General features: G+C 39.4%; 111 protein-coding genes, 4 tRNA genes and 6 pseudogenes (1 of these 121 running past the window's edge). 50 read left to right on the top strand and 71 right to left on the bottom strand.

The features are described from left to right. The 4 genes from recC to degS form a co-directional block, all read left to right on the top strand. Window positions 1-1801, top strand: partial view of an exodeoxyribonuclease V subunit gamma gene (gene recC, locus KP712_RS06790; protein WP_215770751.1) — the 3' portion only. It extends 1571 nt beyond the left edge of the window; 1801 of the gene's 3372 nt are visible here — the last part of the coding sequence; its start codon lies off the left edge, out of view; its stop codon occupies window positions 1799-1801. 62 nt (window positions 1802-1863) lie between these two features. Continuing rightward, window positions 1864-2313, top strand: a complete 450-nt coding sequence (gene nrdR / locus KP712_RS06785; RefSeq protein WP_005627362.1) for a transcriptional regulator NrdR — start codon at window positions 1864-1866, stop codon at window positions 2311-2313. Window positions 2314-2315: 2 nt separating this feature from the next. Then, entirely contained in the window at window positions 2316-3434 is a 1119-nt protein-coding gene (gene ribD, locus KP712_RS06780) for a bifunctional diaminohydroxyphosphoribosylaminopyrimidine deaminase/5-amino-6-(5-phosphoribosylamino)uracil reductase RibD (protein WP_215770750.1), read from the top strand. Further along, on the top strand, window positions 3435-4457 hold the full coding sequence (gene degS / locus KP712_RS06775) for an outer membrane-stress sensor serine endopeptidase DegS (protein ID WP_065265561.1): 1023 nt from the start codon (window positions 3435-3437) through the stop codon (window positions 4455-4457). Between the two features lie 58 nt (window positions 4458-4515). On the opposite strand, the gene KP712_RS06770 is transcribed toward degS, so the two are convergent. Further along, complete coding sequence (locus tag KP712_RS06770) at window positions 4516-5766, bottom strand: O-antigen ligase (protein WP_215770749.1); 1251 nt, start codon at window positions 5764-5766, stop codon at window positions 4516-4518. 143 nt (window positions 5767-5909) lie between these two features. Between KP712_RS06770 and pepB the strand changes: the two genes are divergently transcribed. Further along, the gene (gene pepB / locus KP712_RS06765; protein ID WP_215770748.1) at window positions 5910-7214 is read left to right on the top strand and encodes an aminopeptidase PepB; all 1305 of its coding nucleotides are present in this window, start codon (window positions 5910-5912) and stop codon (window positions 7212-7214) included. 10 nt (window positions 7215-7224) lie between these two features. Further along, entirely contained in the window at window positions 7225-7647 is a 423-nt protein-coding gene (gene ndk, locus KP712_RS06760; RefSeq protein ID WP_140537335.1) for a nucleoside-diphosphate kinase, read from the top strand. Window positions 7648-7756: 109 nt separating this feature from the next. Here the strand turns inward: ndk and KP712_RS06755 are convergent, their stop codons facing one another. After that, the gene (locus KP712_RS06755; RefSeq protein WP_215770747.1) at window positions 7757-8161 is read right to left on the bottom strand and encodes a DoxX family protein; all 405 of its coding nucleotides are present in this window, start codon (window positions 8159-8161) and stop codon (window positions 7757-7759) included. A gap of 112 nt (window positions 8162-8273) precedes the next feature. Continuing rightward, window positions 8274-10007: a protein-disulfide reductase DsbD gene (locus KP712_RS06750; RefSeq protein WP_215770746.1), complete on the bottom strand. Its 1734-nt coding sequence runs from the start codon at window positions 10005-10007 to the stop codon at window positions 8274-8276. Window positions 10008-10200: 193 nt separating this feature from the next. Between KP712_RS06750 and arcA the strand changes: the two genes are divergently transcribed. Further along, window positions 10201-10911 (top strand): two-component system response regulator ArcA, encoded by a 711-nt coding sequence (arcA, locus tag KP712_RS06745; protein WP_048953492.1) that lies wholly within the window; start codon window positions 10201-10203, stop codon window positions 10909-10911. A 42-nt stretch (window positions 10912-10953) separates the two neighbouring features. On the opposite strand, the gene ruvX is transcribed toward arcA, so the two are convergent. The 4 genes from ruvX to fadR all read right to left on the bottom strand — a co-directional run bounded on the left by ruvX (window position 10954) and on the right by fadR (window position 13496). Then, on the bottom strand, window positions 10954-11376 hold the full coding sequence (gene ruvX / locus KP712_RS06740; protein ID WP_048953491.1) for a Holliday junction resolvase RuvX: 423 nt from the start codon (window positions 11374-11376) through the stop codon (window positions 10954-10956). Further along, window positions 11376-11936 carry a YqgE/AlgH family protein gene (locus KP712_RS06735; RefSeq protein ID WP_106013626.1) on the bottom strand — a complete coding sequence of 187 codons (561 nt, stop codon included), beginning with the start codon at window positions 11934-11936 and terminating at the stop codon, window positions 11376-11378. The genes ruvX and KP712_RS06735 overlap by 1 nt, the downstream gene beginning before the upstream one ends. Beyond that, window positions 11933-12670 (bottom strand): 16S rRNA (uracil(1498)-N(3))-methyltransferase, encoded by a 738-nt coding sequence (gene rsmE / locus KP712_RS06730; protein WP_215770745.1) that lies wholly within the window; start codon window positions 12668-12670, stop codon window positions 11933-11935. The genes KP712_RS06735 and rsmE overlap by 4 nt, the downstream gene beginning before the upstream one ends. A gap of 100 nt (window positions 12671-12770) precedes the next feature. Beyond that, window positions 12771-13496, bottom strand: a complete 726-nt coding sequence (fadR, locus tag KP712_RS06725; protein WP_140527439.1) for a fatty acid metabolism transcriptional regulator FadR — start codon at window positions 13494-13496, stop codon at window positions 12771-12773. 124 nt (window positions 13497-13620) lie between these two features. Here fadR and nhaB point away from each other — a divergent pair, with 124 nt between their 5' ends. The 14 genes from nhaB (at window position 13621) to yegQ (ending at window position 29277) form a co-directional block, all read left to right on the top strand. Further along, the gene (nhaB, locus tag KP712_RS06720) at window positions 13621-15165 is read left to right on the top strand and encodes a Na(+)/H(+) antiporter NhaB (RefSeq protein ID WP_140527440.1); all 1545 of its coding nucleotides are present in this window, start codon (window positions 13621-13623) and stop codon (window positions 15163-15165) included. Window positions 15166-15174: 9 nt separating this feature from the next. Beyond that, window positions 15175-15708, top strand: coding sequence for a disulfide bond formation protein DsbB (gene dsbB / locus KP712_RS06715; protein WP_140527441.1), 534 nt, complete (start codon window positions 15175-15177; stop codon window positions 15706-15708). Between the two features lie 148 nt (window positions 15709-15856). Continuing rightward, a complete protein-coding gene (purH, locus tag KP712_RS06710; RefSeq protein WP_252346420.1) occupies window positions 15857-17455 on the top strand; it encodes a bifunctional phosphoribosylaminoimidazolecarboxamide formyltransferase/IMP cyclohydrolase in 1599 nt (532 codons plus the stop codon). 156 nt (window positions 17456-17611) lie between these two features. Further along, on the top strand, window positions 17612-18901 hold the full coding sequence (gene purD, locus KP712_RS06705; protein ID WP_215770200.1) for a phosphoribosylamine--glycine ligase: 1290 nt from the start codon (window positions 17612-17614) through the stop codon (window positions 18899-18901). Window positions 18902-19016: 115 nt separating this feature from the next. Next, window positions 19017-20588, top strand: coding sequence for a phosphoethanolamine transferase (locus KP712_RS06700; protein ID WP_140527444.1), 1572 nt, complete (start codon window positions 19017-19019; stop codon window positions 20586-20588). Between the two features lie 125 nt (window positions 20589-20713). Next, entirely contained in the window at window positions 20714-21979 is a 1266-nt protein-coding gene (gene glyA / locus KP712_RS06695) for a serine hydroxymethyltransferase (RefSeq protein ID WP_215770201.1), read from the top strand. Continuing rightward, on the top strand, window positions 21976-22272 hold the full coding sequence (locus KP712_RS06690; RefSeq protein WP_215770202.1) for a DUF1294 domain-containing protein: 297 nt from the start codon (window positions 21976-21978) through the stop codon (window positions 22270-22272). Before glyA ends, KP712_RS06690 begins: the two co-directional genes overlap by 4 nt. Window positions 22273-22379: 107 nt before the next feature. Beyond that, window positions 22380-23000, top strand: a complete 621-nt coding sequence (coaE, locus tag KP712_RS06685; RefSeq protein ID WP_215770743.1) for a dephospho-CoA kinase — start codon at window positions 22380-22382, stop codon at window positions 22998-23000. After that, the gene (gene yacG / locus KP712_RS06680) at window positions 22993-23199 is read left to right on the top strand and encodes a DNA gyrase inhibitor YacG (RefSeq protein WP_005645697.1); all 207 of its coding nucleotides are present in this window, start codon (window positions 22993-22995) and stop codon (window positions 23197-23199) included. The genes coaE and yacG overlap by 8 nt, the downstream gene beginning before the upstream one ends. 116 nt (window positions 23200-23315) lie before the next feature. Beyond that, window positions 23316-24563, top strand: a complete 1248-nt coding sequence (gene rhlB / locus KP712_RS06675) for an ATP-dependent RNA helicase RhlB (RefSeq protein ID WP_215770742.1) — start codon at window positions 23316-23318, stop codon at window positions 24561-24563. A 42-nt stretch (window positions 24564-24605) separates the two neighbouring features. After that, the gene (gene galE, locus KP712_RS06670) at window positions 24606-25622 is read left to right on the top strand and encodes a UDP-glucose 4-epimerase GalE (protein WP_215770741.1); all 1017 of its coding nucleotides are present in this window, start codon (window positions 24606-24608) and stop codon (window positions 25620-25622) included. Between the two features lie 180 nt (window positions 25623-25802). After that, the gene (locus tag KP712_RS06665; protein ID WP_048953465.1) at window positions 25803-27041 is read left to right on the top strand and encodes an MFS transporter; all 1239 of its coding nucleotides are present in this window, start codon (window positions 25803-25805) and stop codon (window positions 27039-27041) included. Window positions 27042-27124: 83 nt separating this feature from the next. Next, window positions 27125-27769 (top strand): adenylate kinase, encoded by a 645-nt coding sequence (gene adk, locus KP712_RS06660; protein ID WP_048953463.1) that lies wholly within the window; start codon window positions 27125-27127, stop codon window positions 27767-27769. A gap of 128 nt (window positions 27770-27897) precedes the next feature. Further along, the gene (yegQ, locus tag KP712_RS06655) at window positions 27898-29277 is read left to right on the top strand and encodes a tRNA 5-hydroxyuridine modification protein YegQ (protein ID WP_048953461.1); all 1380 of its coding nucleotides are present in this window, start codon (window positions 27898-27900) and stop codon (window positions 29275-29277) included. 153 nt (window positions 29278-29430) lie between these two features. On the opposite strand, the gene KP712_RS06650 is transcribed toward yegQ, so the two are convergent. Beyond that, the gene (locus KP712_RS06650) at window positions 29431-30471 is read right to left on the bottom strand and encodes a glycosyltransferase family 9 protein (RefSeq protein WP_048953459.1); all 1041 of its coding nucleotides are present in this window, start codon (window positions 30469-30471) and stop codon (window positions 29431-29433) included. 77 nt (window positions 30472-30548) lie between these two features. Here KP712_RS06650 and KP712_RS06645 point away from each other — a divergent pair, with 77 nt between their 5' ends. After that, window positions 30549-31283, top strand: a complete 735-nt coding sequence (locus KP712_RS06645; RefSeq protein WP_048953458.1) for a 3-deoxy-D-manno-octulosonic acid kinase — start codon at window positions 30549-30551, stop codon at window positions 31281-31283. Window positions 31284-31293: 10 nt separating this feature from the next. Next, complete coding sequence (rdgB, locus tag KP712_RS06640; protein WP_048953456.1) at window positions 31294-31887, top strand: RdgB/HAM1 family non-canonical purine NTP pyrophosphatase; 594 nt, start codon at window positions 31294-31296, stop codon at window positions 31885-31887. A 66-nt stretch (window positions 31888-31953) separates the two neighbouring features. On the opposite strand, the gene argH is transcribed toward rdgB, so the two are convergent. From argH to KP712_RS06575, 13 genes are all read right to left on the bottom strand, one after another. Further along, on the bottom strand, window positions 31954-33327 hold the full coding sequence (gene argH / locus KP712_RS06635) for an argininosuccinate lyase (RefSeq protein WP_140450116.1): 1374 nt from the start codon (window positions 33325-33327) through the stop codon (window positions 31954-31956). A gap of 134 nt (window positions 33328-33461) precedes the next feature. Then, window positions 33462-34349 (bottom strand): UTP--glucose-1-phosphate uridylyltransferase GalU, encoded by an 888-nt coding sequence (gene galU, locus KP712_RS06630; protein WP_048953452.1) that lies wholly within the window; start codon window positions 34347-34349, stop codon window positions 33462-33464. Between the two features lie 23 nt (window positions 34350-34372). Next, window positions 34373-34564, bottom strand: coding sequence for a carbon storage regulator CsrA (csrA, locus tag KP712_RS06625; RefSeq protein ID WP_048953448.1), 192 nt, complete (start codon window positions 34562-34564; stop codon window positions 34373-34375). A 77-nt stretch (window positions 34565-34641) separates the two neighbouring features. Further along, window positions 34642-37266: an alanine--tRNA ligase gene (gene alaS / locus KP712_RS06620; RefSeq protein WP_048953446.1), complete on the bottom strand. Its 2625-nt coding sequence runs from the start codon at window positions 37264-37266 to the stop codon at window positions 34642-34644. Between the two features lie 187 nt (window positions 37267-37453). Further along, on the bottom strand, window positions 37454-37879 hold the full coding sequence (gene uspA, locus KP712_RS06615; RefSeq protein WP_005629483.1) for a universal stress protein UspA: 426 nt from the start codon (window positions 37877-37879) through the stop codon (window positions 37454-37456). A 99-nt stretch (window positions 37880-37978) separates the two neighbouring features. After that, window positions 37979-39274 (bottom strand): Xaa-Pro aminopeptidase, encoded by a 1296-nt coding sequence (gene pepP, locus KP712_RS06610; protein ID WP_048953444.1) that lies wholly within the window; start codon window positions 39272-39274, stop codon window positions 37979-37981. An 11-nt stretch (window positions 39275-39285) separates the two neighbouring features. Next, complete coding sequence (locus KP712_RS06605; protein ID WP_048953442.1) at window positions 39286-39834, bottom strand: YecA family protein; 549 nt, start codon at window positions 39832-39834, stop codon at window positions 39286-39288. A gap of 108 nt (window positions 39835-39942) precedes the next feature. Then, a complete protein-coding gene (groL, locus tag KP712_RS06600) occupies window positions 39943-41586 on the bottom strand; it encodes a chaperonin GroEL (RefSeq protein WP_005635749.1) in 1644 nt (547 codons plus the stop codon). Between the two features lie 19 nt (window positions 41587-41605). Then, window positions 41606-41896, bottom strand: coding sequence for a co-chaperone GroES (locus tag KP712_RS06595; protein WP_005629492.1), 291 nt, complete (start codon window positions 41894-41896; stop codon window positions 41606-41608). Between the two features lie 135 nt (window positions 41897-42031). Next, window positions 42032-43261 carry an MFS transporter gene (locus tag KP712_RS06590; protein WP_111407736.1) on the bottom strand — a complete coding sequence of 410 codons (1230 nt, stop codon included), beginning with the start codon at window positions 43259-43261 and terminating at the stop codon, window positions 42032-42034. Then, window positions 43218-44990, bottom strand: a complete 1773-nt coding sequence (locus KP712_RS06585) for an ABC transporter ATP-binding protein (protein WP_111407737.1) — start codon at window positions 44988-44990, stop codon at window positions 43218-43220. Before KP712_RS06585 ends, KP712_RS06590 begins: the two co-directional genes overlap by 44 nt. An 8-nt stretch (window positions 44991-44998) precedes the next feature. Further along, the gene (locus KP712_RS06580) at window positions 44999-46723 is read right to left on the bottom strand and encodes an ABC transporter ATP-binding protein (protein ID WP_111407738.1); all 1725 of its coding nucleotides are present in this window, start codon (window positions 46721-46723) and stop codon (window positions 44999-45001) included. Between the two features lie 3 nt (window positions 46724-46726). After that, window positions 46727-48790, bottom strand: coding sequence for a TonB-dependent receptor (locus KP712_RS06575; protein ID WP_215770740.1), 2064 nt, complete (start codon window positions 48788-48790; stop codon window positions 46727-46729). Window positions 48791-48960: 170 nt separating this feature from the next. On the opposite strand from KP712_RS06575, the gene KP712_RS06570 reads away from it, so the two are divergent. The 9 genes from KP712_RS06570 (at window position 48961) to rpoH (ending at window position 55524) form a co-directional block, all read left to right on the top strand. After that, complete coding sequence (locus tag KP712_RS06570) at window positions 48961-49539, top strand: TetR/AcrR family transcriptional regulator (protein ID WP_106013654.1); 579 nt, start codon at window positions 48961-48963, stop codon at window positions 49537-49539. A 140-nt stretch (window positions 49540-49679) separates the two neighbouring features. After that, window positions 49680-49982, top strand: a complete 303-nt coding sequence (gene ureA, locus KP712_RS06565; protein ID WP_005688619.1) for an urease subunit gamma — start codon at window positions 49680-49682, stop codon at window positions 49980-49982. 22 nt (window positions 49983-50004) lie between these two features. After that, complete coding sequence (gene ureB, locus KP712_RS06560; RefSeq protein WP_111407740.1) at window positions 50005-50310, top strand: urease subunit beta; 306 nt, start codon at window positions 50005-50007, stop codon at window positions 50308-50310. An 11-nt stretch (window positions 50311-50321) separates the two neighbouring features. Beyond that, the gene (gene ureC / locus KP712_RS06555) at window positions 50322-52040 is read left to right on the top strand and encodes an urease subunit alpha (RefSeq protein WP_111407741.1); all 1719 of its coding nucleotides are present in this window, start codon (window positions 50322-50324) and stop codon (window positions 52038-52040) included. A gap of 37 nt (window positions 52041-52077) precedes the next feature. After that, window positions 52078-52698 (top strand): glutathione S-transferase, encoded by a 621-nt coding sequence (locus tag KP712_RS06550; RefSeq protein ID WP_111407742.1) that lies wholly within the window; start codon window positions 52078-52080, stop codon window positions 52696-52698. 251 nt (window positions 52699-52949) lie between these two features. Next, window positions 52950-53507, top strand: coding sequence for an urease accessory protein UreE (gene ureE / locus KP712_RS06545; protein ID WP_111407743.1), 558 nt, complete (start codon window positions 52950-52952; stop codon window positions 53505-53507). Further along, window positions 53492-54199 carry an urease accessory protein UreF gene (locus KP712_RS06540; RefSeq protein ID WP_111407744.1) on the top strand — a complete coding sequence of 236 codons (708 nt, stop codon included), beginning with the start codon at window positions 53492-53494 and terminating at the stop codon, window positions 54197-54199. The genes ureE and KP712_RS06540 overlap by 16 nt, the downstream gene beginning before the upstream one ends. 30 nt (window positions 54200-54229) lie before the next feature. Continuing rightward, a complete protein-coding gene (locus KP712_RS06535; protein WP_111407745.1) occupies window positions 54230-54541 on the top strand; it encodes a DUF2322 family protein in 312 nt (103 codons plus the stop codon). A gap of 137 nt (window positions 54542-54678) precedes the next feature. Then, window positions 54679-55524: an RNA polymerase sigma factor RpoH gene (gene rpoH, locus KP712_RS06530; RefSeq protein WP_111407746.1), complete on the top strand. Its 846-nt coding sequence runs from the start codon at window positions 54679-54681 to the stop codon at window positions 55522-55524. A 39-nt stretch (window positions 55525-55563) separates the two neighbouring features. Here rpoH and dusC read toward each other — a convergent pair whose 3' ends face one another. From dusC to dauA, 5 genes are all read right to left on the bottom strand, one after another. Beyond that, a complete protein-coding gene (gene dusC, locus KP712_RS06525) occupies window positions 55564-56496 on the bottom strand; it encodes a tRNA dihydrouridine(16) synthase DusC (protein ID WP_111407747.1) in 933 nt (310 codons plus the stop codon). Continuing rightward, window positions 56496-57365, bottom strand: a complete 870-nt coding sequence (djlA, locus tag KP712_RS06520; RefSeq protein WP_111407748.1) for a co-chaperone DjlA — start codon at window positions 57363-57365, stop codon at window positions 56496-56498. Before djlA ends, dusC begins: the two co-directional genes overlap by 1 nt. A gap of 78 nt (window positions 57366-57443) precedes the next feature. Next, window positions 57444-58085, bottom strand: a complete 642-nt coding sequence (gene pyrE, locus KP712_RS06515) for an orotate phosphoribosyltransferase (protein WP_111407749.1) — start codon at window positions 58083-58085, stop codon at window positions 57444-57446. 23 nt (window positions 58086-58108) lie between these two features. Beyond that, on the bottom strand, window positions 58109-58825 hold the full coding sequence (gene rph, locus KP712_RS06510) for a ribonuclease PH (protein ID WP_111407750.1): 717 nt from the start codon (window positions 58823-58825) through the stop codon (window positions 58109-58111). A gap of 70 nt (window positions 58826-58895) precedes the next feature. After that, window positions 58896-60638, bottom strand: coding sequence for a C4-dicarboxylic acid transporter DauA (gene dauA, locus KP712_RS06505; protein WP_111407751.1), 1743 nt, complete (start codon window positions 60636-60638; stop codon window positions 58896-58898). A gap of 124 nt (window positions 60639-60762) precedes the next feature. Here dauA and KP712_RS06500 point away from each other — a divergent pair. Together KP712_RS06500 and KP712_RS06495 are read left to right on the top strand one after the other, a co-directional pair. Further along, window positions 60763-60852: transfer RNA gene (locus KP712_RS06500), tRNA-Ser, on the top strand. Window positions 60853-61029: 177 nt separating this feature from the next. Beyond that, window positions 61030-62253, top strand: a complete 1224-nt coding sequence (locus KP712_RS06495; RefSeq protein WP_215770739.1) for an MFS transporter — start codon at window positions 61030-61032, stop codon at window positions 62251-62253. A 43-nt stretch (window positions 62254-62296) separates the two neighbouring features. Here the strand turns inward: KP712_RS06495 and rfaC are convergent, their stop codons facing one another. The 5 genes from rfaC to KP712_RS06470 form a co-directional block, all read right to left on the bottom strand. Beyond that, a complete protein-coding gene (gene rfaC, locus KP712_RS06490) occupies window positions 62297-63253 on the bottom strand; it encodes a lipopolysaccharide heptosyltransferase RfaC (protein ID WP_111407767.1) in 957 nt (318 codons plus the stop codon). Then, the gene (locus KP712_RS06485; protein ID WP_049363980.1) at window positions 63250-64155 is read right to left on the bottom strand and encodes a DMT family transporter; all 906 of its coding nucleotides are present in this window, start codon (window positions 64153-64155) and stop codon (window positions 63250-63252) included. The genes rfaC and KP712_RS06485 overlap by 4 nt, the downstream gene beginning before the upstream one ends. Next, window positions 64152-65192, bottom strand: coding sequence for a lipopolysaccharide heptosyltransferase II (gene waaF, locus KP712_RS06480; protein WP_049363979.1), 1041 nt, complete (start codon window positions 65190-65192; stop codon window positions 64152-64154). Before waaF ends, KP712_RS06485 begins: the two co-directional genes overlap by 4 nt. An 85-nt stretch (window positions 65193-65277) precedes the next feature. Beyond that, on the bottom strand, window positions 65278-66204 hold the full coding sequence (gene rfaD, locus KP712_RS06475) for an ADP-glyceromanno-heptose 6-epimerase (RefSeq protein WP_005635765.1): 927 nt from the start codon (window positions 66202-66204) through the stop codon (window positions 65278-65280). Between the two features lie 52 nt (window positions 66205-66256). Next, window positions 66257-66760: a protein disulfide oxidoreductase gene (locus KP712_RS06470; protein ID WP_215770738.1), complete on the bottom strand. Its 504-nt coding sequence runs from the start codon at window positions 66758-66760 to the stop codon at window positions 66257-66259. A 109-nt stretch (window positions 66761-66869) separates the two neighbouring features. Here KP712_RS06470 and deoC point away from each other — a divergent pair, with 109 nt between their 5' ends. Then, a complete protein-coding gene (gene deoC, locus KP712_RS06465) occupies window positions 66870-67541 on the top strand; it encodes a deoxyribose-phosphate aldolase (protein WP_215770737.1) in 672 nt (223 codons plus the stop codon). Between the two features lie 33 nt (window positions 67542-67574). On the opposite strand, the gene KP712_RS06460 is transcribed toward deoC, so the two are convergent. The 3 genes from KP712_RS06460 to gpt form a co-directional block, all read right to left on the bottom strand. Continuing rightward, window positions 67575-69104: a YifB family Mg chelatase-like AAA ATPase gene (locus KP712_RS06460; protein ID WP_215770736.1), complete on the bottom strand. Its 1530-nt coding sequence runs from the start codon at window positions 69102-69104 to the stop codon at window positions 67575-67577. Window positions 69105-69219: 115 nt separating this feature from the next. Further along, window positions 69220-69837: a ribosome biogenesis GTP-binding protein YihA/YsxC gene (gene yihA, locus KP712_RS06455; RefSeq protein ID WP_215770735.1), complete on the bottom strand. Its 618-nt coding sequence runs from the start codon at window positions 69835-69837 to the stop codon at window positions 69220-69222. 140 nt (window positions 69838-69977) lie between these two features. Further along, the gene (gpt, locus tag KP712_RS06450; protein ID WP_048953410.1) at window positions 69978-70445 is read right to left on the bottom strand and encodes a xanthine phosphoribosyltransferase; all 468 of its coding nucleotides are present in this window, start codon (window positions 70443-70445) and stop codon (window positions 69978-69980) included. Between the two features lie 106 nt (window positions 70446-70551). On the opposite strand from gpt, the gene pepD reads away from it, so the two are divergent. Further along, a complete protein-coding gene (pepD, locus tag KP712_RS06445; protein ID WP_215770734.1) occupies window positions 70552-72009 on the top strand; it encodes a beta-Ala-His dipeptidase in 1458 nt (485 codons plus the stop codon). 132 nt (window positions 72010-72141) lie between these two features. On the opposite strand, the gene gnd is transcribed toward pepD, so the two are convergent. The 11 genes and pseudogenes from gnd to KP712_RS06395 form a co-directional block, all read right to left on the bottom strand. Beyond that, the gene (gnd, locus tag KP712_RS06440; protein ID WP_215770234.1) at window positions 72142-73596 is read right to left on the bottom strand and encodes a decarboxylating NADP(+)-dependent phosphogluconate dehydrogenase; all 1455 of its coding nucleotides are present in this window, start codon (window positions 73594-73596) and stop codon (window positions 72142-72144) included. Between the two features lie 241 nt (window positions 73597-73837). Next, on the bottom strand, window positions 73838-74458 hold the full coding sequence (locus tag KP712_RS06435) for a hypothetical protein (RefSeq protein ID WP_009499573.1): 621 nt from the start codon (window positions 74456-74458) through the stop codon (window positions 73838-73840). A 103-nt stretch (window positions 74459-74561) separates the two neighbouring features. Next, entirely contained in the window at window positions 74562-74981 is a 420-nt protein-coding gene (locus tag KP712_RS06430) for a hypothetical protein (RefSeq protein WP_215770733.1), read from the bottom strand. A 99-nt stretch (window positions 74982-75080) separates the two neighbouring features. Next, window positions 75081-75240 (bottom strand): annotated as a pseudogene (locus tag KP712_RS09125) (GNAT family N-acetyltransferase); the annotation flags it as partial. 16 nt (window positions 75241-75256) lie between these two features. Further along, window positions 75257-75589 carry a hypothetical protein gene (locus tag KP712_RS06425; RefSeq protein WP_009499570.1) on the bottom strand — a complete coding sequence of 111 codons (333 nt, stop codon included), beginning with the start codon at window positions 75587-75589 and terminating at the stop codon, window positions 75257-75259. A gap of 65 nt (window positions 75590-75654) precedes the next feature. Then, the gene (locus KP712_RS06420; protein WP_118782561.1) at window positions 75655-76047 is read right to left on the bottom strand and encodes a GNAT family N-acetyltransferase; all 393 of its coding nucleotides are present in this window, start codon (window positions 76045-76047) and stop codon (window positions 75655-75657) included. 33 nt (window positions 76048-76080) lie between these two features. Then, a complete protein-coding gene (pgl, locus tag KP712_RS06415) occupies window positions 76081-76779 on the bottom strand; it encodes a 6-phosphogluconolactonase (protein ID WP_215770732.1) in 699 nt (232 codons plus the stop codon). A gap of 82 nt (window positions 76780-76861) precedes the next feature. Further along, window positions 76862-78346 (bottom strand): glucose-6-phosphate dehydrogenase, encoded by a 1485-nt coding sequence (zwf, locus tag KP712_RS06410; RefSeq protein WP_215770731.1) that lies wholly within the window; start codon window positions 78344-78346, stop codon window positions 76862-76864. Window positions 78347-78419: 73 nt separating this feature from the next. Further along, on the bottom strand, window positions 78420-79229 hold the full coding sequence (gene cysQ, locus KP712_RS06405; protein ID WP_215770730.1) for a 3'(2'),5'-bisphosphate nucleotidase CysQ: 810 nt from the start codon (window positions 79227-79229) through the stop codon (window positions 78420-78422). 4 nt (window positions 79230-79233) lie between these two features. After that, a complete protein-coding gene (locus KP712_RS06400) occupies window positions 79234-79650 on the bottom strand; it encodes a hypothetical protein (protein WP_215770729.1) in 417 nt (138 codons plus the stop codon). 52 nt (window positions 79651-79702) lie between these two features. After that, window positions 79703-81691, bottom strand: a complete 1989-nt coding sequence (locus KP712_RS06395; RefSeq protein WP_215770728.1) for an OPT family oligopeptide transporter — start codon at window positions 81689-81691, stop codon at window positions 79703-79705. Between the two features lie 206 nt (window positions 81692-81897). Here KP712_RS06395 and hslR point away from each other — a divergent pair, with 206 nt between their 5' ends. Then, on the top strand, window positions 81898-82296 hold the full coding sequence (gene hslR / locus KP712_RS06390; RefSeq protein WP_048953393.1) for a ribosome-associated heat shock protein Hsp15: 399 nt from the start codon (window positions 81898-81900) through the stop codon (window positions 82294-82296). A gap of 55 nt (window positions 82297-82351) precedes the next feature. Here the strand turns inward: hslR and gyrB are convergent, their stop codons facing one another. Then, window positions 82352-84772, bottom strand: coding sequence for a DNA topoisomerase (ATP-hydrolyzing) subunit B (gene gyrB / locus KP712_RS06385; RefSeq protein WP_215770727.1), 2421 nt, complete (start codon window positions 84770-84772; stop codon window positions 82352-82354). A 125-nt stretch (window positions 84773-84897) separates the two neighbouring features. Next, complete coding sequence (locus tag KP712_RS06380) at window positions 84898-87210, bottom strand: Tex family protein (RefSeq protein ID WP_215770779.1); 2313 nt, start codon at window positions 87208-87210, stop codon at window positions 84898-84900. A 107-nt stretch (window positions 87211-87317) separates the two neighbouring features. On the opposite strand from KP712_RS06380, the gene greB reads away from it, so the two are divergent. Both greB and KP712_RS06370 read left to right on the top strand, forming a co-directional pair. Further along, window positions 87318-87794, top strand: coding sequence for a transcription elongation factor GreB (gene greB / locus KP712_RS06375; RefSeq protein WP_048953387.1), 477 nt, complete (start codon window positions 87318-87320; stop codon window positions 87792-87794). Between the two features lie 3 nt (window positions 87795-87797). Beyond that, window positions 87798-88487 carry an rRNA large subunit pseudouridine synthase E gene (locus KP712_RS06370; protein ID WP_215770726.1) on the top strand — a complete coding sequence of 230 codons (690 nt, stop codon included), beginning with the start codon at window positions 87798-87800 and terminating at the stop codon, window positions 88485-88487. Window positions 88488-88616: 129 nt separating this feature from the next. Here the strand turns inward: KP712_RS06370 and tuf are convergent, their stop codons facing one another. The 4 genes from tuf to rpsL form a co-directional block, all read right to left on the bottom strand. After that, on the bottom strand, window positions 88617-89801 hold the full coding sequence (tuf, locus tag KP712_RS06365; RefSeq protein WP_049365036.1) for an elongation factor Tu: 1185 nt from the start codon (window positions 89799-89801) through the stop codon (window positions 88617-88619). 65 nt (window positions 89802-89866) lie between these two features. Then, window positions 89867-91969: an elongation factor G gene (gene fusA / locus KP712_RS06360; protein ID WP_215770725.1), complete on the bottom strand. Its 2103-nt coding sequence runs from the start codon at window positions 91967-91969 to the stop codon at window positions 89867-89869. 83 nt (window positions 91970-92052) lie between these two features. Further along, a complete protein-coding gene (gene rpsG, locus KP712_RS06355; RefSeq protein ID WP_005626581.1) occupies window positions 92053-92523 on the bottom strand; it encodes a 30S ribosomal protein S7 in 471 nt (156 codons plus the stop codon). 157 nt (window positions 92524-92680) lie between these two features. Further along, a complete protein-coding gene (gene rpsL, locus KP712_RS06350) occupies window positions 92681-93055 on the bottom strand; it encodes a 30S ribosomal protein S12 (protein WP_005543325.1) in 375 nt (124 codons plus the stop codon). Between the two features lie 269 nt (window positions 93056-93324). Here rpsL and KP712_RS06345 point away from each other — a divergent pair, with 269 nt between their 5' ends. Beyond that, window positions 93325-94701 (top strand): chloride channel protein, encoded by a 1377-nt coding sequence (locus tag KP712_RS06345; RefSeq protein WP_215770724.1) that lies wholly within the window; start codon window positions 93325-93327, stop codon window positions 94699-94701. Between the two features lie 11 nt (window positions 94702-94712). Further along, window positions 94713-95702, top strand: a complete 990-nt coding sequence (gene dusA / locus KP712_RS06340) for a tRNA dihydrouridine(20/20a) synthase DusA (RefSeq protein ID WP_215770723.1) — start codon at window positions 94713-94715, stop codon at window positions 95700-95702. Window positions 95703-95750: 48 nt separating this feature from the next. Here the strand turns inward: dusA and KP712_RS06335 are convergent, their stop codons facing one another. Together KP712_RS06335 and trpS are read right to left on the bottom strand one after the other, a co-directional pair. Next, entirely contained in the window at window positions 95751-96041 is a 291-nt protein-coding gene (locus tag KP712_RS06335; RefSeq protein ID WP_215770722.1) for a YfcZ/YiiS family protein, read from the bottom strand. A 22-nt stretch (window positions 96042-96063) separates the two neighbouring features. Beyond that, the gene (gene trpS / locus KP712_RS06330; RefSeq protein WP_111696252.1) at window positions 96064-97068 is read right to left on the bottom strand and encodes a tryptophan--tRNA ligase; all 1005 of its coding nucleotides are present in this window, start codon (window positions 97066-97068) and stop codon (window positions 96064-96066) included. 128 nt (window positions 97069-97196) lie between these two features. Between trpS and hflD the strand changes: the two genes are divergently transcribed. The 5 genes from hflD (at window position 97197) to glmU (ending at window position 101924) form a co-directional block, all read left to right on the top strand. Then, window positions 97197-97814 (top strand): high frequency lysogenization protein HflD, encoded by a 618-nt coding sequence (hflD, locus tag KP712_RS06325; RefSeq protein WP_215770721.1) that lies wholly within the window; start codon window positions 97197-97199, stop codon window positions 97812-97814. Between the two features lie 22 nt (window positions 97815-97836). Continuing rightward, the gene (gene purB, locus KP712_RS06320) at window positions 97837-99207 is read left to right on the top strand and encodes an adenylosuccinate lyase (protein ID WP_215770720.1); all 1371 of its coding nucleotides are present in this window, start codon (window positions 97837-97839) and stop codon (window positions 99205-99207) included. Between the two features lie 271 nt (window positions 99208-99478). Continuing rightward, a complete protein-coding gene (gene rplJ, locus KP712_RS06315; protein WP_005626605.1) occupies window positions 99479-99970 on the top strand; it encodes a 50S ribosomal protein L10 in 492 nt (163 codons plus the stop codon). 54 nt (window positions 99971-100024) lie between these two features. Beyond that, window positions 100025-100396, top strand: coding sequence for a 50S ribosomal protein L7/L12 (gene rplL / locus KP712_RS06310; RefSeq protein WP_005626607.1), 372 nt, complete (start codon window positions 100025-100027; stop codon window positions 100394-100396). Window positions 100397-100553: 157 nt separating this feature from the next. Next, window positions 100554-101924: a bifunctional UDP-N-acetylglucosamine diphosphorylase/glucosamine-1-phosphate N-acetyltransferase GlmU gene (gene glmU, locus KP712_RS06305; RefSeq protein ID WP_215770719.1), complete on the top strand. Its 1371-nt coding sequence runs from the start codon at window positions 100554-100556 to the stop codon at window positions 101922-101924. A 41-nt stretch (window positions 101925-101965) separates the two neighbouring features. On the opposite strand, the gene KP712_RS06300 is transcribed toward glmU, so the two are convergent. From KP712_RS06300 to KP712_RS06270, 7 genes are all read right to left on the bottom strand, one after another. Further along, on the bottom strand, window positions 101966-102277 hold the full coding sequence (locus KP712_RS06300; protein WP_215770718.1) for a DUF5389 family protein: 312 nt from the start codon (window positions 102275-102277) through the stop codon (window positions 101966-101968). 97 nt (window positions 102278-102374) lie between these two features. Beyond that, window positions 102375-102451, bottom strand: a tRNA-Arg gene (locus tag KP712_RS06295). Window positions 102452-102507: 56 nt separating this feature from the next. Then, a tRNA-Arg gene (locus KP712_RS06290) sits at window positions 102508-102584 on the bottom strand. 20 nt (window positions 102585-102604) lie between these two features. Next, window positions 102605-102699: transfer RNA gene (locus KP712_RS06285), tRNA-Ser, on the bottom strand. Window positions 102700-102814: 115 nt separating this feature from the next. Then, a complete protein-coding gene (locus tag KP712_RS06280; protein WP_215770717.1) occupies window positions 102815-103759 on the bottom strand; it encodes an alpha/beta fold hydrolase in 945 nt (314 codons plus the stop codon). A 78-nt stretch (window positions 103760-103837) separates the two neighbouring features. Next, window positions 103838-104953 (bottom strand): aspartate-semialdehyde dehydrogenase, encoded by a 1116-nt coding sequence (gene asd / locus KP712_RS06275; RefSeq protein WP_215770716.1) that lies wholly within the window; start codon window positions 104951-104953, stop codon window positions 103838-103840. A gap of 165 nt (window positions 104954-105118) precedes the next feature. Further along, window positions 105119-105835, bottom strand: coding sequence for an MgtC/SapB family protein (locus KP712_RS06270; protein ID WP_215770715.1), 717 nt, complete (start codon window positions 105833-105835; stop codon window positions 105119-105121). A gap of 151 nt (window positions 105836-105986) precedes the next feature. Between KP712_RS06270 and rimO the strand changes: the two genes are divergently transcribed. Then, window positions 105987-107324, top strand: a complete 1338-nt coding sequence (gene rimO / locus KP712_RS06265; protein ID WP_114891390.1) for a 30S ribosomal protein S12 methylthiotransferase RimO — start codon at window positions 105987-105989, stop codon at window positions 107322-107324. A 116-nt stretch (window positions 107325-107440) separates the two neighbouring features. On the opposite strand, the gene KP712_RS06260 is transcribed toward rimO, so the two are convergent. Next, a complete protein-coding gene (locus tag KP712_RS06260) occupies window positions 107441-108304 on the bottom strand; it encodes an AraC family transcriptional regulator (RefSeq protein WP_215770714.1) in 864 nt (287 codons plus the stop codon). 130 nt (window positions 108305-108434) lie between these two features. Between KP712_RS06260 and KP712_RS06255 the strand changes: the two genes are divergently transcribed. Further along, the gene (locus KP712_RS06255) at window positions 108435-108653 is read left to right on the top strand and encodes a hypothetical protein (protein WP_046943022.1); all 219 of its coding nucleotides are present in this window, start codon (window positions 108435-108437) and stop codon (window positions 108651-108653) included. A 108-nt stretch (window positions 108654-108761) separates the two neighbouring features. Here the strand turns inward: KP712_RS06255 and KP712_RS06250 are convergent, their stop codons facing one another. From KP712_RS06250 to KP712_RS06225, 6 genes and pseudogenes are all read right to left on the bottom strand, one after another. Next, entirely contained in the window at window positions 108762-109376 is a 615-nt protein-coding gene (locus KP712_RS06250) for a CadD family cadmium resistance transporter (protein ID WP_003766668.1), read from the bottom strand. Between the two features lie 309 nt (window positions 109377-109685). Further along, window positions 109686-110378 (bottom strand): ATP-binding cassette domain-containing protein, encoded by a 693-nt coding sequence (locus tag KP712_RS06245; RefSeq protein ID WP_215770713.1) that lies wholly within the window; start codon window positions 110376-110378, stop codon window positions 109686-109688. Continuing rightward, a pseudogene (locus KP712_RS06240) lies at window positions 110378-110506 on the bottom strand (ABC transporter permease); the annotation flags it as partial. The gene KP712_RS06245 and the pseudogene KP712_RS06240, both read right to left, overlap by 1 nt. Before the next feature lie 304 nt (window positions 110507-110810). Next, complete coding sequence (locus tag KP712_RS09245) at window positions 110811-111005, bottom strand: helix-turn-helix domain-containing protein (protein ID WP_204371006.1); 195 nt, start codon at window positions 111003-111005, stop codon at window positions 110811-110813. Between the two features lie 100 nt (window positions 111006-111105). Further along, the gene (locus KP712_RS06230; RefSeq protein ID WP_252346419.1) at window positions 111106-111636 is read right to left on the bottom strand and encodes a DUF302 domain-containing protein; all 531 of its coding nucleotides are present in this window, start codon (window positions 111634-111636) and stop codon (window positions 111106-111108) included. A 125-nt stretch (window positions 111637-111761) separates the two neighbouring features. Next, window positions 111762-111947: pseudogene (locus KP712_RS06225) on the bottom strand (carboxymuconolactone decarboxylase family protein); the annotation flags it as partial. A 214-nt stretch (window positions 111948-112161) separates the two neighbouring features. On the opposite strand from KP712_RS06225, the gene KP712_RS06220 reads away from it, so the two are divergent. Then, window positions 112162-112419, top strand: a complete 258-nt coding sequence (locus KP712_RS06220) for a hypothetical protein (RefSeq protein WP_215770712.1) — start codon at window positions 112162-112164, stop codon at window positions 112417-112419. A gap of 54 nt (window positions 112420-112473) precedes the next feature. On the opposite strand, the gene KP712_RS06215 is transcribed toward KP712_RS06220, so the two are convergent. The 4 genes and pseudogenes from KP712_RS06215 to KP712_RS06205 form a co-directional block, all read right to left on the bottom strand. Further along, window positions 112474-112884: a hypothetical protein gene (locus KP712_RS06215; RefSeq protein ID WP_215770711.1), complete on the bottom strand. Its 411-nt coding sequence runs from the start codon at window positions 112882-112884 to the stop codon at window positions 112474-112476. 515 nt (window positions 112885-113399) lie between these two features. Then, entirely contained in the window at window positions 113400-114416 is a 1017-nt protein-coding gene (locus tag KP712_RS06210; protein ID WP_215770710.1) for a YeiH family protein, read from the bottom strand. Window positions 114417-114427: 11 nt separating this feature from the next. Next, a pseudogene (locus KP712_RS09240) lies at window positions 114428-114523 on the bottom strand (peptide ABC transporter ATP-binding protein); the annotation flags it as partial. A gap of 277 nt (window positions 114524-114800) precedes the next feature. After that, window positions 114801-115019: pseudogene (locus tag KP712_RS06205) on the bottom strand (IS3 family transposase); the annotation flags it as partial. Between the two features lie 109 nt (window positions 115020-115128). Between KP712_RS06205 and KP712_RS06200 the strand changes: the two are divergent. Then, a pseudogene (locus tag KP712_RS06200) lies at window positions 115129-115343 on the top strand (IS4 family transposase); the annotation flags it as partial.

Here is a 115343-nt window from a genome sequence, read left to right as displayed (position 1 = left end):
AGATGGTATCAATTTCAATTCTTGGCAGGCTGGATTAGAACGAATGATGTTAGGTTATGCGATGCGTGAAGAACACGGTATTTGGCAAGATAGCCTAGGGTTAAACAGCAGCTATGGCTTAAAGGGTGAACTTGCTGGAAATTTATCTCACTTTTTCACCGCACTTTCAGCGTTGCATGAAACGCTGCAACAAGCACATTCCATCGAAAAATGGCAAGAAATTTTAACCGCGCTTTTATCAGATTTCTTCGTGCAAAATGAAGACACAAGCGACACGATTTTCTATATTCAAGAGAAAATTAATGAATTAGCTGAGCATCTAAAAACGCTCCATTTTACTGAAGAATTGCAAGCAGACGTGATTGCCGATGTCATCACAATGAAATTGGAAGATGCGCCAAATAGCCTCAAATTCCTTGCAGGAAAAGTAAACTTCTGCACCTTATTACCAATGCGTTCAGTGCCATTCAAGGTAGTTTGTTTACTTGGAATGAATGATGCGGATTACCCTAGAACACAAACACCAAACAGTTTTGATTTAATGCAATATCACCATCAAAAAGGCGACCGTGTTCGCCGTGATGATGATCGCTATTTGTTCTTAGAAGCCTTATTGGCAGCACGTGATTATTGCTATATCAGCTATGTTGGCCGTTCCATTACAGATAATCAACCGAAAGAACCTTCTGTATTGGTAAGTCAACTCGTGGATTATATTAATCAAGGTCAAAGCGAAAATACCCTTACGGTGATTGAGCATCCGATGACAGCATTTAGCCCAGATAATTTCAAATATAACGAGAATTTCACCCGCTCTTTTGCGACAAAATGGTTGCCAATAGCGCAATTTAACGCGACATCTAGCAATTCAGAATTTGCCGTCACTATGACAAAAAACTCAGAAAAAATCGAAGAAATTGAACTGGAGCGTTTAGTCAGCTTTGTTGAAAACCCAGTGAAATTTTTCTTTGAAAAACAACTCGGTGTCTATTTCCGCGATGAAGATGATCGTATTGCCGACAGTGAAAACTTCACCTTAAGTGGATTAGATAATTACGCGCTCAATAATGACTTAATCTATCTTGATGAACAAAATTTTGCTGATTATTTTAGACAAGCAGAAGTTAAAGGCGTATTACCTCGAGCCGAATTTGGAAAAGTTTATGCTGAAAATATTCGAGACAATGTTCTTGAATTTAAAAAGAAAATAGCAGATCTTGGCGAAGCCAAACATGCTTCTATTGATTTCAATATTTCCGTAGATTGGCGAAATGAAAATCAAGAAATTCGTCTATTTGGTTATATGGAGCCTTTATTTGGCGATGATTCACAGGTAATTCAGTGGCATTTTGCGAAATACAAAGATCGCTATTGTATCCGTCCTTGGATTTATTATTTGATTCAATGTGTCACACAAGAAAATGCGATACCACCAAAATTAATTACGCAAGATCAAGTTATCGAATTATCGCCTATTGAGCGTGAAGCCGCTCTCGCTCAATTAAAAATTTACGTAAAAGATTATTTACAAAGCCAAATAGAAATTCAATTGGTGCCAACGATAAGAAATATTAATGATTTTATTGTGGACGATGAAAGTGCGGTAGATTTTGACAATATTTCTACAAAACTTCAGGAACTGGGCGAAGGCAGCTACGGTGCTCAAGCAGATCCATATTGGTCACGCATATTGGCGCAGATCTCAAGATTTGAACAAACTGAAAATATTGAAAAATTATTAAAACAAACAAAAGATTGGTTTGGCTTATTATTCGAACAAAAGAAGACAAGAAAGGCATAAAGCTAATCGTCAAAGAACCGATTTTTTGCTAAGATAACTGCCCTTTTTACGGAGAATTGTCTATGCGCTGTCCATTTTGTTTTACAGAAGAAACCAAGGTAATTGATAGCCGTTTGGTATCAGATGGCTATCAGGTTCGCCGCCGTCGTGAGTGCGGTCATTGCCATGAACGTTTTACTACCTTTGAAACAGCCGAATTAATCGTACCAAAAATTATTAAAACTGACGGCACTCGAGAGCCATTCAATGAAGATAAATTACGCAGTGGTATTCAGCACGCCTTAGAAAAACGCCCTGTAAGTGCGGATGATGTTGAACAAGCAATTAACCATATAATTTTTCAATTACGCGCGACGGGTGAACGTGAAGTACCAAGTAAACTGGTTGGAAAACTCGCAATGAATGAGTTAAAAAAACTCGATAAAGTGGCTTATATTCGTTTTGCATCGGTCTATTTGAGTTTCGATAACATTAATCAATTTACCAAAGAAATTGAGAGCTTAAAGGATTAACCATGATCGAATTTTCCGTACAAGATCGCAAATTTATGCAACGTGCCTTGGATTTAGCCGCCAAAGGTCAATATACCACCACACCGAATCCATCGGTGGGATGCGTATTGGTAAAAAATGGTGAAATTGTGGGGGAAGGCTTTCATTTTAAGGCTGGACAACCTCATGCTGAACGCGTTGCCTTAGCTCAAGCTGGCGAAAATGCCAAAGGGGCAACCGCTTACGTCACCTTAGAGCCCTGCTCTCATTATGGTCGCACCCCACCTTGTGTATTAGGATTAATCGAGGCTGGCGTAATAAAAGTCATTGCCGCGATGCAAGATCCGAATCCTCAAGTCGCAGGGAAAGGTTTGGAAATGTTGTCTGATGCCGGCATCGAAAGTGCGGTGAATTTATTAAACGATCAAGCGGAAAAAATAAATAAAGGCTTTTTAAAACGAATGCGTCAAGGTATGCCTTTTGTTCAACTCAAACTAGCGATGAGTTTAGATGGACGAACAGCAATGGCAAGTGGAGAAAGTAAATGGATTACGGGCCTTGATGCTCGTTCGGACGTTCAAAAAATGCGAGCAAAATCATCCGCACTTTTATCCACTTCTGCGACAGTCGTTGCAGATGATCCAAGCCTTAATGTACGCTGGGATGAATTCCCTGAAAATCTTAAAACAGAATATAAAAAAGAAGATCTTCGCCAGCCTTTGCGAGTCATTTTAGATTCACAACATCGCATTCAACCGACTCATAAACTTTTTTTAACTCATTCTCCCGTTTGGTTAGTTTCTAATGAACCGCGAGATTTAGCAGGCTTTCCTGATTTCTGCGAACAAATTATTCTTCCAAAAGAAAATTTACTAAAAGAATTAATGCAAGAACTGGGAAAACGCCAAATAAATACCCTTTGGGTAGAAGCTGGAGCAAATTTAGCGGGTAGTTTAATTAATGCGAAATTAGTAGATGAATTGATTATTTACGTTGCGCCAAAATTACTTGGCGACAATGCTCGAGGTCTATGCCAATTACCGAATTTAACTCAACTTGCCGATGCACCATTATGGCAACTCAATGAATTAGAACAAATCGGTGACGATATAAAATTAACTTACACACCGAAAGGAATCTAAATGCTTAAAAAACTTTTCCATTCCGCACTTTGGGGCTTGGCTGCTGCGGGCGTGATTTTGTTTGCGGTTCCAAGACTGAATAACAGCAATATCTTCACTTCAGACGATATTGTATCGTTCAAAAATGCGGTGCGTATTGCCTCTCCAGCAGTAGTGAATGTTTATAACCGCTCTTTTTCTTCCGCCAGCATTAATGATAATGATCAGCTACAAGTGAATAACTTAGGTTCTGGCGTGATTATGAGTAAAGATGGCTATATTCTGACGAATAAACACGTTATCCAAAATGCGGATCAAATTGTAGTTGCGTTGCAAAACGGAAATATTTTTGAGGCCAGTCTTGTTGGTTCAGATAATCTCACCGATCTCGCTGTTCTCAAAATTCGTGCAAATAATCTTTCAACCATTCCACAAAATTCAGCTCGTCAAGCTCACGTTGGTGATGTGGTATTAGCAATCGGTAATCCCTATAACTTAGGGCAAAGCGTGTCTCAAGGTATTATTAGCGCTGTGGGACGTAATGCCGTAGGTGATTCTGTTGGCAGACAAAACTTCATCCAAACCGATGCTTCAATTAACCGCGGTAACTCAGGTGGTGCATTAATTAATTCAGCAGGGGAATTGGTTGGAATCAGCACCCTTAGTATTGGGAAAACCGCTAATGAAATAGCAGAAGGACTAAATTTTGCCATTCCAATGGATATTGCAAATGATGTTTTACAGAAAATCATTCGAGATGGGCGTGTTATCCGAGGTTATTTTGGTGTGCAAAGCGACATCAGTTCAAGTAGTGAAGAAGGCATAGTCATCACTGGAGTAAGCCCGAATAGCCCAGCAGCAAAAGCAGGAATTCAATTAGGTGATGTCATTTTGAAATTAAATAATCAAGAAGGCATTTCAGCCCGAGAAATGATGCAAATTATCGCAAATACAAAACCTAATTCAAAAGTTCTCGTCACCATTCTACGATTAGGCAAAATCTTACAACTTCCTGTTGTCATTGAAGAATTTCCAGTAAATTAATAAAAAAGTAGCGTTCTTAATCATGGAACTGACTTTCTATTTTTAACTCTTTCTCTTTTTAATAGGAAGAAGAACGAGAAGATCTAATTAAACTATAAAAAATAATACAAACGAAGAAATAAAATAACGATCCCGAATTATGCGCAAGAAATGACTGGCTCATAAAATAGAATAAATGGGATAATAGATGCATAACACCTAAAATTGCGACACATTTTATTTCTAAATTTTGTTGTTGACAATTTTTCATAAAATAAATAAAAGGCACAAATAATATAACTATCAATCCTATAAAACCTAATAATCCTCGTTTAACCCAAGATTCTAAAAATTGATTATGCAAGCTATTAAACTGCAAGGTTGTTTTCGCCATACTACCTGATTCTATCTGTTTATTTCTGAATAGTTCGTAACCTCTGCTCCCATGACCAAAGATAGGCGATTCTTTAATGGCTACAAATGCATTCTCCCACATGTCAAATCTAGCCCCCAACGATGTACTTTTATCATTTTTTTCTAGATATAACTTAATATCAGACTCAGCCGCATAATAACGCTTCGTCATATTAAATTTAGGGTTCATTACAAGAAGAATAAAAGATCCACCCATAATAGCAAAAAAAGCTATTATCAGTTTCTTACTAAGAAATTGACGATATAGTAATAAAAGAATAATCAGTATAATTGGAAATCCTACCCAGCCACCACGCGCACCGGATAATGCGCTTGTACTCATCGCAAGAATAACTCCAGCCAATCCTATTAATACAGATTTATAATATTGTTTTATGAAAAAATGTATTGTGATCACTAAACTAAATGTCGCTAATGAAATAGCTATATCCCCAACCTGAATATGCATAATTTCAGGAAAAGGCTTATCATATCCCAAATAAAATTTCTGAAATAATGCCACGCACCCTGTTATAATTGCCCCTGTCGGAATAGCATACAAGATCGTATCAATCTTTAATGGGAAATGTCGAAATAAAGTGAATAAAGGAATGAATAATAAAACTCGACTTGGGTTGTCAATTTCTCTAAAACTATCCTGATTAATAAAAACAGAAAGTAAAAAACTAATAAAATAATATAATAAGGAAAAGATGAAAATTTTATCTATTTTAGATAATTCATCATGTATCTTTGATTTTATAAAATAAATAATAACATAAATAACACTAACAGCACCTAAAGTTATGGGAACATAGCTATATCCCTTCTTGAATATCAAAACCGTTGTAAAAAATAGCCCAACAAATACATTAATACAAAAAGTAATATATTTTTTATGAAAAAATGAAGTCATCGCAACGTCAACCTAATTACTAAGATGAGCTATTTTACCTGAATTTATTCATAAATACTCCCAAAATCAGACTATTACTTTATGAAATCAAGAATAAAACTGGTATAGTGTTCCCCCTCATTTTCTTTTATATGGAGGACAAAGTGGAAATTATACTTTCATACCAACAAGCTAATGCTGTTTGGGGGGAAAAAACAATTCTCAGTTTTAACGATAAACAAGCGACTATTCATTTACAAAACAATGAAAAAACAGACCGTACTTTAATACAACAGGCTGCACGTAAGTTACGTAACATAGGCATTCAAGAAGTTGAGCTTTTAGGTGATAATTGGGCATTAGAATCTTGCTGGGCATTTTACCAAGGCTTTTATACCGCAAAACAAGATTATTCAATTGAATTTCCTCATCTTGATGACGAACCACAAGATGAACTATTAGCACGTATTGAATGCAGTGATTTTGTACGTGAAATCATTAATGAACCAGCACAAAACTTAACGCCTGTAAAATTGGCCGAGCATGCAGCCGAATTTATCTTAAATCAATCAGATATTTATAATAAAAAAAGTGCGGTAAGTTTCCAGATCGTTTCAGGAGAAGAACTTGAACAACAAGGATATCATGGTATCTGGACGGTTGGTAAGGGGTCAGCAAATCCCCCAGCTATGTTACAACTTGATTTTAACCCAACAAATGATCCTAATGCGCCAATATTAGCCTGTTTAGTTGGGAAAGGGATTACTTTTGACAGTGGTGGTTACAGCCTAAAGCCAAGTGATGGAATGAGTACTATGCGTACCGACATGGGGGGAGCAGCATTATTAACTGGTGCTTTAGGATTAGCAATTACACGAGGGTTAAATCAACGTGTAAAACTTTACTTATGTTGTGCCGAAAACCTAGTGAGTAGTCATGCCTTTAAATTGGGAGATATTATCACTTATAGAAATGGCATTACCGCTGAAGTATTAAATACAGATGCTGAAGGCCGTCTTGTCCTAGCGGATGGGTTAATTGAAGCTGATAATCAGCACCCCAAATTTATTGTTGACTGTGCAACATTAACGGGAGCGGCAAAAGTTGCATTAGGTAATGATTATCATGCAGCACTTTCAATGGATGAGAGTTTAGTAGCAGCGCTATTCCAGTCTGCTCAAGATGAAAATGAACCCTTCTGGCGTTTACCGTTTGAAGATTTCCATCGTTTACAAATCAGCTCATCATTTGCAGACATTGCTAATATTGGTAGTGTCCCGGTTGGAGCAGGAGCAAGCACAGCAACAGCTTTTCTCTCTTATTTTATAAAAAATTATCAGAAGAACTGGTTACACATTGATTGTGCAGCAACTTATCGTAAATCAGGTAGCGATTTATGGGGTGTGGGTGCTACAGGTATTGGTATACAAACACTTGCAAATTTATTATTGTTAAAATCAGAAGAATAAGGATTTACTTATGACGGAAAGAACACTTTCTATTATTAAACCTGATGCAGTTAATCGCCATCTTATGGGTGCTATTTTGGCACGTTTCGAACAGGCTGGTTTTAAGATTATTGCCACAAAGATGATACATTTAACGCGTGAGCAAGCTGAAGGTTTCTATGCTGAACATCAAGGGAAAGTATTTTTTGAACCACTTATTAATTATATGATATCAGCACCAATTTTAGTTTCTGTATTAGAAAAAGAAAATGCAATTAAAGATTACCGCACTTTAATTGGCAATACGAATCCAGAAACAGCAGAAGAAGGTACAATTCGTAAAGAGTTTGCACTAAGTCAACGTGAAAATTCAGTTCACGGTTCTGATAGCATAGAAAGTGCTAAACGTGAAATAGCCTATTTCTTTGTTGATTCAGAAATCTATACCTACTGACATATTTATATTATTTCTAACAACAAAGCACCTAGATACATATCTAGGTGCTTTATTAAAAAAGCCCACTTTAGATGGGCGAAATAAGGATTAAAATTATGAAACTAAACTACTTTCTATAAAGTCTGCTATCTAATGATAAAGCGCCCGCACCAGAAAAAACAAAGTACAAAAATATAACAGAATAAAGTAATGCGAGCTCACCGCCATTTGCAATTGGGAATAATAAATTCCCTTTTCCAGCTACATGCATAAAGAAATACGCAAAAGCCATTTGACCAGATAAAATAAACGCAGCTGGGCGCGTAAATAATCCTAAAATTAATAAGATTGAGCCGACAATTTCAATCACGCCACCTACAATCATCATTGAGTCACCAACCGGGCCATTTCCACCCGTCATGGAAATTGGGAACTCCCAGAATTTTGCTGTGCCATGTAAGATAAACATGTAAGCAGCAGTAATGCGTAATAGCGCTAATACATGAGGGCGATATTTTTCAAGCTTATTCATTTGCTTTCCTTTTGTTTAAAGATGAATTAAAACATCGCCATATTAATCCTTTAACTGATGGCTAAACAATAATTAAAATTGAAAAATACTTTTTACTAAAAGTAAAAAATAACTAAAGTAGCTTTTCAATCCAATTAGAAAAAGAATCTGCATCCATAAAGCCCGTTACTCTACTTCCTTGAATCTCATTATTTTGCTTATCAAAAAATAAAATTGTGGGTAATCCCATCACATTAAAACGTTCCATTAATGCTTTATTTTCTGGGCTATTCTTTGTCATATTCACTTGTAACAACAAGATATTTTGAAATTGCTGTTGCACTTTTGGATCTGAAAAAGTCAGCTTTTCAAATTCTTTACAAGCCACACACCAATCCGCGTATAAATCCAACATCGCGATTGAATAGGGATTTTCCGCTAAAGTGCGGTCAAGTTCTTCAATATTTTTAATTTGCTTAAATTTAACCTGAGAAACAGGCTTATTTTCTACCGCACTTTGTGTTGTGTTCTGAGCTTGCCAAATCCAATTTTGCAGAGGCTGTACGGAAACCATAGCCAACGCAAAACTAATAATTTTAATGGCATAGCCAAAACCGCTCTTAGGCATCTGCAACGCAAACCAAATAAAGAATGCTGTCGCTAATCCAGCCCATAAGCGTGGCTCCCATACTTCAGGCAAAATACGAGAAAGCAAAAACACAGGTAATGCTAACATAACAAAGCCGAATGTTTGTTTCACTGTGTTCATCCACTCACCTGATTTTGGCAAAATTTTATTACCAAATAATGTGATTAACATTAGCGGCACGCCCATACCAAGAGCGAGCAAATAAAGGGTTGCCGCACCTGTGAATAAATCACCACTTTGCGCCACATAAAGTAAAGCACCTGAAAGCGGGGCTGAAGTACAAGGTGAAGCAACAAGGCCGGCTATCATCCCCATAGCGAAGGCGCCACCAAAAGCCCCTGACGTTTGTTTCTGACTCCATGTATTAAGTTTATTTTGTAAACTATTCGGCAATTGAAGGGTAAACACCCCAAACATAGAAAGGGCAAGAACAACAAATAAAATAGAAAGCCCTACCATGACATAAGGATGTTGTAAGGCAATTTGGAACGGTAAGCCAATTGCTGCAACAGCAAGACCTAATAAAGTATAAGTCAACGCCATCCCTTGTACATAAAGGAATGTTAAAATAAATGCTCGCGACATACTTCTTTGTTGTTGACCAATAACAATTGCTGAAAGTAAAGGCAACATAGGCAACACACAAGGCGTAAAAGCAAGCCCTACGCCTAATAAAAAGAATCCCCAAATTGCCCATTTACTATGAAATAAGCTATCAGCCAAACGATCTTGTTCTGATAAAAGCACTGGTTCTTCCGTATTATTTTCTATAGCTTTTGTATTAGAAATAACAAGATCACCAAGCCGTAAAACTTTACTTTCTGGTGGATAACAAAAACCTTCTGTACAACCTTGATAAGATATTTCCACTTTATCATCAGCATGGGAAAAATCACCGATAAAAGTGCCATCTATGGGTTGGGTAAAGACACTCACTTCACCAAAATAAGGATCCTGATGTCGTTCTGATTGTTGTAGAAAACGAGCTACCAACAATTTTGATTTATCAACAAATCTACCACTGATTTTATCTTGATAAAGATAATATCCTTTCACGATATCCCAATGAATCTGGAGTTGGGTTTTATCTGGAGATAATGTAGCAGAAAATGCAAATGCATCATCTACATTTAAAAATGATTGTTTTTTATCAAACAATCCTGCATTAGCTACAAATGTGGTAAAAATAAATATAAAAAAAAGGATAAATTTTTTCATAAAATAAACTAGAAAAGGAGAAAATTGCCTAAAATTTTAACATAAAGAAATTTGAAAGCATAAAACTATGATGTAGATCACAAAAACAAAACCTAATGAAAAAATCAGCGCATTTTTCTGTTGTTACAACAATGTTACATCGTTAGAATGATAACCACGATAGCATACGCCAAAATAAGTATAAGGATGGAAAATGGCTACCCCAAAAATTCTCATTGTTGAAGATGAAATCGTGACCCGTAATACGCTTAAAGGGATTTTTGAAGCTGAAGGGTATGATGTTCTTGAGGCTCAAGATGGCGCAGAAATGCATCATATTCTTGCACACTACACGATTAATCTTGTGGTAATGGATATTAACTTACCTGGAAAAAATGGTTTATTACTTGCCCGTGAATTGCGTGAAAATATTAATTTACCACTTATATTTTTAACGGGACGAGATAATGAAGTTGATAAAATTTTAGGATTAGAAATAGGTGCGGACGATTACTTAACCAAACCATTTAATCCCCGCGAACTTACTATTAGGGCTCGTAACTTACTACACCGTACTCTGCCTCACCAAGAAAAGGAAAATACATCGGGAAAAGAATTTTATCGCTTCAATGGTTGGGTATTAGATTTAAATAGCCATAATCTCATTACCCCAGAAAACCAAGAACTAAAATTGCCACGCAGTGAATTTCGCGCAATGCTTTATTTCTGTGAAAACCCAGGTAAGTTGCTAACTCGAGAAGAACTTCTGCGTAAAATGACAGGTAGAGCATTTAAACCACAAGATCGCACTGTAGATGTTACAATTCGCCGAATTCGGAAACATTTTGAGGAATATTCAAATACCGATGAAATCATCATGACAGTGCATGGAGAAGGATATCGATTTTGCGGTAATATAGAATAATGTCAAAGGCTATTATTCATTTCTTAAGATGAATGATAGCCTTTACCTAGCCGAATAACCCTCAAACCAACTTTCTAAAATCAAGCAAGCAGAAATACCATCGACCTTATCCTTTTTAAGCGATCTGAAACCACCACGTTCAAATATCTCACTACGCGCTTCCATTGTTGTAAGACGTTCATCTTGTAACTCAACAGTAATACCAAAACGCCCATGCAACCGGTTAGCAAATTTTTTCGCTCGTAGTGTTAAGTCTTGAATGGTACCATCCATATTAAGTGGCAAACCAACAACAAGTACATCAGGCTTCCATTCCTTTAGACAGTTTTCAATAGCGCTCCAATTAGGGATCCCATCCTGTGCTTTAAATGCTGGAAGTGCTTGAGCCGTTCCAGTTATACTTTGTCCAACCGCGCAACCAATACTTTTTGTACCAAAATCAAAGGCAAGTACAGTGATCCCCATTAACTATGCCCCACTTGAGCCATCACAAAATTATGAGGATGAATACCAAGAGATTGATTGGCCACGATATAGCGTTCTTCATAAGGTGTATCAAACAAAATTTGTTCACTAGCTGGTGCAACTAACCAGGCATTATCAATAATTTCTTTTTCTAACTGTCCTGCAGACCAACTTGCACATCCTAGCGCAACTAAATATTTTTCTGGAGCGAATGTAGACCCAAAGGTTTCTACAACATCAGCAGATGTCGTCATAGAAAGCGTATCAGTAACCTTGTAAGTATGTTGAAAATGATTAAGTGTATTTTTATGTAAAATAAAACCACGTTCTGAATGTATCGGACCGCCAGCAACGACCATTTCATTACCAAAAGCGCGGTCATTTTTCATCATAAAATTAAGCTTTAAATAAAGTTCTGCAATACTTAAATCCGTAGGCTGATTGATTACTAATCCCATAGAACCTTGTTCGTTATGTTCACACATAAACACCACAGTTCGATTAAAATAATCATCTAAATGAGGCATTGCGATGAGAAACTTCCCTTGCAGTTCCATCATTCTCCTAAATCTCCAAAATAAATTTGTAATGCACTGATCGCTGCTAGTGAAGCAGTCTCGGTACGTAATACACGCTTTCCTAATAAAATTTCAGTAAAACCTTTCTGTTGTGTTTGCACTATTTCTTGTTCTGATAACCCACCTTCTGAACCAATTAACAAACGTACCCCATCTTTTGGAATTATTGGTAACGTTTTTATACTATGTTGTGCTCTAGGGTGTAGATTTAATTTAATCGCCCCATCATCTTCTGCACACCAATCCTGTAATTTCATTAGAGGACGAATTTCTGGCACCACATTACGACCACATTGTTCACAAGCCGCAATGACAATTTTTTGCCACTGTTGAATTTTTTTATCCATCCGTTCGCCATCAAGCTTTACGCCACAGCGTTCTGACCATAATGGCGTAATCACATTCACCCCCAATTCTACCGATTTTTGAATAGTGAATTCCATCCGTTCACCTCGTGAAATCACTTGACCTAAATGGATTTTTAAATTGGATTCTTTATCAGAAAGTTCTCTCCCTAAGATATTAACTTTTACTGATTTCTTATTGGATTCTGTGATTATTGCTGGATAAATATGGTTTGAACCATCAAAAAGTTCAAGTTGCTCACCTTCTACCATTCTCAATACACGACCAACATGATTGGCAGCATCTTCAGAAAGTTGACATTGCGTTTGATATTCTAGTGATTCAGGGTGATAGATTCTAGGTATGCGCATAGTATTCTAAAATGTTAATAGGAGACGGGAATAATATCTTTCACATGAAAAATAAATAAATTTACACGTGGGCTATTTTAAGCCTCTCATTCCCTATAGATTAATCAGATAGATTTTGAGGTAACCGCTCTAAAATAGTATGCCAGTAAGTGATAGAGCGAACATTATGTTTACGAATACAATCTACCACAGCATCAGCGTTACCTATCTGACAAATTTGCTGCATTTCTAAGTAGAATTGTTTAGTAAGTTCTCTGTGCTTTTCCTCTTTAAAGAAGAGTAAACCAATTCGTTGATAAACGCCCTTTAAACTATTGAATACTAATCGATAAAAAGGCTTATTAGCTACCACAGTAAATTGACGAAACAAAGTATAGTCAAATTCCGTGTAATCTTGAGCAGTATTCTCCAATTGCTCTAGTGATGCAAAAAGTGCGGCAGATTGCTCTGGAGAATTTTTAACAGCCTCATAAATATAAAATTCAGACATTTTACTACGTAAAGATAGCATATTATCAATAATCATTGGTGCTGAACGCATATCCAAACTAATCAATGTCTCGATAATATTTGGTCCAGCCGTATCCCAAATATTATTTACTTTCGTCGGTTTACCATGCTGAATTGTTAACCAGCCATCTCTCGCCAAACGTTGTAACACTTCACGTAATGTTGTACGAGTTACCCCTATTTTATCAGCAAGATCTCGTTCTGAAGGCAAATTACTCCCTGCGGGAAAAATATCCTGCCAAATACTTTTTACAATATACTCTTCAGCCAAAGCCGCAGGACTTTGCGCTTTTAAAATGTCATTATCGTTTTGCATTACACTTAAAAATCAGATAAAAATAAAAAAAGATGCAATTTTATGAAAAAATAGCTAGTTTTTATTATCCTTTAAAGACGGATATATTACAATGTCCGCATGATAAAAAATAGTGGAGTCCCCTATGACAAATATTCAAGCTTTTATGAAAAACTTTCTTGGTTCAAGTCCGGATTGGTATAAACTTGCCATTGTTGCTTTTCTCATTATTAATCCGATTATTTTCTTTTTCATCAGCCCTTTTCTAGCAGGCTGGCTATTAGTCGCTGAATTTATTTTCACGTTAGGCATGGCATTGAAATGCTACCCCCTTCAACCCGGTGGTTTATTAGCTATTGAAGCTATTATTATAGGCATGACAAACGTAGAGCATGTAAAAGCTGAGATTATGTCTAATTTTGAAGTAATTTTACTATTAATGTTTATGGTTGCGGGTATTTTCTTTATGAAGCAATTACTGCTTTATGTATTTACTAAATTACTCGTTAAAATTCGCTCTAAAATTGCACTTTCTCTCGCATTTTGCTTTAGCGCAGCCTTTTTATCCGCTTTTCTTGACGCATTGACCGTGGTTGCGGTCATTATTAGTGTCGCAATGGGATTTTATGGGGTATACCATAAAGTCGCATCAGGAAATGGTTTAATGGATGCAGTGGATATTTCTGATGATGCTAAAATTGATGCAAAACATCATGAAACCTTAGAAAAATTTCGAGCATTCTTACGTAGTTTAATGATGCATGCTGGCGTCGGAACTGCACTTGGTGGCGTAATGACAATGGTGGGTGAACCACAAAACTTAATTATTGCAGAACAAGCCAAATGGAACTTTATCGAATTTTTCTTCCGCATGTCACCAGTTACTGTTCCAGTATTTATCTGTGGATTGCTCACTTGCTTCTTAGTCGAAAAATTCAAATTATTCGGTTATGGTGAAAAATTACCTGAAGATGTATGGAAAATCTTGTCAGATTTAGACCGCACTAATTCAGAAAAAATGTCTAAACAAGACAAAATCAAATTAGGTGTTCAAACGTTAATCGCGATTTGGTTAATTCTTGGATTGGCGTTCCATCTTGCGGCGGTAGGCTTAATTGGTTTAAGTATCATCATTTTTGCTACAACATTCACAGGTGTGACTGACGAACACACTATCGGTAAAGCATTCCAAGAGTCTTTGCCATTTACAGCCCTACTTGTTGTCTTCTTTTCTGTGGTTGCTGTAATTATTGATCAAAAACTATTCGCACCTATTATTCATTTTGTACTTGCTTCTGAAGAAAATACTCAGCTTGCTCTCTTCTATATCTTTAATGGATTGTTATCTTCTATCTCTGATAACGTATTTGTCGCAACGGTTTATATTAACGAAGCAAAATCTGCATTAGCGAATGGCGTAATTTTACCTCATCAATTTGAATTGCTTTCTGTGGCAATCAATACTGGAACAAACTTACCATCAGTCGCAACACCAAATGGACAAGCAGCATTCTTGTTCTTATTGACTTCATCCCTTGCCCCATTAATTCGTCTTTCTTACGGAAGAATGGTTTATATGGCTTTGCCTTATACTGTTGTTATGTCGCTTGTAGGTTTATTTGCTATCGAATTTATTTTACCTGCAACTACAGATTGGTTGGCAAGCTTAGGTTTAATTTTGCCGATTTAAGGAGACAAAATGCTCACATTATTAAAACAATTTTCTGAAAAACGTTCCGCATGGTTTTTGCTAGCTTTATCAAGTTTAGCCTTGGAATCTACCGCACTTTATTTCCAATATGGAATGGGGTTACAGCCTTGTGTGCTTTGCGTATATGAACGTTTAGCGATAATTGGATTATTTATTGCGGGCACTATTGGTCTTCTCGCACCCAAATCATTTATTGTGAGATTAATCGCCTTGATACTCGGATTATTTAGTAGTATTAAAGGCCTTTTGGTATCACTGCGCCATTTGGATCTACAAATGAATCCAGCCCCCTGGAAACAATGTGAGTTTATCCCTAACTTTCCAGAAACCTTACCATTTCATCAATGGTTTCCTGCTATTTTTAATCCTACTGGCTCTTGTAATGAAAGCCAATGGTCATTCTTAAATTTAACCATGGTTCAGTGGCTCGTATTTATTTTTGTTGTATACATTGCAATACTCACAATATTATTTATTTCTCAAATACAAAAAAGTCGTAAACAAAGACGGCTATTTAACTAAAAACAATGCCATTTGAAAAAATCAAATGGCATTTTTCTTTATTATATATTCTCATTTTATGATCAATAAAATCTTTCTATATTTACGCAAACGTTTGCTATATAATTCACTCCGCTTATTTTTAATCATTTAATGAAAGGAAAATGTGATGACAGATCGTCCAATTCGTCAGGCTTTACTGAGTGTTTCTGATAAAGCCGGTATCGTAGAATTTGCTCAAGGCCTAGTACAGCGTGGTATAAAACTACTTTCCACAGGCGGTACCGCAAAATTGTTGGAGCAGCATGGTTTGCCGGTGACTGAAGTGTCTGATTATACGGGATTCCCTGAAATGATGGACGGTCGCGTGAAAACCTTACATCCAAAAGTGCATGGTGGGATTCTTGGTCGTCGTGGTACAGATGATGCTATCATGCAGCAACATGGCATTGAAGGCATTGATATGGTGGTCGTGAATTTATATCCTTTTGCCGCAACCGTGGCTAAGTCAAATTGCACGTTAGAAGATGCCGTGGAAAATATTGATATCGGTGGTCCAACCATGGTGCGTTCTGCTGCGAAAAACCATAAAGATGTGGCGATTGTCGTGAAAAATCAGGATTTTGATGCCATTCTTGCCGAAATGGATCAACATCAAAACAGCTTAACTCTTGAAACCCGTTTTGATCTTGCCATCAAAGCATTTGAACACACTGCGCAATACGATTCCATGATCGCGAACTATTTCGGTCAGTTGGTGAAACCTTATCATGTTGCTGCTGAAGAAGATGCAGAGGCGAAGTGCGGTCAATTCCCGCGGACTTTAAATTTGAACTTCGTGCGTAAGCAAACCATGCGTTACGGCGAAAATGCCCATCAAAATGCGGCGTTTTATGTGGATCTCAATGTAAAAGAAGCGAGTGTGGCAACGGCAAACCAACTGCAAGGTAAGGCTTTGTCTTACAATAATATTGCCGATACCGACGCAGCCCTTGAATGTGTAAAAGAATTTGATGAACCTGCCTGTGTGATTGTTAAACACGCCAATCCATGCGGCGTGGCCTTAGGCAAAGATATTTTAGACGCCTACAATCGCGCCTATCAAACAGACCCAACCTCAGCCTTTGGCGGCATCATTGCTTTTAACCGTGAATTAGACGAAAAAACCGCAAATGAAATTGTAGAACGTCAATTTGTAGAAGTGATTATTGCACCGAAAGTGTCTGCAGAAGCCGTTGAAGTGGTGAAACGTAAGAAAAATGTCCGTTTGCTTGAATGTGGAGAATGGCAAGCACGTACCCAACGTTTAGATTTCAAACGTGTGAACGGTGGCTTGTTGGTGCAAGATGCGGATTTAGGCATGGTGGGCTTGGATAATTTAAAAGTGGTCAGCAAGCGTCAACCGACCGAACAAGAATTGAAAGATTTACTATTCTGCTGGAAAGTAGCGAAATTTGTGAAATCGAATGCCATTGTTTATGCCAAAGATAACCAAACCATCGGCATTGGCGCAGGCCAAATGAGTCGCGTGTATTCGGCTAAAATCGCCGGTATTAAAGCGCAAGATGAAGGCTTGGAAGTGGCCGGTTGTGTGATGGCATCTGATGCGTTCTTCCCATTCCGTGATGGCATTGATGCGGCGGCGAAAGTAGGCATTCAATGTGTGATTCATCCGGGTGGTTCAATGCGTGATCAAGAAGTGATTGATGCGGCAGATGAGCATAATATGGTGATGGTATTGACCGGAATGCGGCATTTTAGACATTAATTTATCTAACTATCCCCCTCTTTTGTAAAGAGGGGGATGGGGGGAGATTTAAACGATGCTAAATGTACTATGAGGTTGAAATAACTTCTGCCAAATCTCCCCTACCCCTCTTTGCTAAAGAGGGGATTAAATTCAAAAAGATACAAGGACTACAACATGAACATCCTCATCATCGGAAACGGCGGTCGTGAACATGCCCTCGCTTGGAAAGCGGCGCAATCGCCATTGGCAGATAAAATTTTCGTTGCACCGGGCAATGCAGGGACAGCGTTAGAACAAAAAGTCGAGAACGTGAATATCAGTGCAACGGATATTCCTGCATTGGTTAAATTTGCCCAAGATAACCACATTAGTTTAACGATTGTAGGGCCAGAAGCACCACTCGTGATTGGGGTGGTGGATGCGTTCCGTGCAGTAGGTTTAAACATTTTCGGACCAACGCAAGCAGCGGCGCAATTGGAAGGTTCCAAAGCCTTTACTAAAGATTTCTTAGCGCGTCATAAAATCCCAACCGCAGAATATCAAAACTTCACCGAAGTTGAACTGGCATTGGCTTACTTGCGTGAAAAAGGTGCCCCCATTGTCGTTAAAGCGGATGGCTTGGCGGCAGGCAAAGGCGTGATTGTGGCGATGACCTTGCAAGAAGCCGAAGACGCAGTGCGTGATATGCTTTCCGGCAATGCCTTTGGTGAAGCCGGCAGTCGGGTGGTCATTGAAGAATTTTTAGATGGCGAAGAAGCGAGTTTTATCGTCATGGTGGATGGCAAAAATGTTGAGCCTATGGCGACCAGCCAAGACCACAAACGTGTGGGTGAAAAAGACACTGGCTTGAATACCGGCGGCATGGGGGCCTATTCCCCTGCGCCTGTGGTGACACCTGAAATTCATGAGCGCGTGATGCGTGAAGTGATCTATCCAACGGTCAACGGCATGGCGGCAGAAGGCAATGTTTACACCGGTTTCTTGTATGCCGGTTTGATGATCATGCCGAATGGTCAGCCGAAAGTAATCGAATTTAACTGCCGTTTCGGTGATCCAGAAACTCAACCGATTATGTTGCGTTTGGAATCGGATTTGGTGGAACTTTGTCTTAAAGCCTGTGATGGCAAATTAGACGAAGTGAAATCCCAATGGAACCCGAAGGCTTCTTTAGGTATCGTCTTAGCAGCAGAAGGTTATCCGGGAGATTATCGCAAAGGCGATGAAATCAGCGGTTTGCCTCAAAGTGCGGTCGAAAATGAGAAAGTTTTCTTGGCCGGCGTAGAGGCTAAAGCGGGCAAGTTAGTCACCAACGGTGGCCGTGTGCTTTGTGTGACCGCATTAGGTGAAAGCGTATTTGAGGCACAACAGAAAGCCTTAAAATTGGCTGAGCAGATTCAATGGACAGGATGTTTTTATCGTCGAGACATTGGTTACAGAGCTGTGGAACGAGAACACGCAAAATAGTTAGAAAATTTGCTAGGTCTAATAGAGAAATAATATTATATAGAAATTGTAATTTATCTATTTTTTGTAATACACTGTAACAGTTTTCTTATCACTTTACGGAACCATATCATTCATGCGACAATTTTTTATCACATTATTATATTCTTCAATTCTACTTTCCTTAGAAATAATTTATCGCAAATTATTTAATATACCTAGCATAGAAAAATATATTGAAAGCTATATTTTCAATTATTTATTTGTCACCTTGTTTCTTTACTCAAAATATAAATTTACAAAGATACTAATTAGTACTTTATTTGCAATAAGCATTTTATTTAACAATGTACATTATGCCCTGTACCAGTCTTGGATCGGACCTGTTAGTTACTTGCTTGCATTTAAAGAAATCAATGAAGTAACAAATGCAGGTATAACAATGGTAGATAAATTTATTTTTCCATTTTTATTTGGGGTATTTGAAATTTTATTTTTTCTAAGCTTAAGTTTTATAAAGAGAAAAGAATATAAATTCTCTTGGTTATTTGACTTTATTTTTTACATTGCAATGATATATGTTTTTGTTCGAGCATACACAACAAAATCTCACGAACGTTTCATTTCGCCTAATACAACCTATTCAAGACTAAAGTCTAATTATTTTTCTTTTGGATATTTTGTAGGAAGATTATTACCATATGAGATACTCTCATTGTCAGACACCGCTATTTACTTGAAAAGTAAACCTGAAAAGACGAATAAACCTAAAATTAAGAACATTATTTTAATAATGGGAGAAAGTGCATCAGCAAGCCATTTTAGTGTATTTGGATATGATAGAAACACCTCTCCATTTCTAAATTTGTTAAAAAATGAAAAAGGAGCAATTGTTGGAAAAACTTATTCAGGAGGTTTATTTACAGCAATATCCTTACCAATGTTTTTTAATTCTATTCCTTATCCAAATGGAATGCAGCAAATAGCTAAAGGTGATACAAATTTATTTAATTTAGCAAAAGATCAGGGATTCCAAACATTTTTTTACTCAGCTCAAGCTAGGGACGACATGCATATGATCAATTTTTTAGGTGGTGCCTGGATTGATGATGTTCGTTTTCCAGATAATGAAGGCTATTCTTTAAGAGATTCAATGCCTGATAATAAATTACTTCCTGCTTTTAAAAATATTAATTTAGATAATGGTTATCATTTTATTGTTTTACATCATAGAGGAAGCCACATTCCCTATGGGGCATTATTAGATAATAAAGAAAAAGTGTTTGGAAAAAATAACGCAACAGATAATTATGATAATACTATTCTAAATACTGATAACTTTATCTCAGAGGTTTACCATTATTTATCTAGTAAATCTTCTAAAGATTGGATCATTGCTTATACATCTGATCATGGTCAATATGTAAAAGGTGATACTTATAAACAAGGTACATTTGATGAAGATAATTATATTGTTCCATTAGTTCTATATAGCCCAAATGAAGAAATACAAAAAACGGTGTTAGATAGCTTCTCATCATGTAAAGTTTCATTTCATAATCAGTTATCTAGTCTTCTTATTAATATAATGGGATATAACTATCCAATTGGTACTTGTGATAAAGGAGTAGTTAATGGAAATATTCTTACCGGTGATGCAGGATACCTGAAAATAGAATCTAATGGTAAACAAGAATATATCCATTAAATTATGACTTTCCATGATGAATTAATTTCATTTAAGTGATGAAAATTTAGGAATGAAATTTTAATTAAGTTTTTATCCATAAACAGTTAAACTATCTGTCATAAATTACATAACAGGAGAACACAATGTTTACAAGAAATATGACTATCGCTGATTACGATCCGGTTTTATGGCAAGCCATTCAAGATGAGAATCGTCGTCAAGAAGAACATATTGAATTAATCGCTTCTGAAAACTATGCCAGCCCGCGCGTAATGCAAGCTCAAGGTTCACAATTCACTAATAAATACGCTGAAGGCTATCCAGGTAAACGTTATTACGGTGGTTGTGAGTATGCAGACATTGTGGAACAGCTAGCAATTGACCGTGCGAAAGAATTATTTGGTGCAGATTACGTGAATGTTCAACCGCACTCTGGCTCACAAGCAAACGCAGCTGTGTATGGTGCATTGATTAATGCGGGCGATACTATTTTAGGTATGGATTTGGCTCACGGTGGGCACTTAACTCACGGTGCAAAAGTCAGTTTCTCTGGCAAGATTTATAACTCTGTGCTTTATGGAATCACTGCGGATGGCTTAATTGATTATGAAGATGTTCGTCAAAAAGCATTAGAATGTAAGCCAAAACTTATCGTTGCGGGTTTCTCGGCTTATTCACAAGTTGTGGATTGGGCGAAAATGCGTGAAATCGCAGATGAAGTTGGTGCGTATTTATTTGTGGATATGGCGCATGTAGCGGGATTAATTGCAGCGGGTTTATATCCAAATCCATTGCCTCATGCACATGTTGTGACAACAACAACCCATAAGACATTGGGCGGTCCTCGTGGTGGTTTAATCCTTTCTTCTTGCGGTGATGAAGAAATTTACAAAAAATTACAATCATCCGTATTCCCTGCAAACCAAGGCGGTCCATTAGTTCATATTATTGCGGCAAAAGCAGTTTGCTTTAAAGAAGCATTAGAGCCTCAATATAAAGAATACCAAGCAAATGTGTTGAGAAATGCAAAAGCAATGGTTGAAGTATTTAAACAACGTGGTTATGACGTTGTGTCAAATGGTACTGAAAACCACTTGTTCTTAGTAAGTTTCATCAAACAAGGATTAACTGGTAAAGCAGCTGATGCAGCATTAGGTAAAGCAAATATTACAGTGAATAAAAATGCTGTACCAAACGATCCGCAAAAACCATTTGTTACTTCAGGTATTCGTGTAGGTACACCATCTGTGACTCGCCGTGGTTTCAATGAAAATGATGTGCGTGAATTAGCTGGCTGGATGTGTGATGTTTTAGATGCTTTAGGCAAAGAAAATGAAGAACAAGTGATTGCTGAAACTAAAGAAAAAGTATTAGCAATTTGTAAACGTCTTCCAGTTTATCCGAAATGATTTATTTTCTTTCGTTGATTATATGGTTAGCGGCGATCAATATCGCCGCTTATTTTTTTATGTGGAGAGATAAAATTCGGGCAGTGCGTAACGAGTGGAGAATTCCTGAAAAAACATTTTTTCTTCTAAGTCTTTTAGGTGGTTTTATGGGAATTCATTTAGCCATGAACCATTTTCGTCATAAAACGCTGCATTTTAGTTTTAAATTTATTGTTGTCATTAGCGCATTTCTTTGGGTTGTCGTTTTTCCATGGTTATATTTTTCTTTTATTTTTCAATATATAAAAGCATGATAATGTAGATAAATTAATTTGTTATGGTTCACTAACTATTGGCTTGGAGAACTGATTTTTACTAACGTTATTTTGTATAATATTGGAAATTTTTTATGGGAAATCATATGAGTTATATTGTTGGCTTAACTGGTGGCATTGGTAGTGGTAAAACAACGATTGCTAATTTATTTGCTGATCTTGGCGTACCTCTAGTGGATGCAGATGTGGTTGCTAGAGAAGTCGTCGAGAAAGATTCCCCTTTATTATCTAAAATTGTTGAACATTTTGGTGCTCAAATTTTAACGGAACAAGGTGAACTTAATCGTGCGGCCTTACGAGAGCGAGTGTTTAGTCATGATGAAGATAAATTGTGGTTAAATAATCTTTTACATCCCGCTATTCGTGAACGCATAAAACAACAATTAGCAGAACAAACTGCGCCTTACATATTATTTGTCGTCCCTTTATTAATAGAAAATAAATTGACCGCACTTTGTGATCGTATTTTGGTAGTAGATGTGAGTCCACAAACTCAACTTGCTCGTTCATCGCAACGAGATAACAATAATTTTGAACAAATTCAACGAATTATGAATTCTCAAGTTTCTCAACAAGAGCGTTTAAAATGGGCGGATGATGTGATTAATAATGATGCTGAACTGGCCCAAAACTTACCGCACTTACAGCAAAAGGTGCTAGAATTGCACCAGTTTTATTTACAACAAGCGGAACATAAAAATGTCTGACGAAATTATTGAAGTACCTTGTCCAATTTGCCAAAAATCTGTGCCTTGGACAAATGAAAGTACTTTTCGACCTTTTTGTAGCAAACGTTGCCAGTTAATCGATCTTGGCGAATGGGCGGCTGAAGAAAAAGCGATTCCAAGTGATACTGCAGATTTTGCAATGGATCCAAATGTGAGTGACGAATGGAGCATTAAATAGAGATTAACCGATAGGAAACCCTATCGGTTAATTTTTATAAGTACGGTCCTTTTTTGAGGATTTTCCCTAAGCATGCTATGCTAAACGTAATTTTATTATTCTAAAATGTGATTTTTATGCAACAAGATTATTTAAGCCAACAGCGATTCTCCGATCTTCCTCTACATCCAATTGTACGAGATGCTTTGGCAAAAAAAGGCTTTGATTTTTGTACCCCAATTCAGGCTTTATCCTTGCCTATCAGTTTAAATGGACGAGATGTTGCAGGACAAGCTCAAACTGGTACAGGCAAGACAATGGCTTTTTTAACGTCTACTTTTCACCATCTTTTAACTCACCAAGATTCTAATCTTGAATATCGTCACCCAAGAGCTTTGATTTTAGCACCTACACGAGAATTAGCGGTGCAGATTAGTAATGACGCAGAATTTCTTGCAAAAGCTAGTGGATTAAAGACCGCACTTGCCTATGGTGGCGATGGTTATGATAAACAACTACAAGCGATTGAGCGTGGCGTCGATATTTTGATTGGTACGACTGGGCGAGTCATTGATTATGTAAAACAAGGCGTAATTAGTTTAGATGAAATTCAAGTTGTCGTGCTAGATGAAGCGGATCGAATGTTCGATCTTGGGTTTATCCGTGATATTCGTTATTTATTACGTAAATGCCCCGCTCCGCAATCTCGTTTAACGATGTTATTTTCAGCGACACTTTCTTATAAAGTGCGTGAATTAGCATTTGAAGATATGAATGACCCTGAATATATTGAAATTGAACCGGAACAAAAAACAGGGCACCGAATCAAAGAAGAACTTTTTTATCCATCTAATCAGGATAAAATGGCACTTCTCTTAACCTTAATGGAAGATGAGTGGCCTGAGCGTTGTATTGTGTTTGCGAATACTAAACATCGTTGTGAAGAAATTTGGGGTTATTTGGCGGCTGATGGGCATCGTGTCGGCTTACTGACTGGCGATGTAGCACAGAAAAAACGTTTATCGTTATTAAAACAATTTACTGATGGTGATTTGGATATTTTAGTGGCAACAGATGTGGCTGCTCGTGGCTTGCATATTTCTGATGTGACGCATGTTTTCAATTATGATTTACCTGATGATAGAGAAGATTACGTTCACCGAATTGGTCGTACTGGACGAGCTGGGGAAAGTGGCGTTTCGATTAGTTTTGCTTGCGAAGAATATGCGATGAATTTACCCGCAATTGAAGAATATATAGGCCATTCTATCCCAGTGAGCCAATATGAAACAGAAGCCTTACTTGAACTGCCGAAACCATATCGGTTAAAACGTGCAGTACCATCGCAAGGGCATACAAGACATCGTTCTTATCACACAAAATAGTGATATAATTTTTTAATCTCAATAATTAATAAGGAAATCATTATGGCCATTTTAGTGACAGGTGGCGCCGGTTATATCGGTTCTCACACAGTTGTAGAATTATTAAATGCTGGCAAAGAGGTGGTGGTATTAGATAATCTTTGCAATTCATCGCCAAAATCCCTTGAGCGTGTAAAACAAATTACAGGCAAAGAAGCAAAGTTTTATGAAGGTGATATTTTAGATCGTGCTTTGTTACAAAAAATCTTTGCAGAAAATGAGATTAGCTCTGTTATTCACTTTGCAGGGTTAAAAGCCGTAGGGGAAAGTGTTCAAAAGCCGACAGAATATTACATGAACAATGTAGCTGGCACCCTTGTATTAATTCAAGAAATGAAAAAAGCGGGTGTTTGGAACTTTGTGTTTAGCTCATCTGCAACGGTTTATGGTGATCCAAAAATTATTCCAATTACAGAAGATTGTGAAGTCGGCGGTACAACCAATCCTTATGGTACATCTAAATATATGGTTGAGCAGATTTTACGTGATACAGCAAAAGCGGAACCAAGATTTAGCATGACCATCTTGCGTTATTTTAATCCAGTTGGGGCGCATGAAAGTGGCTTTATTGGTGAAGATCCAAATGGCATTCCAAATAATTTGTTGCCTTATATCAGCCAAGTTGCCATCGGTAAATTAGCTCAACTTTCTGTATTTGGTAGTGATTACGACACCCATGATGGAACAGGCGTGCGTGATTATATTCATGTAGTGGATTTAGCCGTGGGGCATTTAAAAGCGCTTCAACGTCATGAAAATGATGCTGGTTTACATATTTATAACCTTGGTACAGGCCATGGTTATTCCGTATTAGATATGGTAAAAGCCTTTGAAAAAGCCAACGACATTACAATTGCATATAAACTTGTAGAACGCCGCCCGGGTGATATTGCGACATGCTATTCTGATCCTAGTTTAGCTGCAAAAGAACTTGGTTGGGTGGCAGAACGTGGTCTTGAAAAAATGATGCAAGATACGTGGAACTGGCAGAAAAATAATCCAAAAGGGTATCGAGATTAATATTCTCTAATATTTGTTTTTCTTTTTTAGGAAGAAGAACGCTAAACATTGGGGGATGCGATTAAAAATCCCCCTAAGTTTTACACTTATCCTAATTGAAAGGCGAAGTTTCTAAAATACAACCAAAATTAACCGCACTTTATGTCAAATTCCCTTTCTTCCCAAATTTTTACGCGCAAAATGTTGATTTGCGTATTCACAGGTTTTAATTCTGGTTTGCCATTATTTGTGTTATTGCAAATGTTGCCTGTTTGGCTGACAGATAAACATCTTTCAATTGAGCTTATTGGTGCGGTAACCGGTGTGATGTTGCCTTATGGATTGAAATTTTTGTGGGCACCATTATTGGATCGTTATTTCCCGAGTTTTTTAGGGCGTCGTCGTAGCTGGATGCTGCTTTCACAAGTGGTATTATTGATTTTACTTTACATAATTAGCCTTTTTGATCCGCTCACACAACTGAGCACGGTGGCAAATATTGCTTTGCTTATCGCTTTTTTTTCAGCCACACAAGATATCGTGTTGGATGCGTATCGTCGTGAAATTTTGAGTGATCATGAATTAGGTTTGGGAAACACTATTCATATTAATGCTTATCGAATTGCGGGATTAATTCCAGGTGGACTATCGCTCTATTTGGCGGCGATTTATCCTTGGGAAACGGTATTTTTATGGACCGCACTTTGTATGTTAGCAGGCATCTTCATGACGTTATTTTTAGCAAAAGAGCCCAAAATAGACATGCAGCAAACTAATCAGCCTTTCTATCAAGCATTTTGGATTCCATTACAAGAATTTTTTCAGCGTAAGGGCATTATTCAGGCTATCGGTTTTTTACTGTTTTTGTTTTTATATAAGTTCGGGGATTCTTTTGCCACAACGTTACAAACCAAATTTATTTATGATATGGGATTTAGCAAAGAGGATATAGCCATTGTTGTAAAAAGTACCGCACTTTGGTCAAGCATTTTATCTGGGCTTGCTGGTGGTGTGATCATGCTAAAACTGGGTATTAACCGTGCATTGTGGCTATTTGGGTTGGTACAGATGGTAACAATCGGTGGGTTTATTTGGTTGGCTGCTTTCGGACATTTTGATGTTATTACATCTGCCGAGTTATGGAAACTGGGTGTTGTGATTGCAGCCGAATATATCGGCGTTGGACTTGGCACCGCAGCTTTTGTGGCTTTTATGGCGCGTGAGAGTAATCCTCTTTATACCGCAACACAGCTTGCACTTTTTACGAGCCTTTCAGCTTTGCCAAGTAAAGTGTTAGGTATGCTTTCTGGTTATGTTGTGGGAGCCGTGGGGTATTATCAGTATTTTTGGTTTTGTTTATTTTTAGCGATTCCTGGCATGCTTTGTTTATTTTGGGTAGCGCCTTGGAATCAAGAAAATAATACGGCCAATTCACTATAAAAGTGCGGTAAAAATTATAAAAAATTTGACCGCACTATGCTTTATCAGTATCTTAATCACGTTTTTTATTAATGGAGATTTTTATGAAAATTATTCTTTTAGGTGCACCGGGCGCAGGTAAAGGCACTCAAGCACAATTTATTATGAATAAATTTGGTATCCCACAAATTTCAACTGGCGATATGTTCCGTGCTGCAATTAAAGCAGGGACTGAACTTGGAAAACAAGCTAAAGCATTAATGGATGAAGGTAAATTAGTACCGGATGAATTAACCGTTGCCCTTGTAAAAGATCGTATTGCACAACCTGACTGCGCAAATGGTTTCTTGTTGGATGGTTTCCCTCGTACCATTCCTCAAGCGGATGCATTGAAAGATTCAGGCGTTAAAATTGACTTTGTTTTAGAATTTGATGTACCAGACGAAGTGATTGTTGAACGTATGAGCGGTCGCCGTGTACACCAAGCATCTGGTCGTTCTTACCACATCGTTTACAACCCACCAAAAGTGGAAGGTAAAGATGATGTAACAGGTGAAGATTTAATTATTCGTGCAGATGATAAACCTGAAACTGTATTAGATCGTTTAGCCGTATATCATAAACAAACCAGCCCATTAATTGATTATTACCAAGCCGAAGCGAAAGCGGGGAATACTCAATATTTCCGTTTAGATGGTACACAAAAAGTGGAAGAAGTTAGCCAAGAGTTAAATAAAATTCTAAGCTAAAATTAACCGCACTTTTTGATATCGAGAAGTGCGGAATATTCCTTAACATGTCTAAAATCCCTAGTTTTATCTTTTAATGATTTACCTCGTGTAAATTCCTGACCTGAAATCAGACAAAAGAGAATATTATGACAACCCAATTCAAACCAGAATTACTTTCCCCTGCTGGCTCTCTCAAAAATATGCGCTATGCTTTTGCCTATGGGGCAGATGCTGTTTATGCAGGCCAACCACGTTATAGCTTACGTGTACGCAACAATGAATTTAATCATGCCAATTTAAAAATCGGGATCGATGAAGCCCATGCACTTGGCAAAAAATTCTATGTAGTGGTGAACATTGCACCGCATAACTCCAAACTCAAAACCTTTATCAAAGATTTACAACCTGTGATCGACATGGGCCCTGATGCCTTAATTATGTCTGACCCAGGCTTAATCATGTTGGTGCGTGAAAACTTCCCGGATATTGATATTCACCTTTCTGTACAAGCGAATGCGGTAAACTGGGCAACGGTAAAATTCTGGAAACAAATGGGGTTAACCCGTGTGATTTTATCGCGCGAATTATCCATTGAAGAGATAGCAGAAATTCGCCAACACGTGCCCGATATCGAACTCGAAATTTTCGTACACGGTGCGTTATGTATGGCGTATTCTGGCCGCTGCTTGCTTTCTGGCTATATCAACAAACGCGACCCAAACCAAGGCACTTGCACCAATGCTTGCCGTTGGGAATACAAAATGGAAGAAGGCACGACGGATGAAGTAGGCAACATCGTGCCTAAAATCGATCCTGCTCAACAAATCGAAGTGAAAAATGTGGCACCAACCTTGGGTGAAGGTGCAGTAACGGATAAAGTCTTCCTTTACACCGAATCACAAAAGCCAGATGAGCAAATGACCGCTTTTGAAGATGAGCACGGCACCTACTTTATGAACTCAAAAGATCTGCGTGCCGTACAACACGTGGAAAAATTGACCGCACTTGGTGTGCATTCTTTAAAAATCGAAGGTCGTACTAAATCATTCTATTATTGCGCAAGAACCGCACAAGTTTACCGCAAAGCCATTGATGATGCGGCAGCAGGAAAACCATTTGATGAAAGCTTAATGGATACCTTGGAATCCCTTGCTCATCGTGGTTATACCGAAGGTTTCTTACGTCGTCATACGCACGATGAATACCAAAATTACGAATACGGTTATTCTATTTCTGATCGTCAACAGTTTGTCGGTGAATTTACTGGTAAACGTAACGAACAAGGTATGGCTGAAGTGGCTGTGAAGAACAAATTCCTACTTGGTGATGATGTAGAAATGATGACCCCTCAGGGGAATATCAATTTCAAAATTGAAAAAATGCTAAATCGTAAAAATGAAGCAGTTGATGCAGCACTAGGTGATGGGCATTTTGTGTTCTTAGACGTACCACAAGATATCAACTTAGACTACGCCTTATTAATGCGTAATTTAGTCAATAGCAATACAAGAAATCCACATAATTAAATGATAAAAAATTATTTGTTAAAAAAATGTTGCATTTTTGTATTTTATTATTATAATACACCACATACCTGATTTGTTAATTCAACAACTCATAGTATGACTCCAAATATTTTTGCCCTTTCAGCTTTTGAAAGGGCTTTTTTATCCTTGAATTTAAAGCCCTAACTTATTCATTTCTTTAATTACAGAGTCCACTTGGATCTGAGCCATTAAATCTTTTCCTTTTAGTTTTGTTACCCAAGGTAATAGATAGGATGGTTTTCCAAATTCTTTTTGTGCATTCTCTTCATAAACAGAGACGACATTAGACAAATTATGATAAGGGCCCGTACGTAATGGGTTGTGATAAGCATATAAACCAATAACAGGCGTATTTTGAGCCGTTGCAATATGTGCTGGGCCAGAATCAGGCGATAAAACTAAATCTACTTGAGAAATTAAGGCAGCAAGTTGCTTCAAGTTAGTTTTACCTGAGGCATTAGTTGGTTTAAAGTCACAAAGTGCTATGATTTTTTCAACCATTTCTAATTCACGCTTTGAGGGGGAACTACAAAAAATAACATGAATATTACGTTTATTTGCAAGATTTGCAACCTCAGCATAACGTTCAATGAGCCAATCTTTTTCTACTTTACTAGAGCAAGGAGAGATCAGTAAATTTTTACGTGAAGGATCGATAAATTGATATGCATATTCACTTTCCTGGGGAGAGATTTCAAGTTTCCAGGTTAATTTAGCTTTTGGCACACCAATATATTCTGCAAAAGCCATAAAACCGTCTAAGACATGAGGTGAATCAGGATCATTTACTTGACGATTAACAAATAGCCATTGTCCCTCTCGTGATCGTTTTTTACCAAACCCAATTTTATATTTAGCTTTAATTCCTAAGGAAATAATAGAAGCACGAAATGCAGTTTGCATATTTAACAAGGCATCAAAGTGTTGATTCTTTAACGTTTTCCATAATGAGAAAAGACCTTTCCAACCGGTTTTCTTATCATAAGGAATCAGAGTAATATTAGGAATCCCCTCTAATAAACCGAATTCTGTTTTACCTACAACCCAAGTAATTTGGGTTTGAGGATAATAAGCCTGAATATGTTGTATGACAGCAAGGGCATGACAAACATCTCCTACAGCAGAAAGGCGGAGAATACAAAGTGATTTGGGAGCACGAGTGAAAAGTGACATTTGCAATCCTTTCTCATTTAATTTGGATGTATTTTAAAGTAGAATAAGGACATTTTCTATCATCCAATTCCACTAATATGCACTCATTCCAACAGGGTAATGAATATTTTATCTTCAGTTTTGACCGCACTTTTAACGATAAAAGTAACTTCTTTAAACCTAAATTCTGGCAAACTCAAAAAAGAATTATTGGGACTGCAAAAGGCCGAGGCACAACTTATTTTCTACAAACAGAAGATTATCTAGGCGTAAACTGCGCACTGAGACATTATTATCGCGGTGGATTATGGGGAAAATTCAACAAAGATCGTTATTATTTCTCCTCTCTCAAGAAGACCCGTAGTTTTGCTGAATTTTATTTACTACAACGCTTATATGAATCAGGGCTCCCGGTTCCTAAACCTATTGCTGCACGAGTTCAAAAGGGAAAATTTGGGATCTGCTATCAAGCGGATATTTTGACAGAAAAAATTGAAAATGCTCAGGATTTATCCCTACTATTACAGGCAACCCCTTTACCAAAAGAAATCTGGACTCAAATAGGAAAATTAATTCGTCAATTACATGATCAGCAGGTTTGCCATACAGATTTAAATGTACATAACATTCTAGTTCAACAAATAAAAAATAGAAAACAATGTTGGTTATTAGATTTCGATAAGTGCACTATAAGATCGGGAGATAGTTGGAAAACAGATAACTTGAATCGATTACACCGCTCTTTTACAAAAGAAATTAAAAGAATGAAGATTCAATTTACAAAACAAAATTGGGCAGATTTAATCGAAGCCTATAATCAACCTCAAGAATAAAGGATAAGCCATGAAACAAAAAATCGTACTTGCTACAGGTAACCAAGGTAAAGTGAAGGAAATGTCTGATGTATTAGCTAATCTTGGATTTGAAGTGATCGCACAAAGCGATTTAGGCATTAATAGCCCCGAAGAAACAGGCTTAACCTTTGTAGAAAATGCACTATTAAAAGCACGCTATGCGTCAGAAAAATCGGGGTTACCCGCTATAGCAGATGATTCTGGTTTAGTTGTTTATGCGCTCAATGGGGCTCCAGGGTTATATTCTGCGCGATACGCTGGAGAGGATAGTAACGATGAAAAGAATCGCAAAAAATTATTAACCGAACTCTCTCATGTCACAAAAGAAAATCGACAAGCAAAATTTGTGAGCTGTATCGTTTATCTAAAACACCCAAATGATCCGTCACCAATCATCGCTGAAGGTGAATGCCATGGTCTCATTGAGTTTGAAGAAAAAGGTAAAAATGGTTTTGGTTACGATAGTTTATTTTTCAGCCCAGAAAAAAATTGCACGTTCGGTGAACTGGATACAATCGAGAAAAAAAGAATCTCACATAGAGCACGCGCACTTAATATCTTAAAAAATAAATTAGAAAATTAATATTTATAGGCACTCAAAAACGGTCAGAAATATAAAATAATTTCTGACCGCACTTTAACGTTATAATTAAGCTAAACGTATTTTCGCTTCTGCAATAGCTTCGGCAACACGCAATGGAGATACCCCACCTTTTGCACAACGTTTGTCTAAGCAAGATTGGAGCGAAAGAATCTCGTAAACATCATCTCCCACTACTTCACTAAATTGGCGGAATTCAGGAATACTGAGATCTTCTAATCCCTTCCCTTTATCAATCGCATAAACAACCGTTTCACCCACAATATGATGAGAATCTCGGAAAGGTACACCCTTAGAAACTAAATAATCCGCTAATTCAGTTGCGTTTGAATAGCCTTTTAACGCAGCTTCTCGAGTACGTTCAACATTTACTTTCAATTCATCTAATACGAACGTTGCCATATCCACACAGTTTTGCCAAGTATCTAAGGCATCAAAAATACCTTCTTTGTCTTCTTGCATATCTTTATTATACGCAAGTGGCAAGCCTTTTAAGGTGACTAGCATGCCTGTTAATGAGCCAATCACTCTGCCTACTTTACCCCGAATTAACTCACATGCATCAGGATTTTTCTTTTGTGGCATTAATGATGATCCCGAAGTCACGCGATCAGATAGCTCGACGAAATTTGCCTCTCCGCTATTAAAGATAATCATATCTTCAGCAAAGCGGGAAAGATGCGCCATACTGAGGGATGCGATGGAAAGCAACTCTACAATATGATCGCGATCAGAGACGCTATCTAAGCTATTTCTAGTTGCGAAAACAAAACCAAGATCGTGCGCAAGTGAATCACGATCTACGGCATAAGCCGTACCAGCCAGCGCACCACTACCAAGTGGACAGGTATTCATACGATTATACGCATCTGTTAAACGTGAATAGTCGCGGTCGAACATTTCCACATATGCCATACACCAATGAGCAAAAGTGATTGGTTGAGCTCGTTGTAAATGGGTATAGCCAGGCATTACTGCTTGTTGTGTGTTTTCTGCGGTTTGAACTAAGTGGCGTTGCAAATTACGTACTGATTCTTGTAATTCAACCACACGTTGTTTGCACCATAGTTTTATATCTACTGCCACTTGATCGTTGCGGCTACGGCCAGTATGTAATTTTTTACCAAGGTTGCCTACTTTATCGATTAGCTTACTTTCAACCCAACTATGAATATCTTCAGCATCATCTTGTAAAATTGCTTGCGGATTTGACCGCACTTCAATAAGTAATTCATTGAGTGCTTGCTCAAGTTGATGCTGTTCTTCGATAGTTAATACATTGACTTTCACCAAGGCTTTGGACCAACCAATCGAGCCTTGAATATCCTGTTCTACCAAACGATAATCAAAACGTAACGAGTCATTAAAATCTTTAAAACGTTTATCCGCTGCCTGCGTAAAACGCCCCCCCCAAAGTGCCATAATCTTTCCTTTTTATTTTAATTAATTATTCTATTATTGTGCATATTTATGCATAAATCAACATTCTATATTAATAATAAAACAAAAATGGACAAAATCTTTCATTTTGTCCATTTTATCTGTATTAGTGCTATTTATAGCGTTTTTGCTAAATTTTTGATAAAGGTTTTGAATTCTTTACCTAATTTTTCATGACGAATACCGTATTCTACGAAAGCTTCCATATAGCCAATTTTATCACCACAGTCGAATGTTTCACCTGTCATATGGAATGCTTCGACAGTTTCTTTTTCAATGAGCATATCAATAGCATCGGTCAATTGGATTTCATCACCAACACCTACCGGAGTTTTTTCCAATAAATCCCAGATTTCAGCAGAGAATACATAACGACCCACTACAGCAAGGTTCGATGGTGCCTCTTCAACGGCTGGTTTTTCAACAATGTTATTAATTTTTGCACTTTCACCACCATTAAGAGCTACACCGCCACAGTCTGCAACACCATAGCTACTCACATTTTCTTGTGGTACCGGTGCAACCATTATCTGACTAGCTCCTGTTTCTTTAAAACGTTTAATCATTGCAGAAAGATTTTCTTTTTTCTGATTTGCGCTAAAATCAGCCAATAATACATCGGGTAATACTACAGCAAAAGGCTCATTACCAACTACTGGACGACCACAAAGAACAGCATGACCTAAGCCCTTAGCATTACCTTGGCGAACGTGCATAATCGTTACATCTTTTGGACAGATAGAACGCACTTCTTCTAGAAGTTGACGTTTAACTCGTTTTTCTAGCATCGTTTCTAGTTCAAAAGAGGTATCAAAATGGTTTTCGATAGCATTTTTTGATGAATGCGTGACAAGTACAATTTCTTTTATGCCAGCTGCAACACATTCATTTACAACATACTGAATTAATGGTTTATCAACTAATGTAAGCATTTCTTTTGGAATTGCTTTTGTTGCAGGTAACATGCGGGTCCCTAACCCTGCTACAGGAATAATTGCTTTCATAATATTAAATCCATTATTTACGATTATGATGAACCGTCTAATTGTTCATCTTTCATCTGTTTAATTCGTTGGTAAATTTCTTCTCGGTGAACGGATACTTCTTTAGGCGCTTCTACACCGAGTTTAACTTGGTTTCCACGTACACTCAAAATCGTGATAGAAATATCATTTCCAATAAGTACACTTTCGCCAACTTTACGAGTCAAGATTAACATCTTTTATCTCCTTAGTTTGCATTTATTAGATATCCCCATCAATCAAGGAAGGTTGGCATCCCACCAACCGGCTTGTACTACAGATTTTTGTTTAACCAGTCCTGCGCCACTTTAACTGCTTGTGCTACATTTTCTGGTTGGGAGCCTCCTGCCATTGCCATATCCGGACGACCACCGCCTTTACCCCCGACCTGTTGAGCCATTAAATTAACGAGCTCTCCAGCTTTTACTTTGGTAGTTAAATCGTTTGTTACACCAACGACAAGGTTGACTTTTTCATCTAAGATCGATGCGAATGCGATTACGCCTGAGCCGAGTTGATTTTTTAAATCATCGACCATCACACGTAATGACTTTGTTTCTATGCCATCTAATTGTTGTGCGATAACAGAAACACCGTTGATTTTCACCGCACTTTTCACAAAATCAGAACCCGCCTGCATTGCGGCTTTTTCTTTTAGACCTTGCAATTCTTTTTCCACTTTCTTCGCTTTGTCTTGAAGTTGTTGGATTTTTTCTACTAAGGTATTTACATCTGATTTGAATAAGTCTGCGCTTTGGAGCAGAATGCGTTGTTGATTATGTAACCATTCAATCGCATTTTCACCAGTTACAGCTTCAATACGACGAACGCCTGCAGCCACTGCACTTTCAGTAATAATTTTAAATAGACCGATATCCCCAGTGCGTTTTGCGTGAATACCACCACAAAGCTCAATTGAGAAGTCGCCCATGGTCAATACGCGAACGTTATCACCATATTTCTCGCCAAAGAGTGCCATTGCCCCTTTAGCTTTTGCTGAATCAATGTCCATAATATCCGTTTGAACAGGGAAGTTAGCACGGATTTTTTGGTTTACTAGTGTTTCAATTTGAGTTAATTGTTCTTTTGTAATTGCTTCTGGCTGTGCAAAGTCAAAACGCAAGGCTTTATCTGAAACAAGTGATCCTTTTTGCACAACATGTTGACCTAAAACTTGACGTAAAGCCGCGTGCAATAAGTGTGTTGCTGAGTGATTAAGTGATGTACTGTGGCGACGTTCCGCATCCACAATAGCATTCACTGTTTGCCCAACTTTCAAACTTCCTTGCGTTAATTCTCCAATGTGTCCAAATACTTGCCCATATTTTTGGGTATCTTTAACATTAAAGGTCACGCCTTGCGCGTTTAAATATCCGCTATCGCCAATCTGACCGCCTGATTCTGCGTAAAACGGTGTATTTTCTAGAATAACGACTGCACTTTGACCTGCTTCGATACTTTCCACTGATTTACCATCATAGAAAAGTGCGGTGATTTTTGCTTGAGATTCGACTTCAGTATAGCCTTCAAACTTGGTTTCACCATCTACACGAATAATGCTGTTGTAGTCCACACCAAACTGACTTGCGGCTTGAGCACGAGTACGTTGCACTTCCATTTCACGGTCAAAGGCTTGTTCATCAATAGTGATATTGCGCTCACGACATACATCAGCCGTTAAATCCAATGGGAAACCATAGGTGTCATAAAGTTTGAATGCAACTTCACCTGAAAGAATGCCATCTTTCACTTGAGCAAGGGCTTCATCTAATAAGCTCAAACCACGTTCTAGAGTGCGAGCAAATTGTTCTTCTTCTAAACGTAATAGTTTTTCAACATTTGCTTGTTTTGCTTTTACGTCTTTGCCCGCTTCAGCCATTACTTCAATTAGAGTTGGTACGAGTTTATAGAAAAAGGCTTCTTTGGCACCTAATAAGTGACCGTGACGAACTGCGCGGCGAATAATACGACGCAAGACATAACCACGGCCTTCGTTTGATGGAATAACGCCATCTGCGATTAAATATGCACAAGAACGAATATGGTCAGCAATAACACGTAATGATTTATTACTTAAATCTGTTGTGCCAACAACTTCAGCCGTCTTTGCGATTAATGTTTTGAAAATATCAATCTCGTAGTTTGAGTTCACATGTTGCAATACAGCAGAAATACGCTCTAAGCCCATACCTGTGTCAACTGATGGGCGTGGTAATTTTTCCATTGTGCCATCAGCTAAACGGTTGAATTGCATGAACACAACGTTCCAGATTTCGATATAACGGTCGCCATCTTCTTCTGGTGAGCCTGGAGGTCCGCCCCAAATATGATCACCGTGATCGTAGAAAATTTCAGTACAAGGACCACAAGGACCTGTATCGCCCATTGCCCAGAAGTTGTCTGATGCGTAAGGTGCGCCTTTATTGTCACCAATGCGAATAATGCGTTCAGCAGGTACACCGACCTCTTTATTCCAGATGTTGTAGGCTTCGTCATCCGTTTCATACACGGTTACCCATAGTTTTTCTTTAGGTAAACCAAGCCATTGTGGGGATGTTAAATATTCCCAAGCAAAATTAATCGCATCGTGTTTAAAGTAATCACCAAAACTGAAGTTACCGAGCATTTCAAAGAAAGTATGATGACGCGCGGTATAACCAACATTTTCTAAGTCGTTATGTTTACCACCAGCACGCACACAACGTTGCGCAGTGGTCGCTCTAGAATAAGGGCGTTTATCCATTCCAAGGAATACATCCTTAAATTGGTTCATCCCAGCGTTCGTGAAAAGCAAAGTCGGATCATTTTCCGGCACAAGTGAGCTACTCTCAACTACTTGGTGACCTTTGCTATGGAAAAAATCAAGGAATGATTGTCTTATTTCTGCTGTTGTTTTCATTAAAAAGAATCCTTGTTACCCATAATAAAAATAAAAACTAAATCGCTCTATTTTTGCATATTTTTGAAATTTATAAAAAGGCTTTTTGCCAAAACCCAAAAATAAAACCGCACTCCACGACGCTATTTGAGAAGTGCGGTTAAAATTTAAGTTATTTCAGATTATTCAAAAAACAATTTCTTGTTAATTATTCATCTCTAAGCGGAACAACCAACATATCAATTTTAATCGTATTCATCACTTGACGTGTTGAAGACATTAACTTACTCCAAAAGTCTTGGTGATGTCCCGTCACTAATAAATCTACATCATATTGTTCGATGGCATCACTTAGAACTTGTCCTAAATCACCACTGCCACTCAATTTTTCTGAAATTGGATAATCCGCACTTTCAGCTAAATCTAACAAGGCTTTTTGTGTTTCCGTGGAAATTCTGTCTTGCATTGAAGACATATTCACATCAATCAATCCAGTGTAAAGATCCGAGAAGTTCACATCAACGTGGATGATAGAAAGTTTTGCTTCGTGACGTTTTGCAACCCCAACCGCTTTTTTAAGTAAAACAGGACTCTCTTCAGAAAGATCTACTGCCACTAAAACGTGTTTGTACATAATCGACTCCTTAACTGATTGGTTCGGTTTTTTAACTGGTTCTAATGCTAACATTTTGAGCAATAAAAAACTGTGTACTAGATCACAATTTAAACATTTTTATTCAAAATTCATTAAATTTTCAATGTCTGCAATTTCTTTAGGGGCAGCTACGGTTAGGATTTTATTACCATATTCAGTCATGAGTAAATTGTCCTCAATACGCACGCCAATGCCTTTGTATTGCTCTGGCACATCAGCATCTTTTGAAATATAAATACCAGGTTCAACGGTAATCACCATGCCGATTTCGAGTATCCGCTGTTTATCCTGACCATAGCTACCCACATCATGTACATCTAAACCTAGCCAGTGTCCTAATCCATGCATATAAAATTGGCGATAAGCTTGTTGTTCAATGAGTGTATCGACATCACCGTTTAAGATACCTAAATCCACTAATCCTTGGGTTTTAATACGAATGACTTCATCATTGGCTTGCTTAATGGAATTGCCTGGTACAAGTAATTCAATCGCACGTTTTTGTGCTTTTAAAACTAACTCGTAAATTTCACGTTGAGGCTGGCTAAATTTTCCATTTACAGGAAAAGTGCGGGTAATATCGCCTGCATACATGGCAAACTCACAGCCGGCGTCTATAAGCACCAAATCCCCATCATTTAATGGGCGATCATTTTCTGTGTAGTGCAAAATACAGGCGTTGTTTCCCCCAGCAACAATGGAATTGTAAGAAGGAAATCTGGCGCAATGACGATTAAATTCATGCAAAATATCGCTTTCAATTTCATATTCAAAGCGATTTGGACGTGTCGTTTGCATTGCTTTAATATGCCCAAGTGCCGTAATTTGTCCTGCTTGTTGCATTAAGCGGATTTCATTAGGCGATTTTATAAGGCGCATTTCGCTGAGCATTGGTCGCCAATCTAAAATCTCGTTAAAATTCACCGCACTTTCTGTCACTAATTTATCACCCCAAGTATGAATTTCTGGCACATAGTAAAGTGCGGTCAAATTTTTCAGTATTTTGGGGAGTACGGTAACGAATTCTTCAATAGAATAGGCTTCATTTACATTAAGTTGTTGTGGTGCTCGCTCAACACCTAATCGGCGACCATTCCACGTTTCAAGTAACGGATCGCGTGGACGAAGAAAAATAATAGCTTTTTCTGCTTGTTCTGTTTTCAGTAATAACAACGCTGCATTAGGTTCATTAAAGCCCGTTAAATACCAAAAATAGCTATCTTGACGGAAAGGATAGGTACAATCATTATTACGGCGTTTTTCGATTTCAGAAAAAAGCAATAATGCTGAATTAGGTTGCATTTGAGTGAATACTCGTGTGCGACGTTCCTCAAATTCTTCTTTAGGCAATTCAGCCATATAAGCCAATTCCATTCGAGATCTCCTTAATGTAATACAGGTTTGCTCTCAATTTCTCCTTCGTTGAAATGAGAATAGAATAACATAGCAATGGTGCGAACATATTCAATGATTTCTTCTAGTGCTTCCACTAGTTCTTCTTCGTTATCGTCTTCATCATAACCAAGTTGGCAAATATCTTGTAAATCATCTACGGCTTCGCCAATCTCGCCTTTTTCTTTTGCTAATTCAGGTTGAGCTAAGCCAAGACCAAGTAAGAATTGGTTTGCCCAGTCAGATAAGCTATCCGCTTGCGCAAAGACATTTTCATCTTCGGTTAAACCAAGTTCAAAGGTAAATCCTTCAACATCTGATAAGGTTTGACTAATTTGTTCATAAAGTTCTGTAACGGGTTGAACTAATGCTGTTGGGTAAGCGTGATTATCATTGCTGAATTGATATAAGAGCGGTAGCCAACTTTGATCTTTTAATCCGCCACAAAGTAAACCGCTTAAAAAACCGTGTAGTTCTGTTGCATTAAAGCCGATTCCAGCAGATTTAAGTTGTTGGTTAAGGTCAGAATGAGAAATGAGCATAATAGATTTCCTGAGTAAATTTGAAATTAGTGTAAACCTTTGTAAATAAAAAAGCGATCGCTTTTCCTTGTGGAAAAACGACCGCACTTTTATCTGATGATGAGCGAATTACATCATTCCGCCCATGCCACCCATACCGCCCATGCCTGCGCCTAGGTCAGCTTTTTCATCTTTTGGAAGCTCAGTTACCATACATTCAGTGGTAATCATTAAGCCTGCTACAGATGCCGCAAATTGCAATGCAGAACGAGTTACTTTAGTTGGATCTAAGATACCCATTTCGATCATATCGCCGTATTGTTCTGTACCTGCGTTATAACCAAAGTTTCCTTCGCCATTTTTAACCGCACTTGCCACAACAGATGCTTCTTCACCTGCGTTAGTAACGATTTGACGTAAAGGTGCTTCCATCGCACGTAATGCAAGTTTGATACCCACATTTTGTTCTTCGTTGTCACCTTTTAGACTTGCTGCAACTTTCGCTGCTGCGCGAACTAATGCAACACCACCACCTGCAACGATACCTTCTTCAACCGCTGCACGAGTTGCATGTAATGCATCATCCACACGGTCTTTTTTCTCTTTCATTTCAACTTCAGTTGCTGCGCCGACTTTGATTACTGCCACTCCGCCAGCTAATTTAGCCACGCGTTCTTGAAGTTTTTCTTTATCGTAGTCAGAAGTTGATTCTTCAATTTGTTGGCGAATTTGAGCCACACGACCTTTGATTTGAGATTCATCACCAATACCATCAATAATGGTTGTGTTATCTTTATTGATAACAACACGTTTTGCTTGACCTAAATCTTCTAATGTCGCTTTTTCAAGCTCCATACCGATTTCTTCAGAAATCACAGTACCCGCAGTTAAGATCGCAATATCTTGTAACATCGCTTTACGACGATCACCAAAACCAGGCGCTTTCACGGCTGCAACTTTCACGATACCGCGCATAGTGTTCACCACTAAGGTTGCAAGCGCTTCACCTTCCACATCTTCAGCGATGATTAATAACGGTTTACCTGCTTTCGCAACACCTTCTAACACTGGAAGTAATTCACGGATATTAGAGATTTTTTTATCAACAAGAAGAAGATATGGATTATCTAATTCAACCGTTGCTGTTTCTGGTTTGTTGATGAAGTATGGAGAAAGGTAACCACGGTCAAATTGCATCCCTTCAACCACATCTAATTCATCTTCAAGACCTGTACCATCTTCAACGGTAATCACGCCTTCTTTACCCACTTTTTCCATCGCTTGTGAGATTAATTGACCCACAATGCTGTCAGAGTTTGCAGAAATGGTACCTACTTGTTCAATTTCTTTCGCTGTTTCACAAGGTTTAGATAAATTTTTAAGCTCAGAAACAACCGCACTTACTGCTTTATCGATACCACGTTTTAAATCCATTGGATTCATGCCTGCCGCTACTGCTTTCAAGCCTTCATTTACGATAGCTTGCGCAAGTACAGTTGCCGTGGTTGTACCATCACCTGCAGCGTCATTTGCTTTAGATGCTACTTCTTTCACCATTTGTGCACCCATGTTTTCGAATTTATCTTCTAATTCGATTTCACGAGCAACAGATACACCGTCTTTAGTGATAGTTGGTGCGCCAAATGATTTATCTAAAATTACATTACGACCTTTCGGGCCAAGGGTTACTTTTACTGCATCGGCTAATACATTCACGCCTTTAAGCATTTTTACGCGTGCGTCATTACCAAATTTTACGTCTTTTGCTGCCATTTTCTTTTCCCTTATCTAATTATTCTACAATTGCTAAGATGTCATTTTCAGAAATGATTAATACTTCTTCACCATCGATTTTTTCGCTTTTCACGCCGTAACCGTCGTTGAAAATTACGGTATCGCCAACTTTCACATCTAAAGGTTGAACAGTGCCATTTTCTAAAATACGACCTTTACCCACTGCTAATACTTTCGCTCGGGTTGATTTGGTCGCTGCTGAACCTGTTAATACGATACCGCCAGCTGAACGGGTTTCGACTTCTTCACGTTTAATAATTACACGATCGTGTAAAGGACGAATATTCATGATTAATTTCCTTCTTAAAGAATTTGTAAAGCATCTCTTATATAGGGAACGATTTCTAACTTTCAAGTGTGATAAATTAAAAAAAATTTTGCACTTACTTATTGAAATCTAAATACGGGCTATTCATCATTACATTTACTTTTCTTTTGAGCATATAAAGAAACACGCTATTCCAGCAGCCACAAACGTTGCAATAATATAAACTGCTAAATAACCAAAAGTACCTGCAATTCGGATAGAGATAAATCCAGCTAAATAGGCTCCTAAAAGCGCGATAGAAAATTGTAACGCACTGTCCAGCGTAGCGTATGTTTTAGTTGATTTGTCCATAATCATGGCGAGTAAGCAAGGCACAAGTAATGCGTAAGTCATACTTAATAATAAGATTGGTACGGTGATAAGATAAGGAAAATCCGTGCCGACATATTCAAATAAAATAAATAAGCAGAAGGCAAAAATTTGGCTAAATAATACCCATTGGGTGACGGAAACCCGAGAATATTTTTTGAGTAATAGACCGTTGAGTGGAGCAAAAGCGATAGCACAAAGGGGTTCGAATACGGAAAGTAATAACCCAATGTGTTGGCTGCTCCAGCCCAATGCATTTAGACGTGGAATGAAACTACTGACCACCATGCCGCTGGGAATAAACACAAATAACAATAAAATCAACCAATGAAATGAGATGTGCGGTTGTTGCCAAAAGTGGAAAAAGCGTGTGAATAAAAAACGCAATGGCGGATTTTGCGGTTCAGTGGCAACTGTAGGTTCGGAATATAGGCTGATTTGTAGAATCAACAGTAGCGCAAAAACACTGATTAAATCCACCGCACTTTGCCAGCCGTAATGATGATAAATCAGTAACACCAAACCGCCGCCAAGCATTTTACCCAGGCGTCCTGCGATCACTTGAATGACGCCGCCAAAGCCACGTTGCTCAAAAGGCAGGATGGCACACGTCAGCCCCAACGCCGCACAACCAAAAAATAGACTGCTTAGGTTCAATAGCACACACGCCACCATAAGCAGTGCAAAATCTTGTTGCGGTTGGATGAAATGCAACATAAATAAGGCAATAAAAATGATTAGCGAGGAAAGGCATAGCCAGCCTCGAAATTGCCCGATACGTTTGAGACGATAGCGTTCAATTAACGGCGAAACGATGAATTTCGCCATTTCCATTCCACCAAGCAAATAGAACCAACTAAGCTGTTTAAGATCAAACCCCATTTCTTTTAACATGGTGATGAGCGCAATCATATAAAACGCTACTACGCAGAATTTAAAACCGGCAGTTGTGGCAAGGATCGCCCAATCCTGTTTAGTGAGTGATGTTGCCTTGTTGGCATTGCCAAAATGCTGCATAACGTCCTTTTTGTTCTAAGAGTGTTTGATGCGTGCCTTGTTCGGCAATGTTGCCGTTTTCCAACACATAAATGCAATGCGCACCCACAATGGTGGAAAGTCGGTGAGCGATTATCAACACGATTTTGTCTTTAACCAGCTGATCCAACGCTTTTTGCACTGCCAGCTCATTGCAGGTATCCAACGATGCTGTCGGTTCATCTAAAATGAGAATCGGCGCGTCTTTTAAAATCGCTCGAGCGATAGCAAGTCGTTGCTTTTCACCGCCGGAAAAGTTACTCCCAATTTCATTAACTTGCGTTTGATAGCCTTGTGGTAATGCCTGAATAAAATCATGGCATTGGGCAAGTTTACAGGCGTGAATCACCTCTTCATCGGTGGCATTGGGTTTTGCCATTCGGATGTTATTTAATACACTGTCTTGGAATAAATACACGTCTTGAAACACCACAGAAATTAAGCGCATGAGCTGTTCTTGGCTAACATCCCGAATATCGATACCGCCGATCGTAATTCGCCCTGATTGCGGATCAGCATAACGCAACAACAAGCGAAGTAATGTTGTTTTACCACAACCACTGGTGCCCACAAAAGCATTGAGGCTGTTAGGTTGTATATCTAGATTAATGTCTTTTAGGATGGTTTTTTCAGCATTATAACCAAAGTGGACATGCTCATAGCGAATGCGATAATCTGTGGGTAATCTGCTGCCATGATTTTCCGCCAATTCAGGCAATGCCATCAGTTTTTCAAATTTTTCACAGCTAATCACAAAAATTTCTAAGAGCGAAGACATTTGCACAAAGAAGTTCAATACATCTGAAATTCGCGCAATTAAAATCAGCACCGTGGCTAACAATACCCAATGGGCGCTACCAGAAATCACCCAAAATATGCCAACAATTAATACCGCAATAAGACTTAATTGAATGCTTGAGGTAATAATCAAATTCGGGCGTTCGCCTTTTTTTGTGCCAATGCGTTGAATATTGGCCACATCTTCAATCACACGGTTGAAAATATGTTGTTTGTTTTCAGTCTGCCCTGTTGATTTCAGAATTTCCAAACCTTGCACAAACTCGATGGTTTCGCCTTTAAGTCGCTGATTAGCTTCTGCCAAAATACTAAATCCACGACGGAAAGCTTTTCTCCACCATAAATAAAGTGGCACGATAAGCGGAAAAATAATGAAGATCAGCAGCCCAAAGCGGTAATCAAAGAAACAAAGACAAAGGGCGGCAGACACCGGTGTTACAATGCCGTAAATTAGAATACTGATTAAACTGAAAGCGTAATTTGTGGCTTCATTAATACTTTGGATGGCAACGGCACTGAGTTCGCCTGCACGAAATCCACTGAGGACGGCAAGAGATACGCGACGAAGTTTTTCGCCTAGTTGACGTCTTAATTGATATGTCGCCAAGAATGAATCACCTTTGGTGTCATAATATTCCGCCCAAATGCGGAAAAGGAGGCTGGCGATTAAAAGCACTCCACACAAAATACTCCAAAAAATGACCGCACTTTGTCCAGCTTCAGTTTGTTCTAATGCCAAAAGCAGCGGATACAGCAAGCCGATAGCCACGCCGAATAAAGTTGCAGACAGTGCTGCAAAAGCAAGACAGCGTAAGAATGCGCTTTGTTGCTGTTGAGCGGCGGCAAATAAGGCGTGATAAGTTTGCCATAGGCTTTTTACACGTTGAGTTTCGGGATTAAAGTAAGATTGCATAACATTCTCTAATGTATCGTCCAAGATTTTGCCTGTTGATATTCCGCCCAAAGGGTTTGATAGGCGACATTGGTTTGCAACAAGGCTTGGTGATTGCCTTGAGCAATGATTTTACCGTTCTCTAAATAAATAATTTGATCGGCTTGGGTAATGCTAGACAGGCGATGCGCCACCATGATCACCGTTTTATTTTGCATCAGCGCATGAAATGCCTGCATTAAATCCGCCTCGTTTTTTGCATCGGAAAAAGCCGTGGGTTCGTCTAGCAATAAAATCGGGCGATTTTGTAAAAAGGCACGGGCTATACTGATACGTTGTTTTTGTCCGCCTGACAATAATTGTCCGCGTTCACCCACTTTCGTTTGATATTGCTCTGGCAAGGCCATAATAAAGTCATGAATACGGGCTTGTTTGGCGGCATTGATAATGGCTTCTTCCGTCACATTTTCTATGCCGTAAGCGATGTTTTCGGCAATAGAGCAAGAAAATAAGAAATTATCCTGAAATACGACCGAGCAATATTTCATGAGTTGATCCTGTTCCATATGACGAATATTCGCACCACCTAAAGTAATTTTTCCGCTATCGACATCCCAAAAGCGCAACAGCAAATTGAGTAAGGTAGTTTTGCCGGAGCCTGAAGTGCCAATAATGGCAGTAAAACTATTTTGCGGCACGCTGAAGTCGATATTTTTCAGCGTTGCTTTATCGGCATCATAGCTGAAATTGACCTGTTCAAATTGAACAGCATACCCCTTCGGCGTTTGTAATGGCAAAAGTGCGGTGGCATTTTCCAACGTTTTTATTTCGTTAATGCGTTCAATTGCGGCGCGGGAACGTTCCAACAAATGAAACAGCCCCATGTAAGGATGCATGGTTTCAATTAACCCGGCGGCTAACACTAAAAAGGCAAAAAAGCCAAAGGTGGAAAGCAGAGCAAGCGAGTGTAAATACACGCCTAACACGATCAAAAACAGCATGATCGGCATTGGTGTAAAGAGCGAACGGGCAAGACGTGTTGGAGCGCCTACTTTGGCTAAAAAAGCGAAGATGACCTGATTAAAATTTTCCAATGCGGTGCTAAAACGACTGTATGAACTTTGTCCCGCATCAAAGGTACGAATCGTGCTCATGCCTTGAATATATTCAATAATCGCGCTGTTAATTCTGCTCACGGCAGCACCGTAATCACGATAATTCAATCGACTTTTTTGCATTAACCGTTGCAGAATCGTAAATAGCACGACTAGGAAAATCACCACAGCCAATGCCATTTGCCAATTTAACCAAAATAATGCTGCCAACACGAAAATTGGTGTGGAATAAGCCTCCGCTTTAAGGGGGGGCGCATCGGCAACAAAGGTGTGCAATTCGTTTACGTCATCGCACAGTACTTTGGTTAAACCGCCTGAACCGATTTCATTGACTTTGCCTAACGATAATTGACTAATTTTTTTCGCAAGCTGTTGGCGTAGCATTTTTTCCAATTCAAAGGCTGCATAATGAGATTTGTCGTGCGCTTTAATTTTGCAGGTGTAATACAAAATGGACGTGACAAGCAGCGCGAAAATCTGCCAATAAGGAAACGTAAGAGATTGGCTGACGGTGAACACAATGTGGATCATCAAAAGCCAAATCACGATTTTTAATCCTTGCGCGAAGGTTGCCAACCACATTGAGGCGCGTAATTGCTCTGCAACAGGTTGGCAAATTTGTTGGTGTTGCTGACTCATTGCTTAAAATCTTAACTCAGTAGAAAGCCCAATTTGACGTTCCGGCTGACGGGTAATGTCGCCAGAGCGCGGTACGAGTAAGATATCTTTTCGTGAATTAAGCACGTTGTCGGCATAAAGCGTGATTCTGGCATGCTTAAAGTCATACGCTAAATAAAAATCAAGTTGGTCATAATGCCCTACTTTACCATTGGCTAAGTTATCGGCAGTGGAATAATAACTACTGTTGTAGCTGTAATTGGTCCCAATTTCTAGATGGTCAAGAAGACGATAATTGGCCCCCACTTTTCCACTAAAACTTGGTGCACGAGCGAGTTTATTCCCTTCAATGCCGCTGTTTGGATAACGTTTGATATCGGTTTTTAACATCCCGATGCCTGCGTTGAGTGCCAGTTTCTCCGTGGCTTGCCATTCGGTATTAATTTCCGCACCATAGGTAATGACTTTATCGGCATTGCGGATCACGATGGAATTCGGACCAAGGGTGAACGGTAACTGCATGTCTTTGTAGTCGTTATAGAATAGGTTGCTGTTAATGCGTAGGCGTTTATCTGCGGATGTCCAACGATGATAAAGTTCGTAGTTCCAGACATATTCCGCGTCATATTCATAGCTGGTGTACGGCACACCGAAAGTCACACCGGCACTGCCCGGATTATAACCTTTGCCTACTTTAAAGCCTAAGCGTTGAGCATCGTTAATTTTCCATGCAATGTCTGCTTTTGGCAGGAAGACATTGTATTTTTTATCTCGGTTGATGGAAAACATCGCACTTTTGCCTTTACGCTGATGATGTTCCTGTTCATAGCGAGCAGAAAGCGTCAATTCAAACGGAATATCAGGTGTAAAGGTAATTTCACCAAAGGCCGCCTTGGTTTTCGTTTTATCATTAAAATTTGTCGTAATCGGCGTGCGAGCAATGCGTCCATTAAGCATCGTAACACTTTCATCTTGTTTCGCATTGAAATAGAACAAACCGAATAAACCACGGTATTTTTCGCTTTCGTATTTTACAATGGGTTCAATTTGTAATTCATTGCCATCAACGTGAGCCGGAACACCTCGACGATTTGGAGGCAATGCGGTGTTGAATGGCGACGTTGTTTTTCTATCGTGAATAAAGTGGGTGTAAACCAATTTATTTTCCCATTTCCAATGATCTGAGAGTTGATAGCCAATGTCCCAAATGGTACTGGCAGAGCGTGTTTGGAATACCGGACGTTCCGGCGTGTAACGTGGAGAATTAGGTTGTAATTCCATTTCACCTTGTGGTGCTCGCGCGTTTAAATGATTGAACGTTAAACGGCTATAGAGATCAGGCAACGCAGACGGCGTCCAGAGTAATTTTGCGCGGGTGTTAGTGGCTTTAAACCAACGCGGGTTTCCGACGGGATCATAATGCGGTAAATCCACAGCAGTTTCCCGCTGTTGATGATCTACGCTTAAACGAAACGCTAATTCGTCTTTCACGACAGGACCAGAAATTAGGGCCGCCGTTTGTGCCAATCGATGATTACCCATGTTTAATTTCGCTGCACCTTCCCATTCTTGTGTTGGGTCATTGCTAGTCATCACCACCGCACCGGCAATGGCGTTACGCCCTTGGGCATAGCTTTGCGCCCCACGATAGATTTCTACCTGTTTCATATCCCAGAGGGATTTTGTGCCGAACGCCAGTTCGTTATAGCTAGACGTTCTGCCGTCAATTTGCATGTTTAAACGTGGACGTGAACCGGCAAAAAATGCCACCGCACCTACTGCTGGACCGGAACCGTCAACGCCGCGCACTGTAGGTAAATCATTGCCCAAGCCGGTATCTAAAATATTTACATCGCGTTTTAATAATTGGGTCGCAGACAGTAAATTAGCTTCTCGTTTGAGTTGTTCGGCGGTTACCACGGAGGTGCTTGAACCAGTAGAAGATTGACTACGCTCGAATTTTTCACCAGTGACTGTGATTTCATCTAGTACTGTAGTCTGCTTACTTTCTTCAGCATGAGTAGAAAAAGAATATGCACTCATCAGGCAAAGGCTAATGAGGCTGAGTCGTGGGGATAACTTGTTCATGGGGTCTCCTAGGCTTTATCTTGGTTTAAGGTTTACACTTTTTAAATTAATTAACAAATAATGTAAATCCAACACAATTATAATACGAAAGTAAATAAGAATTTTTCTCAAATTTAATATTTGACAATTAAAGGCTTTCGGCTATGTTATTGAGCCTTAAGGAGTGAACCATGAAAAAAGATATTTTTTTGAAACAGGTTGCCACTGAACTGTTTTATCAACAAGGCTGGAGATTAACCTCTGTTGCAGAAATTTGTCGGGTGGCAGGGGTGAGTCGAGTGACGTTTTATAAATATTTTCCCACCAAGCAAGATTTAGTGAAAAGTATTTTTGAAGAACAAAAAAACAATATGCGTCAGGAGTTTGACAGGCTGTTAGCCACAAAGGCAGATTTAGCCACGGTGATCCAGCAGATTTTGACGATGCAACAAGAGTCCATGGCCACGCTATACTCCGCTGCTGTATTACATGACTTAAACCATGATCAAGATGAAACCTTACAGGCCTTTTTTAGGCAAATGGCACAGGAAAAATACCACTATATGCACTATTTCTTTAGTACGCTACAACAACGTAAAAGCGTACGTAATGATTTTCCTGTGATTTTAATTGATGTATTAATTCAAAAAATGGATGAAATGATTCATTCTTCCGTCTTACAACAGCATTATTCAGGAAAAGAACAACAACTCTTTAAAGATGTATTACAGCTTTTTTTGCATGGACTCACTTATCAATATGCCCCCTAATAAAAATATTATTTCTACGCATCATATATCTAAACTATTTGCTACTTTACTCTACGTTTCTATTAAAATTCTTTTCTTATTTATCTATTTTTACGTAAAATCCAACAACCTATCAAAAATTTGAAATAAAGGACAGCAATATGCATTTAACCTCTAGAGAACAAGAGAAACTAATGCTCTTTTTAGCCGGTGAGTTGGCGGCAAAACGCAAAGCACGTGGCGTTAAATTAAATTATCCAGAAACTATTGCTTATATTGCGAGCCATTTACAAGAGGCGGCAAGAGACGGAATGAGTGTAGCGGAAGTGATGCAATATGGTTCAACGCTTTTAACCGTTGATGATGTCATGGAGGGTGTAGCCGAAATGGTTCATGAAGTTCAGATTGAAGCCACTTTCCCAGATGGTACAAAGCTTGTTACCGTGCATAATCCGATTAGATAAAAAATAGAAGGATTTAAATACTATGATCCCAGGCGAATACCAATTAGCTGAAGGCGATATTCTCGCTAATGTCGGCAGAAAAACAGTGATAATTGAAGTAACCAATTCAGGCGACCGTCCAATTCAAGTTGGCTCTCATTACCATTTTTTTGAAACTAATAACGCTCTTAAATTTGACCGCACTTTGGCCCGCGGAATGCGTTTAAATGTACCTTCAGGCAATGCGGTGCGTTTTGAACCAGGCGAGGTGAAATCAGTAGAATTAGTGGCTTTTGCTGGTAACCAAATTATTTACGGTTTCCATAATCAAATTGATGGCAAATTATAAGGTAGGGCAGAATGGCATTAACAATTTCAAGAGCGCAATATGTAGCAACTTATGGCCCTACGGTGGGTGATAAAGTCCGTTTAGGTGATACCAATTTATGGGCAACTATTGAACAAGATTTATTAACCAAAGGTGATGAGTGTAAATTTGGTGGCGGTAAAAGCGTACGCGATGGTATGGCACAAAGCGGCACAGCCACTCGCGATAATCCGAATGTATTGGATTTTGTGATTACCAATGTGATGATCATTGATGCCAAATTAGGCATTATCAAAGCCGATATTGGTATTCGTAATGGTCGTATTGTGGGCATCGGACAAGCTGGTAACCCTGACACCATGGATAATGTCACGCCAAATATGATTATCGGTGTAAGCACAGAAGTGCATAACGGCGCACATTTAATTGCGACCGCTGGTGGTATTGATACGCACATTCACTTTATTTGCCCTCAACAAGCACAGCATGCGATTGAAAGTGGCGTTACTACATTAATTGGTGGCGGAACAGGCCCTGCTGATGGTACACACGCAACGACTTGTACACCAGGTGCGTGGTATATGGAACGTATGTTCCAAGCGGCAGAAGCATTGCCTGTAAACGTAGGCTTTTTTGGTAAAGGAAACTGTTCAACTTTAGAGCCGCTACGTGAACAAATTGAAGCGGGCGCATTAGGCTTAAAAATCCACGAAGACTGGGGCGCAACTCCTGCGGTGATTGATTCTGCATTAAAAGTGGCTGATGAAATGGATATTCAAGTGGCAATTCACACCGATACACTAAATGAAAGTGGCTTCTTAGAAGATACCATGAAAGCGATTGATGGACGTGTCATTCACACCTTCCACACGGAAGGTGCAGGTGGTGGTCATGCGCCAGATATCATTAAGGCGGCGATGTATACAAACGTATTGCCAGCTTCAACCAACCCGACTCGTCCGTTTACGAAAAACACCATTGATGAACATTTAGATATGTTGATGGTTTGCCATCACTTAGATAAACGAGTGCCAGAAGACGTAGCTTTTGCCGATAGCCGTATCCGTCCTGAAACTATTGCAGCAGAAGATATTTTGCATGATATGGGCGTTTTCTCAATTATGAGTTCAGACTCTCAAGCGATGGGACGTATTGGCGAAGTCGTCATTCGCACTTGGCAAACCGCAGATAAAATGAAAATGCAACGTGGTGAGTTAGGCAATGAAGGAAACGATAACTTCCGTATTAAACGCTACATTGCGAAATACACTATCAACCCAGCGATTGCACACGGTATTGCGGATCATATTGGTTCGTTAGAAGTGGGCAAAATTGCAGATATCGTGTTATGGAAACCAATGTTCTTTGGGGTAAAACCTGAAGTCGTAATTAAAAAAGGCTTTATTAGTTACGCGAAAATGGGTGACCCAAATGCCTCAATTCCAACGCCGCAACCCGTATTCTACCGCCCAATGTACGGTGCTCAAGGTTTAGCAACGGCTCAAACCGCAGTGTTTTTCGTTTCACAAGCCGCTGAAAAAGCCGATATTCGTGCGAAATTCGGTTTACACAAAGAAACCATTGCGGTGAAAGGATGCCGTAGCGTAGGGAAAAAAGATTTGGTTCACAATAACGTAACACCTGAAATTTCCGTTGATCCTGAACGTTATGAAGTACGTGTAGATGGCGAGCTAATTACCTGCGAACCCGTGGATACCGTGCCATTAGGACAACGATATTTTATGTTCTAAGCAGAAAAGAGCGGTCAAATTTTAAGGAGAATTTACAATGAAACTTTGGTACTCCACCACCAGCCCGTATGTACGTAAAGTGCTGGTAACGTTGAAATATCAACAATTCTTAGACAAAACAGAACTGATTAAAATTGGTTCATCATTTGATGCAAGCTCTCTGCATAATCAGGCAAATCCTCTGGGTAGAGTGCCTGCGTTAGAACGTAATTGCGGTAATTGGCTTTATGGCAGTTTGCTGATTTGTGAATATCTTGATCAAAAAGGCAAGGTAGAGCCTAAACTCATTCCAGAAAGTGGCAAGCCACGTTGGGCGGTACTCGCCTTACATAATTTAGCTGATGGCATTATGGAAAACACCGTGCCGATGATGGCTGAAAAAATGCTTCGCCCTGAAAGTGAATGGTGGACAGCTCGCCATCAACAACTAACCGAACGCAATCGTCAAAGTTTTGCAAGACTTGAGCAAGATTTGAAACCGTTTGGCATGGAATTAAACATTGGTACGTTAACGGCTGTTGCAGTTATTGATTGGTTCTTATTCAGAGCTGAGAAAATTGGATTAGATCTTGCAAAAGAATTTCCAAATTTAACCGCTTGGGCGGCAGAGATGAATGAAAAATATGAGGTTTTAAGCGAGACAACGCCTACTTTGTAACCATTTTTTGCGTCACGAAACTGGTCTAAATAATCTAATTTCTCTGTATTTTCTTCTGCCAAATCTCCCCTTTCCCTCTTTGCTAAAGAGGGGGAAAAACGAGCGAGATTTTATATCATTGTTTTATTTTGATATGGTAAATATAAATTAGTCAGATGATAGCCAATTTATAAGGAAAATCCCCTCTTTAGCAAAGAGGGAAAGGGGAGATTTGGCAGCCTTAATTAGCGAAGAAAATAAGTAATACAAAAATGAAAATCCTCAACCCCATTTTGCCTATTATGGATACTATTTTAGGCGACTTAGTTAGCCTCCAAACTGAAGGCAAAATTACACATCAAACTATTGAACGCGTGCCGTTGCAGTGGTATGAAAGCGAACGGAATATTTTGCGTAAAACTACTGACACAGGGCGTGAAGTGGCGTTTCGTTTGTTCAAAGAGGGGCAACGCTTGAAACACGATGATGTGGTGTTTATCAGCGATGAGTTAGCGATTGTGATCGAAATCTTGCCAAGCGAAGTGATTGTGCTTTCGCCGAAAACTTTGCCTGAAATGGCGAGAGCCTGTTATGAAATCGGCAACAAACATTCGCCGCTTTTTTTAGATGGCGATGAAGTCACGTTGCCTTACGATAAACCGATGTTTGAATGGTTACAAGCGGCAGGATTTGAACCGAAAAAAGCAGAACGCCGTTTAAGCCAAGCCCTGCGAGCCAATTCAGCACAAGGACATCGGCATTCACATAGCCATTCACACGATCATAACGGCTATCATCATCACGGAGATGGAAATTGGCACAAACATTAAACCGCTCTTTAACGGATTTAGGTGCGTTGTTGCACTTGGTCGATCCCACCTTGCCGATTGGAGGATTTAACCATTCAAACGGTTTAGAAACCTTCGTCCAGCAAGGCGTTGTTTCGACTAAAGCAACTCTCGAAGAGTATGTGCAAACCCAGCTGTTGCAGAACTGGATTTACAACGACGGGGCATATCTTTCCCTTGCATTCGATGCAATGAACGAAGGTAATTTTGACCGCTTGTGTGAGCTGGATTGGCAACTTTCCGCCACTAAAGTGGCACGCGAAAGCCGCGAAGGGAGCTTTAAACTCGGTGTACGCTTGCTGAAAATTTTTATTCGCTACGAAACACATACGCTGCTCACCGCTTACCAACAAGCGATTGTCGAAAAACGCGTGCAAGGCTACTTCCCTATCGTGTTTGCAATGGTTGCTCAAGCAATGGGGTTAAGCAAAGCCGATACGCTCTACGCTTTTTATTACAATGCCGCAGTGGGGGCAATTACTAATGGAGTGAAATTGATTCCTCTCAGCCAAATGAATGGGCAAGATATTCTGTTTGACTTGCGTGGCTCGCTCGTACAAGCGGTAGAATTAAGCCTTGAACCCGACGAAGAGTGGCTTGGTGCGGCAACGCTGGCGAATGATATTCGGGCTATGCAACACGAAGTGCTTTATACGCGACTTTACATGTCGTAATAATATTGAAAACAATTAAGGAAAAGCAAAATGAGCTTTAAAGAAATTTTAGAAACCTTACCCACAATCGATCATTTAACCGGTTTAAATGTGATGGATGGTAAAACGATTATCCACAACATTCCAGCCATACCAGGTAAATTAGGTTCGCTTCGACTTTATAATGCATTAGCTGAAAAATTTAACGGGAAATTAAACCGCACTTCCGCACAACAAGGCGTTGAATGGTTTGCAGAATACATCGAAGATGCAAAAGCGAATCCAGGCAAGCATCCGAACATTGATTTACTATTTAAAGTCATTGATGAAAATCTTAATTTAACCCTGATTCCACTTTGCTAATTAATCAGAATTATTTAGAATAATTGAACTTTTGATTGACAAAACCTGTCTTATTAACAAATTGGTTCAATAAAATAGCTTATTGTGCTATAACTAAGTACATTGATTGGCAAAAGCCAAAATAAAGAAGGGAAACGATGGATAAAGAAACACAAATGATGTTAGTTCCTCAAGGCAGTATCGAAGGTTATATTCGTGCGGCAAATGAATATCCGATGCTGACCGCAGAGGAAGAAAAGGAATTGGCAGAACGTTTGTATTATCACGAGGATTTAGATGCTGCGAAAAAACTCATTTTGTCGCATCTTCGTTTCGTGATCCATGTTGCGCGTGGCTATTCTGGCTATGGTTTGCCACAAGCTGACTTAATCCAAGAAGGCAATATCGGCTTAATGAAAGCTGTTAAACGTTTTAACCCTGAAGTTGGTGTACGTTTGGTGTCATTCGCCGTGCATTGGATTAAAGCGGAAATCCACGAATATGTTCTTCGTAACTGGCGTATCGTAAAAGTAGCGACCACGAAAGCTCAACGTAAATTATTTTTCAACCTACGCAAAACTAAACAACGTTTAGGCTGGTTCAATGAAAATGAAGTTGATCTAGTAGCAAATGAATTGGGTGTTTCCAAAGAAGATGTGATCGAAATGGAATCGCGTATGAGCGGTGCAGATGTAGGTTTTGATTTACCTACTGATGATGCAGAAACAGAGACTTATTCTCCAGCCCTTTATTTGGAAGATAAAAGTTCCAATTTCGCAGCAGAGCTTGAAGATGAAAACTTTGAAAGCCAAGCAACCGAGCAATTAGGTGCTGCGCTACAAAGTCTAGATGCGCGTAGTCAGGATATTATCAAAGCTCGTTGGTTAGATGATAACAAAGCTACATTGCACGACTTGGCAGCGAAATATAATGTCTCTGCGGAACGTATCCGTCAATTAGAAACCAATGCGCTGAAAAAATTAAAAAGTGCGGTGAGTTTTTAAATAACTTAGAAAAAGAAAACCTGCTAATTAGCAGGTTTTTTATTTATCATTTAAACGTAATTTCAAATCTTCAACAGTTTGGCAAGTCTTAATCTTATCAAACACTTGGTTCGCTTCATCATATTCCTTATTCAAATAACGTAACCACTGTTTAATTCGTGCCACATGATAAAAACCGCTGTCATATTCATTTTCGACATTCGCGTATTTTTGCAAGATTTTTTGAATCTCACACCAAGGCATTTTTTCTGCATTTGATTTCAGAACATGGCTTAAATTCGGAATATTCAATGCACCTCGTCCCACCATTAAATCCTGACAACCTGTTTGGGATAAGCAGTCTTGCCCATCTCGCCAATGCCAAATTTCTCCGTTAGCAATAACAGGAATGGATAAACGCTCTCGGACTTCACCAATTTTTTTCCAATTAATTCGATCAGCACGATAACCATCGGCTTTTGTGCGTCCATGAACTGTAATTTCGGTTGCTCCACCCTGCTCCACCGCATCAGCGATTTCAAAAGCTTGAGAAATATCATCCCAGCCTAACCGCACTTTTACACTAACGGGGAGTTCACTTGGCACAGCTCTGCGTAAGGCTTGAGTGGCACTATAAATCAATTCAGGCTGTTTCAATAATGCCGCACCACCATTACTGCCATTCACAGTTTTAGAGGGGCAACCACAATTTAAATCAATGCCATGAGAACCAAGCTCGATCGCACGAATCGCATTTTCAGCAAGGCATTCTGGATGCTGCCCTAGCAACTGCACTCGCACAGGCGTGCCAGAGGAAGTAAAGCCCTGATTTTTTAATTCAGGGCATAAACGATAAAATACTTTTTCAGGGAGAAGTTGATCAACTACGCGCACAAATTCTGTTATACATAAATCATAGTCATTCACTTCGGTGAGAAGTTGGCGTACAAAGGGATCTAAAACCCCTTGCATAGGCGCAAGAATAACACGCACTATTTCCAGCCTTTTGCTTTACAAATTAAATCGTAAGCAGCTTGAATCTGTTGAGTTTTTTCTTTTGCCATTTCCATCATTTCTGGCGGTAAACCTTTCGCCACGAGTTTATCTGGATGGTGTTCATTCATTAAACGACGATAAGCACGCTTAACCGTGTTTTGCTCGTCGGACTCAGTCACACCCAATACTTTATAGGCATCATTTAAAGTTGGACCTGAAGCATGTTGGTAACCACCACTATTTTGTTGCTGATATTGTTGGTAACCACCTTGATAGGCACCTTGTTGATATTGCTGATAAAAACCGCCTTGAGTAAAAGCTCGAGCAGCCATTTCCATTGCTATCATCTGTTCAAATTGCATACGAGAAAGACCCAGTTCTTCAGCGATCACATAAAGCACTTCTTTCTCATTTTCGTGAAGTTCTGAATCGGCAAAAGCCGCCTGAACTTGCACTTGTAAGAACATTCGTAATAAATCAGCACGTTGCCCACAGCCAATGCGAAATTCACGGATAACTTGACGAATCGGGAAATCAGATTCTTTACCACGACGAAACGCATCCTGCGCTAATTTGCGCCCCGCATCATCCAATTTAAGCTGAATCATTAATTGATTAGCTAATTGGATATCTTCTTCTGTTACACGCCCTTTCGATTTACTTAAATGCCCTAACACCGCAAAGGTGGTTTGCATAAACAAGTCTTGACGCGTTGTTTTCTTTTTAAAGAAACTGGAACTTACCGAACCAAGTTCATACAATTTTTTATCTGCAATAGAGCCTAAAATGAGCCCAGCAATCGCACCAAAAAACCCACCAACTTTCCAACCTAAAAATACGCCTATAATTTTTCCAATAAATCCCATTCTTTCCCCTGTTAAGTCAAAGTGCGGTTATTTTTATAATGTTATTTATAATGATGACAAAAATTTATTTCTCAAGTTTTATACGCCAAATTCGGCACGATAAGCACGCATTTCTGGCAAATGGCTACTGTATCGAGGATCTTGTTCGATAAATTGCATCAAGTCATCTAAATCAATGATTGATAGCACTTGGCATTGATAATCACATTCAACTTCTTGAATTGCAGAAAGCTCGCCTTTTCCTCTCTCCTTACGGTTTAAGGCGATTAATACCGCTGCAAGCTCTGCCTTATTTGCACTGATTAATTCCATAGATTCACGGATCGCAGTACCCGCCGTAATCACGTCATCCACAAGCAAAATTTTTCCTTGCAATGGGCTACCAATTAAATTGCCGCCCTCTCCGTGATCTTTCACTTCTTTGCGATTAAAACACACGGGTTTATCAATACCATAACGATTAAATAGCGCCACCGAAACTGACGTGCCAATTGGAATACCTTTGTAAGCCGGGCCAAAAACAACATCAAAATCTACCGCACTTGCCTGAATTGCCGCAGCATAGAACTCGCCTAAACGCGCTAAATCTGCCCCCGTATTGAACAAACCCGCATTGAAGAAATACGGACTTTTACGCCCCGATTTCAAAGTAAACTCTCCGAATTTCAATACATTTCGGCTTAAAGCAAATTCGATAAAATCGCGTTTATATTGTTCCATTTTTTAATCCCTATAAACTGTGTTTATAAGCCTAGCGCTTCGCGTTGAGCGATGAAAATTTGATTACAGCCTTGTTTAGCTAAATCTAATAATGTTAATAATTCTTCATGGCTAAATGGCTCTCCTTCTGCAGTGCCTTGCACCTCAATCATGCGACCATCTTCCATCATCACAACATTCATATCCGTTTCTGCTGCAGAATCTTCTACGTATTCCAAATCACAAACTGCTTGACCATCAACAATCCCTACAGAAATTGCCGAAACTAAACCTTTAATTGGATTAGTTTTTAACGTGCCATTCTCAATTAAACCATTGATCGCATCACATAATGCGACAGCCGCACCGGTGATAGAAGCTGTTCGAGTACCACCATCCGCTTGAATAACATCGCAATCTAAAGTAATCGCACGTTCACCAAGTGCTTTGAGATCCACCATCGCGCGCAAAGAGCGGGCAATTAAGCGTTGAATTTCCATTGTGCGTCCACCTTGTTTACCTTTAGCCGCTTCGCGTTGCATGCGACTATGTGTTGAGCGTGGTAACATTCCATATTCAGCCGTGACCCAGCCTTGCCCCTGTCCTTTTAAGAAACGCGGAACAGCATCTTCCACTGTTGCAGTACAAAGCACTTTGGTATCACCAAATTCAACAAGCACAGAACCTTCAGCATGCTTGGTATAGTTACGAGTGATTTTAATTGGGCGGGGTTGATTATTTTCTCGATTATTTGGACGCATAATTATTCCTTGATATGGTTTCGAACGATGTAATAAAAAAGCGCACTATTCTAGCACGCTTTGGTTTTCATTATTGGGTAGTTTTTTCAAAGTCACGAATTTTGTGGAAAGTTTCGTTTAAATCTGCCGCAAAATTAATTTTTTGAATATCTGGCGAAGAATTAGATTTAACTAACATTCTCAACGGCTGGAATTGCATATTGCACAAGTAAAGTTGTTGATGCGGCAACATATGTTGAACAAATCGAGTAAGCGCATGAATGCCACCAGCATCAAGCACTGTCACTGCATCACATTGCAGCACAATATGTCGGATTTCATGATCGGTATGAACCGTTCTATCATGCAAATCTGCAAATAATTTATCTGCAGCAGCAAAGAAAAGTGGACCGCTAATTCGGTAAACCAAAACATTATCTAAATCTTCAGGCGCATTGTGCTCAATGGCTTTTGTCATCTCAGCAATCGTCCGAATAAACAAGAGACTCGCAAGCAACACCCCCACACTAATCGCAATCACCATATCAAATAATACGGTCAAAATAAGACAAGTCAGCAACACCGCCATTTCATTTTTGCCTGAACGGCGAGCAAGGTGAATAATATCGTGCACACTTGCCATATTCCACGCCACCACCAACAACAAAGCAGCCATAGATGACAAAGGCAAATAAGAAAGGGCTTGCGAAAACAAAAGTAAAGCGAATAAAACAAGTATTGCGTGCACGACACTCGATATTGGCGATACCGCCCCTGATTTCACATTAGCCGCAGAACGAGCAATCGCAGCTGTTGCCGTAATCCCACCAAAAAACGGAGAAATGATATTCCCCAAGCCTTGTGCTAATAACTCGTTATTAGAGTGATGTTTAGTATCAGTCATATTATCTAAAATCACGGCACAAAGAAGTGATTCAATTGCGCCTAATACCGCCATTGAAAAAGCAACGGGTAACAACGCTTGTAAGATATTAAAATCCCAATGAATTAATTGACCTTGTGCATCAGGAATATTCCACGGCAGAGAAAAATCTGGCAATACATTAGGAATCCCATGACCAATGGAACCATCAGGCAAAGTATATTGGAATGCAGATCCAATCGTCGCCACCTCAAAACCAAAATTCTGTAATGCTATAGCTAAAATTGTACCAATAATCACAGCAGGTAGATGCCCTGGCACTGCCAAACGCAATTTATGCCATTGAGTCAGGACTAATAGTGTTACCACACCAACTGCTGTATTGGCCCAATTTATCGTAGGAAGTGCGGTAAAAATTATTTGGATTTTTGCGAGATAATGCGCCGGCATTTTTTCTATGGAAAGCCCCAAAAAATCCTTAATCTGCAAAGTACCAATAGTAATGCCAATCCCACAAGTAAAACCTAAGGTGACGGGCAAGGGAATATATTCAATTAAACGTCCTAGACGAAATAACGCCATCAACACTAAAATGAACCCCGAAAGCAACGTTGCCATCAAAAGACCACTTAGCCCAAATTGTTGAGTAACAGGGTATAGAATCACAACAAAAGCGGCTGTAGGCCCAGATATATTAAAGCGAGAACCACCCGTCAGCGCGATAACGATACCCGCAATAATTGCCGTGTAAAGACCATGTTGCGGCGGTACACCACTCGCAATAGCCAAAGCCATGGAAAGCGGAATTGCAATTACACCAACGGTCAACCCTGAAATAATGTCGCGAATCAGAGATTTTTTCGAATAACCTAAACGAAAGGAATCTTTCAGCGCGCTAAAGGGTTTTACAGCTAAAAAAACATTTTTAGAAAATAACGCTTTAATATGCATAAAAAAACTACAAACGATAAATAAAGTGCGGTTATTCTAGCGAAACTTTTAAAAGTTTTTTATGTTCTAGCGCAAAAAACTTGACTAAACTGGAGCAAATCTTTATAGTTTGCGCACCTTTTACGGTGAGATGTCCGAGTGGTTGAAGGAGCACGCCTGGAAAGCGTGTATGTGGGAAACTGCATCAAGGGTTCGAATCCCTTTCTCACCGCCATCCTAATTTAATCCCCTTATTTTTCTTCTTTCCTTCTTATTCAAAATCAATTTTTTATTCTTCTTATTTTTATTACGCTCATTGAATTTTTTCATCAATGCAGTAAACTAGGCACCGATTTTTAATCACCTCTCTTTTCACTTTAAATGTTACCTGCGAGTAACAAAAGGACACATCATGACAAACAAAGTAAACAGTTATGTCTGGAAAGCCTTAATTGGCTCTGCCGTCGGCTATGCAATGGACGGTTTCGATCTTCTCATTTTAGGTTTCATGCTTAGCGCAATTTCTGCAGACTTAAATCTAACACCAGCCCAAGGTGGATCTCTCGTAACTTGGACACTGATTGGCGCAGTTTTTGGCGGCATTTTATTTGGCGCATTAAGCGATAAATACGGACGTGTACGCGTGCTTACTTGGACTATTCTTCTCTTTGCGGTGTTTACTGGTTTATGTGCGATTGCGCAAGGTTATTGGGACTTACTGATTTATCGCACAATTGCTGGTATTGGATTAGGCGGTGAATTTGGAATTGGGATGGCTCTAGCAGCCGAAGCATGGCCCGCACGCCACCGAGCTAAAGCAGCATCTTATGTTGCATTAGGTTGGCAAGCTGGTGTGTTAGGTGCCGCATTACTTACACCATTATTGCTCCCGCATATTGGCTGGCGTGGAATGTTCTTAGTAGGTATCTTCCCTGCATTTGTCGCTTGGTTCTTACGTTCTCATCTACACGAACCTGAAATTTTCACTCAAAAACAAACCGCACTTTCAACGCAATCCAGTTTTACTGATAAATTACGTTCATTTCAGCTTCTTATGAAAGATAAAGCCACGAGCAAAATTAGTCTTGGTATCGTCGTACTCACCTCCGTACAAAACTTCGGTTATTACGGCATTATGATTTGGTTACCTAATTTCTTATCAAAACAACTTGGATTCAGTTTAACTAAATCTGGACTTTGGACAGCCGTTACCGTCTGTGGCATGATGGCTGGAATTTGGATTTTCGGACAACTTGCTGACCGCATCGGACGCAAACCAAGTTTCTTACTTTTCCAATTAGGCGCGGTGATAAGTATCGTGGTTTACTCACAACTTACCGATCCTGACATCATGCTTCTTGCTGGGGCATTTTTAGGTATGTTTGTGAACGGAATGATGGGCGGTTACGGTGCATTGATGGCAGAAGCCTACCCAACAGAAGCTCGAGCAACCGCACAAAACGTACTTTTCAATATTGGTCGTGCCGTAGGGGGATTTGGACCTGTGGTTGTGGGCGCAGTTGTGCTCGCATACTCCTTCCAAACTGCCATCGCCCTACTTGCGATTATCTACGTAATTGATATGTTAGCGACAATTTTCTTAATCCCTGAATTAAAAGGTAAAGCCTTAGACTAAGAAAATATAAAAGATAAAAATGCTCGCCAAGTGCGAGCATTTTTTATGAAATAAAAGTAAGCAATTGTAAGAATACTTGTTCAGCTGAAATCTCTTTCATTGAACTTGCCGATAAGTAATGCTGATTTTTACCATAACAGCCAATCAATTTAGGATCCGTTGCGCCATAAAGCGTAATATTGGGCTTATCCAAGGCGGCAGTTAAATGCGCCAAGCCTGTATCCACCGACACTACGGCTTTTGCATTCGCAAGCTGTTTTGCAAGCTCCGTTAAAGTTAACTTAGGCAACACGATCACATTAGAATGAGCTTGAGCCAAACGCTCTGCTCGCGCTTTTTCCTGTTCACTTCCCCAAGGCAAGCGAATTTCGTAATCAGAAAGTGCGGTAATTTTTTCAACCAATTTTTGCCACTCAGATTCTTCCCAATGCTTATCTGCCCGAGTTGTAGAATGAATAAATACCACATAGTTTTTTTCTGAAGTTTGATGAAGAAAATGGCGAGCAATACCATAGTCGCCCTGAACTTGAGGTAATTCATAACCTAAACTTTGAGCAAAAAGCTGACGAATTCGTTCCACAGCATGCTGTTGATAAGAAATGGCATATTTTTTATCGTAGAAAAAAGACGCTAACGGCTCTCGGATACTTTGGCGATCATAGCCATGTTTCACACCTTGAGCGAAACGAGTTGCAAATAATGCACTTTTAATGAGCCCTTGTGCATCAATTACCGCATCATAGTTTTTAGCCTGCAACAAAGTGCGGTAATTTTTCCACTCATTTCTTGTTTGAATAGAAAAAGGCGATTTACGCCAACGACGCAGAGCAATAGGGAGCACTCGATTTACAGCGGAATGCCAACGTGGAATTTCTGCAAAGTTTTCTTCCACCACCCAATCAATGCTTAAACTGGGGATCGCCTTTTGTGCATCAGTCAAGGCGGGCAAAGTATGAATCACATCGCCCATAGAGGAAGTCTTAATCACACATACTTTCATTTAATTAACCTTCTTCCCCAGTGCATAATACCGAGACCTGACACCGCTAAAATACCGCCAATAATTAAGGATGAATCCACCTGTTCATTCAACCAAACGGCTGAAAATAAAATGCCTAAAATCGGCACAAGAATAATATAGGCCGAGGCATTGCCCGCCCCTAAGTGTTTCACACCATCAAAATACCATGCATAAGCCAATACCGTTGAGCCAAATGCAAGACCAAGTAAACTAAACCATTGCGATCCATTTAATTGAAATACGGTTGCCCAATCTTCCGCACTTTCCATCCATAATGCTGCCAACGTCAGCATAAAAAAACCAAAAGTAGAAGAAATCGTGGTAGCAGTGAGAGAATCAATTCCGATTAATACTTTACGAGCCAATAAAGTATAAGCAACCCAGCAAACTAAAGCACAAAGCAATAACATTTGACCAAACCCAAAATTTTGTAAGAGGTTAGTTGGATTCCCTTTTGTCATGGCTAACAAAGAACCGCTGATGGCAATAATCATCCCTAATACAACCCAGCGATTCCATTTTTCTTTAAATAATAAAATAGCAAAAAACATCGTAAAGACGGGATTAGAGGCAACGACCATCGTTCCTTGCCCTGCTGGAACATATTTCAAACCCCAAATAAAGAAAGTCGAATAACCAAAGATCCCAAGCAAAGCCGTTAACAATAACCCCACCCATTGATTAGGTCGCAGTTGTTTAGCATATTTGAAACGATTCGCTGCATATAGCCAAATAATGAGTGGAATAATGGCGAAAAAAAAGCGCGCGCTTGAAGCAACAAATGTCGGCATAGCTTGGGCAACCACTCGTCCCCAAGGCCAAGAGGCGCCCCATAAAATCACCATTCCAATTAATTGTAAATGTATGCGTAGAGGGTTCATTTTGCTAATAATGCCTCTAATTTTTCTAATGCCATTTCTGGCGTAATATCAATCAAACTTTGATGATAACCGCCCTCTTTATCGCCTTTACGGACTTTAATCAATCCACCTTCAATTAAACGAATAATCGTTGCTTTATCCGAAAGCGGCGGCGTATATTGCGGACTCGTTGGGCCATAAAGTGCAATCAATGGACGATTTACTGCTGCCGCAATATGCATCAAACCACTGTCATTGGTCACGACTGCCGTACAATTTGCAATTAAATCCACTGCTTCATTTAAATTTGTTTTTCCTGCTAAATTGACACAAAACTCACGCAACTCTTCTGGCAGCGCTTGACGAATTTCTTCGCCCCCAGGTTCATCTTTAGCAGAACCAAATAGCTCCACTGCATAGCCTTGTGTAATTAACATTTCTGCTAATTTTGCATAATGATAATGCGGCCAACGTTTTGCTGGGCCAAATTCTGCACCAGGACAAAAACCAATAATTGGACGCTCGACTAAAAGTGCGGTTTGTTTTTCAAATTTTTTTAAGGTTTCAGTTTGTTGCGCTGGCTCAACCGTCAAATAGGGTTTCAAGACAGGAATATCATCAGCTTTTGGTACAGCATCTTTTTCAAAAGCCAATGCAACATAACGCTGCACCATCATCGGATAATCTTTTTTATTAGCACGTAAATCATTCAATAAAATATAACGGCTTTCACCTTTCCAACCCCGACGATGAGCAATTTTTGCAAAGAAAGGAACAAACGCAGATTTCAATGAGTTAGGCAAAATAATCGCCATATCATATTGTTCACGCAAAGATTTCCCTAAACGATAACGCGTTCCCAATTCAAAGGCCCGGTGCCCTAATGGCATTTCAATCGCCTTACGCACCTCTGGCATACGTGCAAGCAAAGGCTTACACCAATTCGGTGCCATCACATCAATATTGCAGTTTGGATATTGAATTTTCAGTTGCTGGTACAAACTGTGCGACATCATCATATCGCCAACCCAAGATGGGCCAATAATTAGAATATTCATTTTCTGTCTTTCAGATAAAAGTGCGGTCAAAAATACCGAGATTTTTAACCGCACTTTGTTGATGGGAAGTAGGCAAACCTACGGTTTATTTTCTATTCAACCATGCCATATATTCAGCCACGCCTTCGGCGACTGTTTTGAATGGTTTATCGTAGCCTGTTGAGCGAAGTTTAGTCAAATCTGCTTGAGTATATTCTTGATAACGAGATTTCAAATGCTCTGGGAATGGAATGGTTTCAATCTCGCCTTTACCGTGGAATTTCACTACCGCATCAGCCACCGCACGGAAACTTTCTGCATTTCCTGTACCAAGGTTGTAAATACCAGAAATACCATTTTGCCAACACCAAATATTCACTGCAGCCACATCACCCACATAAACAAAATCACGGCGGAAGTGTTCGCTGCCTGCAAATAATTTTGGATTTTCGCCTTTTAAGATTTGGTTATTCAAGTGGAATGCTACGCTCGCCATAGAACCTTTATGATTTTCACGCGGCCCGTAAACATTGAAATAACGGAAACCACATACTGGCGATTTTGCTTCTTGCAAAATGTTGCGCACATATTGGTCGAACAAGAATTTAGAATAGCCATAAACATTTAATGGACCTTCAAATTCACGTTCTTCACGGAATACTTTAGTATCACCATAAGTTGCCGCACTTGAGGCATAGAAGAAAGGGATTTCGCGATCAAGACAATAGTGCAACAACTCTTTAGAATATTCATAGTTATTGTGCATAATGTATTTACCATCCCATTCCGTAGTCGCAGAACATGCCCCCTCATGGAATACCGCATCAATATCACCAAATTCGTCGCCTGCAATAATAGAAGCAATGAAATCTTCTTTATCACAATAATCTGCAATGTCTAAATCAACTAAATTTGCGAATTTTGTGCCATCTTTTAAGTTATCTACCACTAAAATATCTTTGCGCCCTAAATCATTTAATGCTTTGACAATATTGCTGCCAATAAAACCTGCGCCGCCTGTTACGATAATCATAATTCTGTCCTCTTTAAAATAAGTCTGCGTATTGTAATAGATTTTCTACCGCTTAGCCAAAAAACTCTGCTAAAAACAACCGCACTTTTAATCCCCAATAACTCGTGAGGCCGGTTGTAACAAGATCCATTTTGCCTTTACTCAATAGCACAATTGTGGGCGTCACATTAATTTGCCATTGTTTTGCAAGCTCGCCTTTTGGGTCATTCACTGTAGTGAAGTGGTAGTCATGTTCACTTAAATAATTATTTACGTCCGCCTCATTGCCTGAACGTAATGCCACCGACACAACTTGATAGCCTTCGTTTGCTAAAGAATTAATTGCTGGCGAAGTATAACGACAATAGCCACACCAAGTGCCCCAAAAATAAAGCAACGTCGCTTTATTTTGGTCAAGACTTTCAAGAGAGAACGTATTCCCTTGAAGATCTTGTAACGTGATTTTATTTATTTCCTCTGGCACCACAGGACGGCGAACAAAATCCAGTATGTTACTCATCACAATAAAAGTTAAAAAGAGGGATAATCCATTCTTAAGTAGTTTTTTAATCTTCATTTTCTTTATTCCTTATCGCATTGAGATGATTGTAATCAAGCATAAAAGCACAGTCAAAAACAAGGGATTTTTGCTACAATAGGTAAAACATAAATAAAGGAGGAAAATCATGGCACCGAATCAACTTGCTCAATATATCGATCACACCGCACTTACCGCAGAAAAAAATGAACAAGATATTTTGACACTCTGTAATGAAGCGATTGAACACGGATTTTATTCTGTATGTATCAATTCTGGTTATATTCCACTCGCTAAAGGAAAACTTTCTGGCTCAAATATAAAAATTTGTACCGTAGTTGGCTTCCCTTTGGGGGCGAATTTAACCTCTGTAAAAGCATTTGAAACGCAAGAATCTATTAAAGCGGGTGCAAATGAGATTGATATGGTAATTAATGTAGGTTGGATAAAATCGCAAAAATGGGATGCAGTAAAACAAGATATTCAAGCTGTATTTAATGCTTGTAATGGCACGCCATTAAAAGTGATTTTAGAAACTTGTTTGCTCACTAAAGATGAAATAGTGAAAGCCTGCGAAATTTGTAAAGAAATCGGTGTGGCTTTTGTTAAAACATCAACTGGTTTCAACAAAGGCGGTGCGACTGTAGAAGATGTTGCATTGATGAAACAAACGGTCGGCAATATTGGTGTTAAAGCATCAGGCGGCGTGCGTGATACTGAAACAGCACTTGCAATGATTAACGCGGGTGCAACACGCATTGGTGCAAGTGCGGGCATTGCAATTATTAGCGGTACACAAGACACCCAAAGCACTTACTGATCCTTTCACGCGTGGTATTCTCACTACGCGTTTTTACATATTCGACAATTTCTGCAACAAACGATCCATTGCTCTATAGCCCAAGGCCTCCGCCAAGTGCGGTTGAGAAATTTGTTGTTCTCCTTGTAGATCAGCAATGGTTCGAGAAACTTTCAAAATACGATGATAAGCCCGTACAGAAAGCCCAAGCTTATTCAGCGCATTTTCAAGGAAAAATGAATCTTTATCACTTAACTTGCAATCACGTTCAATCTCTTTACTATTCAAATAAGCGTTAATTTTTCCCGCTCTTTCCATTTGAATCTCACGCACTTTTAACACTTTTTCACGAACTTGTTCGCTGGTTTCACCACGATCACCTGTATTTTGTAAGCTACCTTGTGGCAGTAAAGGCACTTCAATAGACAAATCGAAACGATCTAAAAATGGTCCTGAAAGTCGATTCAAATAACGCATAATTTGTTGTGGTGAAGTGCGGTTATGTGTTCCAGTATAATGGCCTGTCGGGCTTGGGTTCATCGCTGCTACTAATTGAAAACGAGCCGGGAATTGAATTTTTGCATTAGCACGAGAAATAATAATCTCACCACTTTCTAAAGGCTGACGTAGTGCATCCAATACTTTTCGTTCAAACTCTGGAAGTTCATCAAGAAACAGTACGCCATTTGTTGCTAAGGATATTTCGCCGGGTTTAGGGATCGTTCCGCCTCCAACTAAAGCTGGCATTGATGCACTATGGTGCGGTGCACGAAAAGGACGTTGTTTCCAATTATGAAAATTCAACTCGTTTTGCACTAAACTCGTTACAGATGCCGTTTCTATCGCTTCTAGATCGGTCATTTCAGGTAAAAGCCCTGTCAATCGGCTAGCTAACATGGTTTTCCCTGTACCCGGAGGGCCAAGAAAGAGTAAATTATGCTGCCCTGCTGCGGCAATGGTCAATGCTCGTTTGGCGTGTTGTTGTCCGATAATATCCGTTAAATCTAACGTATTTTTGCCCGAAAAATTTACCGCACTTTCTTTCACAATTTCAGTGGCAAGGGGTAATTTTTCCTGGCCATTGAGAAATTGCACTACATCTAAAAGCGTTTGTGCAAAATAAGTTTTTTGTTCAGAAACGAGAGAAGCTTCACTCGCATTTTGCTTCGCGATAATTAATTCTCGCTTTGACTTTTGCGCCGCAAGAATAGCGGGGATTACACCATGAACGCCACGTAATTGCCCCGTCAGCGCAAGCTCCGCCACAAATTCAAATTGCTTTAAGCGGCTCGCATCAAGCTGATCCGATGCGGCTAAAATTCCGATGGCAATAGGCAAATCAAATCGACCACCTTCTTTCGGTAAATCCGCAGGTGCGAGATTCACAGTGATACGTTTGGCCGGATATTTAAATTGTGCATTCATTAACGCACTACGCACCCGATCTTGTGCCTCTTTCACCGTTTTTTCTGGCAAACCAACAAGCGTAAATCCTGGTTTTCCGTTGCTTAAATGCACTTCAATAGTGACAAGTGGCGCTTGCACACCCATAGAGGCACGACTGTAAACGATAGCAAGAGACATGATAATCCTTAAAGTGCGATAAAAATGAAGATAGTTTTTGCACTATAAAAAAAAGCACATAATGAAATCATTCATCATGTGCTTTTCTTGCGATCTAGATCGCAAAATTTACATTTTATTCCGCAAAAAGTGGCGAAAACCAAAAATCTAATTTCGCCGCCAATTTATCAATTCCAATTTTATTTTGTGCAGAAAAGGCTTCCACTTGAATGTCACCTTGGAATGGGAGAATCGCTTCGCGCACCACTTTGACTTGTTTACTACGTGCGCTTTGGCTCAATTTATCGGCTTTAGTAAGCAATAAAAGTACTGGTAAATCAGCTGAAACCGCCCATTCAATCATTTGTTGGTCAAGATCTTTAAGTGGATGGCGAATATCCATCAACACAACTAATCCCGCCAAACATTCACGTTTTTGCAAATATTCACCTAAGGATTTTTGCCATTGGATTTTCATTTGCTCTGGTACGGCAGCATAACCATAGCCCGGTAAATCTACCAATTTACAATTTGGTTCTACTTCAAATAAGTTAATGAGTTGCGTGCGCCCCGGTGTTTTTGAGGTGCGAGCTAAGCTTTTTTGATTAGTTAATGCATTAAGTGCGGTTGATTTTCCCGCATTTGAACGCCCCGCAAACGCAATTTCAATGCCAGTATCTTCAGGAATGGAACGAATATTCGGCGCACTCGTTAAAAAGTGAGTTTTATGGTAATTAAGTTTAATTTCAGACATAAGGATTCCTTTTAAAATTGCGCTTAGAATAGCATAAATAATCCTGTTTCCGAAATGACACGGATTAACTCAAAAGGCAAATTAAGAGATAAAAAAATGCGAAATCAAAGAGATTTCGCATTCAAGTCTAAAGAATAAACTTATTTTCTTGCAAGAGGCGGGACAAACATTAATCCTAAGTCCCAAGGCTGTTCAATCCAAGTATTTTGAGGAATATCAATCACATAATCATCAACTAATTCTGCCCCTGCTGGTTTTGCAAATACTGTCACAAATTTTGCATTTGGATACATTTCACGGATTGCACGTGCAGTATTACCTGTATCAACTAGATCATCAACTATGATAAAACCTTCTCCGCCATTTGGTACCTGTGCAGCGTGAAGAACCTGCAATTCACCTTGATTATTGTGGTCATGATAACTTGCAATACAAACGGTTTCTACGTGGCGAATGCTTAACTCGCGAGCTAATACAGCAGCAGGGAATAAACCACCGCGACTCACGGCAATAATACCTTTCCATTGGGATGCTGGAAGTAAACGCTCTGATAATTTACGAGCATGCATTTGGAACATATCCCAAGTCACCACATATTTTTCACTCATTTTAATACCCTAAATTTTGTCAATAAATAAAAATTGCGTAAGGATAACCTGAAATAGCATTTTATGCTATTATTTCCTCAAACTTTTTCGATAAAAAGGAGAAACTATGTCTGAAATTACAACACTTCAACCCGAATTGCTATGGAAATGGTTCGATCAAATTTGTGCAATACCACATCCATCTCATCATGAAGATACACTTGCAAACTTTATTGTTAACTGGGCAAAAGAAAAGCATTTTTTTGCAGAACGTGACGAGGCGGGTAATGTATTAATTCGCAAACCAGCAACAGTAGGTATGGAAAATCGCACACCTGTTGTATTGCAAGCCCACTTGGATATGGTGCCTCAGGCTAATGAAGGTAATCCACATGATTTCACTAAAGATCCGATTCGTCCTTATATTGATGGCGATTGGGTAAAAGCAAAAGGAACAACGCTTGGTTCCGATAATGGTATTGGTTTAGCATCTACATTAGCCGTTCTTGAAAGCGATAATATTGCACATCCACCACTTGAAGTCCTTCTTACCATGACAGAAGAAACAGGAATGGACGGTGCATTACACCTCCGTCGTAATTGGCTACAATCGGACATTCTTATCAATACTGACACTGAAGAAGTCGGAGAAATTTATATCGGTTGTGCCGGAGGAATTAATGCCAATTTATCAATACCAATTCAATGGGAAAACAACACTTTTGAGCAATCAATTCAACTCACATTGAAAGGTTTGCGTGGTGGACATTCAGGTTGCGATATTCATACTGGACGAGCTAATGCAATCAAAGTTATGGCTCGCGTATTAGCGAAACTTCCACAAAACACTTCTCCTTTCCAGCTTGCAGAAATTCGTGGTGGTTCAATTCGAAACGCTATTCCTCGAGAAGCTGTTGCGATTCTAGTTTTCAATGGCGAACCTCATGCTTTTGAAAGTGAGGTAGAAAAACTAAACATTTTATTAAAAGAAGAATTATTCATTGCTGAACCTAACCTTAAGCTTTTCTTAGAATCAGCGGAAAAACCACAATCCATCTTTACCTTAGAATCAACAGAAAAAGTCATTCATTTATTAAACGCATTACCTAACGGCGTCATTCGTAATAGCGATGTAATCAAAAATGTTGTCGAAAGTTCACTCAGTATTGGGGTATTAAAGACCGAAAATCACAGTGTGAAGGGGACTATTTTAGTACGTTCATTAATTGAAAGCGGTAAAGATTATGTAACAGAATTATTAACCTCTGTTGCCAACCTTGCTGGTGCGAAAACTGAATTTTCAGCACCATATCCAGGTTGGAAACCAGTCAATGATTCCTCCATATTAAATCTTACCCAAAAACATTATGCTGCAGTGTTAGGCAAACAACCTGATATTAAAGTCATTCATGCGGGTTTGGAATGTGGATTACTCAAAGAGCATTATCCTAATATCGAAATGATTTCTCTAGGACCAACTATCCGTAATGCGCATTCACCAGATGAGAAAGTACAGATTTCTACTGTCACAACCTACTGGAATGTATTAGTAAATGTATTAGCTGATATACCAGTTAAAGCTTAATAAATAATAAAAAGCGATGGAATTTCAATATTTTTATCGCCTTTTTAAATATCTCAAAATAAACAAAAAAGAGATAAAAAAATACCGCACTTTAATACCTAAAAGTGCGGTAATTTTTAGCGATATTTTTAACTACACATCATAAGTGGTAGAGGCAGTATTCCCACCACGACCAGTCCAGTTAGTATGGAAGAATTCACCGCGTGGTTTATCAGTACGCTCATAAGTATGTGCGCCGAAGTAGTCACGTTGTGCTTGCAATAAGTTTGCCGGTAAACGGGCTGAAGTGTAACCGTCTAAGAAGGTAATCGCAGATGCCATACAAGGCATTGGGATACCCACTTCGATCGATTTTGCCACCACTTTACGCCAGTCGCTTAATGCGTTTTCTAAAATGCCTTTGAAGTAACTATCTGAACCTAAGAAGATTAAATCTGGATTTGCTTCATATGCATCACGAATGTTACCTAAGAAACGGCTACGGATAATACAACCTTCACGCCATAATAATGCGGTTGCACCGTAGTTGATGTTCCAGCCAAATTGTTCAGAGGCTTCACGAATCAGCATAAATCCTTGTGCGTAAGAAATGATTTTTGACGCCAATAATGCTTTACGCACAGCTTCAATCCAAACTTTTTTGTCACCTTCAACTGGAACAACTGTTTTATTGAATAATTGATTTGCTGCAACACGTTGATCTTTAAATGAAGACACACAACGAGCAAAGACGGATTCAGTGATTAAGGTTAATGGAATACCAAAATCTAATGCGTTGATACCCGTCCATTTACCTGTCCCTTTTTGACCAGCGGTATCTAAGATTTTTTCAACTAATGGCTCACCATCTGCATCTTTATAACCAAGAATGTCGGTGGTGATATCGATTAAATAACTATCAAGTTCAGTTTTTTTCCATTCTGCGAAGATGGCTTGCATTTCTTCATAGCTTAAGCCTAAACCTTCTTTTAAGAATTGGTAAGCCTCACAGATTAATTGCATATCGCCGTATTCAATACCATTGTGAACCATTTTCACAAAGTGGCCAGCGCCTTCACTGCCAACCCAGTCACAGCAAGGTTCGCCTTGTTCTGTTTTAGCTGAAATTGCTTGGAAGATTGGTTTCACATATTGCCATGCTTCGTGGTTACCACCTGGCATGATAGATGGCCCATGGCGCGCGCCTTCTTCACCGCCCGAAACACCCGAACCGATAAAGCGGATGCCTTTTTCAGCCAATGATTTTACACGACGGTTGGTATCTGGGTAGTTTGAGTTACCACCATCAATAATGATGTCGCCTTCTTCTAAGTGCGGTAATAATGCCTCAATGAATTGATCCACCACATCACCTGCGCGCACCATTAACATCACTTTGCGCGGTTTTTCTAATTTAGCGGCTAAATCTTCTAAAGAGTATGCACCAATAATATTGGTGCCTTTTGCCGCACCTTGTAAAAATTCATCCACTTTTGACGTGGTGCGGTTATACGCCACCACTTTAAAGCCGTGATCATTCATATTTAAAATGAGGTTTTGCCCCATTACGGCTAAGCCGATAACACCGATGTCGCCTTTTACTGACATTGTTTTCTCCTGTTGGTAGGGTACAGGTTGTTGTACCGATTTGAATACTTTGGTGCAACAAGTTGCACCACATGACTACACGCAAAAAGTGCAGTCGTTTTTTCAATTATTTTTTATTTACGCTGGCGCGCGTCTCCCGACGCGAGCCTTACAAATTTAGTAAGTTATCAGCACGCGTCAGGAGACGCGCGCTATCAAAAACGTTGATGGTCGGATAAATCCAACCTTCTTATTAACGAAATTAGTAGGCCTCTAGTTTATCTATTTGCTCTCTATTATCGATACTTCTTAGTAAATAGTACTCAGGAATCCATACAAAAGGTAAAGACAATAAATGAAAAGTTATTATACTTTTAGATATAAGGTTTATCTCAATACTAATACAAAGTATGAAAAACAACCAAATAAGGAATAAAAGCCAAGAAAATATTTTATAAGAACTAGATTTTCTAAATAATAGGTAACTGAACTTATCTTTATACATGGGTTCTATTACTGTTGAGTTGTTTTTATATAATAACTTTATTAATTTTTCTTTTATTCCTCTAGTTATTATATTTAACTTAACCAAATCAGAATTCTTATCATTCTTTAATATGGTTATTAATAATATTATCTGTTTATCGTCTAATCCTTTAAAATAAGATATTGTTCTAAAAAATAATTGTCGTTTAATTCTCCTCCATTCTGAGATGGAGGCAAAATTTTCTATAGCATAACTTAAATACTCAAAATCTTGTTTTTTTTGAGAATAAGAAAAAGTCTTTTGAGAAATCCAAATAGCAATCCAACCAGTTATAATTGTTGCAACCAAGCTACTAAAACTGACTAAAATACCAATGGTGTTAGATTCTAAGTTCATAATCCTATTAAGCCATTAATTAATTGAACCCACGATGGCACACGTTTCGAAACGTGTGCCTTTGCCACAAACACACGCTATGAAGTGTGCACTATCAAACAGATTACTTTTGGTTAATGAAATAATGTAATTTAATATTTTTTCTGTTTGCTGGTTTTTCTAAATCGGCTTTATCGCTTTCACTGTCGCCCATCATATAGATACCAACATTTTTACCGACTTTCATCACGTGTTCTAATGCATAAAGTGCGGTGGCTTTATTCACTATTTGACTATCGCCTGCCACGCCGACATTAGCATTATCCATCGCCAAAATCTGCATTATATTTGAGGCCGACGGAGAGCCTGAAGTTTTGATCATTCCAACAATCATAGTATTGGAAACTGCATTGCTTGCTGCCGGAATCTGAACCACAAAAGTGCGGTCATTTTTCGGCATTTTCATTATAAGCTCATCAACATTAATGCCGGAAGAACAAGCAACAAGCACGGCTGCTAAGGCAATTATTAAAAGTTTTTTCATCTTTTATCTCCATTTAAGTGGGACTTATCGCACGATGGCTCGCATCATCAGTAATCCATCTTCTTGCGGCAAAAGTGCGATTACTTTTCCAAGCGTTTTTTAACTCTTTGTCCATGCACTCATGTGCTGCGTAAACCCAATATGCGGATAATAATCCACCACTTGTGGAGCAGATAAAAGCACAATTTTGTGCTTGTGGGTGCAAGACTTGTTTAGTGTGTTCAATAAACTACAAGATAATACCTTGTTTCTGATATTCTATAGCAAAACTTCTTTTAAATTTCTCTAATTAAAGAGCTGCCTTGCTCTAACGTGTCTAGCCACTGCCATTTTTCATAGCCGATGAGTTTACTCTTTTCTAAAGAAAATGTGGTACAACAACGCCCCAAACGGTTTTCTAGAGATTGATTTAAATGTTGATACGTAAATTCAATTTGAATATCGTCAATCCATTTCCCAATTAAGAAGCCTTTTAAAATTTCACCGCCACCATATTCGGCCCAAATCATTTTACCTTGTTGATGGTAATGAAATTCGGTTTGGCTACTCACTTCACCATTTGCGGTGTTTTCAACAGCAACAAATTTTTTATTATCTAAATTCAACATTAAGTCACTCCGCATCTGATGTATCTATATTTTAATCTTACTTTAATCCATACAATGCTAATAAATTAACTCTTCGTCCATGCACTCATATGCTGCGTAAATCCAATATGCGGATAATAATCCACGGCTTGTGGAGCCGATAAAAGCACAATTTTGGCTTGTGGATGTAGGGCTTGCTTAGTGTGTTCAATCAATTGCAAACCGATACCTTGTTTTTGATATTGTTCATCAACTGCTAAATCAGATAAATAACAGCAATAGGCAAAATCCGTCACCGAACGTGCAGCACCCACTAATCGTTCACCATCCCAAGCGGTGACTAATAAATCTGCATGGTGCAGCATCGCTGCGACACGTTTTTCATCCTCTAACGGACGGCGTGCCCCGAGCGTTGTTTTATTTAGCAATTCAATAAATTGTTTAACTGAAATCGGTTCATTCACTTTGTAGTCTATCATTTTGCAAGCCTGTGATATTTGATACTCAACTTGTTATAGCAATTTTGCCGCCGTTTTATCCAAATACCATTCCGTCGCCCCATTTTTTGCTTTAATTTTTGCTGCAGGGTAAGGAAGGTTTTCAGCTGGAGTCGTTTGGATTTCTTTTAAAATATCCGCTTTGCTTTCGCCAGTGACTAAGTAGGTAATGCGTTTGGCTTGTTCAATGAGTTTGGCTGTTTTAGAAATACGAATTTGGCCGCTTTCAGGGTGCTTGGCAATGACAGCAAGGTTTTCATCATCAAAATTGGTTTGATGTGGGAAAAGAGAAGCGGTATGACCATCTATCCCCATGCCTAAAATGATCCAATCAAAAACACCGTTTGGAATGACCGCACTTAATTCTTCTTCGAAACGTTTTAGCTCAAAGTGCGGTTCATTTTCACCACGAATTCGGTGGATATTTTCTGCTGGAATTTGAATGTGATCGAATAAAAGTTTTTGTACTTCGCCATAGTTGCTTTCAGGATCAGATGACGGAACCATACGATCATCTCCCCACCAAAAATGCAGATTTTTCCAGTTAATTTGTTCAGCATAAGGCGATTTAGCTAAGGTTTTAAATAACAACTTAGGTGTTGATCCACCAGAAAGGGAAATATGTACGAGATGATTTAATTGGCTATAAATCACAAATTCTTGGGCGATCTTTTCAACCGCGTGTTGAGCTGTTGGGAAGCTGATATAGTTCATTGATTTTCCGTTGGGCCTTAGCCCACAATTTATTATGTTAGATATTAAGGGCGGTGGGCTAAAGCCCACCCAATTAGATTAATTAAACTTTTTTCTTCATTAAACCTGTCGGTTTACGCCAAACTTTGCCTTGTTTTGCGATTAATTTATCAGCTGCAACAGGCCCCCAAGTGCCGGCTTCATATTCATGAATACGACCACCATTAGCTTTGTAATCTAAAATCGGTTGCACAAATTTCCATGCGGCATGCACAGCATCGGTACGCGCAAACAAGGTTGCATCGCCTTTCATCGCATCTAACAATAAGCGTTCATAAGCGGTTAATACTTGTGCACCTGCTAAATCTGCATAACGGAAATCCATTGATACTTCTTTCGCTTCAAAACCTGCACCCGGTTTTTTCAAACCAAAACGCATTGAAATCGCTTCATCAGGTTGAATACGAATAATCAATTTATTCTCTGGTGCATTTTGACTGAATACAGGATGTGGCGTAGTTTTAAAATGGATCACAATTTCAGTCACACGAGCCGGTAAGCGTTTACCCGTACGGACATAGAACGGCACACCAGCCCAACGCCAGTTTTCAATTTCACAACGCAATGCGATGTAGGTTTCAGTGCGAGAATCTGACGGTACGCCTTTTTCTTCTAAATAGCCATTTTCCATTTTGCCGTTAATTTCAGCCGCAGTGTATTGACCTAAAACGAGATTATGCTCCATATCTTCTGCAGTTAATGGACGCAAACTATGCATCACTTTTGCTACTTCATCACGCATGGAGTTCGCATTAATAATCGCTGGCGGCTCCATTGCTACCATCGCTAATACTTGCAATAAATGGTTTTGGAACATATCGCGCATTGCGCCAGAACCATCATAATAGCCACCGCGCTCTTCCACGCCTATAGATTCTGCACCCGTAATTTCTACATAATCAATGAAATTTCGGTTCCAAAGCGGTTCAAACCAACCATTTGAGAAACGTAATACGAGCAAGTTCTGAACGGTTTCTTTACCTAAATAATGGTCGATACGATAAATTTGGTGTTCTTCAAAGAAACGGTGGATTTGTACGTCTAATGCTTGCGCTGTTTTTTCATCGTAACCAAAAGGTTTTTCCACAATAATACGTTTCCAGCCATACTCTTCCGTATTTAAACCATGTGCAGCCAAACACTCAGGAATCACGCCATAAAGACTTGGCGGAGTGGACATATAGTAAAGGGTGTTACCACAGGTTTGATATTTATCATGAAGATTATCTAAGCGTGGAACAAGTTTGCCATAATCTTGAGCATCAGAAGTATTCACTGCTTGGTAATAAAGATGGGAGCAGAAAGCATCTAAGGTTTCTGGTGTTGTTTCTTCATTATGGATTAACGTTTCACGCATTTTTTCGCGGAAAGTTTCATCGTTCAAGTCAGAACGTGCAACACCAAGAACGGAAAAATTTTCACTCAAACGCCCGATTTTATAGAGATTATAAAGGGCTGGAATGAGTTTACGGTGAGTTAAGTCACCAGACGCGCCAAAGATGACGATACAGTTATTATCAGTTTGCATAATTATTCCTTAAGATTCCGAGTAATATCGGAAAATAATGCCGTATTCTAGAGAAAAAAACCAATCGAACCAATCAATTAAATTGAAAGATAGAACGCCAATCGAACGATTGATCGCCCACCATGACAAAATGCGGATTAATCAAGGTTTCACGTTGGTTATAGGTTAAAGGCTCAAAATGAGAGTCAAAAATAGCACCGTGAGTTTCACCCAGTAACACTTCAGCGCCAGCGGTATCCCATTCGCCTGTTCGTCCTAAACGAACATAACAATCTACTGCACCTTCAGCCACTAAACCGCTTTTTAAGCTACTTGAACCCACCACAACAAATTCACTAGGAAAATCCTTCGGTAAAATCGACCTCACTTTTTCTTGTGAAGTGGTTGCACCTACCGCAATTCGTAAAGGGCGGTCAAAATTCATCGTGGTTTTAGTGAGTTTTTTTACCTGATCCAGTTGTTTTTTAAATGCGCCGAAATCACGCATTGCATAATAAGTTGTCGATAAAATTGGTGCATGAATAATGCTTAATACTGGCTTATTTTTACGAACTAAGGTTATCAACACAGAAAATTGATCGGTACGATCAATAAATTGTTGTGTGCCATCAAGAGGATCAATCAACCAATATTCTTTCCAATTTTTACGTTCTTCAAAGGAAATATGACAATTTTCTTCAGAAAGAACGGGGACATTAGGGAAAAGTGCGGTTAATTTTTCTGTTAAAAATTGGCTCACAAAAAGATCCGCTTCTGTCACAGGCGTGTTGTCTTCTTTCAATTCAACATGAACCTGTTTTTGATAAAACTGTTGCAAATGCTTACCCGCTTGATAAGCAATCAGCAATACTTGATTAAGTAAGTGTTCGTTTAGCGTCAGCATAAAATTATTCTCTTGTTTTTGGCAGCAACCACGGCATCACAAATAGAGCATAAAATACCATTCCGCATGTGCTTATTAACCCGAGGGATAATCCCCCTTTGGTCAACCATCCCCAAAAGGAAGTTTCTTGTTCGCCGAGCAATAACAAATAAAAATAAGATGCCATATTGCAGTAAACAAATGAAATGATCGATGAAACTAATACAATCGAAGCAATGTTATAACGTGTGTAACGGAATTTTGCAGCTAAAAGTGCGGTTAAAAATGCGGGAATGGTGGCAAGAAGAAATGCTGTGAGAGCATAGCTAGAAAAAGGAACGATAACGCCACTTGAATCATCATCGAACCAAATCAAAAGTGCGGTGACCATTATCTGTAAAATCAGAGGAAAAAAAATAAGTGTTTTTAAGTAAGATTTCATAATAAAAAATAGGCTATCCAAAAGGTAGCCTATTCTAAAATAAATTTAAGGATTAATCAGATTTTTTCGCACGTAATACGCGAGATGCAAAAATCACAATACCCACGATAAATACGATTAAACCTAACCACTCGCCAATAGTATCCCAGTTTTCAAGATTTAAGGATAATGGCGCTTCAGAACCGCCAGTGGTAACAGAAGCCGCAATAATGAATGCTAAAATCACACCCATTAAGCTTTCACCTACAATTAAACCTGCAGAGAAAAGCGTACCGAAACGTTCTGCTTTAGCAGACACTTCTTTGTTACCAAGTTTTGCAATATGACGAGTCATGATCCACGCTAAGAATGCACCGACAATCACAGGCATATTAATTGATGGTGGTAAGTAAATACCAATCCCCACGGCAATAACTGGCAAGCCAAAGACTTTGTTGCTGACTTTTTTCAAGAATGCATCAATCGTAATTAACACAGCCCCTAAAACCACACCAGTTAAAATGTAAGTCCATTCCAATTTATTGGTAAAAATACCTTGAGAAATGGTGGTCATTAATGTTGCTTGTGGTGCAGATAGCGCTTGTGAAGGATCCATATCTGGACGTGGCAACGCACCGCTGAAACCATACGCATGATATAAGATTTCTAATACTGGCGCGATAACAAGCGCACCGACAAAGCAGCCGATAATTAATGCTACTTGTTGACGCCAAGGTGTCGCATCCACTAATAAACCCGTTTTTAAATCTTGCAAGTTATCGTTAGAAATCGTTGCGGTGGTTAATACAATTGACGCAGTAAAGAGTGTAAGTGCGGTCAAAAATTTCTGACCATCTACGGTTTCAAATAAGCCAGATGCATTACCGATTGACACCAATACCAATGAAATCACGATAACAGAAATAATCCCGATACCAGAAATTGGGCTTGAAGATGAACCCACTAAACCCGCCATATAACCAGAAGCTGCAGCCACAAAGAAGCCGATAAATACCGCTAAGAAAGTACAAACTACAACTAATAAAATAGAAAGCTCAGGTGAAATCGGTGCAGCCGCGATAAAGTGGTATAATGAAATAACAATTAACACAACAGTCGCGATTAAGATATAAATCATTGTTTTTGGAGAAAGGTCAATATCAACTCGATGATCAGATTCGGCCTGTCCACCTTTCAACATACGGAAAGAATGTACCATCCCTTCAATCATTGGTTTCATTAAAATAAGTAATGTCCAAATCGCTGCAATACCAATTGTACCTACACCAATAAAGCGTACTTTCGTTTTCCAAACCACCATTGCGGCATCAATTAAGCTTGCGTCTGCCGCGATATCACCTGACATCGTGAAATATGGCACAGCCACACCCCAAGTCAAAATAACACCGATTAACATCGCAATACCGCCTACGATACCAATTAAATAACCTGCACCAAGTAAGGCAAGTGAGAAGCCCATTGGTAATTGGAAAGCTGCTTTACCAGTTTGAATCCAAGCACTTGCACCATCAGCCATCACGCGTAAACCGTTAGTTAAAAATGCAACTAATCCCGCTAAAACACCACCGTAAGCAATATCTTTCACACCGCTATCGCCATCTGCATGATTACCCGCTTTTAAGATTTCTGCAGCCGCTACACCTTCAGGATAAGGTAAATCACTGTTTACCACCATCGCACGGCGTAATGGAATGGTGAATAACACACCCAATGTACCACCGGCAGCACAAATCAACATAGTTTGCCAGAATGGGAAGTCTTGCCAGTACCCCATCATTAATAAGCCTGGTAAGACGAAGATCACAGAAGAAAGTGTCCCCGCTGAAGATGCTTGGGTTTGCACCATGTTATTTTCAAGGATACTGGAATCTTTAAAAAATTTGAGCACTGCCATAGAAATGACGGCAGCTGGAATAGATGACGCGAATGTCATCCCCACTTTTAGACCGAGATACACATTGGATGCAGTGAAAATCACTGTAATCAATGCGCCGAGGATAATTCCTCGAAGGGTCAATTCTTTTAAGTTTTCGTTATGCATATGTTACATCCTTAAGTAAAAAAAAGAGAACACTTTAAAAATCGCAAAAAACACATATTTTTTCAAGTACTTTTAATCTTAATTTTATTCAATTAGAAAATATTTAAATTAAGCGGTATTTCTCTTTCCTAATTTAATAAAAATGCAATAAATAAGATTTGTGATACTATCTTATTCAATAATAACGTAATCCAAAAGGTAAATTCATGGCTAGCAAAGAAGGTGTCCGCTTAGATAAATGGTTATGGGCAGCACGTTTTTACAAAACTCGTACTATCGCCAAAACCATGATTGAAGGGGGGAAAATACACTACAATGGACAACGTGCAAAAGTTAGTAAAATAGTAGAACTAGGTGCATTAATAAAATTACGCCAAGGGAATGAAGAAAAAGAAGTTGAAGTACTTGCATTAAGTGATCAACGTCGTGGCGCACCTGATGCACAATTACTTTACCGAGAAACGGAAACAAGCCTAAAAAAACGTGAGGAAATAGCATGGGCTCGTAAAAATAACGCATTATCTATGCCCCATCCTGATCGTCGCCCAAATAAACAAGAAAGACGTAATTTACTAAAATTTAAACACCAAGATCACTTTGAATAAAAAAATAACCGCACTTAATCTTACAAGCACGGTTATTTTTCTTGCTATATTTCGATTAAATATCTAAATTTGCACGTAACGCATTCAGCTCAATGAACTCACGACGTGGCTCAACTTCATCTCCCATTAAGGTCGTGAAGAGTTGATCTGCTGCAACAGCATCCTTAATAGAAACCTTCAACATACGACGTGAATTTGGATCCATTGTGGTTTCCCAAAGTTGATCCGCGTTCATTTCACCAAGTCCTTTATAACGTTGTACTTCAAGGCCTTTACGAGATTCTTTCACTAGCCATTCAACGGCTTGTTCAAAGCTACGCACTGGTTGTACTTTTTCACCACGTGTGACATAAGCGCCTTCTTCTAATAAACCATTGAGTTGTTTATTAAGAGAAACAATTTTCGCGTATTCATTGCCGTGAACAAAATCAAAATTCAAGAAATAATCGGTATCAATACCGTGTTTGCGAACAGTAATCACTGCTTCATACACTTGTCGTTCCGCGTTAAATTGTGTACGCACTGAATATTGATGTGCTTCTGTTTCTTTTGCAGTCAGTTGTTCAACAAAAGATTTACCCCAATTTTCCACCGCACTTTCGTCTTTCATCATTTCGACAGAAATTGGAGACTGATAAATTAATCCTTGCAACACTGGAGTTGGATAATGGCGACTTAAACGACTGATAAGTTTTTGTACGCTGTTATATTCTGCCACCAATTTTTCAAATACAAGGGCATTCATTGCTGGTGCATTTACGCTAATATGTAATTCCGCGCCATCTAACGCAAGCGTTAATTCATATTGCTCCATTTCATCCGCATCTTTAATGTAGCGTTCTTGTTTTCCTTTTTTCACTTTGTAAAGTGGCGGTTGAGCAATGTAAACATAACCACGTTCAATAAGCTCAGGCATTTGACGATAGAAAAACGTTAAAAGCAACGTACGAATGTGAGAACCATCCACATCAGCATCGGTCATGATAATGATATGATGATAGCGTAATTTATCTGGGTTATATTCATCACGACCAATACCGCAACCCAAGGCAGTAATCAATGTTCCCACCTCTTGGGAAGACAACATTTTGTCAAAACGTGCTTTTTCTACGTTTAAGATTTTACCTTTCAATGGCAAAATTGCTTGAGTTTTACGATCTCGACCAACTTTTGCAGAACCACCCGCGGAGTCCCCCTCCACCAAGTAAAGTTCAGAAAGCGCAGGATCTTTTTCTTGGCAGTCTGCAAGTTTACCCGGTAAACCTGCAATATCTAATGCCCCTTTACGTCGCGTCATTTCACGCGCTTTACGTGCAGCTTCGCGCGCACGAGCGGCCATGATAATTTGGTTTACAATGATTTTTGCATCTGCAGGATTTTCCAATAAATATTCCTGCATTTTTTCATTCATCGCAGACTCCACCGCACTTTTAACTTCTGAAGACACGAGTTTATCTTTAGTTTGCGATGAGAATTTTGGATCAGGCACTTTAACTGAAATAATCGCCACCAAACCTTCACGCGCATCATCGCCAGAAGTGGCCACTTTTTCTTTTTTCAGCATACCTTCGTTTTCCATATAGCTGTTTAAGCTACGGGTTAAAGCTCCACGGAAACCTGCTAAGTGAGTACCGCCATCACGTTGAGGAATGTTATTGGTGAAGCAATACACGTTTTCATTTACACCATCATTCCACTGCAAGGCGACTTCTACGCCGATGCCATCTTTCTCAGCTGTAAAATAAAATGGTTTTGGATGGATTGGGTTTTTATTTTTGTTCAAATATTCGACGAATGCTTGAATACCGCCTTCGTAATGGAAATGATCTTCAGAGCCATCACGTTTATCAATTAAACGAATAGATACGCCTGAGTTTAAGAAAGAAAGCTCGCGTAAGCGTTTTGCTAAGATTTTGTAATCAAAGGTTGTGATAGCAAAAATATCTGAGCTTGGCCAGAAACGAACCGTTGTCCCCGTTGCCTCTGTGTCACCAATCACTGTTAGTGGTGCTTGTGGCTCACCTAAATGATAAAATTGCTCATGAACGTGACCTTGACGACGAATGGTTAACTGTAATTTATCAGAAAGCGCATTCACCACTGATACGCCCACACCGTGTAAACCGCCCGATACTTTATAAGAGTTATCGTCAAATTTACCGCCAGCGTGAAGCACAGTCATGATAACTTCTGCTGCAGAAACGCCTTCTTCTGGGTGAATATCCACAGGAATACCACGCCCATCATCTTGCACCGATACAGAATTATCATCATGAATTGTCACGATAATATCGGAACAATGGCCAGCGAGGGCTTCATCAATGGCATTATCCACCACTTCAAATACCATATGGTGCAAACCAGTACCGTCATCGGTATCACCGATATACATACCAGGACGTTTACGCACCGCATCAAGGCCTTTTAATACTTTAATGCTCGATGCACCATAGTTATCATTGGTCGTTTCTGACATAATTTATCTCATTCTTTTGTAAATAAAAATTGGGTGGGATTATAGCAAAAAATCGCCGTTTTGGCGATGCTTTTCAGGAAAGGAAAGATATAAAAAAAGGGCGAATAATCTCGCCCTATAACTTGTTATTTTTTCCAATTTTTTAACGCATCGGCAAAGGCATTGCCCATCGCATTATTACCTCTTGAACTACGCTCCTCTCGCTGCGTATTTCCACGAGGTCTTGCAGATAAAGTGCGGTCAGATTTGCCATCATTCTTGACCGCACTTTCATCTAATCGCATCGTCAACGCAATACGTTTACGCGGCACATCGACTTCCAACACTTTTACTTTTACGATATCGCCAGTTTTCACCACTTGATGTGGATCTTCCACGAATTTATCGCTTAATGATGAAATATGTACTAAACCGTCTTGGTGAATACCAATATCTACAAATGCGCCAAAGTTGGTTACATTAGTGACGGTACCTTCTAAAATCATGCCTGGTTTTAAATCGGTGATTTCTTCTACGCCTTCTGCAAATACAGCAGTTTTAAACTCACCACGCGGATCGCGCCCTGGTTTTTCCAATTCTTTGAAAATATCTTGAACCGTAGGTAAACCAAATTGCTCATCAATAAATTGTTTAGCATCAAGCTGACGTACCACACCCGCATTACCCATTAAATCTTGAATAGATTGCGCAGTGGCTTGCAAGATTTTTTCCACCACAGGATACGCTTCTGGGTGAACACCTGAAGCATCAAGTGGATTTTTCCCACCTGCAATACGCATAAAGCCTGCACATTGCTCAAAGGCTTTTGGCCCTAAACGAGGCACTTTTTTCAATTCGCTGCGGCTTTCAAAACGACCATTTTCATCACGATATTCCACAATGTTTTGCGCTAAGGTTTTCGTCATCCCTGCCACGCGAGCAAGCAATGACGCGGATGCTGTATTCAAATCCACACCTACTGCGTTTACACAGTCTTCCACCACAGCATCGAGTTTACGTGCAAGTTGGGTTTGGTTTACATCGTGCTGATATTGCCCCACACCAATGGCTTTCGGTTCGATTTTCACTAATTCTGCCAATGGATCTTGTAAACGACGGGCAATAGAGACTGCACCACGTAAAGATACATCTAAATTCGGGAATTCATTTGCCGCAAATTCAGAGGCAGAATAAACGGATGCGCCCGCCTCGCTCACCACAACGGTTTGAGGTTTATTTTCTTTAATTTCTTTAATCACGTCTTTCGCAAAACGTTCTGTTTCACGAGAAGCGGTACCGTTACCAATGGCAATTAACTCTACGTTATGTTTGCGGATTAAGCTGAAAATCGCCACTTGTGCTTCAGCTTCACGCCCCGTGTGTGGATAAATGGTGGTAGTATCTAATAATTTACCTGTGTTATCCACCACTGCAACTTTAACTCCCGTACGCAAGCCTGGGTCCAAGCCCATGGTACTTTTCGCACCAGCGGGTGCTGCCATTAAAAGTGCGGTCAGATTTCGAGCGAAAACATCAATGGCCTCTTCTTCCGCTTTTTCACGTAAACTCGCCATTAATTCCGTTTCTAAATGCAACGAAACTTTGATTTTCCATGTCCATGCAATCACTTGCTCACGCCATTTATCCGCAGGCTGACCCGTAAAACGTACATCTAAATAATCACGAATAATCTCTTCACAATAGCTTTGGCGACTTCCCTCTTCCGCATCAGGATCAGAATTTAAGCTTAATTGTAAAATACCCTCATTACGTCCACGGAACATGGCTAATGCACGGTGAGAAGGTACATTTTTCAATAATTCTTGGTGGTCGAAATAATCTTGGAATTTTGCGCCTTCCGCTTCTTTGCCTTCAATCACTTTAGATACTATAACCGCATTTTTCGCTAAATAATCACGCACTTTCGCTAATAAGCCCGCATCTTCAGCAAAACGCTCCATTAAAATATAACGAGCACCATCTAATGCAGCTTTGCTATCAGCTACGCCTTTTTCAGCATCAACAAAGGAAAGTGCGGTTGATTCTGGATCATTTTTTGGCTCGTTCCAAAGTAAATCAGCCAATGGCTCAAGACCAGCTTCAATGGCAATTTGCCCTTTGGTACGACGTTTTGGTTTGTACGGCAAATACAAATCCTCTAATTCAGTTTTGCTTTGTGTTGAATGAATTTTGTTACGCAATTCATCGGTCAATTTCCCTTGCTCTTCAATAGATTTCAAGATAGTTTGACGACGTTCTTCTAATTCACGTAAATAAATTAAACGGGTTTCAAAATGGCGAAGCTGGGTGTCATCTAAGCCATCTGTGGCTTCTTTACGATAACGGGCGATAAATGGAATGGTATTGCCATCATCTAATAATTGAATGGCTGCAAGAATTTGTTGGGGTTGAACGGTTAATTCAGCCGCAATAATTTGGCTAATTTGTTGATTTAACATTGTCATACTTCTTTGTTATGAAAGGATTCGAGAAAAAACGGGGATAGAATACTGGTTTTAGGCTGTTGGCTCAAATATAATTCGAAAAACTTTATTTTATTTTTATTATGGCAAAATCAAATTATATTACCCGTCAAGGCTGGAATGAGCTTGATCAAGAACTCAAGTTTTTGTGGAAAGAAGAACGTCCCAAAGTCACTCAAGCAGTCTCTGATGCCGCTGCTTTAGGCGATCGTAGCGAAAATGCCGAATATATTTATGGTAAACGCCGCTTACGTGAAATTGATCGTCGTGTACGCTTTCTTTCTAAACGACTAGAAGTACTACAAATAGTAGATTACAGTCCGAAACAAGAAGGTAAAGTGTTTTTTGGTGCGTGGGTTGAGCTAGAAAATGAAGAGGGAGAAGTGAAGCAATATCGCCTAGTCGGATGTGATGAATTCGATCCTGCTAAAAATTGGATCTCCATTGATTCTCCTGTCGCGCGTGCTTTAATCGGTAAAAGCGTTGATGATGAAATCCATGTAAAAACACCCTCTGGCAAAATAATTCTCTATGTGAACCGAATTTGGTATGAGAAGTAAGCAATGAAAAAACATTCATCATCTTTCTCTTTAAATAAGATCAAACAAAATTCGAATAATTTTCACCGCACTTTCAAGCAAAAGTCAAAGTTTAAACTCATCTCACTAAAAGAAACGAAAGTTATCTTATTTAATAAACCCTTTGACGTGCTTACTCAATTTACTGATGAGCAAGGTCGTCGCACATTAAAAGATTTTATTTCTATTCCAAATATTTATGCAGCAGGACGATTAGATAGAGATAGTGAGGGATTATTGATTCTAACTAACAATGGCGAACTACAACATCGCTTAGCAGATCCTCAATTTAAAACAGAAAAAACTTATTGGGTACAAATTGAAGGAATACCCGAAGAAAAAACTTTAGATCAACTTAGAAAAGGCGTAAAACTTAAAGATGGCATAACTAACCCAGCCAAAGTACGCCATATCTCCGAACCTAAACTATGGGAACGAAATCCGCCGATCCGAGATCGTAAAAATATTCCAACAAGTTGGCTAGAAATAAAAATTAATGAAGGGCGTAATCGTCAAGTTCGTAGAATGACCGCCCATATTGGTTTCCCCACTTTACGGCTAATAAGAGTAAATATCGGCGATTTATCCATCAATAATTTAAAAAATGGTGCATTTAGATCATTGTCATTAGATGAAATAAAAGACCTATTTAATCAATTAAAGATAAGATACTAATCTGATAAATATAGCTTGATAATTATAAATATTATAGAGATATATCTAATACTCATAAACAAAAAAGTGCGATGAAAACTCACCGCACTTTTCTCTTACTTGTCTCTTAGACTATATTCGCTACATCTATTATTTGATGATTTTCGCTACAACGCCCGCACCAACTGTACGGCCACCTTCACGGATTGCGAAACGTAAACCTTGGTCCATCGCGATTGGGTGGATTAAGCTTACTGTCATTTTGATGTTATCACCAGGCATTACCATTTCCACGCCTTCTGGTAATTCGATTGTACCAGTTACGTCAGTTGTACGGAAATAGAACTGTGGACGGTAACCTTTGAAGAATGGAGTGTGACGACCACCTTCATCTTTTGATAATACGTAAACTTCTGATTCGAAATCAGTGTGTGGAGTGATTGAACCTGGTTTCGCTAATACTTGACCACGTTCGATTTCTTCACGTTTGGTACCACGTAATAATGCACCGATGTTTTCACCTGCACGACCTTCGTCAAGTAATTTACGGAACATTTCAACACCAGTTACTGTTGTTTTCGATGTTGGTTTGATACCAACGATTTCAACTTCATCACCAGTACGGATGATACCACGCTCAACACGACCAGTTACTACTGTACCACGACCTGAAATTGAGAACACGTCTTCGATTGGAAGAAGGAACGGTTGGTCAATTGCACGCTCTGGCTCAGGAATGTAAGTATCTAAGTGGTTTGCTAACTCAAGGATTTTTTCTTCCCATTCTGCAACGCCGTTTAATGCTTGTAATGCAGAACCACGTACGATTGGTGTATCGTCACCTGGGAAGTCATATTGAGAAAGAAGTTCACGAACTTCCATTTCTACTAATTCTAATAACTCTTCGTCATCTACCATGTCGCATTTGTTTAAGAATACGATGATGTAAGGTACACCTACTTGGCGACCTAATAAGATGTGCTCACGAGTTTGTGGCATTGGACCATCTGTCGCTGCTACTACTAAAATAGCACCGTCCATTTGCGCCGCACCGGTAATCATGTTTTTAACATAGTCCGCGTGTCCTGGGCAGTCAACGTGTGCGTAGTGACGAGTTGGAGTATCGTATTCAACGTGTGAGGTGTTGATGGTGATACCACGCGCTTTTTCTTCTGGCGCGTTATCGATTTGGTCGAATGCACGAGCTGCACCACCGTAGTGTTTTGCTAATACGGTTGTGATTGCTGCTGTTAAAGTTGTTTTACCGTGGTCAACGTGGCCGATTGTACCCACGTTTACGTGCGGTTTTGTACGTTCAAATTTTTCTTTAGACATTTGTTTAGTTTCCTAGAAAATGCTCTATAAGCCATTCGACTTATAGAGCGGATTGTTACAAAAAATTATTTTTTACGCGCTTCAATTACTGCAGCAGCAACACTTGTTGGCGCTTCAGCATATTTTAACGGTTCCATTGAGTATGATGCACGACCTTGAGTTTGTGAACGTAAGTCTGTTGCATAACCGAACATTTCAGAAAGTGGAACTTCTGCATCGATTTTAACAACGAATTCATTCGCTTCTTGACCGTTAACCATAGCACGACGACGGCTTAAGTCACCGATTACATCACCCACATACTCAGGTGGAGTTTCTACTTCAACTTTCATGATTGGCTCAAGTAGAACTGGGTTTGCTTTAGCGAACGCTGCTTTAAATGCTAAAGAAGCCGCTAATTTAAACGCTAATTCTGATGAGTCAACATCATGGTATGAACCGAAGTGTAAACGTACACCAATATCTACTACCGGATAACCCGCTAATGGACCAGATTTAAGCTGTTCTTGGATACCTTTATCAACTGCAGGAATGTATTCACCAGGGATTACACCACCTTTGATTTCGTTTACAAATTCGTAACCAGGACCTTCTGGATCTAATGGGTATAAGTCAATAACAACATGACCATATTGACCGCGACCACCAGATTGTTTTGCGTGTTTACCTTCCACATCGTTAACACGAGTACGGATAGTTTCACGGTAAGATACTTGTGGTTTACCGATATTAGCTTCCACTTTGAACTCACGTTTCATACGGTCAACGATGATGTCTAAGTGTAACTCACCCATACCAGAAATAATGGTTTCACCAGATTCTTCATCAGTGTGAACACGGAATGAAGGGTCTTCTTGAGCAAGACGGCCTAATGCAAGACCCATTTTTTCTTGGTCAGCTTTAGTTTTAGGTTCTACTGCTACAGAGATTACTGGCTCTGGGAATTCCATACGCTCAAGGATGATTGGTGCTTCGATTGCACATAATGTATCACCCGTAGTGACATCTTTTAAGCCGATTGCTGCAGCGATATCGCCCGCACGAACTTCTTTAATTTCTTCACGTTTATTAGCGTGCATCTGTACGATACGACCAAAACGTTCACGTTTTTGACGTACAGAGTTTAATACTGTATCACCAGAGTTAATTACACCTGAGTACACACGGAAGAAGGTTAAGTTACCTACGAATGGGTCAGTTGCAATTTTGAATGCTAATGAAGAGAACGGCTCATCATCGCTTGCGTGACGTTCACCTTCAGTTTCATCTGGGTTGATACCTTTGATTGCTGGAATATCAGTTGGTGCTGGTAAGTACTCAACAACTGCATCAAGCATTGCTTGAACACCTTTGTTTTTGAATGCAGAACCACAAGTTACCAAGATGATTTCGTTTGCTAATACGCGTTGACGAAGACCTGCTTTGATTTCTTCTTCGCTTAACTCTTCACCACCAAGATATTTTTCCATTAATTCTTCAGTTGCTTCAGCTGCTGCATCAACAAGGTTTTGACGCCATTCTTCACACGCAGCTTGCATATCTGCTGGAATATCTTCATAAGTGAAAGTCATACCTTGGTCAGCTTCGTTCCAGTTGATCGCTTTCATTTTGATCAAATCAACAACACCGGTGAAGCTTTCTTCTGCACCAATTGGAAGTTGAAGAGGAACAGCGTTAGCACCTAAACGAGTTTTAAGTTGTTCAACAACACGTAAGAAGTTAGCACCAGTACGGTCCATTTTGTTTACGAACGCGATACGTGGAACTTGATATTTGTTAGCTTGACGCCATACAGTTTCAGACTGAGGTTGAACACCACCAACCGCACAGTAAACCATTACCGCACCATCAAGAACACGCATAGAACGTTCTACTTCAACAGTAAAGTCTACGTGTCCTGGAGTATCGATAACGTTGATGCGGTGTTGTTGGAACTGTTGTGACATACCAGACCAGAATGCAGTTGTTGCCGCAGAGGTAATGGTAATACCACGCTCTTGTTCTTGTTCCATCCAGTCCATCGTTGCGGCACCATCGTGCACTTCACCGATTTTGTGGCTAACACCAGTATAGAATAAGATACGCTCAGTAGTAGTGGTTTTACCCGCATCAATATGCGCACTGATACCGATATTACGATATCTTTCAATAGGGGTTGTACGAGCCATTATTATAACCTTGTTTATTTAATATCAGTTTATATAAGGGTAAGGCTTCATCAATGATGAAGCCCTTTAAATTCAAAAACTTATTACCAACGGTAGTGAGCAAATGCTTTGTTAGCTTCAGCCATGCGGTGAACATCTTCACGTTTTTTCACTGCTGCACCTTTATTATCTGAAGCATCAGATAATTCGTTTGCAAGGCGTAAAGCCATTGATTTATCACCACGTTTACGTGCTGCTTCAACGATCCAACGCATACCTAATGCGTTACGACGTACAGGGCGCACTTCAACTGGTACTTGGTAAGTAGAACCACCAACACGACGAGATTTAACCTCAACAGTTGGACGTACGTTTTCAAGTGCAACTTCAAACGCTTCTAAAGGCTCTTTACCTGTGCGTTGTGCTAAAGTTTCTAAAGCACCATAAACGATTGATTCAGCAACGGATTTTTTACCGTCTACCATGATTACATTAATAAATTTTGCAAGTAACTCTGAACCGAACTTCGGATCTGGAAGAATCTTGCGTGCTTCAACACTACGACGACGTGGCATTGCGAATTTCTCCGTATTTTAATCTTCAGGATATCCAAAACCCATCAGCAATATTTCTCATTGAGAAAATTTGCAGCGCAAAGCGCTTTTTGACTGGAGTTTATGGTTTAAATTGTTTTGCTAATTTAGACGTTTGGCCTTACTTAACGGAGAACCATTAAGCTTTAGGACGTTTAACGCCGTATTTAGAACGACCTTGTTTACGATCTTTAACGCCTGCGCAGTCTAATGCACCGCGTACAGTGTGGTAACGCACACCTGGTAAGTCTTTAACACGACCACCACGGATTAATACAACACTGTGCTCTTGAAGGTTGTGACCTTCACCACCGATATAAGAAGTTACTTCAAAACCGTTAGTTAAACGGATACGACATACTTTACGTAACGCTGAGTTTGGTTTTTTAGGAGTTGTAGTATATACACGAGTACATACACCACGTTTCTGCGGGCAAGCCTCTAATGCAGGAACGTTGCTTTTTACAACCTTTTTCACACGCGGTTTGCGTACTAGCTGGTTGATAGTTGCCATTAAAAAAGCTCCAGTTTAAATGTTATTCAATAATAGAATGTTGTTCAAAAAATCTACTTCCATACAGAAATAGACGGCGAATTTTAATCGTTCTGAGGTTTATTGTCAATAATTAAACAGTGCCAAGGATCCGTGAAAGGATCTTTAGTTACGCACAAAAAACACTTCCAAAATTCACCGCACTTTTTTATTCAAAATGCCAAACCAATTGCCCCAGCGAAATGACAGTTTTATAATTTCTACTTAATTGGTATTAAATTACAATCATTATGTTACGCTCGCTCAAATTTCACTTACGCTATTTCTTCCATAAAAAACTACGCCAAACACATAGAATTTCCCACAAAAGTTTAGAATTTATCTGCCTAATTATAGGGGCGACATTTGTCTCACTTTTTTCATTTGGCTTTGCTAAATTATCCGATCTTGGCCTAGAATTAAACGCTCACTGGTCATCTAAATATCCTATTGCAGTTTGGTTTGCGTTACCCCTAGGCATGGCTTGCCTGACTTGGTTTACGAAAAAATATACTCCCTATGTTGGAGGAAGCGGTATTCCGCAAGTCATTGCATCAATTAATCTTCCTCATAGTAGCTATAAAACCAAATTAGTTGAATTCAGCCAAACTATTTGGAAAATTCCTCTTACCTTTCTGGCTATGCTTATCGGTGCATCGGTTGGGCGTGAAGGTCCATCAGTACAAGTTGGCGCAGCTGTCATGCTGGCGTGGGGAAATTATTGTAGAAAACATAATTTAGCATTTAGAGGATTAAGCACCAATGAATTACTTGCCACAGGTGCAGCGGGTGGGCTTGCGGCTGCCTTTAATGCACCTTTGGCTGGGGTGATATTTGCAATTGAAGAACTTGGACGTGGAGTAATGTTACGTTGGGAACGACGCGTATTGATGGGGGTATTAGCTGCTGGTTTTATTCTTGTCGCGATTCAAGGAAACAACCCTTATTTTCCACGTTATCAAGGGGCAACATCTGTTTCTTATCTCTATTTTTGGCTTGCAATTTGTGGGGTGGTTTGTGGCATTCTAGGTGGCATATTCGGACGATTATTAGCAAAAGGTCTCGCAGGATTATCACCTGAAAAATGGCGTGGCTGGGTTCGCCAACATCCTATTTATATTGCCTTATTATTGGGTTTAGCGCTTGCCGCTCTCGGCAGTTACACTCATGGACAAACTTATGGTACTGGCTATGAGGTTGTTGCACGCGCTTTAGAAGGGCAAGCCATAGAGCCTGAAATTGGCATCCTTAAACTTTTAGCAACAGTGACCACTTATTGGAATGGTATTGCCGGTGGTATCTTTACCCCATCACTGACAACAGGAGCGGGTATTGGTGCAATGCTGTGGGATCTCAGTGGCGGTATGGTCGATCAACGTTTTTTAGTGATTTTATGTATGGCGGCGTTTTTAGCTGGCGGAACACAATCTCCAGTTACAGCCAGTGTTGTTGTAATGGAAATGACGGGCGCACAACCCGTTCTCATTTGGCTCTTGATTTCCAGCATTATTGCATCCATAATCTCGCGCCAATTTAGCCCAAAACCATTTTACCACTTTGCTGCAGGCCGTTTTCGCCAGCAAATGCAAACTCGCCAAACCGAAGAATTACGCAGCAAAACCAAATAAGAGAAATAAAAATGCCTCAAAATCTACCGCACTTTTACCGCGGCCGTTTTTCTGTTGCGCCAATGTTAGATTGGACAACACGCCATTGTCGTTATTTTCATCGCCAATTTTCAAAGCATGCGTTACTTTACACTGAAATGGTCACCACACCTGCGATTATCCATGCCAAATACGATCACTTGGATTTTGATTTACAAGAAAATCCCGTTGCGTTACAGCTGGGAGGAAGCGATCCTGAACAACTCAAATATTGTGCAAAACTTGCTGAAGAACGAGGCTATCACGAAATTAATCTCAATGTAGGATGCCCTTCTGATCGCGTACAAAATGGAATGTTTGGCGCTTGCTTAATGGCGAAAGCAGATTTGGTGGCAGACTGTGTAGAACAAATGCAAAGTTCGGTAAAAATTCCAGTCACTGTGAAAACCCGTATTGGAATTGATGAATTAGACAGCTATGAATTTTTATGTGATTTTATTGAAAAAGTTCAAGGAAAAGGTTGCCAAGAGTTTATTATCCACGCACGAAAAGCTTGGCTTTCAGGGTTAAGCCCTAAAGAAAATCGAGAAATTCCGCCATTAGATTATGCTCGGGTATATCAACTAAAACGTGATTTTCCACAACTAACTATTGCAATTAACGGTGGGATTAAAACCATTGAAGAAATAAAGCAACATTTGCAATATGTGGACGGCGTGATGGTTGGGCGAGAGGCCTATCAAAATCCAAGTTTACTTGGGCAAATCGACCAAGCCTTATTTGATCCTAGTTCACCAATTGTTACCGCTCATGAAGCGGTACAGTCAATGCTTCCTTATATTGAACAACAACTTAATCAAGGCATACACCTTAATCATATCGTCCGCCATATGTTAGGCGCATTCCAAAATTGCAAAGGTGCTCGTCAATGGCGACGCTATTTAAGCGAAAATGCGTTTAAACAAGGCGCAGGAATTGAAGTGGTTGAAACCGCCTTAAGCTTTGTAGAAAACGAATCCTAAAAAACAAAATAAGCCGCAAAAGTGCGGCTTATTTTTCAGCTGTTTTTCTTACGCGATACGCATTTGAAAAATCACCAATTCAGCTTGGCAACAGAAAGTGAAATCTGCCTTTAATAAATAACCATCATCCACTATTGTAATTTCAGATTGAATTTCACAAGGTTCACTTTCTACATCACGCGCTTTCTGAGTAAAAAATGCGAGCGCTTCTTGCGCTTGTTCTTCACTGTCATAAACATATTCAATAACCTGACTACAATCACGATTATCGAAAAGTGATTTCATATCAAATGTGTTACAACCTACACATTCAATCGGTTTTTCAGTTTGAATCGCCATAATATTATCCCTTTTATTCAGATTATTTTGCAGCAACAAAACCTACTGCTTCATACACTTTCGCCAAGGTTTCTTGCGCTTTTGCACGAGCTTTTTCCGCTCCTTGTCGTAAGATATTATCTAATAAAGCTTCATCATTGCGATATTGATGGAAACGTTCTTGTAAACCAGCAAGTAAAGTTGATACTTCATCAGCTACTGCTGTTTTTAAATGTCCGTACATTTTACCTTCAAATTCTTTTTCAAGCTCAGCAATTGGCTTATCCGTAACCGCAGAAAGAATATCTAAAAGATTGGATACACCCGCTTTATTTTGCACATCATAACGAACAATAGGCGGCTCATCTGAATCCGTTACGGCACGTTTAATTTTCTTCGCCACAGATTTTGGATCTTCTAAAAGTGTCACCACGTTGTTGCGGTTATCATCTGATTTTGACATTTTCTTTTCAGGATCTTGCAATGACATAATACGTGCACCTGCTTTTCCAATGAAAATTTCAGGAATAGTGAAAATATTGCCATAAAGCGCATTAAAGCGGTTTGCAATATCACGCGTAATTTCTAAGTGTTGTTTTTGGTCATCGCCAACAGGTACGCTTTTTGCTTGGTAAAGTAAAATATCCGCCGCCATTAACACAGGGTAATCAAACAAACCTACGTTAATATTTTCTGCATAACGCGCTGATTTATCTTTGAATTGCGTCATTCGGCTCATTTCACCGAAATAAGTGTAGCAGTTTAACACCCAGCCTAATTGCGTGTGTTCTGGAACATGAGATTGAACAAAAATAGTACTTTTATTTGGATCAATTCCGCATGCCAAATAAAGTGCAAGCACATCAAGCGTTGCTTTACGAAGGGCAACAGGATCTTGACGAACAGTGATCGCATGTAAATCAACTACGCAGAAAATACATTCATAATCCTCTTGCATTTTCACCCAGTTGCGCAACGCGCCCAAATAATTTCCGATAGTTAATTCACCAGAAGGCTGCACGCCACTAAAAACAATTGGTTTTGCCATAATCAATCCTTAATACCTTAAAACTGTTCGCACATCATACCAGAAACTCTGGGCTTTTTTAATGTTCGAGTTCAAAAGCTAGGTTAAAAATGCTATATTTAACGAAAACGTTTTCCTAATATTTTCGAATGAAAAACTACCACGATATTGTTCTTGCCCTTGCTGGCGTGTGCCAATCAGCAAAATTGGTTCATCAACTTGCAACAGAAAGTCGAGCAGATTCAGATACATTTTTAACCGCACTTAATAGCCTTTTCATTACCCAACCACAACGAATCGAAGATGTTTTTGGTGGCGAAGTTCGTCATTTAAAATTAGGTCTAGAAACCTTAATTCATCAGCTAAACGCGCAAGGCGATCAAAATTTAACTCGCTATTGGCTAAGCCTTTTAGCATTAGAAGGAAAATTATCGAAAAATCCCGATGCCAAACAAACATTAGGCAATCGAATTTCTCGCCTAAAAGAACAAGAAATTCATTACGCTCGCGATAGTGAAACAATGTTATCTATTATGGCAAACATTTACAACGACGTTATTAGCCCATTGGGCAAAAAAATTCACATACTAGGCTCGCCTGATTATTTGCGACAAGAACTCGTGCAAAATAAAATTCGTGCAGTTTTACTTGCAGGCATTCGCTCTGCCGTGCTGTGGAAACAAATGGGCGGAACAAAATGGCAAATTTTATTTTTCCGCAGAAAATTACTTGCCACCGCAAAACAGATTTATTCTTCTATTTATTAATACAATTCTGGAGCAAACATTTATGCAACTCTCTACACTGACCGCACTTTCCCCTCTTGATGGTCGTTATCAAGATAAAGTAACTCCATTACGCGCTATTTTTAGCGAATTCGGGTTAATGAAATTCCGTGTAGCTGTGGAAGTTCGTTGGTTACAAAAATTAGCTTCAACGGCAGAAATTACCGAAGTACCACCATTTTCTACGCAAGCAAATGCTTTTTTAGATGGAATTGTGGCTAATTTTAATGAGACAGATGCTGCGCGTATTAAAGAAATTGAACGCACAACTAATCACGATGTAAAAGCCGTTGAGTATTTTCTGAAAGAGAAAATTCAAAATGAAGTAGAACTAGTGAACGTTTCCGAATTTATTCACTTCGCTTGCACCTCAGAAGATATTAACAATCTCTCTCACGCATTAATGTTAAGCACCGCTCGTGACGAAGTGATTTTACCAGAATGGAAAAAACTGATTGATGAAATCACTCGTCTTGCAAAAGAATATAAAACAATTCCATTACTTTCTCGCACACATGGCCAGCCAGCTTCACCAAGCACCGTGGGCAAAGAAATGGCAAATATCGTTTACCGCCTAAAACGTCAATTTAAACAACTCCAAAACGCGGAAATCTTAGGTAAAATCAATGGCGCGGTAGGTAACTACAATGCGCATTTATCGGCATATCCTAATATTGATTGGCATAAATTCAGCGAAGAATTTGTCACTTCATTAGGTATTCAATGGAATCCTTATACCACGCAAATTGAGCCGCACGATTACATCGCTGAATTTTTTGATGCTGTAGTACGCTTTAATACCATTATCATTGATTTTGATCGGGATTTATGGGGGTACATTGCATTAAATCACTTTAAACAACGAACTATTGCTGGCGAAATTGGTTCTTCTACCATGCCACATAAAGTCAATCCAATTGACTTTGAAAATTCAGAGGGCAATCTAGGATTAGCCAATGCAGTAATGACCCACTTAGGTCAAAAATTACCAATTTCTCGCTGGCAGCGTGACTTAACGGATTCAACCGTATTGCGTAATTTAGGCGTAGGATTAGGTTATTGTTTGATCGCTTATGCTTCAACACGCAAAGGCATTAGTAAACTTGAAGTAAATCAACCGCACTTATTAGAAGAGCTCAATCAAAACTGGGAAGTTTTGGCTGAACCAATTCAAACCGTAATGCGCCGCTATGGAATAGAAAAACCTTACGAAAAATTAAAAGAATTAACGCGAGGTAAACGAGTGACAGAACAGGCTATGCGTGAATTTATTGATAAGTTGGATATTCCACAAGAAGAAAAATTACGTTTACAAAAATTAACACCCGCTACTTATATTGGGGCTGCAGTGGAATTAGTAGAGAAACTATCATAGGAATTTGGCTCTTTTTCCAACAATATTCTTTACAAGAACATAGCTTTTCTCTATAATCTTGCGCCTGTGTTAGTCAATCTAACAAATTTCTGGTTGGTGCTTGACCTATTCAAGCCCCATCCAAGACCGTAGGGGAGTAATCTTAATTATCCTACGTAGATGGTGAACAGAATAAGAATTTTTCTTGCTTCTGGGCGCCGAAGTCATCCTAGTCTTAGGATTAGGTAAATTAATTCCGAGCAATCGGAGTGTATTCAGGAGCTAAAAGCCAATGGCATTAAATCTTCAAGACAAACAAGCAATTGTTGCTGAAGTAAATGAAGCAGCCAAAGGTGCACTTTCAGCAGTAATCGCGGATTCTCGCGGTGTAACTGTTGAGAAAATGACTGAATTACGTAAATCAGCACGTGAAGCTGGAGTTACAATGCGTGTAGTTCGTAATACTTTATTACGTCGCGCAGTTGAAGGCACAGATTACGAATGCTTAAAAGATACGTTTGTAGGTCCAACACTTATCGCGTTCTCTAACGAACACCCGGGCGCAGCTGCTCGTTTGTTCAAAGAGTTTGCTAAAGCAAACGATAAGTTTGAAATTAAAGGTGCAGCCTTTGAAGGTAAAATCCAAGATGTTGAATTCTTGGCAACATTACCAACTTACGAAGAAGCGATTGCACGTTTAATGGGCACAATGAAAGAAGCTGCAGCAGGCAAACTTGCTCGCACCTTCGCGGCATTACGCGACAAATTACAAGAAGCAGCTTAATCATTAAGCGTTTCTTACTTCATCTAACTTTATTTATTTTAGGAATTGATTGTTATGTCATTAACTAACGAACAAATCATTGAAGCGATTGCTTCAAAAACTGTAACTGAAATCGTTGAATTAATCGCAGCGATGGAAGAAAAATTCGGTGTTTCAGCAGCGGCAGCAGTAGCAGCAGCTCCAGCAGCAGGCGGCGCAGCGGCAGCAGAAGAAAAAACTGAATTCGACGTAATTCTTGCAGCAGCTGGTGCTAACAAAGTAGCAGTAATCAAAGCAGTACGTGGTGCAACTGGTTTAGGCTTAAAAGAAGCTAAAGATTTAGTTGAATCTGCTCCAGCAGCATTAAAAGAAGGTGTTTCTAAAGAAGAAGCTGAAGCACTTAAGAAAGAATTAGAAGAAGCTGGTGCACAAGTAGAAGTTAAATAATTTCTCTTTTAACCACTTTAAAATTCAGAAAACCGATGGGAAACCATCGGTTTTTCCTATCTATAAAGCCACAACTTCCTTAATTTAAAAACTTATCATCTTCTCCTTTCTACGATAAAATATCTCCTATTATTATTGATAAATAAAGAGAAAATCTATGACTATAAAAGCATTAAGTGCGGTAATTTTAGCAGCCGGAAAAGGAACGCGTATGTATTCCGATTTACCTAAAGTTCTACATACAATCGCTGGTAAACCAATGGTAAAACATGTAATTGATATAGCTCATCAATTAGGCGCAGAAAATATTCATTTAATCTATGGCCACGGTGGGGACTTAATGCGTACCCATCTTGCGAATGAACAAGTAAACTGGGTATTACAAACAGAACAACTTGGCACAGCACATGCAGTTCAACAAGCGGCACCTTTCTTTAAGGATAACGAAAATATTGTTGTACTTTACGGCGATGCACCATTAATCACTAAAGAAACATTAGAAAAGTTAATTAAAGCAAAACCAGAAAATGGCATTGCATTGCTTACCGTAAATTTAGATAACCCAACAGGCTATGGACGAATTATCCGTGAAAATGGGAATGTTGTAGCAATTGTAGAACAAAAAGATGCAAATGCAGATCAACTAAATATTAAAGAAGTAAATACTGGCGTTATGGTATCCGATGGTACAAGTTTCAAAAAATGGCTAGCTCGTGTAGGTAATAATAATGCTCAAGGCGAATATTACTTAACGGATCTTATTGCTCTCGCAAACCAGGATAATTGCCAAGTTGTTGCAGTACAAGCAACAGATGTCATGGAAGTTGAAGGCGCAAATAATCGCTTACAATTAGCCGCACTTGAACGTTATTTCCAAAATAAACAAGCCTCCAAATTATTACTTGATGGCGTAATGATCTACGATCCCGCTCGTTTTGACCTACGTGGAACATTAGAGCACGGAAAAGATGTAGAAATCGATGTTAATGTTATTATCGAAGGTAATGTTAAACTTGGTGATCGCGTAAAAATTGGCGCAGGTTGCGTATTGAAAAATATTGTTATTGGCAATGATGTAGAAATAAAACCATATTCTGTGCTAGAGGATTCTGTAGTGGGAGAAAAAGCCGCAATTGGTCCATTTTCTCGTTTACGCCCAGGTGCAGAACTCGCAGCTGAAACGCATGTCGGTAACTTTGTAGAAATTAAAAAATCTACCGTTGGTAAAGGTTCTAAAGTAAATCACCTAACCTATGTTGGCGATTCAGAAATCGGCTCAAATTGTAATATTGGTGCGGGTGTCATCACCTGTAACTATGATGGCGCAAATAAATTTAAAACGATCATCGGTGATGATGTGTTTGTGGGATCTGATACACAATTAGTCGCGCCAGTAAAAGTCGCAAATGGCGCAACTATTGGTGCTGGGACAACAATTACACGTGATGTTGGCGAAAATGAATTAGTGATTACACGAGTTCCTCAACACCATATTCAAAATTGGCAACGACCAACAAAGAAAAAATAAAATAGCATAAAAAAATCCTACGTTTTATCGTAGGATTTTTTTTATAAACCGATTTTACAAATCGTAATTAAAGCTATATAAAAAATGACCGCACTTAATACCAATAATTTAAAAGCCAATTTTGGCTTTCTCTGATGTAGGCGATATAAAATTCGAGCTACCACCGCAAGAATAATAGGATAAATCCAAAAAAATATTGAGAATAAATTAACTTGCCAAGTTTCCAATTTTGGATTTTTATCAAATGTAGTGGAAAGCAACAGAGCCATCGGACATAACAATACAGGGGCACAAAAAATAGCTAATTCCCAAGAAAATAAACTAAAACCACGAGGCAAAGATTGTCTTGTCATAATTTAAAAATTTTACAAATAAAAGATAATTACAATATAGCAAATACTGTGATTATTAGAAAGTAAGTGGAAATCAATAGACTTGGATAAAATGAAATGGCGCACCCGAAAGGATTCGAACCTTTGACCGCTCGGTTCGTAGCCGAGTACTCTATCCAGCTGAGCTACGGGTGCGTAGATGATGCTTTAATTATTCATAACCACTTTAATAAGATAGAGTCGCTTTAAAATGGCGCACCCGAGAGGATTCGAACCTCTGACCGCTCGGTTCGTAGCCGAGTACTCTATCCAGCTGAGCTACGGGTGCAGAATAAATAAAACAAACAATGGCGGTGAGAGAGGGATTCGAACCCTCGATGGAGCTTTTTAACCCCATACTCCCTTAGCAGGGGAGCGCCTTCAGCCTGCTCGGCCATCTCACCACAATCGGTGTGAGCGGTATAATACGTTTTTTAGAAAATATGTCAAACCATTTTTTGAAAAACACACCTGTTTGAATATTTTATCTACACATTAAATATATTATTGAATAAAAATCTACTCATTATTCAAAAATACTAAAATCTTAGATATTGTTTCCTGTCTCAATTCATCTTGCTCAAATAACACCTCATGTTTAGCGTTCAATACAACTTTGCATTGAGCATTCGGAAAAAGTGCGGTTAATTTTTCAAGATTTTTGTTATCTACTATTTTTTCTTTTTCGGCTTGTAAAATTAGGATTGGAATTTCAATCTTAGGAATAACTTTCGGCAAACGTTTAATGGCATTCAAACACAAATGTAGCCAACGGAACGTTGGTCCGCCAAGATGAATTGCTGGATTCTTACGATTAACACGATTCATCCATTTCATTCTGTTTTTACAGAAACTTAGTTCATTGTATTCCAAGTGGGCTTGTTGATAAGCCCCTTTACCAAAAACATAACGCTCGCTCTGCCCTAACATATTCATTAGGGCAATAATCAGTTCATCTCTAATAGGGTGTTTTAAAGGAATACCGTAAAAAGGCGAAGAAAGCACGGCTTTATTAATGCGATGATCATAATTAGCCAAATAATAGGTTGCAATCAATGCGCCCATTGAATGAGCAAGCAAATGCTGCGTTGAATAGCTGAAAAGTGCGGTTACTTTTTCGATGATTTTCGCCATATCATCGACATAGAAACGAAATTCGTCTAAATGCCCTTTTTCAGAATCCTTCAACAAATGGGTTGAATAGCCTTGACCACGGTGATCAAATAGCAACACATCATAGCCTTGATGATAAAAATCATAAGCTGGCTCTGACCATTTCAACATATTTTCAGCACGACCATTCACTAAAATCATCAATTTTCTATCCGCACTTTTTGCGTGGATTAAATGACGATAAGCGATTTGAACATTATTTTTGCCAGTGAAATATTGCGTTGAAAATTGATTAAAAAAAGGTAACAGTTTGGTAAAGACAAATTGAGTAAAGTAGGATTCTCGATTCATAAGTTTTTAGATGGGATACATCAACGCATACAAAAGAAAGAAAAAGTGCGTGAGATTTTACTTCACGCACTCTGCCAATTATGCCACCAATTGTTTTAAGATACGGCGAACTGGCTCTGCTGCCCCCCATAATAATTGGTCACCCACAGTAAAGGCAGCCAAGTATTCTGGTCCCATTGCCAATTTACGTAAACGACCAACCGGTACGCTTAATGTACCCGTTACTTTAGCTGGCGTTAATTCACGCAATGTACTTTCTTTGTCGTTTGGAATCACTTTCACCCATTCATTATGTGATGCAATAATTTGTTCGATTTCTTCTAATGGTAAGTCTTTTTTCAGTTTAATAGTGAATGCTTGGCTATGGCAACGTAATGCACCAATACGCACACATAAACCATCCACAGGAATTGGATTGTCGCTTAAACCTAAAATTTTGTTGGTTTCTGCATAACCCTTCCATTCTTCTTTAGTTTGTCCGGTTTCTGGAAGAAGTTTGTCAATCCAAGGGATTAAGCTGCCACCTAATGCGGCACCAAAGTTTTCTGTTGGGAAGCTGTCAGCGCGCATTTCAGCGGTGACTTTACGTTCAATGTCTAAAATAGAAGAGGCCGGATCGGCTAATTCTGCGCTTACGGATTTTTCTAATAAACCCATTTGTGAAAGTAATTCACGCATATTTTTTGCGCCAGCACCTGAAGCCGCTTGGTAAGTTGCCACAGAAATCCATTCCACCAAATCTTTTTCAAATAGACCGCCGATAGCCATAAGCATTAAGCTTACGGTACAGTTCCCGCCCACGAAAGTTTTAATGCCTTTTTTCAACCCTTCAGAAATCACATGTTGATTTACCGGATCAAGCACGATAATTGCATCATCTTTCATGCGTAGTGCAGAAGCGGCATCAACCCAATAACCGTCCCAACCTGTTGCTTTTAATTTTGGATAGACTTCATTGGTGTAATCGCCTCCTTGGCAAGTCACGATAATGTCTAATTTTTTCAGTTCTTCAATATCGAATGCATTTTTAAGTTCGCCTGCATCCTTGCCACCAAATACAGGGGCTTTTTGACCTGCTTGTGAAGTTGTAAAAAATACGGGATTAAGATTCGTAAAATCATTTTCCTGCAACATACGATCCATTAATACGGAACCCACCATTCCGCGCCAGCCGATAAAGCCTACATTTTTCATTATTGTTTCCTTAGTTTGTTGTGTTTAAATAGAATTATTAATTACAAGATAGCGTTAGCAAAATCAAGTATTTTTCATGGAAATTTACATTTTGCGAAAGAAATTAAATAAGAAATAAAAAAGAGCAGTCAATTTAAAAGAAAATTTAATTTGACCGCTCTTTTTCTAGTTATCTACTTCGACACTTATCACACCTTCTTCCGCTTTCAACAATGCATACGCATCTTTCAACATTGTGGAATCAATGGAAAAACAGCGAATTTGTAACCGCACTTCACCATTACTTTGATCTTTCACCTGTATATGTTCAATACGATACTGATTGTTTACTAACAATTGGGTGACTTTTCCAATGCTTTCCGCACCATTGACAAGAATATTGAATTTTGTCCGACGACGTTGTGATTTACGATGAACCCAACGTTGAACCAACGGACTTAATCGAATAGACACCAAAATCATCACAGTGGCGATAACCGCATCGAATACGAAACCTGCCCCAGCAGCAATACCGATCCCCGCAGAAGCCCAAATAATCGCTGCAGTGGTTAAACCTGAAATCGCATCATTTTTCTTATGCAAAATCACACCTGCACCTAAAAAACCGATGCCACTAATCACTTGAGCCGCAAGGCGCATCGGATCTGTACGGATATTTTCTGAAACTTGTGCATAATGCTCTGCGGCTTGAATCGAAACAATCGTTAGCACACAAGTGGTGACGGCAATAATGGCGCAAGTTTTCACGCCCACAGGTTTGCGCTTAAGCTCACGCTCTAAGCCGATAACACTACCAAGCACCATCGCCAATAGCATTTTGCTAAAAATAATTAAGTGATAAGGATCGAAAAGTGCAGTTAAAAGTAAAGATGAATTTTCCATAATGATAAAAATGAGTCCGACATAATCGTTTATTCTACATCACTTAGCTTAAAATCTTTACCTTTCGAAGCCTTTAATTTATCGCCTTTCTTGCGAAAATTGAGTAAAATCTTGCGTTTGAAATTTTATAGAGCGAAAAACGGTTATTTTTATGCAAAATTCAACCCCAAGCATTGGCTTTGTAAGCCTTGGTTGCCCAAAAAACTTAGTAGATTCTGAACGAATCTTAACGGAACTACGCACCGATGGTTACAACATTGTGCCAAGCTATGAAAATGTCGATTTAGTGATTGTGAACACTTGTGGCTTTATTGATAGTGCCGTGCAGGAATCACTGGAAGCCATTGGCGAAGCATTGGAAGAAAATGGACGCGTCATTGTAACTGGCTGTTTGGGGGCAAAAGAAGACCAAATTCGTGAAGTGCATCCTAAAGTTTTGGAAGTCAGCGGTCCACACAGTTATGAAGCAGTAATGGCACAAGTTCACAAATATGTGCCAAAACCGACACATAGCCCTTACACCAGCTTAGTACCAAAACAAGGCGTAAAACTCACACCAAAACATTATGCCTATTTGAAGATCTCTGAAGGCTGTGATCACCGTTGTACGTTCTGTATTATTCCATCTATGCGTGGTGATTTAGAAAGTCGTTCTATTACGCAAGTTTTGGATGAAGCCAAACGTTTAGCTGAAGCAGGCGTAAAAGAATTGCTTGTGGTATCCCAAGACACTTCCGCTTATTCCATGGACTTAAAACGCCAAGAGGGCGGTGTAAAAACGGCTTTCTGGAATGGCATGCCAATTAAAAATGATTTAATGACGCTTTGTAAACAACTTGGCAAACTTGGCATTTGGGTTCGCTTACATTATGTGTATCCCTATCCGCATGTGGATGATTTAATTCCATTAATGGCTGATGGCACGCTCTTGCCGTATTTAGACATTCCATTACAACACGCGAGCCCAAAAATCTTAAAAGCAATGAAAAGACCGGGCAGTATTGACCGCACTTTAGAACGCATTAAACAATGGCGTGAAATTTGCCCAGATTTAACATTACGCTCCACCTTTATTGTTGGTTTTCCGGGTGAAACAGAAGAAGATTTCCAATTATTGCTCGATTTCTTAAAAGAAGCCCAACTTGATCGCGTAGGCTGCTTCAAATTCAGCCCAGTTGAAGGAGCTCCTGCAACAGAGATGGCTGACCAAGTACCAGAAGATGTGAAAGAAGAACGTTTCCATCGTTTCATGCAATTACAACAAGAAATTTCTGCAAACCGTTTAAAACAAAAAATCGGTAAAACTCTTGATGTATTAGTGGATGAAATTGACGAAGAAGGCATTATTGGCCGCTCCAAAGCAGATGCCCCTGAAGTTGATGGATTAGTTTATGTAGATAATTTAAGCGGAATCAATGTCAAAGTCGGCGACGTGATTAAAGTAACCATCACAAATTCTGATGAATATGATTTGTGGGGAAGTTGTTAAATAATAACAATCTCAACGAAATAAACAAAAAATCCATCTTCGTATTGAAGATGGATTTTTTATGACTAAGAGCGGTCAAATTTTTAAGTGTTTTTGAACCTATCTTTAAGCCTCATCTATTTAATATCCCCCTTTGGCGCATGCCCGAAATAGCGTTTGTATTCACGGCTGAATTGGCTAGGCGATTCGTAGCCGACTTGGTAAGCGGCTTCGGTAATGCCTCTCCCTTCTTGTGAGATCAGTCGTCTGGCTTCCATCAAACGTAAGGATTTTTGATATTGCAGCGGTGAAAGGCTGGTTATCTTCTTAAAATGGCTGTGAAAACCAGATAATGACATGCCGCTCAGATTTGCCAAGGTTTCCACGGTAATGGTTTCACTGAAATGCTGTTGTAGATAGTGGGTGGATTGGGCAATTTTTTTCGTATGAGATCCAATGCTTACCATCGCTTTAAGTTTATATCCTTGCTCACCAGTAAGCAACCGATAGTAGATTTCTTGTTGGATAAGTGGTGCAAGAAATTCAATATCTTTTGGATTTTCGTGCAATAAAAATAGACGTTCAACAGCATTTTTGAGAGATTCATCCAGATGCCATTGTGCAAAACCTTCGTCACCCTTTTGAACATCATCTGCAAGGTTTGGATTTGCTAATAAAATCTTGCTAACGCTCTCAATATCAATTTTCATCGAAATCACTAAAAACGGCTTTTGCGGCTCTGCATATTTAATCTCACCACGCATCGGTACATTGACTGGGCAGAACATAAAGTGTTGATTGTCAAAACGGTAGCATTGTTCGCCTAGTTGTATTTCACGTTCCCCACTTAACACGATGCAAATGCTCGGTTCTTGAATAATACCCTCGTAGCAAAACGGCTGATCGGCATGGCGAATCACCAAGCCTTTAATTGGAGATGAATAGGTTTCGTTATGTGGAATAACTTTTAATAAGCGTTCTATCGTTTCAGTTGAGAACATTATTTTGTAGGAATAGGCAAGTAATTTGGATAAATCATATAACACTTCATATTGCCGTTCAATATAATGAACTCACTTTAAACGGCAGTACGCCAAAACATTTAACCAATATTGAATTGAGGACAATATCATGAAAATTTTCTACAAAACATCAGCAACAGCAACCGGCGGACGTGATGGTCGTACCCAAGTGGACGATGGTTCAATCGGCTTTGATTTGGTTTCATTTCAAAATGACGGCACCGGAGCTGATGAAAAACACCAACGCGCCGAGTATGGCAAGCACCGCCGCACCGACGAAAAGCGGCCGCATGGGGTGGGTGAAAAACTTATTCATGGTTTGGCTTAATTCTGCATGAAGATGCTTTCGGATATGGATTTATTGGGCGGACAGGGTTGTATCTTGTATTGAAGAAGCAAGCCGAAGGTTTGTCAGATACTCAAATGCCCGTATCATTCATATTATTGATATTATTGTTTGAATTGTATTATTTTCAATAATAATAAATAACCCTAAACCAATATAAATAACAGCCATTATCCAACGACTAAACTTCTCTACAATTTCACCAACACCTGAAATATTAGCCAATCTTTGTGCTGTATATACTAAAACAAAAATCAATATTAAAAATACAAGAAGAGTAACTAATAAGTCGACAAGATCTAAAGTCACAAAGTAAGGAACAAAAAGTCCAATATTATCTGCACCACAACTAGCAACTGTAACCAAAGCAACAATACCGACTAATTTTGACAACCCTTTTTCATCCAATTCTTTTTTAGCTCTTTTTTCGCCCTCACAATCGTCGTAAATAGCAACTTTAATACCTAAGTAAATCGGTATTAAACCTAATAAACCCAACACCCATTTTTCCGGAACATAATTCAAAACAAAAGCTAGAAATAAACTAACTAATATTAAAATTACAGAACCTAAATATTGTCCGATATAAATATCTCGATATTCTTTTCTAGTATTTGCTCTAGCAAAAAATATTAATAGTATTACCAACAAATCTACTGCTGTAGCAATATATAAAACAGCAGCAGTAATCACAGTCGAAAACATAAAGCACCTCATAATGAATCCTCTGCCCCCTTGGCACCACGGCTTTTTCAAAAACCGAATCGCGTTCGGATAACAGATTCGTATCTTTCGCTAAAGAGGCAAGCCTGCGGCTTGCTTACCCTCTCCCTAGCCCTCTCCCACGGAGAGAGGGAATTGGGCTGTCGAGCCTGAACATTTTCAGGTTTACCCGCCATCTGATTCCCAATTCTACGGCTCTCTGATTTTGAGAAACCTGATCCCCTTTCTCCGTGGGAGAGGGTTAGTGAGAGGGCAACGAACCGCAAGGTTTGTCAGAAATTTAAATTCCTATCACTCATAATAATGAATCCCCTGAAACTCTCTTGCCACCACGGCTTCTTCAAAAGCCGAATCGCGTTCGGACAGCGGCGTAGGCAGGGTAATCACGTTTTGCACGTTCATGCCCTTAGTGGAAAGCAGCATGATTTCATGACTCAGGCGTGCGGCTTCGAAGCGGTCGTGCCTTACCAGCATACACGCCATGCCCTGCCGCTCGATTTTTTCCACCAGCATGGCGACCAAAATATCGCGCAAATCGCGGTCCAAACCGACGAACGGCTCGTCCAGCAAGGCAAGGTCGCAGCCGCACAGCAGCAGGCGCAAAAATGCTACCCGTTTCGCCATGCCGCCGGACAATTCGGTCGGATATTTGTTCAAATCGCCCGCAGTCAGCCCGACTTTCGCCGCCAGCGCGATGATTTCGCCTTCATCGGGTTTGTCCATAAAAATAGCGATATTCTGCATCGCGGTCAAGTTTTCCGGCAGGCGGTTTTCCTGAAACAGAAAACCCGTTTTGCGGAAAGTATTGCGTATCGAGCCCGATTTCGGCGTTTCCAAGCCCGCAATCAAACGCAAAACCGTCGTCTTGCCACAGCCGCTCGGCCCGAACAAAGCTTTCACTTCGCCATGTTGCAAGTTCAAACTGAAATCGCGCACGATGGGGTCGCGGAGAATTTCAAAACGCACGTTTTCAAGACAGAGCATCATCTTCTCCACGGCATAAACAAAATTTCCAAAGGCTTGGTAATCAGGTATTCAAACAGCGACACAAACACGATAACCAACACCACATAAGCCATCACCGTCGAAGTCCCCCTGATAGCGCAAGCGTCCTCGCTTGTGCCATTACAATCTATTGTGGTTTCGGAGTTAGCAAAATCCCGAGGCAAGCTCACGAATAAAGTTTACCGGAAAAGTGATATTTGGCGATAAAGTGATTACCTGTTTAAGTTCTTCAATTTTCTTCTAATGACAAAAAAGTGCGGTTATAAAATCAAAAGGATTCTGAACGTTGGCTTTGCCAACGGCTCCCCAGATAGCCCCTCCTTCTGACGCGTAGTTTTATCTATCTAAAAAATAAGCAAATTGAAGTTATTCATGAAAATAGTAAAAATCTGAATCAAACGAAATTGATTTTCAGGCACGCGTTAGGAAACGCGCGCTATCGTGGGGATGTTCGAGTGCGCCGATGCCGCCTTCTTGATAGGCGCGTATCCATCGTCGCAGGTGGGTTCGGGAGATGCCGTAATGATCTGCGGTACGCTGTTGGCTGCGTATATGCAGGTAGTGGAGTACGGCTTGGTATTTGAAGTGTAATGTATATTTGCTCATAAAAAAACTGCACCTTGTGAGTTGGAGGGGATGTCCAACTTTTGGGGTGCAGTTCAGGGTTTGCTCAGGTTTTCAGACGACCTTCGGATTTGGGCGAACCTTATTCCGTTACCGTTTTACGGATGAGCTTTTCCGCATTGGCGAGTGTGTTTTCCACTTCGGCGAACTCTATTTTGCTGCCCGACACCAGCGCGCGCGTATCGTTGAATACGACTTGGACTGCGCCGTCAGCTTCGGTAACGAGGACGCGCAACGGCAGTTGCAGGGCGAAGGCGGGGTCTTTTTGCATCAGCGGCGTGCCGGCTTTGGGCGTGCCGAAAACGATGACTTTCGCGGGCTGCATGTCCAAACCACTTTGTCGCGCTGCGGTTTGGTGGTCGATGACGGCGAACACGATCATGCCTTTTTCTTTAACGGCGGTTTCCAAACGGCGGACGGTATCGTCGAAGCTGTATTTGCTGACGGCGGTATGGGTTTGATTCATGGCTGAACTTTGTCGGGAATCGGTTTGTCGGGCGGCATCGCCGCTATGTGAAGCGCTGGCGGCTTTAGCAGCGGGCGCGGCATAGGATACGGCGGCAGGAAGGACGAGTGCGGCGGCAGTCAGCGCAGCAGTCAGTAATTTTTTCATGGTTGTTTCTCCAAACAGTTGAATAAAGACATCAATCTAAACGGTTCGGCGGCAAAAAGCAATGCCCGTCAGCAAAAGGGTCGTCTGAAACGGGAGTGGTTTTCAGACGACCCTTTGAGACAAAATCAACGCTGCGCATCAACCGCTTCCAAAGCGCGCAGGGCGTAAGTGTAGGCTGCGCCTGCATTCAGGGCGATAGCGGTTGCCAGCGCGCCGGCGATTTCGCTTTCAGTCGCGCCCGCTTTGGCGGCTGTGGCGGCATGTACGCTGATGCAGCTTTCGCAACGGATAGTGATGGCGACGGCGATGGCAAAGTGTACGCGCCCCCCCCTGATAGCGCAAGCGTCCTCGCTTGTGCCATTACAATCTATTGTGGTTTCTGAGTTAGCAAAATCCCGAGGCAAGCTCACGAATAAAGTTTACCGGAAAAGTGATATTTGGCGATAAAGTGATTACCTGTTTAAGTTCTTCATTTTCTTCTAATGACAAAAAAGTGCGGTCATAAAATCAAAAGGATTCTAAACGTTGGCTTTGCCAACGGCTCCCCAGATAGCCCCCCTTATGACGCGTAGTTTTATCTATCTAAAAAATAAGCAAATTGAAGTTATTCATGAAAATAGTAAAAATCTGAATCAAACGAAATTGATTTTCAGGCACGCGTTAGGAAACGCGCGCTATCGTGGGGGACTGCGCCGCCCGACTGAAATTGCCGAGCTTGACGACTTGGGTGAAGGCGTAGAGGTCGTTGAAGTTGCGGTTTTGCATGGGTTTACTCCATATTAAAATGCCGTCTGAAAGGTTGGTTTCAGACGGCATTCTATACAATTAAAGTTGTTCCTATAACATAGTTCCTGTGCTATCTATATTGAAGTCATAGCTATCAATTTCGTCATCTTCTAAATATAGGTTGCCACTAATTTTAACATTGTTTATTTTAAAGGATTTGTTTGTTGAAAAACATGGGTCATCTTCTCCTGGCTCGTGAAATCCATGTACATCACCAGAAATATCAACGGATACTTCCAAATCTAAGATTGCTGAAACTTGGATTGTATTTTCAGATTCATCCTCCTCTAGCTCTATTGATTTTATCGTGTAGTCATCTAAATATTCACCCTCTGACGAGCCATTTTGAGGACCGTAGTCAGTATCAACCTCTATACAGGTTGGCAAAATTGACGACAAATTTTCACTTACAAAATTACCAATTAAATCTTTAACTTCATTTGAAATGTTTTCAAGGTTCATATTAATTCCTTAATGTTAATTAAATGGATTTATTGTGGGTGAGTTACCCACTTTAAATAAATGGAGACGACGCTATTACATTTCAATAGCGTAATAAAAGTACCATTTCCCCTGATAGCGCAAGCGTCTTCACTTGTGCCATTACAATCTATTGTGGTTTCGGAGTTAGCAAAATCCCGAGGCAAGCTCACGAATAAAGTTTACCGAAAAAGTGATATTTGGCGATAAAGTGATTACCTGTTTAAGTTCTTCATTTTCTTCTAATGACAAAAAAGTGCGGTCATAAAATCAAAAGGATTCTGAACGTTGGCTTTACCAACGGCTCCCCAGATAGCCCCCCCTTCTGACGCGTAGTTTTATCTATCTAAAAAATAAGCAAATTGAAGTTATTCATGAAAATAGTAAAAATCTGAATCAAACGAAATTGATTTTCAGGCACGCGTTAGGAAACGCGCGCTATCGTGGGGTCTAGGTTTTGGGGTGCAGATCAAAGTGCGGTCAATCTTAAGTGAATTTTATATTAATTTTGATATTCCATAGTTCACTAAAAATCCACCAACCACTAGCCATAAATAAATCAGTATCCCTAAAATCAGAGGTTTTAATCCAGCTTTCTTGATTGCGCTTGCTTGCGTAGTTAAGCCAAGCGCAGACATCGCTGAAATTAATAAGAAAGAATCGATTTCAACTAATAATTTCACGAGTTCTTTTGGTAATAAATCAAAAGAATTAAAAATGGCAACGCCAATAAAAAGTACAGCAAACCAAGGAATTGTAATTTTGTGTGACGTATTTTCTGATACCCCATTATTACGTGTTAATAACCAAGAAAGCATTAATAAAAATGGTGCGAGCATCATTACTCGGATCATTTTGGTAATGACGGCTGTATTCGCCACGATAGGATCAATATTTCCCCCAATCGCATAAACTTGAGCCACTTCATGAACGCTAGAACCAACATAAATACCGAATTGATGAGCGTTAATTAAATCTTGTGACCAAGTGTAGAAAAATGGATAAGTAAAAATAGAAAGCGTCCCGAAAATGACCACTACGGCAATCGCCACTGAAACTTTATGAGATTCTGCTTTGGTAACAGGCTCTGCCGCCATAACCGCTGCCGCACCACAAATGCTACATCCAGCCCCAGTGAGATAAACCAATTGTTTATCCATTTTTAGATAACGAATGCCCAAAAGTGCGGTAAAAAAGAACGTTGAAATTAGCATGATTGCATCAGTGACGACAGCATTTAAGCCAACATCGGCGATATCGCCAAAGGTGAGGCGAAAACCATACAGCACAATGCCTGTGCGAAGAAGGGGGCCTTTCGCAAATAACACACCTTTTTCTACTTGTGTAGAAAATTGTGGGTAAATGGTATTGCCGATTGCCATTCCCAGCAAGATGGCAGTAATTAAGGCGCTGATATGATAGTGATGAGAAAAGTCGGTACTCCCTAAGTAGCTAGCAAGTATAGCGATAATCGCGATAAATATAAGTCCGAAATAAAAGGGACGTGTGTTCATTTTTTCTCTCCTTAGTGAGTGTTTTTGTCTTTTACCCAAGCAGTTTCATCTAAAATTTTGCCAAAATAGCTTTCGACTAAGCGACGAATAATATCAGTTTGTGGATTAAATAAAAAAACCTTTTTCAGTTAAAAATGTTGGAATACTTGGCGCAGCCTGTAATTCTACACTTTAGCTTATGCAGAGCAGAAAATATAAAAATCTCAGATTTAGACGTAACATAACAAATGCATTGTGATAAATTATGTGCCAAATTGTAAGGCATATTAGTAAAATATGGCTAGGATATTGAATGTTTAATAGGGTTCAAAAGGAAATCAATCAAATTATTAATCGTGGTTTTGACCGCACTTTGATCTGCCCCCCAAAAGTTGGACAGGTTAGTTAACTTAAATATTGAGCTCGGTATTGCACCGGGCTCAACCCTTTGAAAGCAAGTTTAATTCGTTTTTGGTTGTAATACACTAAATATTCTTCAATTTCAGCCTGTAATTCAGCAATTGAATGATAAGTCCGAGAGTAAAAGCACTCTGATTTTAGTATCGCAAAAAAACTTTCAATCACCGCATTATCGTAGCAATTTCCTCGGCGACTCATACTTTGCACTGATGAATCCCCTAATGATTTTGGTAAAAATCATTAAGTTAAGGTGGATACACATCTTGTCATATGATCAAATGGTTTCGCGAAAAATCAATAATCAGACAACAAGATGTGCGAACTCGATATTTTACACGACTCTCTTTACCAATTCTGCCCCGAATTACACTTAAAACGACTCAACAGCTTAACGTTGGCTTGCCACGCATTACTTGACTGTAAAACTCTCACTCTTACCGAACTTGGCCGTAACCTGCCAACCAAAGCGAGAACAAAACATAACATCAAACGAATCGACCGATTGTTAGGTAATCGTCACCTCCACAA

Source organism: Haemophilus sp. SZY H68 (genome assembly GCF_018829685.1).
Taxonomy (GTDB): domain Bacteria; phylum Pseudomonadota; class Gammaproteobacteria; order Enterobacterales; family Pasteurellaceae; genus Haemophilus; species Haemophilus haemolyticus_K.
This window is presented reverse-complemented; position numbering and strand designations above follow the sequence as displayed.

What these genes read in the sequence shown, in the direction of transcription:
- glyA (WP_215770201.1), top strand. Translation starts at nt 20,714, where the DNA reads ATGTTTACAAGAAATATGACTATCGCTGATTACGATCCGGTTTTATGG.
- rhlB (WP_215770742.1), top strand. Translation starts at nt 23,316, where the DNA reads ATGCAACAAGATTATTTAAGCCAACAGCGATTCTCCGATCTTCCTCTA.
- KP712_RS06420 (WP_118782561.1), bottom strand. Translation starts at nt 76,047, where the DNA reads ATGATAGACTACAAAGTGAATGAACCGATTTCAGTTAAACAATTTATT.
- KP712_RS06335 (WP_215770722.1), bottom strand. Translation starts at nt 96,041, where the DNA reads ATGGCGATTCAAACTGAAAAACCGATTGAATGTGTAGGTTGTAACACA.
- djlA (WP_111407748.1), bottom strand. Translation starts at nt 57,365, where the DNA reads ATGGGATTTATTGGAAAAATTATAGGCGTATTTTTAGGTTGGAAAGTT.
- KP712_RS06735 (WP_106013626.1), bottom strand. Translation starts at nt 11,936, where the DNA reads ATGATGGAACTGCAAGGGAAGTTTCTCATCGCAATGCCTCATTTAGAT.
- KP712_RS06550 (WP_111407742.1), top strand. Translation starts at nt 52,078, where the DNA reads ATGAAACTTTGGTACTCCACCACCAGCCCGTATGTACGTAAAGTGCTG.
- trpS (WP_111696252.1), bottom strand. Translation starts at nt 97,068, where the DNA reads ATGGCAAAACCAATTGTTTTTAGTGGCGTGCAGCCTTCTGGTGAATTA.
- KP712_RS06250 (WP_003766668.1), bottom strand. Translation starts at nt 109,376, where the DNA reads ATGTTTTCGACTGTGATTACTGCTGCTGTTTTATATATTGCTACAGCA.
- rpsL (WP_005543325.1), bottom strand. Translation starts at nt 93,055, where the DNA reads ATGGCAACTATCAACCAGCTAGTACGCAAACCGCGTGTGAAAAAGGTT.
- rsmE (WP_215770745.1), bottom strand. Translation starts at nt 12,670, where the DNA reads ATGCGCATACCTAGAATCTATCACCCTGAATCACTAGAATATCAAACG.
- ureE (WP_111407743.1), top strand. Translation starts at nt 52,950, where the DNA reads ATGAAAATCCTCAACCCCATTTTGCCTATTATGGATACTATTTTAGGC.
- fusA (WP_215770725.1), bottom strand. Translation starts at nt 91,969, where the DNA reads ATGGCTCGTACAACCCCTATTGAAAGATATCGTAATATCGGTATCAGT.
- KP712_RS06435 (WP_009499573.1), bottom strand. Translation starts at nt 74,458, where the DNA reads ATGAACTTAGAATCTAACACCATTGGTATTTTAGTCAGTTTTAGTAGC.
- ruvX (WP_048953491.1), bottom strand. Translation starts at nt 11,376, where the DNA reads ATGGGGATCACTGTACTTGCCTTTGATTTTGGTACAAAAAGTATTGGT.
- greB (WP_048953387.1), top strand. Translation starts at nt 87,318, where the DNA reads ATGGCAAAATCAAATTATATTACCCGTCAAGGCTGGAATGAGCTTGAT.
- zwf (WP_215770731.1), bottom strand. Translation starts at nt 78,346, where the DNA reads ATGCAAACTGATAATAACTGTATCGTCATCTTTGGCGCGTCTGGTGAC.
- tuf (WP_049365036.1), bottom strand. Translation starts at nt 89,801, where the DNA reads ATGTCTAAAGAAAAATTTGAACGTACAAAACCGCACGTAAACGTGGGT.
- KP712_RS06495 (WP_215770739.1), top strand. Translation starts at nt 61,030, where the DNA reads ATGACAAACAAAGTAAACAGTTATGTCTGGAAAGCCTTAATTGGCTCT.
- KP712_RS06460 (WP_215770736.1), bottom strand. Translation starts at nt 69,104, where the DNA reads ATGTCTCTTGCTATCGTTTACAGTCGTGCCTCTATGGGTGTGCAAGCG.
- KP712_RS06605 (WP_048953442.1), bottom strand. Translation starts at nt 39,834, where the DNA reads ATGCTCATTTCTCATTCTGACCTTAACCAACAACTTAAATCTGCTGGA.
- pepD (WP_215770734.1), top strand. Translation starts at nt 70,552, where the DNA reads ATGTCTGAAATTACAACACTTCAACCCGAATTGCTATGGAAATGGTTC.
- KP712_RS06570 (WP_106013654.1), top strand. Translation starts at nt 48,961, where the DNA reads ATGAAAAAAGATATTTTTTTGAAACAGGTTGCCACTGAACTGTTTTAT.
- nhaB (WP_140527440.1), top strand. Translation starts at nt 13,621, where the DNA reads ATGACAAATATTCAAGCTTTTATGAAAAACTTTCTTGGTTCAAGTCCG.
- purH (WP_252346420.1), top strand. Translation starts at nt 15,857, where the DNA reads ATGACAGATCGTCCAATTCGTCAGGCTTTACTGAGTGTTTCTGATAAA.
- KP712_RS06255 (WP_046943022.1), top strand. Translation starts at nt 108,435, where the DNA reads ATGAAAATTTTCTACAAAACATCAGCAACAGCAACCGGCGGACGTGAT.
- rph (WP_111407750.1), bottom strand. Translation starts at nt 58,825, where the DNA reads ATGCGTCCAAATAATCGAGAAAATAATCAACCCCGCCCAATTAAAATC.
- KP712_RS06750 (WP_215770746.1), bottom strand. Translation starts at nt 10,007, where the DNA reads ATGAAAAAATTTATCCTTTTTTTTATATTTATTTTTACCACATTTGTA.
- deoC (WP_215770737.1), top strand. Translation starts at nt 66,870, where the DNA reads ATGGCACCGAATCAACTTGCTCAATATATCGATCACACCGCACTTACC.
- gnd (WP_215770234.1), bottom strand. Translation starts at nt 73,596, where the DNA reads ATGTCAGTAAAAGGCGACATCGGTGTTATCGGCTTAGCCGTAATGGGG.
- KP712_RS06380 (WP_215770779.1), bottom strand. Translation starts at nt 87,210, where the DNA reads ATGTTAAATCAACAAATTAGCCAAATTATTGCGGCTGAATTAACCGTT.
- rimO (WP_114891390.1), top strand. Translation starts at nt 105,987, where the DNA reads ATGCAAAATTCAACCCCAAGCATTGGCTTTGTAAGCCTTGGTTGCCCA.
- yacG (WP_005645697.1), top strand. Translation starts at nt 22,993, where the DNA reads ATGTCTGACGAAATTATTGAAGTACCTTGTCCAATTTGCCAAAAATCT.
- hslR (WP_048953393.1), top strand. Translation starts at nt 81,898, where the DNA reads ATGGCTAGCAAAGAAGGTGTCCGCTTAGATAAATGGTTATGGGCAGCA.
- KP712_RS06280 (WP_215770717.1), bottom strand. Translation starts at nt 103,759, where the DNA reads ATGAATCGAGAATCCTACTTTACTCAATTTGTCTTTACCAAACTGTTA.
- KP712_RS06665 (WP_048953465.1), top strand. Translation starts at nt 25,803, where the DNA reads ATGTTGATTTGCGTATTCACAGGTTTTAATTCTGGTTTGCCATTATTT.
- gyrB (WP_215770727.1), bottom strand. Translation starts at nt 84,772, where the DNA reads ATGTCAGAAACGACCAATGATAACTATGGTGCATCGAGCATTAAAGTA.
- dsbB (WP_140527441.1), top strand. Translation starts at nt 15,175, where the DNA reads ATGCTCACATTATTAAAACAATTTTCTGAAAAACGTTCCGCATGGTTT.
- KP712_RS06485 (WP_049363980.1), bottom strand. Translation starts at nt 64,155, where the DNA reads ATGAACCCTCTACGCATACATTTACAATTAATTGGAATGGTGATTTTA.
- KP712_RS06590 (WP_111407736.1), bottom strand. Translation starts at nt 43,261, where the DNA reads ATGCAGCATTTTGGCAATGCCAACAAGGCAACATCACTCACTAAACAG.
- KP712_RS06595 (WP_005629492.1), bottom strand. Translation starts at nt 41,896, where the DNA reads ATGAATATTCGTCCTTTACACGATCGTGTAATTATTAAACGTGAAGAA.
- rpsG (WP_005626581.1), bottom strand. Translation starts at nt 92,523, where the DNA reads ATGCCACGTCGTCGTAGTGTTGAAGCACGCAAGATTCTTCCAGATCCG.
- ureC (WP_111407741.1), top strand. Translation starts at nt 50,322, where the DNA reads ATGGCATTAACAATTTCAAGAGCGCAATATGTAGCAACTTATGGCCCT.
- rplJ (WP_005626605.1), top strand. Translation starts at nt 99,479, where the DNA reads ATGGCATTAAATCTTCAAGACAAACAAGCAATTGTTGCTGAAGTAAAT.
- KP712_RS06430 (WP_215770733.1), bottom strand. Translation starts at nt 74,981, where the DNA reads ATGAAAAAACTTTTAATAATTGCCTTAGCAGCCGTGCTTGTTGCTTGT.
- purB (WP_215770720.1), top strand. Translation starts at nt 97,837, where the DNA reads ATGCAACTCTCTACACTGACCGCACTTTCCCCTCTTGATGGTCGTTAT.
- KP712_RS06470 (WP_215770738.1), bottom strand. Translation starts at nt 66,760, where the DNA reads ATGAAGATTAAAAAACTACTTAAGAATGGATTATCCCTCTTTTTAACT.
- pyrE (WP_111407749.1), bottom strand. Translation starts at nt 58,085, where the DNA reads ATGGAACAATATAAACGCGATTTTATCGAATTTGCTTTAAGCCGAAAT.
- KP712_RS06690 (WP_215770202.1), top strand. Translation starts at nt 21,976, where the DNA reads ATGATTTATTTTCTTTCGTTGATTATATGGTTAGCGGCGATCAATATC.
- galU (WP_048953452.1), bottom strand. Translation starts at nt 34,349, where the DNA reads ATGAAAGCAATTATTCCTGTAGCAGGGTTAGGGACCCGCATGTTACCT.
- rplL (WP_005626607.1), top strand. Translation starts at nt 100,025, where the DNA reads ATGTCATTAACTAACGAACAAATCATTGAAGCGATTGCTTCAAAAACT.
- hflD (WP_215770721.1), top strand. Translation starts at nt 97,197, where the DNA reads ATGAAAAACTACCACGATATTGTTCTTGCCCTTGCTGGCGTGTGCCAA.
- csrA (WP_048953448.1), bottom strand. Translation starts at nt 34,564, where the DNA reads ATGTTAATCTTGACTCGTAAAGTTGGCGAAAGTGTACTTATTGGAAAT.
- KP712_RS06650 (WP_048953459.1), bottom strand. Translation starts at nt 30,471, where the DNA reads ATGTCACTTTTCACTCGTGCTCCCAAATCACTTTGTATTCTCCGCCTT.
- purD (WP_215770200.1), top strand. Translation starts at nt 17,612, where the DNA reads ATGAACATCCTCATCATCGGAAACGGCGGTCGTGAACATGCCCTCGCT.
- ndk (WP_140537335.1), top strand. Translation starts at nt 7,225, where the DNA reads ATGACGGAAAGAACACTTTCTATTATTAAACCTGATGCAGTTAATCGC.
- pgl (WP_215770732.1), bottom strand. Translation starts at nt 76,779, where the DNA reads ATGAACTATATCAGCTTCCCAACAGCTCAACACGCGGTTGAAAAGATC.
- KP712_RS06300 (WP_215770718.1), bottom strand. Translation starts at nt 102,277, where the DNA reads ATGACAAGACAATCTTTGCCTCGTGGTTTTAGTTTATTTTCTTGGGAA.
- ureB (WP_111407740.1), top strand. Translation starts at nt 50,005, where the DNA reads ATGATCCCAGGCGAATACCAATTAGCTGAAGGCGATATTCTCGCTAAT.
- galE (WP_215770741.1), top strand. Translation starts at nt 24,606, where the DNA reads ATGGCCATTTTAGTGACAGGTGGCGCCGGTTATATCGGTTCTCACACA.
- KP712_RS06210 (WP_215770710.1), bottom strand. Translation starts at nt 114,416, where the DNA reads ATGAACACACGTCCCTTTTATTTCGGACTTATATTTATCGCGATTATC.
- alaS (WP_048953446.1), bottom strand. Translation starts at nt 37,266, where the DNA reads ATGAAAACAACAGCAGAAATAAGACAATCATTCCTTGATTTTTTCCAT.
- fadR (WP_140527439.1), bottom strand. Translation starts at nt 13,496, where the DNA reads ATGCAAAACGATAATGACATTTTAAAAGCGCAAAGTCCTGCGGCTTTG.
- KP712_RS09245 (WP_204371006.1), bottom strand. Translation starts at nt 111,005, where the DNA reads ATGAGCAAATATACATTACACTTCAAATACCAAGCCGTACTCCACTAC.
- ureA (WP_005688619.1), top strand. Translation starts at nt 49,680, where the DNA reads ATGCATTTAACCTCTAGAGAACAAGAGAAACTAATGCTCTTTTTAGCC.
- KP712_RS06370 (WP_215770726.1), top strand. Translation starts at nt 87,798, where the DNA reads ATGAAAAAACATTCATCATCTTTCTCTTTAAATAAGATCAAACAAAAT.
- KP712_RS06400 (WP_215770729.1), bottom strand. Translation starts at nt 79,650, where the DNA reads ATGAAATCTTACTTAAAAACACTTATTTTTTTTCCTCTGATTTTACAG.
- KP712_RS06270 (WP_215770715.1), bottom strand. Translation starts at nt 105,835, where the DNA reads ATGGAAAATTCATCTTTACTTTTAACTGCACTTTTCGATCCTTATCAC.
- KP712_RS06245 (WP_215770713.1), bottom strand. Translation starts at nt 110,378, where the DNA reads ATGCTCTGTCTTGAAAACGTGCGTTTTGAAATTCTCCGCGACCCCATC.
- KP712_RS06395 (WP_215770728.1), bottom strand. Translation starts at nt 81,691, where the DNA reads ATGCATAACGAAAACTTAAAAGAATTGACCCTTCGAGGAATTATCCTC.
- KP712_RS06535 (WP_111407745.1), top strand. Translation starts at nt 54,230, where the DNA reads ATGAGCTTTAAAGAAATTTTAGAAACCTTACCCACAATCGATCATTTA.
- arcA (WP_048953492.1), top strand. Translation starts at nt 10,201, where the DNA reads ATGGCTACCCCAAAAATTCTCATTGTTGAAGATGAAATCGTGACCCGT.
- KP712_RS06700 (WP_140527444.1), top strand. Translation starts at nt 19,017, where the DNA reads ATGCGACAATTTTTTATCACATTATTATATTCTTCAATTCTACTTTCC.
- rfaD (WP_005635765.1), bottom strand. Translation starts at nt 66,204, where the DNA reads ATGATTATCGTAACAGGCGGCGCAGGTTTTATTGGCAGCAATATTGTC.
- degS (WP_065265561.1), top strand. Translation starts at nt 3,435, where the DNA reads ATGCTTAAAAAACTTTTCCATTCCGCACTTTGGGGCTTGGCTGCTGCG.
- yihA (WP_215770735.1), bottom strand. Translation starts at nt 69,837, where the DNA reads ATGTCTGAAATTAAACTTAATTACCATAAAACTCACTTTTTAACGAGT.
- rdgB (WP_048953456.1), top strand. Translation starts at nt 31,294, where the DNA reads ATGAAACAAAAAATCGTACTTGCTACAGGTAACCAAGGTAAAGTGAAG.
- KP712_RS06425 (WP_009499570.1), bottom strand. Translation starts at nt 75,589, where the DNA reads ATGTTGAATTTAGATAATAAAAAATTTGTTGCTGTTGAAAACACCGCA.
- KP712_RS06585 (WP_111407737.1), bottom strand. Translation starts at nt 44,990, where the DNA reads ATGCAATCTTACTTTAATCCCGAAACTCAACGTGTAAAAAGCCTATGG.
- dauA (WP_111407751.1), bottom strand. Translation starts at nt 60,638, where the DNA reads ATGCATATTAAAGCGTTATTTTCTAAAAATGTTTTTTTAGCTGTAAAA.
- KP712_RS06260 (WP_215770714.1), bottom strand. Translation starts at nt 108,304, where the DNA reads ATGTTCTCAACTGAAACGATAGAACGCTTATTAAAAGTTATTCCACAT.
- glmU (WP_215770719.1), top strand. Translation starts at nt 100,554, where the DNA reads ATGACTATAAAAGCATTAAGTGCGGTAATTTTAGCAGCCGGAAAAGGA.
- pepP (WP_048953444.1), bottom strand. Translation starts at nt 39,274, where the DNA reads ATGGAATTGGCTTATATGGCTGAATTGCCTAAAGAAGAATTTGAGGAA.
- rfaC (WP_111407767.1), bottom strand. Translation starts at nt 63,253, where the DNA reads ATGAAAGTATGTGTGATTAAGACTTCCTCTATGGGCGATGTGATTCAT.
- KP712_RS06345 (WP_215770724.1), top strand. Translation starts at nt 93,325, where the DNA reads ATGTTACGCTCGCTCAAATTTCACTTACGCTATTTCTTCCATAAAAAA.
- cysQ (WP_215770730.1), bottom strand. Translation starts at nt 79,229, where the DNA reads ATGCTGACGCTAAACGAACACTTACTTAATCAAGTATTGCTGATTGCT.
- KP712_RS06755 (WP_215770747.1), bottom strand. Translation starts at nt 8,161, where the DNA reads ATGAATAAGCTTGAAAAATATCGCCCTCATGTATTAGCGCTATTACGC.
- argH (WP_140450116.1), bottom strand. Translation starts at nt 33,327, where the DNA reads ATGGCACTTTGGGGGGGGCGTTTTACGCAGGCAGCGGATAAACGTTTT.
- KP712_RS06230 (WP_252346419.1), bottom strand. Translation starts at nt 111,636, where the DNA reads ATGAAAAAATTACTGACTGCTGCGCTGACTGCCGCCGCACTCGTCCTT.
- groL (WP_005635749.1), bottom strand. Translation starts at nt 41,586, where the DNA reads ATGGCAGCAAAAGACGTAAAATTTGGTAATGACGCACGCGTAAAAATG.
- waaF (WP_049363979.1), bottom strand. Translation starts at nt 65,192, where the DNA reads ATGAATATTCTAATTATTGGCCCATCTTGGGTTGGCGATATGATGATG.
- asd (WP_215770716.1), bottom strand. Translation starts at nt 104,953, where the DNA reads ATGAAAAATGTAGGCTTTATCGGCTGGCGCGGAATGGTGGGTTCCGTA.
- coaE (WP_215770743.1), top strand. Translation starts at nt 22,380, where the DNA reads ATGAGTTATATTGTTGGCTTAACTGGTGGCATTGGTAGTGGTAAAACA.
- adk (WP_048953463.1), top strand. Translation starts at nt 27,125, where the DNA reads ATGAAAATTATTCTTTTAGGTGCACCGGGCGCAGGTAAAGGCACTCAA.
- ribD (WP_215770750.1), top strand. Translation starts at nt 2,316, where the DNA reads ATGATCGAATTTTCCGTACAAGATCGCAAATTTATGCAACGTGCCTTG.
- dusA (WP_215770723.1), top strand. Translation starts at nt 94,713, where the DNA reads ATGCCTCAAAATCTACCGCACTTTTACCGCGGCCGTTTTTCTGTTGCG.
- nrdR (WP_005627362.1), top strand. Translation starts at nt 1,864, where the DNA reads ATGCGCTGTCCATTTTGTTTTACAGAAGAAACCAAGGTAATTGATAGC.
- yegQ (WP_048953461.1), top strand. Translation starts at nt 27,898, where the DNA reads ATGACAACCCAATTCAAACCAGAATTACTTTCCCCTGCTGGCTCTCTC.
- gpt (WP_048953410.1), bottom strand. Translation starts at nt 70,445, where the DNA reads ATGAGTGAAAAATATGTGGTGACTTGGGATATGTTCCAAATGCATGCT.
- KP712_RS06575 (WP_215770740.1), bottom strand. Translation starts at nt 48,790, where the DNA reads ATGAACAAGTTATCCCCACGACTCAGCCTCATTAGCCTTTGCCTGATG.
- uspA (WP_005629483.1), bottom strand. Translation starts at nt 37,879, where the DNA reads ATGTACAAACACGTTTTAGTGGCAGTAGATCTTTCTGAAGAGAGTCCT.
- KP712_RS06770 (WP_215770749.1), bottom strand. Translation starts at nt 5,766, where the DNA reads ATGACTTCATTTTTTCATAAAAAATATATTACTTTTTGTATTAATGTA.
- KP712_RS06580 (WP_111407738.1), bottom strand. Translation starts at nt 46,723, where the DNA reads ATGAGTCAGCAACACCAACAAATTTGCCAACCTGTTGCAGAGCAATTA.
- rpoH (WP_111407746.1), top strand. Translation starts at nt 54,679, where the DNA reads ATGGATAAAGAAACACAAATGATGTTAGTTCCTCAAGGCAGTATCGAA.
- KP712_RS06645 (WP_048953458.1), top strand. Translation starts at nt 30,549, where the DNA reads ATGCACTCATTCCAACAGGGTAATGAATATTTTATCTTCAGTTTTGAC.
- KP712_RS06215 (WP_215770711.1), bottom strand. Translation starts at nt 112,884, where the DNA reads ATGAACCTTGAAAACATTTCAAATGAAGTTAAAGATTTAATTGGTAAT.